Raw genomic sequence first — 111753 nt, forward strand, 5'->3', positions numbered from 1 at the left:
TTACCAAGGGCGAACGCTCGAACAAGGTCATCGACGTGTGGAACGTCGCGACCGACGAAATCGCGAAAAAGGCATTCGAAAATCTCGCCCGCGTTCCCGAAAAAACTTTCGGACGCCAGCACATCAATCCCGTTTATATCCTCATGGATTCGGGCGCGCGAGGCAACAAGGCGCAGGTTCGCCAGCTCTGCGGTGCCCGCGGCCTTATGGCGAAACCGAACGGCGAAATTATCGAACGCCCGATTCTCTCGTCTTTCCGCGAAGGTCTGAGCGTGCACGAATACTTTATCTCCACGCACGGCGCGCGCAAGGGTCTTGCCGACACCGCCCTTAAAACGGCGGACGCAGGCTACATGACCAGAAAACTCTGCGACGTCGCCATGGACGTTATCATTACGGAAGAGGACGACGGCAACCGCGACGGTATCTGGAAACAGGCAATCTACGACGGCGACGACGAAATCGTCTCGCTCTTCGACCGCATCGTCGGACGCTGCTCTTCGGACGATATTTTGAACCCGACGAACCCGTCGGAAGTAGTCGTAAAGAACGGCGAAATCATCACGGAGGCAATGGCGAAGCGCATCGGCGCGCTCGGTATCGAACGCGTCAAGATTATGAGCCCGCTCACGCACCTCAAACGCAACGCGATTCCCGCAAAGGCGTACGGCATCGACCCGTCGTCGCAGAAGCTTGTGGAACGCGGCACGGCGGTCGGCATCATCGCGGCGCAGTCAATCGGCGAACCCGGCACTCAGCTGACGATGAGAACCTTCCACGTCGGCGGCGTCGCGCAGGCGGTCAAAGCCCCCGAACTTGCTGCCCGCAACGACGGCACAATCCATTACGAAGACATCACGAGCGTTTCGCTCCCGCAGGTTGACGCCGACGGCAACGAAATCAATGTAAGCGTAGTCCTCAACAAAACCGCCCACATGAAAATCGTGGGCGAAGAGGGCAACGTCCTCGAAGACTACACGCTCGCGGCGGGCGCGCTCATCACGGCGGAAGAGGGTCAGCATGTCAAAAAGGGCACGCTCCTCGCGCGTTGGGACCCGCACAATATCCCGATTATGGCAAGCGAATCGGGCGTCGTCCAATTCAAGGACTTGATTGACGGCCTCACATACCGCTCGGATTTCGACCCCTCCACGGGTCGCACGACAATCACGATTTCCGACCACAAAGAAGACCTCAACCCGACCATCAACATCGTCGACAAGAAGACGGGAGAAATCAAGGCGTTCCAGGTAATCCCGACGGGCGCACAGGTGATAGTCTCGGAGGGCGACGAAATCGCCCCCGGTATGATTATGGCGAAAACCCCGCGCTCGGCGGCAAAAACGCAGGACATCACCGGCGGTCTGCCGCGCGTCGCGGAACTTTTCGAAGCCCGCCGTCCGAAAGACGCGGCGGAAATTGCGCGTTCGCACGGCATCGTGAAAATCGGCGGCACGCGCCGCAAGAAGACGATTTTGAGAATCGTCCCGAAGGGCTGGCAGGAAGGCGACGAAGGCGCAATCGAAGAGCATCTCATTCCCGCCAACAAGCGAATCATCGTACAGCCCGACGACGAAGTAAAGCGCGGTCAGGCTCTCACGGAAGGCGGCGTCGACCCCAGCGAAGTCCTCGAAGTAATGGGGGCAAGCGAAGTTCAGGAATATATCATCAGGGAAATCCAGAAGGTGTACCGCTCGCAGGGTGTTACAATTAACGACAAGCACATCGAAGTTATCGCTTCGAGAATGCTGCGCAAAGTCCGCGTGTCCGACCCCGGCGACTCCGACTACTTCTGGGGCCAGCAGGTCGACCGCTACGAATTTATGGAAACCAACAAGAATATCGAAGACGCGGGCGGTAAAGCCGCGACCGCCGAACCGATACTCTTGGGTATCACGAAAGCCAGCTTGGAAACCGAAAGTTTCATAAGCGCGGCGTCGTTCCAGGAAACAACGAGAGTTCTCACGGAAGCCGCAACGCTCGGCAAACGCGACGACCTTTCGGGCTTCAAGGAAAACGTGATAATGGGTAATTTGATTCCCGCGGGTACGGGGCTTGCCGCGTACCGCAAGCTGAAAGTCAACGCAATCGGACACACTCCGCTTGCCGACGGAATGCTTGACGGCGGGGAAACTTCGGAGGCCGACGCTCAATAGGGTCGGCGTCCTTCGATGATTCAGTTTTTGCGCGTACCGGACGGGCGTCGGGGAAAAGACGCCGCTGCGCAAGGGCAAAAATCGGAGACGTTTTTTTCCGCGAAATCCGCCGCATAAGCAACGGCGGAACGCGGGCAAAAATCGCGCACCAAAAACAGAACCAAGCATTGCGGGGCGACGGGACGTTGTACAGAGCGTCGCGCAAGGCGTAAAAAATTAAAAAAATATAAATAAAAAACTTGCCAAAGGGAAAGTGATATATACTTTTCAACATCTTTCTCTTTAAAAAGACACAAAATATGCCTACAATTAATCAGTTAGTTCGCAAGCCGCGCAGCCTTGTAAAAGCAAAGACAAAGGCGCCGGCTTTGAAGTCGAATCCGTTTCGCCGCGGCGTATGCGTACAGGTAATGACCCGTACGCCTAAGAAGCCGAACTCGGCTATTCGTAAAGTCGCAAAGGTGCGCCTTACTTCGGGATACGAAGTAATCGCCTATATTCCCGACGAAGGCCACTCGTTGCAGGAACACAGCGTCGTGCTCGTGCGCGGCGGCCGTGTTAAGGACTTGCCCGGTGTTCGTTACCACATCGTCCGCGGTACGCTCGACTGCATGGGTGTTGAAAAACGCCGCCGCAGCCGTTCGAAGTACGGTGTCAAGCGCCCGAAGGCCAAGAAGGCATAATTAAAATTTTAGAAAAGGCAAAAATATGTCACGCAGACACAGAGCTGAAAAAAGAGAACGCATTCCGGATTCGCGCTACAAGAGCGCGCTCGTAAGCCACCTCATCAACATGGTGATGAAGGACGGCAAAAAGACCGTCGCGGAACGCATCGTATACGGTGCAATCGAAAAGGTTAGCGAAAAGCTCGAAAAGGGCGACCCCATCGACCTGCTCTTGGGCGCGCTCGAAAACGTTCGTCCGAAGCTTGAAGTTAAGAGCCGCCGCGTAGGTGGCGCAACGTACCAAGTCCCCGTCGAAGTTTCGTTCGACCGCCAGCAGACGCTCGCGTTCCGTTGGCTCATCGAAGCGGCGGGCAACCGCAAGGGTCTGCCGATGGCCGACGCTCTCGCGGCTGAACTCGTAGACGCCTACAACGGCACGGGTACGGTTGTCAAGAAGCGCGAAGACGTCCACAAGATGGCGCAGTCCAACAGGGCTTTTGCGCACCTCCGCTGGTAATTGAACTTCACACGGAAATACCACGAACATGGCACTTTCAGAAAAAAATTCACCCAACAGAACAAAGCCGTTGGAATATACCAGAAACATCGGTATATCGGCGCACATCGACGCGGGCAAAACGACCTGCTCGGAACGTATCCTGTTTTACAGCGGCGTAGTTCACAAAATCGGCGAAGTACACGAAGGTACTGCCGTGACGGACTGGATGGAACAGGAACGCGAACGCGGCATTACCATTACGTCCTCGGCTATCTCGTGCAACTGGACGACGAAAGACGGCCCCTACAAGGGCATTCAGCACCAAATCAACCTTATCGACACCCCCGGACACGTTGACTTCACAGCGGAAGTCGAACGTTCGCTCCGCGTTCTCGACGGCGCGGTCGCGGTGTTCTGCGCGGTTGCGGGCGTACAGCCCCAGTCCGAAACGGTTTGGCGCCAGATGAACAAGTACAATGTTCCGCGCATCGCTTTCATCAACAAGATGGACAGAACCGGTGCCGACTTCTACGGCGCGGTCGAAGACATCAAGACGAAGCTCAACGGCAATCCCCACCCGCTCTTCCTCCCCATCGGCGCGGAAGACAAGTTCAAGGGGCTTATCGACCTCGTCAGCATGAAGGCGTACGTGTACGACGAAAACGACCCCCAGGGCGTTAAGTACGACGTCATCGAAATCCCCGCCGAATACAAGGAAAAGGCGGATCAGTACCGTTCGGAACTCATCGAAGCCATTGCCGACTTCGACGACTCTATCATGGAACGCTTCCTTGAAGGCGAAACGAATTTCACGGAAGACGAACTCCGCCTCGGTATCCGCAAGGCTACTCTGTCGCGCGAATTCGTCGGCGTAATCCCCGGTTCTGCGTTCAAGAACAAGGGCGTGCAGATGTTGCTCGACGCGGTTGTGGACTACCTCCCCAGCCCGCTCGACGTTCCCCCGATTAAGGCTTACGGCGAAGACGACGAAGAAACGCCGTCGCTTGAAATCGTCTCCGACGACTTCGCGCCACCCACAGCACTTGCGTTCAAACTTTGGAGCGACCCGTTCGTAGGTAAACTCGTGTTCATTCGCGTATACAGCGGTTGCATCAAAAAGGGCATGCAGGTTTACAACCCGCGCAGCCGCAAGACCGAACGCATCTCCCGTTTGCTCGTCATCAAGGCGGACAAGCGCGAAGACATCGAAGAGGCATACAGCGGCGCAATCTGCGCAATCATCGGCGCAAAGGATATCGTAACGGGCGACACGCTCTGCGACAGAGACCACGAAGTTCGTCTCGAGCCACCGACATTCCCCGAACCGGTTATCGCAATGAGCATCGAGCCGAAGTCGAAGGCAGACCAGGAAAAGCTTTCCATCGCCCTCCAAAGACTCGCAGAAGAAGACCCGACATTCGTTGTCACAACGAATCAGGAAACGGGGCAGACGCTTATCGCGGGCATGGGCGAACTTCACCTCGACATCATTCGCGACCGTCTGTTCCGCGAATTCAAGGTAGAAGCAGACTCCGGCAAACCGCAAATCGCGTACCGCGAAACAATCACGAAAGCCGCTCCCGGCGTGGGCAAATTCGTCCGCCAGTCGGGTGGTCGCGGTCAGTACGGCCACGCGGAAATCGTTCTCGAACCGCTTGAAAAGGGCAAACACTACGAGTTTGTCAACGAAATCGTCGGCGGCGTAATCCCGAAGGAATACATCAAGCCGACGGAAGACGGTATCAAGGAAGCAATGATAAACGGCGTCGTCGCGGGCTATCCCGTTGTGGACGTCAAGGTGCGCTTGGTATTCGGTTCGTTCCACGAAGTCGACTCTTCGGAAATGGCGTTCAAGATGGCGGGTATCTTCGCTTTCAAGGACGCCATGAAAAACGCGGGCCCGATTCTCCTCGAACCTATCATGAAAGTCGAAGTAACGACCCCCGACGAATATCAGGGCGACGTTATGGGCGACATCAACCGTCGCCGCGGCCAGATTCAGGGTATGGAATCGAAGGGCAATGTAACGGTCATCAAGGCGTTCGTGCCGCTCGAAACAATGTTCGGCTACGCTACGGATATCCGCTCGCTTTCCAGCGGTAGAGCTTCGTACTCGATGGAGCCGAGCCACTTCGAACAAGTACCCGCGGCAGTTCTGAAACAGGTTCAGGAAGGCGCGGCAAAGAAGGCTCAACGATAATATTTAAAAGGAAAAAGCAATATGGCTACTCAGAGAATCAGAATAAAACTCAAAGGCTACGATTTTCGCACGATAGACCAGAGCGCGAGCGACATCGTCGAAACGGCGAAGCGCACGGGTGCTACTGTTTCGGGTCCGGTTCCGTTGCCGACTAAAATCGAAAAATATTCGGTAAACCGTTCCGTACACGTCGACAAGAAGAGCATGGAGCAGTTCGAGCTCCGCACTCACAAGCGTCTCATCGACATCGTAAACCCGACCGCCAACACGGTTGACGAGCTTAAAAAGCTCAATCTTCCCTCGGGGGTCGACATTACGATTAACGTCTAATGTTAAAAATCGGCGGCGCGCGTCGGCAATGCGACTGCGCCGCCCGATTTTTTCAAACGCGTTCTTTTTCAGACTGGGGTCTCGGACTTCCTTGAAAGAATAGGAGGGCGTGTTTTCGGGAGTTTTAGGTATTCGGCCTGAAAGTCCTTTTACAGTTTAACTTTTTTCTGCGCAAATTTTTCGAAGCATCTGCCGCCGGACGGTCGGGCGAATTTGACGATTTCAGGATTTTCAAATTCGGTCAATCGGGCGGAGAGAACCGGAAAGTTTGCGCGAAATTTGTTAAAAAAATAAAATAATCGAAAAATTTTATTGACAGTACTTTTTAGATGCCCACTATGTGGCGTCTTTACTTTTCTAACAAACAAATAACAACTAACGCAGGTTATCAAAGGTGTTTTGTTTGGGAGATTGGTGCAAATTCCCCACGGTGGGGAGTTTGCGCGGTTTCCGCAAGTGAAATTCCGCCTGCCTCTTAGCTATGAGCGAAATACTAATCGGAAAAAAACTGGGCATGACCCAGATTTTCGACGAGGACAACAGCCTTGTTGCCGTCACGGTCGTTGAGGCTGGCCCGTGCCCCGTCACACAAGTAAAAACTGCTCAGAGCGACGGTTATGACGCCGTGCAAATCGGCTTCGGTGCGCAGAAAGAACAGCGCATGACCCAACCGGAACTCGGGCACTTGAAAAAAGCGGGCGTAGCTCCCGTATCGGAACTTGTCGAGTTCCGCGTAGATAATCCCGCAGACTACAAAGCGGGCGACGTTTTGACGGTCGCCAAGTTTGCGAAAGGCCAGATGGTCGACATCATCGGCACGACAAAGGGTCGCGGTTTTCAGGGCGTAATGAAACGCTACAATTTCGACGGCCAGCCCGAAACGCACGGTCATATGATGCACCGCCGTCCCGGTTCCGTCGGTTGCCGCCAGACTCCCGGCCACGTTTACAAGGGCAGAAAGATGCCCGGTCATATGGGACAGGTTCGCTGCACGACGCAGAACCACCCCATCGTAAAAATCTTGGAAGACAAAAACATTCTTTTGATTAAGGGAAGTCTTCCGGGCGCGAAAGGCGACCTCGTTATCGTCCGTCCCGCCAAGAAAGCCAAGAAAGCATAAGGAGCCGCACAAATGAAACTTAAAGTTTATACAAAAGACGGTTCGAGCTTCACGGAGCAGGAATTTGAAAACATTCCCCAGTTCGAGGGAGACAAAGGCTTGTTCGCGCTCAAAGAAACAATCGTTGCGTATCAGGCGAACGCCCGTCAAGGCAACGCTTCCACACTCGACTACGGACACGTTAGCGGCACATGCCGCAAGCCTTTCAAACAGAAGGGCGGCGGTCGCTCGCGTCATGGTACGATGAAGAGCCCGATTCACCGCGGCGGCGCGGTAGTCTTCGGCCCCCAGCCCCGCGACTGGTCGAAGAAAATCAACCGCAAGGCGAAGGCGTTGGCTTTCAGCCGCGCGCTTTTCGACAAGTGCTCCGACAACGGCATCTGCGTAATCGAAGAATTCGCAGCTCCCGAAAGAAAGACGAAGGCGGTTGCGAAGGTTCTTTCGAACATCAAGCCCGACGGCAAAGTTCTCTTGGTTGACGACGTTTTCGGCGACGATTTCATTCTCGCAAGCCGCAACATCGCCCGCGCGAACTTCTGCGAAAGCGCGACACTCAATGCGCTCGACTTGGTTCAGTTTGACACTGTAATCGTATCGCGCAAGGGTCTGGACACGGTTCTCGCCCGCATCAACAAGGACGAAAGGTAATACCATGGTACAGGCAGACAAAATCATTAAAGGTTTCCGCGTTACGGAAAAGGCCGCCAATTTGCAGGTAGCCAACCAGTACACCTTCACGGTTGCGGAAGACGCAAACGCCGTGGCAATCGGCCGTGCGGTCGAAAAGCTTTTCAAGGTAAAGGTTGTACGCGTCAACGTAATGAACGCCAAGGGCAAGGTTAAGGTCTCGCGCATGAGCCGCAACAATCCCGGCGTCAAGGGCAAAATGAAAAAGGCAATCGTAACGCTCAAACAGGGCGACACGATTCAAATTGTGTAAGTCAGGAGAAGCATAAAATGGCTATTATAAAAAGAAGACCTTTGACACCCGCGCAGAGATTCTTGGAACTCGGCCGCAATGAGGTCGACAACAAGCGTCCCGAACGTTCGTTGACCGAAAGCAACCACCGTTCGAGAGGCCGCAACTGCTACGGCCGCATTACGTCGCGCCGTCGCGGCGGCGGACACAAGAAGTTGTACCGCATTGTAGACTTCAAGCGCGACATCGTGGACGTACCCGCCACTGTAATGGCGATTGAGTACGACCCGTACCGCACGGCGTACATCGCCCTCGTTCAATACCAGAACGAAGAGAAGACGAAGCGCTACATCATCGCTCCCGACGGTCTGAAAAAAGGCGACACGGTTATGACGCTTTCGAAGCGTCCCGACGAATTCCCCGTCGGCGCGTGCATGCCCCTCAAATTCATTCCTCCGGCGCAAAAGATTTTCTGCGTTGAAATGCAGCCCGGCAAGGGCGCGCAAATCGCGCGCGGCGCAGGCGCAGGCGCGCAGCTGGTTGCCGTCGAAGGCGACATGGCTACGGTCAAGATGCCCAGCGGCGAAATCCGCTTGATTAACGCCGAATGCCGCGCGGTAATCGGCGTGGTCGGAAATCTCGAACACCAGAACCAGAGCTTGGGCAAGGCCGGCCGCGTTCGCTGGATGGGCAAACGCCCGAGAGTCCGCGGCGTGGTAATGAACCCGGTAGACCACCCGATGGGCGGTGGTGAAGGCCGCACTTCGGGCGGCGGACACCCGGTATCGCCGTGGGGCCAGCTCGCGAAGGGCTATCCGACACGCACGAAGAGCAAGCCGTCGAACTCGATGATTGTTCTCCGCCGCAACGGTAAGAAAACCAAGAAATAGTTCATAGGAGAAATCAAAAATGGCACGTTCAATTAAAAAAGGACCTTTCGTAGATCCGAGCCTCCAAGACAAAATCGACGAAGCGCAGAAAACGAACTCGCACAAGCCGATTCAAACTTGGTCGAGACGTTCGATGATTACTCCCGATTTTATCGGATTGAATTTTAACGTTCACAACGGCAAAAAGTTTGTGGCGGTCTATGTAACCGAAAACATGGTCGGCCACAAGCTCGGCGAATTCTCGCCGACCCGCACGTTCAAAGGACACAACCCGCACACCAAGAAGGCAGCTATGTAATGGTAAACTTCGGCAAAGTTCTGTTTTTGACGGCGGCGGTTGCCGCGGCGGAAATATGCTTTGCCGAATCTCCCGATTGGGTGCTGAAAGACGGTTCGCTCGGAAGAGCGGGAAGGGTAATTGAGGTGCTCGACGGTTTTGGACTGATAAAAATCGACACTGGCCTGCAAGGCAATCTCCGAAGGGGAGCGGTTTGCAGGGTGGTCGGAAAAGACGGAAGCGTCCGAAAGGTCGTGGTAGTCGAAGCCGACGGAAGGAAATCGGTGGCGATGGTCATGTCGGACATCAAGGTCGAAAAGGGAGACGCCGTATACATAACACCGGCAAACTAACACAGGAAGACAACAATGGAAGTCAAAGCTTTAACAAAGTTTGCGCGCATGTCAGACAAAAAGGTGCGCGAAATATCCCGCGAGATTCAGGGTCTCAATGCCGCAGAAGCGTTGGAAATCTTGAAACTCGTTCCCCGCAAGAGCGCGAAGCTTGTCGCCAAGACGCTCGCAAGCGCAATCGCAAACGCCGAAAACAACAACGGTCTTTCGGCTGCGAATCTCACAATCAAGAGCGCAATCGTAAACCAGGGCATAGCGTTCAAACGCTTCCGTCCCGTGGCTCGCGGCAGCGCGCACCCGATTCGCAAGAGAACTTCACATATCTCGATCGTCCTTTCAGACGAGAACACTAAATAGAGGCAGATAAAATGGGTCAGAAAGTAAATCCTAAGGGTTTCCGTCTCGCTGTCCGCCGCGACTGGGAGTCGCGCTGGTTCGCGAATAAGGGCGATTATGCGGCGGCCGTCAACGAAGACTATCGCATACGCGAATTTCTCCGCGAAAAGCTCAAAGGCGCGTCGGTTCCCCGCATATTCATCGAACGCGCAGGTCAGCGTATCCGCGTGAAAATCTACACGGCGCGTCCCGGTGTTGTAATCGGACAGAAGGGCGCGTCGCTCGAAGCGTTGAAGGCGGAACTCTCGAAGTTTCTCGGCAAGGACGTTATCTTGGACATTCAGGAAATCAAAAAGCCCGATTTGGTCGCATACTTGGTGGCGGAAAGCGTCGCGCTCCAGTTGGAACGTCGCATTTCGTTCCGCCGCGCAATCAAGAAGGCAATCACAACCTCGATGAGCATGGGTGCCGACGGCATCAAGATTCAGTGCTCCGGACGTCTCGGCGGCGCGGAAATCGCCCGTACTGAATGGCAGAGAAAGGGTCGCATTCCGCTGCACACGCTGCGCGAAAACATAGACTACGGCTTTACGGAAGCGCACACCGTTTACGGCAAAATCGGCGTCAAGTGCTGGTTGTGCCTTAAAAACGAGGACAACATCTAATTTGAGGGAGACGCAACAACATGGCAAACATTCTTCCAGCAAAAACTAAGTACCGCAAAGTCCAAAAGGGTCGCAACCGCGGCATGGCGAAGGGCGGCGACAGCATCGACTTCGGCGATTACGCAATTCAGGCTCTCGAACGCGGCAAATGCTCGGCTTCGCAGCTTGAAGCGGCTCGTGTTGCAATCAACAGGCACTTCAAACGTCGCGGCAAGGTGTGGATGAGAGTATTCCCGCAGAAGAGCGTGACGAAGAAGCCCGCCGAAACCCGCATGGGTAAAGGTAAGGGCGGTGTCGAATTCTGGTGCGCAATCATCAAGCCCGGCACGATTCTCTTCGAAGTATCCGGCGTACCCGCCAGCATGGCCCGCGAAGCGATGAGACTTGCGGACGGAAAGCTTCCGTTCAAATGCAGATTCGTCGTCCGCGAAGGCGTCGAAATTCTATAATCAGGAGACTTGACAGATATGAAGACAAAGGAAATCAGAGAACTTTCGGCAGAAGAGCTTTCGAAGAAACTCCGCGACATGCGCGAGGAACTCTTGAATCTCAACGTTCGCAAGGGAACAGGTCAAGTTGAAAATCCGGCTCGAATCAGAGAGCTGCGCCGCGATATCGCTCGCTGCGAAACAATCAAGACTCAGAAGAAGTAAAGGACTGTAATATGTCGGAAAATACAAGAAAGGCACGCAGAAGTCTTGTGGGCGTAGTAACCTCCCGCTCCGGAGACAAAAGCATAAAGCTCACCTATTTCTACAAAGTACCGCACTCGCTCTACGGGAAGGAAATCCGCCGCAAGACGGTTATCCACGTCCACGACGAGAAGAACGAATGCGCCCTTGGCGACAAGGTCGAGGTAACGGAAACGCGTCCCATCAGCAAGCTGAAAAGATTCCGCGTGGTTCGCATAATCGAAAAGGCTCCCGTAGCCTCGGCAGAATAAGGAGACACCACAATGATACAAATGCAGACAAGACTCGTGGTTGCCGACAACACCGGCGCCAAGGAAGTCGCGATGATTCGCCGTCTCGGACAGCACAGCCGCACGGCGAAAGTCGGCGACATAATCGTAGTCGCGGTAAAGACGTCCACTCCTGACGCCGCAGTCAAGAAGGGCACGGTTGCAAAGGCCGTCGTCGTCAGGACGAAAGCCCCGATTCGCCGCGCGGACGGTTCGTATCTCCGCTTCGACACAAACGCTTGCGTAATTCTCGACGGCAGCGGCAATCCGAAAGGTACGCGTATCTTCGGGCCCGTCGCCCGCGAACTCCGCGCAAAGAACTACATGAAAATCATATCCCTCGCACCGGAGGTATTGTAATATGGCAAAAAGTTTTGTAAAGAAGGGCGACGAAGTAGTAGTAATCGCGGGTTCTTCGAAGGGCAAGCGCGGCAAGATTTTGCTGGTTGACCCGAAGAAGGAGCGCGTAGTAGTCGAAGGCGCGAATCTTCGCAAGCACCACGAACGCAGGAGCGAAAAGAATCCGGAAGGCGCAATCGTGGAACGCGAAGCTTCGATTCACATTTCAAACGTAATGCCGGCTGGGCGTTTTGATGCGAAGAAATCGCAAAAAAAAGCGTAATCAGCGGATAGAATAAAAACAAAATGAGCACACCAGTATTAAAGAAAATATATCAGGAGAAGGTCGTGCCCGAGCTTAAAAAATCGCTCGGCATAGACAATCCGCACGTCGTGCCCACGTTGGAGAAAATCGTAATCAATTCGGCAATCCGAAGCGACGCCTCCAAGGAATGGGTGCCGGAAGTGGTCAAGGAAATCGCGAAGATAGCGGGACAGCAGCCTGTCGTCGTAAAGGCGGGCAAGAGCATCGCGAACTTCAAGCTGCGCGCGGGACAGCCCAACGGCGTCAAGGTAACCTTGCGCGGCGCGGCTATGTGGGACTTCCTCTATAAATTCATAGCGGTAGTATTGCCGTCCATTCGCGACTTCCGCGGAGTGGGCAACCGTTTCGACGGCGCGGGCAATTACAGCTACGGCGTTGCCGACCACACAATTTTCCCCGAAGTCACGGTAGACCCCGGTCGCAAGAACATCGGTATGGACATCACAATCGTCACGACGGCGAAGGACGACAAGTCCGGCAGAGAGCTTTTGAAGCTTTTGGGCATGCCCTTCCGCAAGAACGCAGCCGAACAGGCAGCGGCCGCCGCAAACAAATAACAAGTAAACGGCAAAGACATGGCTAAGAAATCCTCCATAGAGCGCAATTTGAAGCGTATGAGATTGACGGCGAAATACGCCGCCAAGAAAGCGGAACTGAAAAAAATCATCAAGGACCCGAAAACGTCCGACGAAGACTTCTTCGCGGCGCAGCGCAAGCTCTGCAAGCTTCCGCGCAACGCTTCGAAAATCCGCATCCGCAACCGTTGTTCCATCACGGGACGTCCGCGCGGTGTAATCCGCAAGTTCGGCGTGTCGCGCATAACTTTCCGCGAGCTTGCTCTCGACGGCAAATTGCCCGGCGTCACAAAATCATCGTGGTAATGCGAAAGGAAAAATAATATGGCAACTCACGACAGCATTGGCGACTTTCTGACAATCGTCCGCAACGCGAGCAAGGCAGGCAAGGACGTCTGCACAGCGCAGTGGTCGAAAATCCGCGAAGGCATCGCGTCGATTCTCAAAGACGAAGGCTACATTGCCTCTTTTGAAGTATCGGGCGAGAAGGCGCAGAAAATCATTACAATCAACATGAAGTATATGAACGGCGTATCGGCGTTGACGGGCATCACCCGCGTCAGCACCCCCGGTTGCCGCACATACTACGAATACCGCAACATTCCCCGCGTTCTCAACGGCATGGGCATTTCGATTCTTACGACCTCGAAGGGCGTATTGAAAGATTCCGACTGCCGCGCGAAGAAGGTCGGCGGCGAAATCCTCTGCAAAGTTTGGTAAGGAAGACATATGAGCAGAATTGGTAAACTTCCCGTTAAAGTTCCCGCGGGCGTGAAAGCGTCCGTAAAGGACAACACAGTTTCGGTCGAAGGCGCGAAGGGCAAACTCAGCCAGAACTTCGGCACGGCTATCGACATCAAGCTTGAAGGCGACGAAATCCACGTTAATCCCGCTTCGGCGTCGCGCCACTCGAACGCGATGCACGGCACTGCGCGCAGTATTATTGCGGGCATGGTCAAGGGCGTTGTAGAGGGCTACCAGAAGGTTCTCGAAATCAAGGGCGTTGGTTTCAAGGCGGAATTGAAGGGCAAGACGCTTACGCTTTCCCTCGGTTATGCGCACCCCTGCATTTACGAAGTTCCCGAAGGCATCACGGTGGTCATCGGCGAAACTCCCGACAGAAACCCCCTCGTGACGGTTTCTGGCGCGAGCAAGCACATGGTCGGCCAGGTTGCGAGCGACCTCAAACACTTCTATCCCGTCGAACCCTACAAGGGCAAGGGTGTCAGAATTCACGGAGAATTCGTCCGTCGCAAGGAAGGCAAGAAGACTGCGTAATCTCGCGGCACTGAAAGGATACGAAAATGAAATTGGAAACAAAGAAAATTTTGGAACAGAAACGCCGCTGGCGCGTTCGCCGCAAGGTGAAGGGCACGGCGGAACGTCCGAGACTGGCTGTATGCTTCTCGAACAAGCACGTCTATGCGCAGTGCATAGACGACAAGGCGGGCAAGACCCTCGCGGCTCTCTGCACAACGGGCAAGGAGCTGAAAGGCGAGAAGGTTCTCCCGAATGTTGCGGGCGCAAAGCTCGTCGGCGAAAAATTCGGCGCGAAGCTCAAGGCTATTGGCGTCGAGGCGGTCGTTTTCGACAGGGGCTCGCGCCGCTACCACGGCTGCGTCAAGACATTCGCCGATGCGGTTCGTTCGGCAGGCATTAACTTCTAATCTACGCAAAAATGAGCAGAGAATTTAAAAACAGAAAAGTCGAAGCCGAAAAAGACGCAGGCCCCGAACTTATCGAAAAGGTTGTCCACATCAATCGTTGCGCGAAGGTCGTAAAGGGCGGACGTCGTTTCACATTCTCGGCGTTGGTCGTTATCGGCGACGGTAAGGGCAATGTCGGCTTGGGATACGGCAAGGCAAAGGAAGTTCCGGACGCAATCAAGAAGGCGTCGGAACGCGCCCGCAAGGTGATGAAGCCCGTAAGCCTCAAAGACAACACCATTCCCCACGACGTGCGCGGCGAGTTCGACGGCGGCATTGTGCTGCTCCGTCCGGCTTCCCCCGGTACGGGCGTTATCGCGGGCGGCGGAGTACGCGCCGTTCTCGAAGCGGTCGGCATCAAGGACGTTCTGAGCAAATCGCTCGGTTCGAACAACGACATGGCAATGGTCAACGCAACTCTCAACGCGCTTTCGCAGCTCCGCACGGCGGAGGCAATCCGCGCGCAGAGAAGCTAAAAAAGGAGTTTTAAGAAAATGAAATTGCACGCTCTCTCCAATCCACAGGGTGCCAAACACGCAAGCAAACGCCGCGGTTGCGGCGTCGGCAGCGGACACGGCAAGACGTCGGGCCGCGGCCACAAGGGCGCGAAGGCCCGCAGCGGCGGACACGTCCGTCCCGGTTTCGAAGGCGGTCAAATGCCTTTGTACCGCAAGCTTCCGCACCGCGGCTTCAACAACTTCAAGTTCAGGGTTGAGTACGCCACGGTCAACGTCGGCGACCTCGAAGAACTCGGACTCGAAGAAATCACGCGCGACGACTTGGTCGTGGCGGGTTTGGTTCGCGCCAGCGCGCCTCTGGTCAAGATTCTCGGAAACGGCGAATTGACGAAGAAGGTTGTCGTAAAAGCCGACAAGTTCTCGGAAACTGCCGTAAAGAAAATCGAAGCCGCAGGCGGCAAGGCCGTCGTAAACGCTCCCGCAGAGGAAGCCAAGTAGGAAATATTATAGACAGGTAGGAAATGTTTGCCGCTTTCACAAACTGCTTTAAAATCCCCGAATTGCGCCAGAGAATTTTTCTGACGCTGGGGCTTATTTTTATTGCGCGCGTCGGCGCGGGTATCCCGTTGCCGGGCGTAGACCCGTCGCCGTTGCAGAATTTCTACGCATCGGCGTCGAGTGATGGCGGCGGCCTTGCCGGTCTCTATAATATGTTCACCGGCGGCGCGATGGTAAACGGCGCGATTTTCGCGCTGGGCATTATGCCCTACATCAGCGCCTCGATTATCCTTCAACTAATGGGCGCAGTCATGCCGAGCTTGGCGCGCCTCATGCAGGAAGGCGATACGGGCAGGCAGAAAATCGCCCAGTATACGCGTTACCTGACGCTTCTCATCGGCGCAATTCAAGGCTCGATGATAACCTACGCGCTCGTTTACAGCCCCGGAACGTTCTTTTCGGGCTTCGACACGGCGCAGTGGGGCTCGATTATCGTGGCGGGAAATATCCCGATTTTCTTCGTCGTCAGCGTAGTTTTGATGACGGCGGGCTGCATGGTTCTCACTTGGCTCGGCGAACAAATTACACAAAGGGGCGTCGGAAACGGCGTTTCGATAATCATCACAGTCGGCATTATCGACACACTTCCCGGGGCTTGCACGCAGGCGTACCACATGGTGTTCGATAGGGCGGTCGGCGCGGAAAGCGCAAGCATGGGCATTCCGCAGGCTGTTTTGATGCTCGCGTTCCTCCTCGCGGTAACGGCGGCAATCATCATGATTTTGCAGGCTGTCCGCAAGATTCCCGTCCAGTACGCAAAGCGCGTCGTCGGCAGAAAACTCATGGGCGGACAAAGCTCCTACCTGCCGCTGAAAGTCAACTACGCGGGCGTTATGCCTATTATCTTTGCGAGCGCGTTGCTGCTGTTCCCGCAACAGATTTTCGGACAGTTCAACCTTTCCACATACAATTTGATATACGGTTCGCTCGTATTCGCATTCAGCTATTTCTGGGTGTCGATTATGTTCAAGCCGCTCCAAATCTCCGACGAACTGAAACGCAACAGCGGGTATATCCCCGGCGTTCGCCCCGGAGAACCCACGGCAAAATTCCTCGACTTCGTAATGACCCGCCTGACATTTGCGGGCGCGGTGTTCCTCGTGATTATCGCGATTTTGCCCCACGTTTTGATGACCTACTGGGGAATACCCCAGAAAATAGCCTACTTCTTCGGAGGCACGGGCGCGCTCATCGCAGTCGGCGTTTCGCTCGACACGATGCGTCAAATCGAAACATACCTGCTGCAACGCCACTACGACGGCTTCCTGAAAAAGGGTCGCATTCGCGGGCGCAGCGTCGGCCAGACGCGGCAGATGCTCGATACGAGCGAAATCAAAAATCTTTGGGCACTCTGGACGCCCCTGTTGACGATTTTCTTCGTCGGCTTGGCGGCTTGGGCTGTCCGCAACTGCCTCTGATTCGGCATTGCGAATCGGAACGATAGTTGCGCATTGTTCTTTTAATGATACCAACAATTAGATAGACGGCGTGTCGTATGATACCTATTAAATCCGAAAGAGATTTGAAAATCATGCGCAAGGCCTGCTCGGTTGCGGCTACCGTGCTGGACAAGCTTTGCAAAATAGCACGGGAGGGCGTATCAACCCGCGAGATTGATATTGCCGGCAAAAAAATCATGGCGGAACTTTCCTGCCGAAGCGCGTGTTATCACTACAAAGCGGGCGGCTTGAAATATCCGGGTTATCTGTGCATATCGGTGAACGACGAAGTCATTCACGGCATAGGCTCGGACAGGGTTTTGAAGTCGGGCGATATTGTCAGCATGGACGTAAGCGTGGTCTATCAGGGGTTTGTCGGAGACAACACCAGAACCGTCCTCATCGGAGATGTCGCGCCGGAAACGCGCAGACTTGTCGAGGCGACGGACACCGCACTGCACAAGGGCATAGAGGCCGCGAAGGCCGGCAACAGAGTCGGCGACATTTCGGCGGCGATTCAGGCCTATGTGGAATCGTGCGGCTACGGGATTGTCGAAGAATTCACAGGGCACGGCGTCGGGCGGCACATGCACGAAGAGCCGCAGATTCCCAACTACGGAGAGGCGGGCACAGGCCCTGTGCTCCGCGCGGGAATGACGTTGGCGATTGAGCCGATGATTACCATGGGAAGCCCCGAAATATACGTTGGCGATGACGGCTGGACGGTTTATACGTCCGACGGCAAGCCGAGCTGCCATATCGAACATACGGTGCTCGTGACGGACGCAGGCGCGGAAATCCTCACAATTCCAATGCAGGATTAGTTTGAGGGGCGAAGTTTTCGTGTTTGTCGCAAATAATTAAAAAAAAGACTTTTCAAATCGAAAAAAACAGTCAAGATAAACCATCTTTTTTAACAACGGAAAAAATATGCCAAGACTATTAGGAGTAGATATTCCCAATAACAAGCGCGTCGAATTCGCGCTTCAATACATCTATGGTATCGGTCCCGCCCGCGCGAAAATCATCTGCGGAGAATGCGGAATCCCCGAATCCATGCGCGCAAGCGAACTCAACGAAGAATTGATTAACAAAATCATGAACGTCGTTGCGGAACGCCAGTACAAGCTTGAGGGCGACCTCCGCCGCGAAATCATCGGCAATTTGAAACGCCTCTCGGCAATCAAATCGTACCGCGGCCTCCGCCACGCAAAGGGTCTTCCCGTACGCGGCCAGCGCACGAGCACAAACGCGCGTACCCGCAAGGGCGCACGCAAGACGGTCGGCGTTGTCACCAAGAAATAACAATTCGAATTAATTTTTCATGAGCGAAGAACAGAAAAAACAGGACGCGGTCGCGGCGGAAGCTCCGGTCGCAGAAGTTCAGGCCGCCGAGCCCCAGAAACCCTCGTCTCCCTCCGCCAGCGACTTGCTCGCAACGGAAATCGGCGAAATCAAGGTTCGCAAGGCAAAGGGCAGCAAGAACGTCCACTCGGGCGTCTGCCACATCAACGCGACTTTCAACAACACAAAAGTCTCTTTTACCGACGCCGCAGGCAACGTCATCAGCTGGTCGAGCGCGGGTAAGATGAGCTTCCGCGGCTCGCGCAAAAGCACGGCATACGCCGCGCAGGTCGTCACGCAGGACGCGGGCAAGGTTGCGATGAGCCACGGCATGAAGGAACTCGTCGTGAACGTAAAGGGTCCCGGTATGGGTCGTGATTCGGCAATCCGCTCGCTCCAAGCGATGGGCTTTGTCGTAACGGCTATCGTGGACGTTACTCCCGTTCCGCACAACGGTTGCCGCGCTCCCAAACGCCGCCGCGTATAATCTCAATTTTAGGAGAATTTTACAATGTCTCGTTATACAGGACCTACAACAAGAATCAACCGTCGCTTTGGCATGCCGATTTTCGCGGAAAGCAAGGCGATGCAAAAGAAGCCCTATATCCCCGGTCAGCACGGCCCGCGTCTGCGCCGCCGCGTGACGGACTACTCGATGGGCTTGAACGAAAAGCAGAAGCTCCGCTTCATGTTCGGTCTGAGCGAAAAGCAGTTCCGTCTGACGTTCGAACGCGCAAAAAGACAGCGCGGCGTTACGGGTGAAATCTTCATGCGCCTGCTCGAACTCCGTCTGGACAACGTAATCTACCAGCTCGGTTTTGCCCGCAGCCGCAAGGCGGCTCGCCAGTTCGTGACGCACGGCCACGTTCAGGTAAACGGCAAGAAGGTTGACATTCCCAGCTTCACATGTCAGGCGGGCGATGTCGTTGAAGTTCGCGACCGCACGTCTTCGCGCCAGCTCGCGCAGCGCGCCATCGACGAATCGCAGCTCCGCGCAACACCCGCGTGGCTCGAACGTGCGGCTGAAGCCTTCAAGGGCACGGTAAGCCGTCTCCCGATTCGCGAGGAAATGGACCAGTCGATTAACGACCAGCTCATCGTCGAATTCTATTCGAGATAGTAATTAACAGATTCAGAAAACGGAGATCACCATGGCTAAACGACTCGGAAAGTTTGAACTTCCCAAACGTCTTGTCAAAGACGAAGCAAGTGCCACAAGCACATATGCAAAGTATGTCGCCGAACCCTTCGAAACGGGTTTCGGCCATACTATCGGAAACGCGTTGCGCCGCGTGCTTCTCAGCTCCATTGAAGGTGCGGCAATCAGCTCCATCAAGATTGACGGCGTAGACCACGAATTCCAGAGCGTAGACGGCATAGTCGAAGACGTGACGGACATCGTGCTCAACCTGAAAAAAATCAAGATTAAGAGCACCGCGCGCGAGAACAAGCGTCTTATGATAAATGTCGAGAAGGCGGGCGAAGTTACCGCCGCCGACATTCAGCCTGATGCCGATTTCGTAATCGTTAATCCCGAACAAGTGATTTGCACGCTCGACACGAAACGCAAGTTTGTTGCGGAAGTGGAAATTTCGAGCGGTCGCGGTTGGAGGCCTGCCGACGAAAACAAATACGAGGACCAGCCCATCGGCGTAATTCCCGTCGATTCGCTGTTCAGCCCCATCGAATTGGTCAAGTACTCTGTCGACGCAACGCGCGTCGGCCAGATGACCGACTTCGACAAGCTCACGCTCGAAATTTGGACGGACGGCAGAATCACTCCCGACGAAGCCCTTAAAGAGGCGGCGGTAATCCTCAAACACCACATCGACGTATTCGATAAGGTAAACGAACAGGATATCGAGTTCGAAACGGTCGGCAAGGAAGTCAGCGAGGAGCAGAACCGTCTCAGAAAGCTTCTGAACATGAGCGTAAACGAAATCGAACTTTCGGTTCGCGCGGCAAACTGCCTCAACAACGCCAACATCACCACGGTAGGCGAATTGGCGATGAAGTCGGAGCAGGAAATGCTCAAATACCGCAACTTCGGTAAGAAATCGCTCAACGAAATCAAGAGCAAGCTGGAACAACTCGGTTTGTCGCTCGGCATGAAAATCGACGAGCGCCTCATCGACTCAACAACATTATAATTTAAAAAAATAAACCACAATGCGTCATAATAAACACAGACATCAAATGGGCGTTAAGAAGGAACACCGCGCGTCGCTTATGGCGTCGCTGGCGTCCGCGCTTTTCCGCCACGACAGAATTGAAACAACGCTCGGCTACGCGAAAGCCCTCCGCCCCTTTGCGGAAAAGGTAATCACCCTCGCCAAGAAGGCAGCCGCAACCGAAGACACCGCCAAGAAGCTTCACCTGCGCAGAAACGCGCTCTCGAAACTTCGCGACGAAAGCGCGGTTCACTTCCTCTTTGCGGAAAAGGTTTCGAAGTTCCTCAACCGTCAGGGCGGATATATCCGCATCTACAAGCTTGTTCCCCGCAAGGGCGACGCCGCCGATATGGCGATTGTAGAGCTTATCGAAGCCGACGACGAGGGCTACAAGAAAGCTCCCGAAAAGGAAAAGAAAGCTCCCGCAAAAAAGGCGGCGAAAAAGACCGCAACTAAAAAGGCTGCGACCAAGAAAGCCGCAACAAAAAAGACCGCAAAGAAGGTCGAAGAGGCGGGCGCGTCGGAAGAAGCAGCTGCGGAATCCAAGGAATAATTGCCTTACGGCATTTTTTTCACAAGCGAACGCGCCCGATTTACGGGCGCGTTTGTGCTTCCAAAATTCGCTTTTATGACTTTGTCGGATTTTTTTGCGGTTTCGGTCGGGCTTTTGCTCTCGGCGTTCGGCGCGTCGGCGTGGATAATTTCGCGCAGGCAGAACAAAAGCTACGAGAAAATCGCCCGCACATCGACATTCCACTGCCTCCACTGCGACAGCGTCTACACCGCGCCGTTCGGAAAGGACATCATGGAGTGTCCGAATTGCGGATACAAAAATCCCAAGCTTAAATTTTAACAACCCCCAACGAAAAACACTACGATGAATCAAAAGATAGCAGTTCTCGACTTCGGGTCGCAGTACACGCAGGTAATAGCCCGCCGCATACGCGAATGCAGCGTCTATTCCGAAATCATGCCTTTCAACACAAAAGCGGACGTGCTCAAAAAACAGGGCGTGTGCGGTATCATTCTTTCGGGCGGACCGGCGAGCGTCCTGTCGAAAGGCTCTCCGCGCCCCGATAAAAAGATATTCGAGCTTGGCGTTCCCGTTCTCGGCATCTGCTACGGTTTGCAGTTGATGGGGCACATGCTCGGCGGGAAAATCGTTTCGAGCAAGCAGCGCGAATACGGGCTGGGCAAGCTTTCGTTCAAGGGCAAGAGCGAGCTTCTCAAAGGGATTGACTCTCCCATTCAGGTTTGGAATTCGCACGGCGACAAAATCGAGAAACTGCCCGAAGGCTTCAAGCCAATCGGTACGACCGAAAATTCCGCATACGCGCTCATCGAAAACAAGGCGCGCCGATTCTACGGAATGCAGTTTCACCCCGAAGTTGCGCACACGCCGCGCGGCATGGACATCATCAAAAACTTCCTCTACGGAATTTGCGGCTGCACGGGCGACTGGACTATGTCGGACTACGTCGAACGCGCCGTCAATAAAATTCGCGAAACCGTCGGCGACAAAAAGGTAATCCTCGGCCTCAGCGGAGGCGTGGACTCATCCGTCGCCGCCGCGCTTATCCACAAGGCGATAGGCGACCAGCTCACTTGCGTGTTCGTCGACAATGGGCTTCTCCGCAAGGACGAACGCAAAAAGGTCGAAGACCTCTTCAAAAACAATTTCAAAATGCGCATGAAAACCGTGCGCGCCGAAAAGCTCTTCCTTGCGAAGCTCGCGGGCGTCAAAGACCCCGAACGCAAGCGCAAGATTATCGGAAAAACTTTCGTCGAAGTGTTCGACAAGTCCGTGAAATCAATCGGGCAGGTCGATTTCCTCGCGCAGGGCACTCTCTACCCCGACGTTATCGAAAGCGTGCCGATTGCCGGCAACCCCGCGTCGCTCATCAAGAGCCACCACAATGTCGGCGGACTGCCGAAACACATGAAGCTCAAACTTCTCGAACCCCTCCGCGAGCTTTTCAAAGACGAAGTGCGCGCGCTCGGCAAAGAGCTTGGGCTTTCAAAGGAAGTTCTTTGGAGACACCCCTTCCCCGGACCGGGTCTCGGCGTGCGCGTGGTGGGCGACATCACGAAAAAACGTTGCGACATTCTCCGCGAGGCAGACGCAATCCTTCTCGAAGAAATGAAAGCGGCGGGGCTTTACTACAACGTCTGGCAGGCGTTTGCGGTGTTCCTCCCCGTCAAGACCGTCGGCGTCATGGGCGACGAGCGCACATACGACAATGTGATAGCCCTCCGCATTGTGGAAAGTCAGGACGCGATGACCGCCGACTGGGCGCACATTCCGCACGAAGTCTTGGCTAAGATTTCCAACCGAATCATAAACGAGGTCAAGGGCGTCAACCGCGTGTGTCTTGATATTTCCTCCAAACCGCCCGCAACAATCGAGTGGGAATAGGGAGATAGTCTTGGCACGCTTGATGCGTGCAAGGAGATTTAGGAGGGCTTGCGAGGTCGGCGTATAAATGCGTTTCGCTTGCGCGGCTTCGGTCATGTACGTGAGTACACTCCCGTCGCCTTGCTGCACAAAGCCGCATTTCTGCGTGCAACCTCGCAAGCCTCGACAGCGCGGCGGTCGCCGCGCGGAAGACTTAGATAAAACGCGATATTTGGGACGTTCATGGCTGTCCGAAATATCGCGTTTTTTGCATATTACATGGTGGTGCTTTTTGCGGAGCTTGCTACGGTTGCGGCGGGTTTTTTTGCTTGGGTGGTATTCCGCGTTCCTATGAGTATATGAAAATCAGAGTGCGCTTAATGCGCACGGAGGAGGACGTGAACGAAAACGAGGAGCATTTCGTTCACGTCGGGGCGCGGCTCGCTCCGCTCCCGCGCGGTGGGGTGGTATTCTATCTGTTTTGTGTGTTGGGAGAGCTGTGTTGAGTTCCTGCGCTGGTGTTTATGTCTATTGCTTCGCTTTCGTTTTGTGGTAAAGATTGCTGTGCTTACGGTGTTTATTTTGCTTTTGTTTTGCGAAGAAATTGAAGCTCGTTTATATTTTTTGCGAGAGGGGAAAATGTTGGTTGCGGAATATGCGGGGGTGAATGCGGTGGGTTTGGTTGTTTCGCTCCCGCCGGTGGTGGGATTCTGCGGCTAAATTTCGAGCCAGAGCGCGAGCGAGATGCGCGGCAGGTGCAGGGTGTTTTTTTCAAGCGGCGAAACGGGGTTTTCAAGTCCGCGCAAGTCGAATCTGTCGATGTCGGCGATTTGTATGAATTTTGTTTGCAAGTCGGCTGGTACTGCGAGCTCGACATCGTTGCACGTCGGGTTGAATGCGGCGAAAATCCGTTTCGATTTCCCCGCGCCGCATGCGTTGAACATTACGCCGCCTGCGGGCGAGTTTCCCGCGCCGAAAAATTCGAGCCACCCCTGCGGCAGTTCTCCGTCTATTCTCAGCGACTTCCCCTCGGGCGACAGTCTGAATTTCAGCAGCGACCTCAGCCATTGGCAGACACCCGCGAAGCGCAGTCCGCGCAGGTAGTCGAGCGCGTTTGCCGCGCCGTCCTTATATGTGTTGCTTTTGCCGTATTTTGTCCGCGCGATGTCGAAGCCCTCCGCGACCATCGGAATCCCGACCGAAAGCAGCGTCAGCGCGTAGGCGAGTTTATAGCGGGCGATATCGTCCGCCGACGGGTTTTCGTGGCTGTCGGTAATGCGGTCCAAAAGGCATTTGTCGTCGTGGCTTTCGAGGTAGTTGACGGTTTGCGCGCAGAATCTGGAAGTGTCGCGGCTGCCGCCGACGAAGTATTTGAAGCCCGCGAAGTCGCCGCGTCCGAGCGCGTACGAGAGCATGAACTCGCGGAAGCCGTCGTTCCACGACGCGAAGCCCGTGTCGCGCAGGGCGGCGGCTATGTGTCCGCGGAAGCTCCACGGTTCGGCTATTAGAATGATGTCGTGTTTGAGCGTTTTCATTTCGCGCTCGATTTCGCGCAGTGTCTCCAAGCCGACGAGTTCGGCGAGGTCGAATCTGAATCCGTCCACGCCGTAGTTTTTCACGAGCTTTTTGAGGCTGTCGAGAATCATTCTTCGCGCCATGGGCGATTCGGAGCGGTAGTCGTTTCCGCAGCCGCTGAAATTCATGAGGTCGCCCGCCATGTTAAGCTCGAAATAGTATTCCTTGTCGGCGCGGACAAGGTAGTTCGGCTCGCCAACATGGTTGTAGACGACGTCGAGAATCACGGCGATTCCCGCGCGGTGGAACGCCTCTACGAGCCGCGCGAAATCTTCGTTTTGCGACGAATTTTCGGGGTCGGTTGCGTACGAGCTTGCGGGGGAGAACCAGTTGACGGGCATGTAGCCCCATTCGTAGTCGGTGCGTTTTGCGGCGGTGAATTCCTGCACGGGTTGAAGCTCGACGCAGTTGACGCCGACTTTCCGCAGGTAGCAGTTTTCGTCGGCGAGCCACTTTGTCAGCCCTTCGAACGTGAGCCGTTCGCCGTCGGAGATGTCCGCCCGCGCCTTTGCAAGCACGTCGCGCAGGTGGATTTCCATTACGGCGAGGTCGTGCCAATGCGGAGGCTTGAACGGGCGGTTGCGGGGCAGGTCGGCGTCGAACTTCACGATTGACGGGCCGTCGGGGAAAAGCATTGCGTTTGCGTAGGGGTCGGCGACGGGTTCGGACGACGAAAACGCGGTTGTCGCGTCGCGGTTTTTGCCGCCGATTCGCCAGAAATACCGCGCCCCCGACAGGTCGCCGTCGGCGGACGCCGTCCAGATTGCGCCGTCGCAGGAGCTTGCGGAGGTCTCGCGGCGGACGCCGTCGAGAGTCCATTCGACCGACGCGTACGCGGCGCGTGGCGCGAAAAGAGAAAAGCTTGTTTTGCCGTCCGCGAAGCGCGCTCCGAGCGGAGCGGGCGAGTAGATGTTTAGCAGGCGTTCGGCGAAATCGACTCCGCCCGACACGCCGAGCTGCGGGAATGAAAGCCTGATTTCGTCGGCGAGCGAGCAGATGCCGTCGAAGTTTATCACGAACACGTGAAGCCCCGTTTTGTCGAGGCTCAGGCGCAGGTTGGAGTTTCCGCGGGCGTCGCGCTCGACGTTCGGAAGGGTCGGGACGGGTTCGAGCCAGCGGCCGTCCGCGCCCGCGAATTTAAAATACGCCGTGCGGCGTTTCATGCCGAGCTTCGCCACGGGAATTTCGAGCTTCCGCCCGAAGCGTCCCGACGACGGCGACATTTTCCAGAGCGGGTTGCCGATTGCATCTCCCCAGTTGTTGAAGTCGCCGCAGACGTAGTAGTCGGCGTCCGAGACTGCGCGGATATTCTTGAAATTGTCGGCGTCGAGCAGGAAGTGCGCAATGCCGTCGGAGATAAAGTAGGAGGCGTATTTTGCGAAGTCGCGCCCCGAAGCGCGGCTTATCGAAAAGTCGGGCAGCCCAGAAGCCCCCGACACCTTTACGTTCGGCACAAAGGGAATGTCGCGGTTGAAGACTACGGCGATTTCGTGCGCGTTTATCCACCATGCCTTGACGATTTTCGTTGTCATCTTTATTCCGAAATGAATCTGATTGAGTTTGGCGTTCGGGCTTTTTTCCGCGCGGGCGCGGCGGATTTTTCTTCGGGCTTTGCCGCCTGTTGCGCCGCCGCCGTTTGCAGGGCGGGCGTTGCGGCGGTTTGCCGCGTTCCGTCGGCGGGTTTCGACATGTCGATTTTAAATGAGGGCTGTTCCCGCGTCTCCGTTTTTTTCGGCTCGTCTGCCGCGGATAAGAGTCTGCGCAGAATGGATTTTTCCGCGGCGGGTTTGGCTTGTTTTTCCGCCTGCTCCTGCGGGGCAGGCTGCCCGCCCTCCGTTTGCGAAGCGGCGGCTTCGCGCGTCTGCTTTTCGGCGTTGCGGACAACCGTTCTTCCGAAGTTTGTATCGACGCTCACGGGCGTAGAATCCTTGAATCTGAAAACAATCTCGTTTTTGCCGACGAAGCCGAGCTTTTCGCGGATAACCCTTTCGGCGAAGGCGTCGTCGTGCACGAGTCTGTAATAATACTCCTCCTTGTACGCCTTTTCGTCGGAGAGTTTTGCGACATTGTAGCGCAGGCGCGACTCGTCGAGCCGGCGTTCGATGTTCTCCTCGCGGACGCCGAGCCACTTGACGTAGAACAGGCAAGCCATTGCCGCCGACGCGAAGAGCAGCAGAAATATTATGGCGTTGTAGATTTTATCCATGCGCTTTCATTTTCGTCAAAATATCGCAGGCGTCCGCGCCGTGTAAAGATTATTACCGAATTTTTTAAAAATATACTCGCAAGAAGCGTCCGAACGTGGGACTATTCTCGAATGGCAAAATCGGGAAGAGCGTTGTGGACGGCGGCGATAAAGGAGGGCAAAAAATCCTCCCCCGCGGGAGCGTCGGAGCGGACGGAGAAATCCGCCGATTCCCGCGCTCGCAAAAAACGCCTCGAAACCGAGCGCAAGCTCCGCGGCAGGCAGATGTGCGGCAGGGTGCTCGGCATAGACCCGAGCCTTCGCGGCACGGGTCTTGCCGTCTTGGAGGCGCGGGAGGACGGCACTTTGGCGTACATCGAATCCCTTACGGTAAAAAACCGCCCGACGCTTTCCATGCCCGAATGCCTTGCGCGGATTTTGGAGGAGACCGACGGAATTATCCGCCGCAACAAGCCCGACTGCGTGGCGATAGAGCAGAGCGTGTACGTGCAGAATTTCAGAACCGCGCTTATTTTAGGCTCGTCGCGCGGCGCGGCGATTGCCGCCGCCGCCGCAAAAAGGCTAGAAGTCTTCGAGTATCCGCCGCTGAGAATCAAGCAGGCGGTAATCGGCTACGGCAGGGCGAGCAAAGAGCAGATTGCGCGTTCGGTGGCGGCTCTCGTCTCGAACGCGCCCGTGCTTCCGTCCGACGAGGCGGATGCGGCGGGCGCGGCGTTAACCCACATATTTACTCATAAAGTCTGATAAAAATCATGAAAAAATCTCTCATAGCAATGGCGGCTGGAATGGGAAGCCGCTTTGGCGGACTCAAACAGGCGGCGAAATTCGGCGCGTCGCAGAAAGTCATTCTCGACTTCGCAATCGAGGACGCGCTTGCGGCGGGCGTAGAAAAGCTCGTGTTCGTAATCCGCTCCGACATCGAAAAGATTTTCCGCGAGGACGTTTCGGGAAAATACGAAAACAAAACCGACGTCCGCTACGTCTTTCAGGACAAATGCGGGCAGCCCCTGCCGCTCGGACGCTCCAAACCGTGGGGCACGGGGCACGCAGTGCTTGCCTGCGCCGACGAAATAGCCGAAAGCTTTTTTGCAATCAACGCCGACGACTATTACGGGGCGTCGTCGTACACCGCGGCGTCCGAATTTCTCGACACCGCAAAGCCCGACACCTGCGCCCTTGCGGGCTTTCTGCTGAAAAACACGCTGTCCGAAAACGGCACGGTCTCGCGCGGGATATGCTCGCACGACGCCGACATGAACCTTTCGGGCGTGCGCGAATTCGGCGGGCTGAAAAAGGTCTCCGACAATCCCCTCAAAATTGCCTCCGCCGACGGAACGGAATTTTGCGGCGACGAATATACGTCGCTGAATTTTTGGGTGTTCCAGCGCAGCTTCATGGACATCTTGGGCAGCGAGTTCGACAAATTCCTGTCGGAAAACTCCAAGAGCGAAAAGGCGGAATTCTACCTGCCCGCCGCCGTCGATACGTCGATAAAAAACGGGAGTCTTTCCGCCAAGATTCTGCCCACGCGCGAACGCTGGCAGGGAATCACATACCGCGAGGACATGCCGCTTGTCGAAAAATTCCTGCGCGAAAACGGCCGCATTTAGGCTTCGCCTCCGAAAGAAAAATCCGATTGAAAACACGATGAAAAAAACAGCGAAATTTCTCTGCGCCCTCGCCCTCGCGTGCGCGTCCGCCGCCGCGTTCGGGGCGGACTTCTCCGCGCAGGTCGCCGCAAGCACGCTCGACCCAAAAATGGAGTGGTGGTTCAATCTGCCCGCCGACTCTGCGCCGAACATCGTCCAGACCGAGCGCGTCTATTTCCATCAGGATTTTTCCGTGTTCGCGTTCTTCGACAAGGCGGCGGTAAAGGACGGCGACTTCGACATTGAATATTCAATCTATTCGGTCTATCCCGACGGCAAACGCGCAAAGGCGGCGGACAACATTCGCTTGAAGGGCAAAAAACTTTCGAAAGACATAATCGTCGCCTCGAACGAATACGTCGGGGTGTGCTTCGACAAAAACTACCGCGAGGGCGTGTACACGTTCGAGATAGAGGCGCGCGACAAAATCGCGGGCGCGGTGTCGAAGTCGTCAACGCAGGTGAGGCTTTCGGAATGGACGCCGACCGCGCCGATGCTCGACGCGGCTTTCGTGAAAAAGTCGATACTTGGCTTCTATCTGAATCCGTCTCCCGACACGCTGTACTCGCTGTTCTTCTCGAAGTCGCTCGACTTGGAGCAGAAGGGCGCGCCCAACGACCTCAACTTCATCAACCTCGGATTCCTCCGCGCGGCGTTCAAGCGCAACTCGTTTTTGCTGCCGCCCATGCGCGAGAATTTCGCGGGCTTCAAGCCGCTCGACCGCGCGAAAATCATATTCCTGTTCGCCGTGCTCGACGAAGCCCGCATAGACTTCAACATTCTCACCCCCGCCGAGCGCGACTATCAGGACGCCATGCGCAAGGCGAAAATTCCCGACCCCTACGCCGAGTGGGATCCCGTAATCGGCGCGGCGCAGATTGACATGCTCTGGGGCGAGTTCTTCGCCGACGGCACATACAAGCCGATTCGCCGCATAATGGATTTGCTCGCGTACGCGGAGGAGGCGAAGTTTACGCAGGCGTGCCTTTCCGCCGGCAAGCGTCCCGAAAGCCGCGCCGACTGGAAAAAGTTCATGTACGGGGCGTATCATTCGGTCGCGCTTCAATCGCTTTTGCGCAATTCGGAACGCTTCCCGCTCGTAAAAAAATACTGCATGTGGGCGCTCGAAAACGGAGGGCTTCCCGATTCCACATACCGCCTTTTCGGAGGGGCGCAGGCGCAGTAGGATTCCCGAAAAATTTTTGATTCTATATGCCGCAAAACGGAAAAATAGCATTCTGGTTTTCCGCGCCGCTTCTTGCGGCGCTGTTCTTCCATATGGTCTGCGAAAGCATGGTCGTGCCGATTCTCGCGCCGACTCTTGCCGAGCCGATTTCGCCCGCGCACGACATGCTTGCGGGCTATTCGCAGGGTGCGCACAAGTTTTTCTACGGGCTTGCGCTGGCAGTCTATCCGATTCTCGTGTTTCTCTGCGCCCCGATAATCGGCGCGGTGTCCGACACCGTCGGGCGTCGCCCCGTTCTCCTCGCCGCGCTTGTCGGGACTATTTTGGGCTGCGTGGGGCAGGGCTTGGGAATGGAGATTCTTTCGGTTTCGCTCTTCGTCGCGGGACGCGCCCTTGTGGGGGCTACGGCGGGCGTGGACGGCGTGATTCAGGCTGCGTTGCTCGACAAATGCGCGTCGGAAAAGCAGAAGAATTTTTACCTCGGCGCGTCGCTGCTTGCCATGAGCGTGGGCTTCATGGCGGGGCCCGCGTTCGCCGCGCTACTCGTAGACGAGAACGCGTCGGCGTTTGCGTGGAGCGCGCCGTTCTACGTCTTGGCGGTAATGTTTTTGTGGACTCTCGTTTTGATATGGCGGAAGATTCCGTCGGGCGGCGGACGCGCAAGCTTCGCGAAAATCAAATGGCTTGCGGGAATTGCCGACATCGCCGTGCTTTTCCGAATAAAACAGGCGCGGCACTTGGTCGCGATTTTCGTGCTGGCGGAAATCGCGGCGGGCTGCTATGTGGCGGTGACGCCGCTTGTGCTTGCGCAGACTTTCGGATTTTCGGTGCGCGAAATCGCGGTGTTCATGTCTTTGGAGGGCGTCTTTGCGAGCGTCGTGTACGCGCTAATCGGCCCGTTCATGCTTGCGCATCTTTCCAAGAATTTCATTCTGCGCTTTTCGATGTTCATGTGCGTGATTACATGCGGACTGCTGTTTTTCGGCGAAATAGGGGCGTTCATCTGGGCGGATTCGTTCTTCATGGCGATTGGGTTCTCTCTGGCGTACTACATAATTTTGTCGATGTTCTCCGACACTTCCGACGAGCGCAGGCGCGGCTGGATTCTGAGCGTGCTGTCGTCGCTCTGGGGGCTGACGATGGGCATGGGGCTTATGCTGTGCGGGGTTCTTGTGGGATTTTCGAACGCGCTGTGTCTGCTTGTCTGCGTGGCGCTGGGCGTGGCGGCGTTCCTCATGAGCCTCGCGAAAATCGGGCGGTTCAGGATTCCGTCCGACTCGATACCCGAATGATTTTTTGCCGATAAAAAATCCGCGCGGGGCGCAAAAAAAGATTTCAATTCGGATTCCGAAAATGTAATATCCGCGGCATGACGACAATTTTGGGATTGCTTGTATTGGGCACGGCGCTCGTGTTTCTCGAAACGGTGCTTGTGGGCGGCGTTTGGGCGGTCGCGGGCGTCGCGTGCTACGGCGGCGCGGTTTGGGCTGCAAACGCGGAGTTCGGCGCGGGGGCTGCGCTCGCGGCGGTCGCGCTTTCCGCGCTGGGTTGCGTTGCTGCGTTTCTTGTGTGGCTTTACGTCATTCCCAAGACGGCGGCGGGGCGCAAACTGTATCTGAACTCCAAGCAGGACGGGCGCGCGCCGTCGCCCGATTTCGCAAGGCTTGTCGGCAAAAAGGCGAGGGCGTTGACGCCGCTCGCGCCGACGGGAAAGGTGGAAATCGACGGGCTTCCATACGACGCCCGCTGCGAGACGGCGGTCGCGGCGGCGGGCGAAGAGCTCGTGGTTTCGCGAGCGACTCCGTTCGAATTGATAGTGGTTAAAATTTAGCAAAATACAACAAATGAACATAATAACAGTATCGACAGTAGTTGCGGGGATTATCGCGGTAATTGCGCTAATCGTCGTTATCTCGTTTATCAACACTTGGCTGAAAGCCATGCTTGCGGGCGCGCCGGTGAGCATTCTCACGCTGATTGCAATGCGCCTGCGCGGCGTCCCGTACGGAATGATTGTGGACTCGCGCATCATGGCGGTCAAGGCGGGCTTGGATTTGACGATAAACCAGCTCGAAGAGCACTACCTCGCCGAGGGGCACCTGATTCCCACGATTCAGGCGCTGATTGCCGCCGAAAAGGCGGGCATGGATTTGTCGTGGAAACAGGCGTGCGCGATTGACTTGGCGACGAAAGGAACGGGCAAAACCGTGGGAGAGGCTGTCCGCACGTCGATTAACCCGAAAGTCATCGACTGCCCCAACCCGAATTCGGGGCGGCGTTCGATAGACGGCGTGGCAAAGGACGGCATTCAGGTAAAAGTCCGCGCGCGCGTTACCGTGCGCACGAATCTGGAAAGGTTCGTGGGCGGGGCGCAGGAGGAGACGATTATCGCCCGCGTCGGCGAGGGCATCGTAACCACAATCGGCTCGGCGGACTCCTACAAATTCGTGCTCGAACACCCCGACAGGATTTCGAAAGTCGTCCTCGAACGCGGGCTTGATTCGGGCACGGCGTACGAAATTCTTTCAATCGACATCGCCGACGTCGACGTGGGCGAAAACGTCGGCGCAAAGTTGCAGGAGGCGCAGGCTATCGCCAACAAAAACATGGCGCAGGCGCAGGCGGAAATCAGACGCGCGGCGGCGGTCGCGCTCGAACAGGAGATGAAGGCGAAAGTGGAGGACATGAAAGCGAAGGTCGTGGAGGCGGAGGCGCAGGTGCCGCTCGCGCTCGCCGAGTCCCTGCGGTCGGGCAAAATGGGCTTTATGGACTACTACAAGCTCCAAAACATTCAGGCGGACACCTCGATGCGCGAAAGCATTTCGGGCGACAAGCCCAAGAAATAGCGGAGACCGCGAATGGATTTCTTTTTCGACAACATAGTATTTTTTGCGGTCGTTGCGTACATGCTAATCGTGTTCGTTTCGAAAGTCGCGATGACGGGCGGGGGCGGCGGCGATAACGCTCAAACCCCGCCGCGCCGTCCGCGCGGGCATTCCGCGCACGACTTCCCGCGCTCCGCGACGCGTCCGACGCCCCGCAGTGTCCCCGCGCGAAAGCCCGCCGAAAAAACCGTGTTCGAAACGGAATCCCCCGCGGAGGAGCCCGAAATTTCCGACGCGCAAAAGCGCAGGGAGCTTGCGAACGACGCCCGCTACAATGCAGAGCCTGGTCATTCGCCGACCGCCCCGTGCAACCGATACGCGCCGGAGGCGGAGCAGTCAGCTCCGCCCGTTCCGCAAGAGCCTGAGGATTTCGGCGAAATGTTCGACCCCGCCGCCGCCCGCAGGCTTGTGGAGCAGATGACGGCGGATTCGCACGGCTTCCACGGCGGCAATTCGTACATAAACGCCGACCTCTTCGAGCTTGAAAACTTTGCGGAGGAAGACGCCGAAAGCGCGTCCGAATCCGAACCCGTCCGAACCGCCGAGCCGTCGCAAGCCCAAGCCGCGTCGGCGGAGCAAAGCCTGTCGGCGGCGGAAAAATACGGTTTGGACTCGGCGGGCGCGTTGCGCCGCGCGTTTGTGGCGGCGGAAGTTTTGGGCAAACCTAAATCATTAAAAAGCGACGAAACATGGTAATATCGAAAGACGAAATCGGAATGCTCGTATCCGCCCGCTGCGGCCAGCCGCACGACCTTTTGGGCATGCACAAATGCAGGGGCGGAATTGTCGTCAGGGCTTATCTCAACGACGCCAAAACATGCGCGGTCGTCGATTTGCGCGACGAAAACAGGGCGAGAATCCCGATGAAAAAGCTCGACGAATCGGGGCTGTTCGAGGCGTTCATCAAGGGCGCAAGAAAGCTCTTCCCGTACCGCCTGCGCGCGCGCAGCTACAACGGCGAAATCCGCCAAATCTACGACGCCTACAACTTTCCGCCGACCCTCGACTCCGACGACCTCTATCTAATCGGCAAGGGCGACGAGCGGAAAATCTACGACAAACTCGGCTCGCACGTCCGCACTGTCAGCGGCGTAAAGGGAACGTCGTTCGCCGTCTGGGCGCCGACCGCCCGCCGCGTGAGCGTCGTGGGCGACTTCAACGAGTGGGACGGCAGGTACCACCAGATGCGCGAGCTTGGGCAGTCGGGCATTTGGGAGATTTTCGTTCCGTCGGTCGGGGCGGGCGCAAAGTACAAGTTCGAAATTCTCGCCGCCAACAACGACGCCCCCTTCCTTAAAATCGATCCATACGCAATCCGCTTCGAAGCCCCGCCCTACAACAGCTCGATAGTCTGCGACGTTTCGGGCTTCGAGTGGAGCGACTCCGCGTGGCTGGAAAAACGCGCCAATACCGATTGGAGCAAGTCGCCCGTCTCCGTCTACGAAGTCCACCTCGGCTCTTGGAAGCGCGTTCCCGAGGACGGCTTCCGCCCGCTAACCTACGCCGAAATCGGCGTTCAGCTTGCCGACTACTGCTCCGAAATGGGCTTTACGCACGTCGAATTTCTGCCGCTTTCGGAGTACCCGTTCGAGGGCTCGTGGGGCTATCAGGTCAGCGGCTACTACGCGCCGACGCACCGCTACGGCTCGCCGCTCGACTTCATGAAAATGGTCGATACCCTCCACTCGCGCGGAATCGGCGTGATTATGGATTGGGTTCCCGCGCACTTCCCGCGCGACTCTTTCGCGCTGGCTGGCTACGACGGCTCGTGCCTCTACGAACATCAGGACCCGCGCCTCGGCGCGAATCCCGACTGGGGCACGCTCTGCTTCAACTACGGGCGCAACGAGGTTTCGAATTTCCTCATGGGAAGCGCGCTGGCGTGGTTCGACAGATTCCACATCGACGGACTGCGCGTGGACGCGGTCGCCTCAATGCTCTACCTCAATTTCTCGCGCAGAGACTGGATTCCCAACCGCTACGGCGGCAGCGAAAATTTGGAGGCGATAGAGTTCATCAAGCGCACAAACTCCGCCGTACACGAGGAGTTCAAGGGCGCGATAATGATTGCAGAGGAAAGCACAACTTTTCAGGGGGTAACCGCACCCGTTTCCGACGGCGGCTTGGGCTTCGACTTCAAGTGGAATCTCGGCTGGATGCACGACACACTCGACTATTTCAAGGAAGACCCCGTCAACCGAAAATACCACCACAACAAGATGACATTCCCCTCGATGTACCAGTTCACCGAGAAGTTCATGCTTGTCTACTCGCACGACGAAGTTGTGCACGGCAAAAGCCCGATGGTCGGCAAAATGGGCGGCGCGTACTGGGGCGACAAAATCGCAAACCTCCGCGCCCTCTACGCGTACATGTGGCTTTGGCCGGGGAAGAAAACGCTTTTCATGGGCGACGAAATCGCGCAGGGGCACGAATGGCGCTACGACGAATCGCTCGAATGGTCGCTCCTGCAATACGCCGAGCACGAGGGCGTAAGGGACGTTGTGCGCGACGTCGCAAACCTCTACAAAAACGACGCCTCCCTTGCCCAAAACGATTTCAACCCCGACGGTTTCCAGTGGATTAACGCCGACGACGGCAACAACAGCGTCTTCACGTTCCTGCGCTTCGACGCCGACGGAAAAACCTCCTATGCCGTCGCGAGCAACTTCACCCCTATCCGCCGCGAAAACTACCCGATTGGGCTTCCGTTTGCGGGCGAATGGCGCGAGGTTCTCAACACCGACGCAAAGTGCTACGGCGGGCGCGGCTTCGGCAACAACGGCTTTGTGGTCGCGGGCGATACGGGCTTCAACGGCAAGCCGTTCGGCGCGTTAATCACGCTTCCGCCGATGTCCACAATAATTTTCAAACACGTCGAATAGGCGAATGCGCCGAGCCGGCGCGCGGAAACGCAAAACGCGTCCGTCGGAATGGCGGGCGCGTTTTTTTACGGAGTCTATTTGTCCGCTCTATTTTTCGAACGCGGGGGTCGCGCACGGCAGCGGCGTTTCGCCGTCTTTGAACGCGAGCATGAACGACGTCGTGCGGAGCGCCTTGTTGCCGAACACCGCAAGCACGCGGTTCTTCCCCTTTTTCAGCGCGAGCTTCGCGCCGCTTTTCGGCTCGATTTCCCTGCCGTTGAGAAAGAGGCGTTTCACGGGGGTTTTGTTTACGAAAAGCGTGTAGTCGGCGTCGCGCGGCGCGGTGAAGTCGGCGCAGAATGCGTAGCCGAAGGCGGACTTTTTGTACTTTTTCATGAATGCGTAGCCGTTGAAGTCGGCGACAAACGGGCGCAGCGTCTTGTTGGCGCGTACGCTCCATTTTGCGTCGGGGAGGTTTTTGAGAACGGCGTCGGGTTTCGAGAGCGCGGCGAAGAAATCGGGGGCTACTTTCGACGCGTCGAAGTCTCCCATTTGCGCGGCTCTGTCGCGCGGGCAGTCGGCGTCGGGCACGCCGCGCTTTGCTGTCGCCGCAAGCCAGACCCTCGACGGCTTGCCGTCGAAAAGGAAGTCGCACTGAGCCATCGCGAGCATGTCGCCCTCGGCGAACGCGCCGGCGAATTTGTTTCGTTTGAGCGTCGCCGACAGCTCCCTTTCTCCCTTGTAGGCAACGCCGTCAATCGGCGTGTCGAAGCACGGCGCGACAACCCAGCGGACGCGGAAGTTTGAAACTTTGTCCGCCGCCTTTCCGCCGAATCTCACCGAAATGTCCCCGCCCTTGCGGTCGAACGCAAGCAGGAATTCGAGCCCTCCGAACTTTTCGCTTTTCGCGGCTTTCGGGCTTTCGGCGTCGAATTCAAGCAGCTCTATTTTCTTGGGAGTCTTTCGGACTTCGTATTGCGGAATATTGTAGAATCCGTTTTTCTGCGAAATGTTATCCGCGCCGAGTTTCACCGATTTCGGCTTTCCCGAAATTTTCAGCGCAAGCGGAATGTCCGAGCCTATGTGCGTGGCGGTCGGGCGCGTAAGCTCGAAGAGCGCGATGTTCCCGCGAGCCGAGAGCCTGCGGACGCGCGATTTCAAAAACTGCGTTCGGTAGGCGGCGTAGTCGTTTTCGTTGCAGTACCAGAAGTCGTAGGACGCCGACTCCTCTACGTATTTGCCGAGCCGCGCCAGGCCCTCGTCGGACTGCCACGAATGTATGCCGAGCGTCAGGTGCGGCGGGTATCCGTTTTCAATCATTTTGCGGGCGGCGGCGATGTTCTTTACTAGTTTTTCCCTTTCGGGGTTGCGGTCGTTTATCGAGAACGTGTACGACGAAAGCACGGCGTCGCGCAGCCCGAATTTCGCGTTGTTGTCGGGCGTGGTTTCGGGCGTGATTCGGTAGCCCGCGTTGACTATCGACTGCCCCACGTAGGTCTTGACGTTTTCGTCGAAAGGCGACTGGTATGTCATGTACGGCAGGACGAACGCGACGACGTTCGTGTCGAAGCTCGATTCGAGCACGGCGCGTTCGAGGGCGATTTCGCGGAAAATTTCGTTCGGCATTCTGTCTTCAAGGCGCGGGTGCGAGAGTGTGTGCGAGCCAAGCGCCCCGCCGAGCGCGAAAATCTTTTCGACCGCCGCCGTCATCCGCTTCGAAAATTTGCCGCCTACAAGGTAGCACGTCGCGGGGATTCCGCATTTTGCGAGCGTTTCGGCGGTGGCGGCGTGGCGCGGGTTGGTGTCGTCCCAGCGGCTCGAAAACGCGATTTTCTTGCCGTCGGGAAGCTTCGCGATTTCCGCGGACGCCTCCTGCGCCTCCTGCGGCGTGCCGTATTCCACCGAAATGCACTGCGAGTAGGTGTCGTCGAACGCCGCGCGGAGAGTCGCGATTGAAAGTAGCAAGGCTATGATAACCGTAAATTTCTTCATGCAAAGAAAGGTAAAATCGAACGCGCGGCAAGACAAGTAAAAACGTCGCGGCAAAAAAACGAAAAAAAAGCTTGCCACGGCGGCGATTGCCCGTAGAGTTGCATACTTAATAATTTTTCTTGGTAGGGTATCCAAGGGGCTAAAGGGCGCGGACTGTAAATCCGTTCAGCGTTGCTGTTCACTGGTTCGAATCCAGTCCCTACCACCATTTAGACCGCAAGTTAGCTTGCGGTCTTTTTTTACGGCGCGTTATAGCACCGTTGATGCGGCGTTTCCCCGCACTTGCGGACTGCTCGCGTACGTCAAGTACGCCACGCACCCCGCAAGCGCGTGAAAGCCGCCGCCTGAACGGCACTCTAACGCCCCTAAAATTACAGCGCACGGCGTGGAAGATTTTAAGTTGCGCTGGGATAAAAGTTGGGTTTACAAAAAAGCGGAAATTCCATGTTGTGGGATTACCGCTCTTTCTTTTTTTGCGCAAAGCGCGTCTATTTTTATTCGTTTCTTTCTGACGTACAAAAATCCCAAATATCAGTAATTGCCGCAGGCAATACGGACTGATACAGAAAAGGCGCGGTTATAGCCGCGCCGTGTAAGCACCATGAGGAGCGAAGCTCCGACGAGTGGCGCGGCTCGCGCCTAGCCTGCGAAGTAGCGTTTGTAGAGGCCTAAGAATGCGGAGCCGTGGCGGGCTTCGTCTTTGCACATTTCGTGGACGGTGTCGTGAATGGCGTCGTAGCCGAGCTCCTTGGCGCGTTTTGCGAGTTTGAGCTTGCCTTCGGTCGCGCCGTGTTCGGCTTCGATGCGCACTTTGAGGTTCTTGGCAGTGTCGGCATCGACCACCTCGCCGAGCAGTTCGGCGAATTTCGCGGCGTGCTCCGCCTCTTCGATTGCTATGCGCTTGTAGGCTTCGGCGACTTCCGGGTATCCCTCTCTGTCCGCCTGACGGCTCATGGCAAGGTACATTCCGACCTCGGTGCATTCGCCCATGAAGTTTGCGCGGAGACCCTCGACAACTTCGGCGTCGAGACCCTTTGCGATTCCGACCCTGTGCTCGTCAGCCCAAACGGGGGCGTCGGAGACTTCGCGGACTTCGAACTTAGCCTTGGGGGCTTTGCACTGCGGGCAGAATTCGGGAACGTTGTTTGCGTCCATCACATAACCGCATATCGGGCATACTACTTGTTTCATATTTTTTCCTTCCAATCTTTGTTTGCTGTTTACTTGTTAAAGATAATGGCGGTACTATAATACCGTTATTAACCCGAATGCAAGTCTTTTTTTTATTTTTTCTAAAAATTTTTTTCGCGCCTCGCAAAACGTCGGCAGAATGGGGAATGAACGCCGAATGCGCGCGGACGCGGAACGGAATGCGTACGCCGTAAAACCGACTTCCGCTAAGAAAAACGCCGTTCATACGCCTGCGTGGAAGCGAAATCCAGAACTTGCGTTTTCCTGTTAACAGCGCGAATTAGCGGCAAAAACTATAATGCAAGCAACGCCGCCGTGCGGAGGAGATTCGGCGTTTACGCATACTACGTCGCCGCCGAATAGTTCGAAATGCCCGCTTGAAAACGCCCGCCTTACGCAAGCTCACGTTGCATATTTTCGCGCACTGTCCGGCATTGCCGCGCAAATGCGCATTCGCCGCATACCCCGCAAGCCTTGCGGCGTTGCGCTATTTGATTACGGACATTCCGAATGCGAGGTAGAGCGGCAGCGTAAATACCGCGATAATCGACGTTGCTAGCACAATCTGCACCGCGATTTTCGGGTAGCCGCCGAAGGATTTTGCCAAGACCGCCGGCATGATTCCCGACGGCGAAAGCGCCATGAGCACGAGAATCGTTTTGAGAACTCCGTCGACGGGCAACGCCCATGCGGCGAAAATGAAGAGCGCGGGCAGCAGCCCCATGCGCACGAGCGACGCCGAGATTACGATTTTCCACGGAATTTTGTCTCGCCCAAGCATGTCGCACATGAGCGCGCCGAAAATCATGAGGTTCAGAGGAATTGCCGCCGCGCCCGCGAATTTCAGAAATGTCTTGAAAAATTCGGGGACATACTCCGCCGCGCCGCTCCACACAAGCGAAAGCCCGATGAAGACCGACCACACGGGGCCGCGCATGAGGAAGTCGAAACTCACGCGCTTTGCGTTTGAGAGCAGCAGGTAGCCGACCGACCAGAACACGAGGTCGCAGCCGACGTTGTGGGTTATGAGCACGCCGGTTATTTCGCCGCCGCCGTTCCAGAGAATCGCAACGAGCGCGATTATGAAGAAGCCGTAGTTTTGCGTCGCGGTGGTAACCGAAAAGGTGCGGAGGCCGTCGCCGACTTTCAGCCCGATGAGCTTCCCGACGAGCCACGAAATCAGCAGCGACGCCGCGAGTCCACCCGCGCCCGCCGAGATTGTCGCGAGCGAAAATCCGACGCTTTCGAGCTTTTTGTTGTCGAGCAGGTTCGACAGAATGAAGCACGGTAGCGTAAGCTCTACCGCGATTTTTACGAGGCTTGCGTCGGCTTCCGGCTTAATCCACGCGACTTTTCTCGCGAACCACCCCGCGCCTATCATGGCGTAAATCGGGAAAATTGCCGCGAGCATAGACAATGTTGAAATATCGTTCACTTCGAAAAAAAATAACCGCCGCAAAACATCGGAGCTTGCGCGGGCGTATGCAACCTTTTTTTTGCGGGCGCGGTGCCGATTCAGCCGCATCTGGCTGCTACCGCGCGTCTTTGGGCTGCTTGAATTCCGCCAGCGTACGCGCGGCAATGGAGCGCAGTTTTGCGGCTTGGGAATTGCCTATCGTGTCGGGCACGAACGAAATTTCCTCGGGATTTTTGTCGAAAAGGAATCCGAACCACACGCATGCCTGCAAGTAGTTGCCGCTGTCGTTGAGGTGGATTGTGTCGCGGGCTATGCGCATTTCGCCGTCCTTTTGCTTGCGCCAGTATGTTCTTCCCACGATGTCGCCCGCCTGCGGGGGAAGGTCGGGATAGCGGCAGTTTGAAAAGTCGCGCGGCTCGAAGGGGCGCGTTTCCTGCGAGCGGTAATTTTGCACGGCTTTGCCCGTCGGAATGACGCGCAAGCCGAGCTTTTTTGCGGCGTCGGCGTAGTTCTTTTCGGCGCGCGCGAACATTTCGGACTGGTCGATATTCCATTTGCCGCCTTTCGAAATGCGGGGGTCGTCGGAGCGGTACGACCAAGTTTGCTGAATGCAGATTTCGGCGGTCGGCGCGCACTTCTTTATATAGTCGCGCAGCTTTTCGGCGCAGGGAAAATACGTTTCGGGACGCCAGCTTTCGTGGCTTGCCTGTTGTATCGTTATGATGTCCCACTTGCGGCTTTGCAAAATCTGCCGCAATGTGGATTTTCCGTTGCGATAGCGCCTAACCGACGGGTCTTTTTCCTCTTCCGAAATATAACGCCAGTGGCGAGAGAGCGAGCAGCCGCCGTGGTTTGCGCCCTCCAAATGCAGCGAGCAGCCGGGCGCGGATTTAACGACGGACGGCAGGTAGACGAATGCGCTCTGCGCAAAGCTGTTGCCGATTGTAAGCACGGCAATTTCCTTTGCCGAGGCGCATGCGAGCGCAATAAACAGGAGCGCGGCGGCGGAAATGCGTTTCATTCGGCGATTGAAAGTTTCGGCGCGGTTGTTGTCAATTTTTTTGTTGAAGCGCGGGCGTAAATCGGCGACATTGCGGGCATGATTAGAAAAATTACGGAAGCCGACAGGGAAATATATCTTGAATTTTCGCGGATGTTCTATGATTCGCCCGCAGTGCACGCGCCGATTCCCGAAAGCTATCGCGCGGCGGCGTTCGAGGAGATGGTTTCCTCCGACGATCGGCTTGCGGGCGCAATGCTCGAATGCGACGGCAGACCCGCGGGCTACGGGCTTGCAAGCAAAATGTATTCGCAGGAGGCGGGCGGCATACAGCTTTGGCTCGAAGAGCTATTCGTCCTGCCAGAATACCGCTCGCGCGGATTGGGCCGCGAGTTTATCGCCTACATGGAAAGCCTGCCGAATGTCGCAAGAATCCGTCTGGAATACGAAAAGAGCAATACGCGAGCCGCCGCGCTCTATCGGAAGCTCGGATATGCAGACATGCCCTACGAACAGTTGGTGAAGAATATAAAAAAGTAGGGCGGGGCGGGAGCGGGCATTTTTTGCGGTTCGAAAAAGGTTGATTATCGGCGAAGTCGCGCCACTTTGGTCTGCTTATGAAATTTTTAAGCAGGATAGGTCTCGAGCCGTTCATCATCTGCCTGTTTGCGTCAATCGGGCTTGCGAAGCTTGCGCCGTCGGTGGGGATTGCCGAATTTTGCGGAATCACGCTTGGCGACGCCGCGACATGGGGCGTTGCGGGCATCTTCTTTTTCTACGGGCTGAAACTCGACAGGCAGAAGCTCGCGGCGGGGCTTGTAAACGCAAAGCTCCACCTGCTTGTGCAGGTTTCAACATTCGTGCTGTTCCCGCTGATAGTGCTCGGGGCGATGTGGCTTTTCGGCGCGTTCGACGCGCGGGGCGACTTGCACTGGCTGTGGCTCGGGACGTTTTTCCTTGCCTCGCTGCCGTCAACGGTGTCGTCGAGCGTCGTGATGGTGTCGATTGCGGGCGGCAACATTCCCGCGGCAATTTTCAACGCGAGCATTTCGAGCCTCTTGGGCGTGTTTTTCACCCCGCTTCTGATGGGCATTTTCTTGGAGGGCGTGGACGGCTCGCGCGGGCTGGGCGACGTTGTACTCAAACTCGTCTTTCAGGTGATAGTGCCCGTGGTTGCGGGCTTTGCGCTCAACCCGAAGTTCGGGCACATTGCGGCGGCGCACAAAAAGGCTCTGCGCAATTTCGACCAGCTCACGATTCTCTTAATAGTGTACACGTCGTTTTGCGATTCCTACGCAAAGGACATGTTCGCGGGCTTCCCGATGTCCGACCTCGTCGTGCTGTCGGTCGCAATGGTCGCGCTGTTCGTGTTCGCAATGGCGGTAGTCTGGGGCGTGTGCAAGCTTCTGCGCTTCAACCGCGAGGACACGATTACGGCGGTGTTCTGCGGTTCGAAAAAGTCGCTCGTGCACGGCTCTGTTATGAGCAAGGTGCTCTTCGACAACCCCGCGGTAATCGGCGTTGTGCTGCTGCCGACCATGCTCTACCACGCCTACCAGCTTATAATAGTGTCTATAATAGCGCAAAAACTGGGCAAGACTGCGGAATCGGAGGGCGGAAAAAAATCGGAAAAATAAAATGAAAAAAATTCTTGACGAATTTCCACATATGCGTAGATTCCATACTTTTCTTTAAAAATGAATACGACAATAGCAAAGAAAGAGGAGCAGAAGCAATGGTACGTAGTCGATGCCACCGACCAAGTACTGGGGCGTCTTGCCGTTAAGATTGCGAACGTATTGCGCGGCCGCAATAAACCCATTTATACGCCCAATGTCGACTGTGGCGACCATGTCGTTGTAATCAACGCCGAAAAAGTCAAAGTCACGGGCAAAAAAGAAGAGAACAAGGAATATATGTTCTACTCCGGATACGTCGGCGGCGAAAAATACGTCAAGCTTTCCGACTTCCGTGCGCGCAGACCCGAATATCTCATCGAGGCTGCGGTCAAGGGCATGCTTCCCAAGAACAAGCTCGCAAGAGACATCTTCACGAAGCTGCACGTCTACGCGGGCGCGGAACATCCGCACGCCGCTCAGCAACCCAAACCCTTCAACTTCTAATTATCGACATGAGCGAAAACGAAATTTTTGTTTCCGTCGGACGTCGCAAAACGTCGGTAGCACGCGCCCGCCTCGCAAAAGGATCGGGCAAGCTTACCGTCAACGACAAGCCCCTCGAAGAATACTGCTACACAGACCAGCTCTCGATGTTGGCTCTCCGTCCGCTCGTTTGCACTGCGACGCGCAACTCGGTTGACGCCGATATCAACGTAAAGGGCGGCGGCCCCGTCGGTCAGGCGGGCGCAATCAGCCACGCTCTCGCGAGAGCGCTCCAAAAGATGGACGAATCGCTCCGCCCCGTTCTCAAACAGAACGGACTCATCACGCGAGACCCGCGTGCCAAGGAACGTAAGAAGTCCGGTCAGCCCGGCGCGCGCAAACGCTTCCAGTTCTCAAAGCGTTAATTCGCAAGAGATTCCTTTTTACTCGAAGCCCTTCCGCGCAAGCGGTGGGGCTTTTGTACTTTCATTCTTTCTCATTCAATTGCGCCGCGCTGTCGGACAGCCGTTTTGCGCCGCGGTTTTGACCCGCGGGGCGCGGACGTTCGGCTCGAAACTCTCGGCAAGCTCCGCGCGGCTTCCCGCGCATTTGCGGCGTTTTGCGACACCGCAATTCCCCGCGGAATGTCGGGCGGCGGATTTCCGACTTTCGGCGTTCGCTGAGTGCCCGCATTCGGGAAACCGCCGTTTGGCGCGGTTTTCGGCTTGGGCGCGACCGCGACTCGCGGACGGCTTGCTTACCGTAGGGTGGGCGACCGCTTGCTTTCGGACGGGGGCTTTGCCGCTTTGTGGCGGCTGGGGCTTCTTGGCTGGGCGGCGGAGCTTCTTCAAGCAAAACGGGGCTACCTTTGGGGGCGCGGTTCTGCGCGAAAGCGGGGCTTTGCCTACCTTTGGGCTTGGCTTTTGCCGAAAGCGGAGTTTGGCGTTTGTTGCGAAGCGCGGCTTGCGGGTTTTGCGGGCGGCGCGGACTGCGGACGCCGAAAACAAAACAACCCTCCTGCGGGAGGGACAAAAAATTTCATCATCATGGACAGAAAAATCAAAGCTGGAATTACGGGTGCATCGGGTTATGCCGGCATTGAACTTGTAAGAATTTTGGCGCGCCACCCGTCGGTGGAGCTTGCGTGCGTTACGTCGCGAAGCCTTGCGGGTACGCTTGTTGCCGACAACATGCCCTCGCTCAGGCACCTGCTTCCCGCGGACATGAAATTTCTTCCGTCCGATCCCGCCGAACAGGCGAAAATGGACATCGACGTCTGGTTCCTCGCGCTTCCGCACGGAGCCGCCGCCGAATACGCAAAGCCGCTTGTCGAGGCCGGCAAGACCGTAATCGACCTTTCCGCCGACTTCCGCCTGCACTCGCTCGACATCTACAAAGAGTACTACAAGGAGGACCACCGCGCGCCCGAACTGTTGAAGCTCGGCAAGTACGTCATCGCCGAGCTTTTCCCCGTCTCGCGCGAAGACAAGCTCATTGCCTGCGCGGGCTGCTACCCCACGAGCATCTTGACGCCGCTGATTCCGCTCATGCGCGAAAACGCCGTCAGCCGCGAGCACATCGTAATAGACAGTTATAGCGGCGTTTCGGGCGCGGGCAAAAAGGCGGACTTGGGCTACATTTTCTGCGAGCGCAACGAGAGCGCAAAAGCCTACGGACTCCCGAAACACAGACACCTCTCCGAAATCGAGGAGGAGCTTTCCATTGCCGCGGGCGAAAAGGTCGTCGTGCAGTTCAACCCGCACCTCGCGCCCATGACGCGCGGCATTTCGACGACAATCACCGTTCCCGCAAAATACGAGGGCGTTGAGAAAATCTACGAAATCTGGCACAAATATTACGACGGCAAACCCTTCGTGAAAATCCTCAAATCGGGCTCGTATCCCGACACGCTTTTTGTCGCCAACACCAACCGCTGCGACATCGCCGCGTTCTACGACCCGCGCACTAAAAACCTCGTAATTTGCAGCGTTATCGACAACCTCGTCAAGGGCGCAAGCGGTCAGGCGGTGCAGATTATGAACCTCATCTTCGGCTTCGACGAAACGGCGGGGCTGCTCTAATTTTTCAAAAACAAACAATCTCAAATTTCTACAAAAATGGATAAGAATTATAAAATCGAAACAATCGAGGACGTTCCCGGACTCGGCGCGGTAAACGGTTTCAAAGTGGCGGGCGCGGCATGCGACATCCGCAACAAGGGCGACGAAAGCCGCCTCGACGTCGCGCTTATCGTCTCCGACACTCCCGCGACGGCGTCGGGCGTTTTCACCACAAACGACGTGAAGGCAGCTCCCGTCATGCTCGACATGGCGCACCTCGAAGCTTCGACGAAAGCAAAGGCGATAGTCGCAAACAGCGGCAACGCCAACGCGTGCACGGGCGACAGGGGCATGAAGGACGCCGCCGACACCTGCGCGTTCGTGGCCGAAATCTTCGGCGCGAAGCCCGAACAGGTTCTCGTCTGCTCGACGGGCAGAATCGGCGAATTCATGCCGATGGAAAAGCTCCGCAGGGGAATCAAAAAGGCGTCGGAAATCCTTTCGTCGTCGGACGAGTCGAGCGCGGCGGCGGCTTCGGCAATCATGACTTCCGACACGCGCCCGAAAACGGTTTTGGTCAACGTCGAAGTCGGCGGCAAAAAGTTCCGCGTGGCGGGCATGGCAAAGGGCGCGGGCATGATTGAGCCGAACATGGCGACAATGCTCGCGTTCCTCGCAAGCGATGTTTCGGTTTCGCAGAACCTCTTGAAGGAAACGCTTAAATCGGCGGCGAACAAGACTTTCAACCGCATTACCGTAGACGGCGACATGAGCACGAACGACACCGTGCTCTGCCTTTGCAACGGCGCAAGCGGCGTGGAGATTTCCGAAAAAGACGCCGACGCGATAGAGGCGTTCCGCGCGGCGGTCGTCGAGGCGTCGAGGGTTTTGGCGCGCAAAATCGTGGGCGACGGCGAGAAAATCACGAAAGTCGTGGAGGTGAAAGTTGTGGGCGCGCGCGACGAGGCGCAGGCCGAGAAAATCTGCCGCTCAATCGGCAATTCGCTTCTTGTGAAGTCGTCGTGGTTCGGCTGCGACCCCAACTGGGGACGCCTTACCGACGCCGCTGGATACGCGCGCACGGGTCTTGTTCTCGACAAGCTCGACCTCTTCTACGACGGCGTGGAAGTGCTCCGCAAGGGGCAGCCCGTAGACGAAAACAAGCCGCTTTGGAGGAAAATCGTCTCCAACAAAACGTTTACAATTCTCATGAACCTCAATCTCGGCACTGCGGAAGAGTCCATTCTCGCCGCCGACCTCACCGAGGGCTACGTCAACTTCAATAAGGGCGAATAATACCGCCCGATTGCCAACATCAAAAACGGTTAATTTGAAATGGAAAGTATTAACATAGACGAGGCCTCCAAAAAGGCGGGAATTTTGATTGAGGCCCTGCCGTACATCAGACGCTTCAAGGGTTCGATATTCGTCGTCAAATACGGCGGCGCGTTTATGGACGACCCCAATCCGCAGGTTCGCGCGTCGGTCGCGCAGGACATTTCGTTTCTGGCGGCGGCGGGCATAAACGTCGTCGTGGTCCACGGCGGCGGCAAGGCAATCAGCCGTGCAATGTCGAGCGCGGGGCTTCAGCCCGAATTCAAAAACGGCATGCGCATTACAGACGAAAAAACCGTCTCGATTGTCGAGGACGTTTTGAACAACGGCGTCAACGCCGAAATCGTCGAAATGCTCGAATCGCAGGGCTGCTCCGCCCGCGGAATACGCGGCAACGACGTCCTCCGCTGCGAAAAGCTCTTTTCGGCGGGCGAAAACGGCGAAAAAATCGACATTGGCTACGTCGGAAAAATTTCCTCCGTCATCGCCGCGCCTATCGAAAGGGCGATTGCCGAGGGGCGAACGCCCGTGGTATCGCCAATCGCGCTCGGCGCGGACTCGCACCCGTACAACACGAACGCGGACGTCGCGGCGTCGGCGGTCGCGGCGGCGTTGAAAGCCCGCAGGCTCGTGTTCCTCTGCGATGTCCCCGGCCTCATGCGCGACCCGAAAGACCGCTCGACGCTCATCTCGCACCTGAAAGTGGGCGAGGTCGAGGGGCTGAAAAAGTCGGGCGTAATCGGCGGCGGAATGATGCCGAAAGTCGACAGCGGCGTGGACGCCATCAACAGGGGCGTAAGGCGCGTGCACTTTGTGGACGGCTACATGCCGCACAGCCTGCTTCTCGAAATTTTCACCGATAGGGGAATCGGAACGGAAATCGTTGCGTCCTCCAAACAGGATTAACCATGACGACAAAAGAAAAAACCTACAAATACGCAATGCCCACTTTCGGCGACCGCGACTTCACCGTCGCCAAGGGCAAGGGTTGCAAACTTTACGACGAAGACGGAAACGAGTACCTCGACTTCGGCGCGGGAATCGCCGTGGACAGCATAGGGCACTGCCACCCGCGCTGGGTCAAGGCAATCGCAAAACAGGCGGAAACGCTCGCGCATTGCAGCAACCTCTACATGACAAAACCCAACGCCGACCTCTGCGAAAAACTGGTTTCGGAAATCGGCGCGGGCAAGATTTTCCTGTGCAACAGCGGCACGGAGGCGAACGAGGCGCTCATCAAGGCGGCGCGTCTGTACGGCCAGAAAGTGTCGGGCAAAGAGGGCGCGAAATGCAAAATCGTAACCGCCTACGACGGCTTCCACGGCAGGACGATGGGCTGCGTCGCCGCGACCGCCCAGAAGAAAATCCAGAAGGGCTTTGCGCCCATGCTCGGCGGCTTCGACTACGCCGTGTTCAACGATTTGGCTTCGTTCGAAAAGGTCGTTGACGACGACACCGCCGCGGTAATCGTAGAGCCTGTGCAGGGCGAGAGCGGCGTAACGCCCGCGTCTCCGAAGTTTTTGAAGGGTCTGAAAGCCCTCTGCAAAAAACACAAGGCGCTGCTTTTCTTCGACGAAGTGCAGTGCGGATTCGGCCGCTGCGGTGCGTTCCTTGCGTCGCAGAGAATCGGCGTGAAGCCCGACGGCGTCTCGATGGCTAAGGGCTTGGGCGGCGGATTCCCCATCGGCGCGATTTGGCTTTCCGCGCCCTACGCAAACATCTTCACCCCAGGCTCGCACGGCACGACTTTCGGCGGCAACGCCCTCGCGTGCGCGGCGGCTTTGGCGACGATTTCCGTCGTCGAAAAGGGGAAACTCGTTGAGAACGCCGCGAAGATGGGCGAACGCCTTTCGGACGGATTGCAGAAAATTGCCAAAAAGTATCCGAAAATCGTAAAACTTACGAGGGGATTGGGGCTTATGCGCGCCGCGCTCTTCAACGAGCCTTACACGAACGCGGACATCTGCAAAAAACTCAGGAACAACGGGCTGATTCTCATTCCCGCTGGCGCGAATGCGCTGCGCTTCCTGCCGCCGCTGAACGTAAAGGCGTCCGAAATAGACAAGGCGCTCAAAATTTTCGACAAAACATTGGGAGAACTCTAAAATGGTAAGATCATTTCTTAAAGACACCGACTTCACACCCGCGGAGGCGACCGAAGTTTTCGCCCTCGCCAACCGCTACAAGAAACTCCGCTCGGCGGGGCGTCTCGACGTTCTCAAAGGGCAGAGCTGGGGGCTGATTTTCTTCAAAAAGAGCACGCGCACGCGCCTTTCGTTCGAGGCTGGCGTCTACGAGCTTGGCGGCCACCCCATGATGATGAACGCAAACGACCTCCAACTCTCGCGCGGCGAGACTGTCGAGGACACCGCCCACATCATGGGAAGATTCCTGCACGGACTTGTAATCAGGACGTTCGAGCAGGAGATTGTCGAAAAGTTCGCCGAAAATTCGGGCCTGCCCGTCGTCAACGCGCTTACCGACCTGCTCCACCCCTGCCAGAGCTACACCGACATGTTCACGATGATGGAAGTTTTCAGCAAGGGCGAACCGAGCGTCGAGTCCCTCAAAGGCAAAAAGTTCGCGTTCTTCGGCGACACCGCGTGCAACATGGCGTACTCGCTCGCATTGGCGGGAAGCATGTTCGGCGTCGAGGTCGTGCTCTGCGGGCCGGAGGAATTCGCGCCCGAACCCGTGCTCGACAAGCTTTTCGATGACGCAAAACTGCCCAAAAACTACCGCTTTACAAGCGACCCCGCCGACGCCGCAAAGGGCGCGAACGTCATCTACACCGACGTTTGGGTCAGCATGGGCAAGGAGGACGAAAAGGCGGAACGCCTCAAAACGCTCGCGCCGTACCAAGTCAACGAAAAGCTGTTCGGCATGGCGGCGGACGACTCCGTTTTCATGCACTGCCTGCCCGCGCACTCGGGCGAGGAAGTCTCCGAGGGCGTCCTGCGCGGCAAACGCAGCGTGATTTTCGACCAGGCGGAAAACCGCCTCCACGTCCAAAAGGCTATCGTCAGCTACTTGGTGCAGAAAAACAGGGGCGACCTCTAATCCCGAACTTTTCGAACGCGCCCGCCGCAAACGGGCGCGTTTTTTTTGTCCGCTTATTGCGCGGTTTTATAGTAAGAAAAAGCTTCCATTGCGGAAAAATAGGGTTATAAAAGAGGAAATTTTTAAAAGGAAAATACAATGAAAGTAGTTCTCGCATATTCGGGAGGCCTCGATACCTCCGTTATCGTCAAGTGGATTAAAGACCGCTTCAACGCAGAAGTGGTTACATTCGCCGCAAACGTCGGTCAGGGCGAAGAGCTTTCGGGCTTGGCTGAAAAAGCCAAAGCCACGGGCGCGGTAGCTCACTACACCGTAGACTTGCAGGACGAATTTGTTGCCGACTTCATCTACCCGATGATTCGCGCAAACGCCATTTACGAAGGGCAGTACTACCTCGGCACTTCGATTGCGCGCCCGCTCATCGCAAAGGCGCAGGTCGAAATCGCCAAGGCCGAAAACGCCGACGCCGTCGCGCACGGCGCAACGGGCAAGGGCAACGACCAGTGCCGCTTCGAAATCTCCTACGCGGCTCTCGCTCCCGACTTGCAGATTATCTCGCCGTGGAGAATAGACGAATTCCGCGAAAAGTTCCCCGGCAGAAGCGAAATGATTGCCTATTGCCGCGAGCATAACATCAACGTGGAGGCGTCCTCAAAGAAGCCCTATTCGATGGACAGAAACATGCTCCACATCTCGTACGAAGCGGGCATTCTCGAAGACCCGTGGTTCGACCCGACCGTCCCCGAAAACAAGGACATGTTCAAGACCACGGTTTCGCCCGAAGACGCCCCCGACAAGCCCGTATACCTCGAACTCACTTTCGAAAAGGGAGACTGCGTCGCAATCGACGGCAAGCAGATGAAGCCCTCCGACATTCTCCGCGCGCTCAATAAAATCGGCGGCGAAAACGGCATCGGCCGCGTGGACATCGTCGAAAACCGCTTTGTCGGCATGAAGAGCCGCGGTGTGTACGAAACCCCCGGCGGCACGATTCTCGAATTCGCGCACCGCAACATGGAAACAATCACCATGGACAGGGAGCTTATGCACCTGCGCGACTCTCTTATCCCCAAGTACGCGGAACTCATCTACAACGGCTTCTGGTACGCGCCCGAACGCGAAGCTTTGCAGGCGTTCATCGACAAGAGTCAGGACACCGTAAGCGGCGTCGTGAGAATCAAGCTCTACAAGGGCAACATCACGTGCGTCGGCAGAAAGAGCCCGCTGAGCCTCTACGACGCGAACATCGCGAGCATGGAAGGCGTCAAGAGCGAATACAATCAGGACGACGCAACGGGCTTCATCAAGCTCCAGTCGCTGCGTCTGCGCCAGCGCGCGCGCAAGCAGGGCGTTTCGAAAGAGGCGTTCGCGAACAAGTCGAAACTCGTAAGAGAATAAGATGCGAATATGCTGCATTGGCGCGGGCTACGTTGGCGGCCCGACGATGACGATGATTGCCCGCAAATGTCCGGACATTCATGTGGACGTTGTCGACGTCAACGAGGCGCGCATTGCGGCGTGGAACTCCGACAACCTGCCCGTTTTCGAGCCGAATCTCGACGGGCTGGTCCGCGAGGTCAGGGGCAAAAACCTCTTTTTTACAACGGACATCGAGGGCGCGATTGACAAGGCGGACATCATTTTCATCTCCGTCAACACGCCCACGAAAACGTACGGCTACGGAGCGGGAAGCGCGTCCGACCTCAGCTATGTGGAGGCGTGCTCGCGCACGATAGCGCGTTCGGCAAAGAGCGGGAAAATAGTCGTGGAAAAATCGACGATGCCCGTGCGCACGGCGGACGTAATCAAGACGATTCTCGCCGCAACGGGGCGCGAATTTCAGGTGCTCTCCAACCCCGAATTTTTGGCTGAGGGCACGGCTGTGCGCGACTTGGAAAACCCCGACCGCGTGCTTATCGGCGGCGACGAAGACTCCGAGGCGGGGCGCAGGGCAATAGAAACGCTTGCGTCGATTTACGCTCGCTGGGTGCCGCGCGAAAGAATCATCACAACAAACCTTTGGTCGAGCGAGCTTAGCAAGCTCACGGCAAACGCGTTCTTGGCGCAGCGCATAAGCTCCATAAACGCAATCAGCGCGCTGTGCGAGGCTACGGGCGCGGACGTCGAACAGGTCGCAATGGCGGTCGGCAGCGACTCGCGCATAGGCTCGAAATTCCTGAGAAGCTCGATAGGCTACGGCGGCTCGTGCTTCCAGAAAGACCTGCTTAATTTGGTGTATCTTTGCGAGCACTTCAACCTGCCGAAAGTGGCGCAGTACTGGCGCGGCGTGGTCGAAATGAACGCATACCAAAAGAGGCGTTTTTCGTCGAACGTGGTGGAAAGCCTGTTCCGCAACATCTGCGGAAAACGCCTTGCGATTTTCGGGTTCGCGTTCAAGGAAAACACAAACGACACGCGCGAATCGCCCGCAATAGACATCTGCAAAGACTTTTTGAACGAGCACGCGCACTTGGCTTTCTACGACCCGAAAGTGTCGAAAACCCAAATCTGCGCCGACTTGGGCATTTCGGAGGACGACCCCCGCGTGGAATTTTGCGCGTCGCCCTACGAGGCGGCGGAAAACGCGCACGCGATTGTCCTGCTAACGCACTGGGACGAATTCAAAAAGCTCGACTACGCAAAAATCAGAAAGGCCATGGCAACCCCCGCGTGGATTTTCGACGGCAGAAACTGCCTCGACCACCGGCTTTTGCTTGAACTCGGATTCCTTGTGCGCGGCATAGGAAAGGGAAATCTGTCGTAGCGCGGCGCAATGCAGCCCCAGTCTTTTGTCGGGCTTGTGAAATCGGGCAAATAAGGGCGTTTCACTTTTCGTCGGCAGCGGTTGCGTATGTCTAATATGCTCGCGCCGCCGCCGAAACGCAAAGCCACCCTTCTTCACCCAATTTGACAAGCCTAAGCGGCTCGGCTTCGCCGAGCATGAAGTTTTTAAACTCGGTTTGCGGGCATTCGCAATTCTTCATGTCGGGCGTGTTTTTCCGATGGGGAATCGCGCTTGATTTTTTTGCGGAAGCGGAATAAATTTAACGTCAATATAAAATGAAAAATAGCGACATATTGAAATACAGACGTCGGTTCGACATCAAACTGCCCGACAGGCAGTGGCCCGACAAAAAAATAGAAGCTGCCCCCACATGGTGCAGCGTGGACTTGCGCGACGGCAATCAGGCTCTCGCAGTCCCGATGAACGTCGAGCAGAAACTCAAACTTTTCAAGACGCTTGTTGAAATAGGGTTCAAGGAAATCGAAGTCGGCTTCCCCGCCGCCAGCGAAACGGAGTACAATTTTATCCGCAGAATCATAGACGAAAACCTCGTGCCCGACGACGTGTCCTTGCAGGTGCTCACCCAAAGCCGCGAGCACTTAATCCGCAAGACTTTCGAAGCCCTCAAAGGCTGCAAAAACGCAATCGTGCACCTCTACAACAGCACGTCGGCGTTGCAGCGCAAGGTAACGTTCAAGATGTCGCGCGAAGAGATTATCGAAATCGCGCGGACGGGCGCGACGCTCGTAAAGCGGCTCGCCGACGAAGCCGAAAAGAACGGCACGCACGTCAGAATGGAGTACTCGCCCGAAAGCTTCAGCGACACCGAGCTTGATTTTGCGCTCGAAATCTGCGAGGCCGTCAAGGACATCTGGAAGCCGACCCCGCAGAACAAGCTGATTGTAAACCTGCCCGAAACCGTGCAGTACAACCAGCCCAACGTGTACGCCGACCAAATCGAATGGATTTGCCGCAATATCTCCGACCGCGACTGCGTCGAAATCAGCCTCCACACGCACAACGACCGCGGCACGGGCGTCGCGTCGACCGAGCTCGGCATTTTGGCGGGCGCGGACAGGGTTGAGGGCACGCTCTTCGGCAACGGCGAGCGCACGGGCAACCTCGACATCGTGACGGTCGCGCTCAACATGTTCGCGGAGGGCGTAGACCCCAAGCTCGACTTCACCGACCTGCCGAAAATCCGCGCGGTCTACGAAGAGTGCACGGGCATGAAAGTTCCGCCGCGCCAGCCCTACGCGGGCGACTTGGTTTTCACCGCGTTCAGCGGCTCGCACCAAGACGCCATCAAAAAGGGCATGGACATGATGCGCAAGGACGGCATCAAGGAATGGGAAGTTCCCTACCTGCTCATCGACCCCACAGACATCGGCTGCTCGTACGAGGCGATTATCCGCATAAACTCGCAGAGCGGCAAGGGCGGGGTTGCGTACATCTTGCAAAACGACTTCGGCTTCGACATTCCGCAGGCAATGCGCCAGCAGGTCGGAGACTATGTGAACGGCGTTGCCGACAAGCTCGGAAAGGAGCTTCAGCCGAACGAGATTTTCGAAATCTTCGCCGACGAGTTCGCCCGCCGCGAAAGCCCCGTGAAATTGGAGACGTACAAAATCGACACCGACGACAACAAGCCCGACGGCGACCCCAACAGGGTCTTCATCTCCGCCAAGTTGCGCGTCAACGGCGAGGAGAAAATTTTGTCGGCAACCGGCAACGGGCCGATTAACGCGCTTGTGATGGCGTTCGCCTCGAACGGAATGAAAGACTTCAAGCTTGTAGACTACCGCTCGCACGCAATCGGCAAAGGCTCGGCGACGAAGTCGGCGGCGTACATCTGCCTTGAATCGCAGGATGACGGCCGCAAGGTTTGGGGCGTCGGGGTAGACTCAAACATAGAGTCGGCGGGGCTGAAAGGCCTTGTCTGCGCCTACGACAGAATGCGCAAATAACGAGCCGCCGAAACGCGGACAAAAACGCCGAAACCTCTTGGGGCTTCGGCGTTTTTTTTTTGCGGCTCTTGCGGCGGGAATTTCGCGGCGCGGGGAGGGCGCATGGCTCGCGCGGCGGGAATTTGGCGAAATCCGTCGCCGGAGGGGGGATTAGTCGAGCAGCCAGACGATTGAGTCTTTGCCGCTTTTGCGTTCGGGGGCGGCGTGTTTTTCGGGCTTGTTAGACGGGTCTTTTAGAAGCAGGTTGGCGTCTATTCCCCAGTTGTTTACCAGATTTTTCAGCATTGAAATCGACAGCTGTCTTTTGCCCGACAGCACCTCGGAAACGCGCGAGCGCGAGCCTACCTGCGCCTCCAAATCTTTGCGCGTGAATCCGTTTTCCTTCATGAATTCTTCGAGTACCGTTATTTCGTGCGATTTTCTGCCGTCCATGCGCTCCCAATATGGGAGCTTTGCATGTCGTGTCAATTTTTTATTGCGTATTTTTATTTTTTGAAACTTTATTGCTTCGTCTGCGTTTTTTACCAGCGCACGGAGGAAATTTTTTGTATATAAAGGGAACATGAAAAAATTATTATTTGCAGCCGCAGTGCTCGCAGCCGCGGGCGCGGGCGTATATTTCGGATTTTTCGGGTCGTCGGAAGCCGCCGTACAATTCAAAACGGCAACAGCGCAGACGCGCGACGTCGTAAAGACAATAGACGCAACGGGCACTGTCGAACCCGAAGATCTGGTTGACGTAGCCGCCCGCGTTTCGGGCGAAATCATCGCGTTCGGAAAGGACAAGGACGGCAAGGAGGTCGATTACGGCTCGGAAATCCGCGAGGGCGACGTCATCGCGCTTATCGACGACCAAATCCAGCAGTCGAACTACCTCAGCGCGAACGCGAAGCTCGAAGCCGCAAAGGCGGCGCAGACGCAGGCGAACGCAAACCTCGTCGTGGCGCAAACCAACCTGCGTCAGGCTGAGCGCGACTGGAAACGCGCCGAGCGTCTGGGAGCGTCGGAAGCGCTCTCGCAGGCGTCGTACGACTCCTACCTTGCCGCGTGGGAAAAGGCGACCGCCGAAATCGACGTGGCAAAGGCAAAAATTTTGCAGGCAAACGCGGACGTCGTGCAGGCTGAGGCGAACATGAAAGAGGCAAAGCGCAACCTCGAATACTGCGTCATCAAAGCTCCCGTCAACGGCGTCGTCATCGACCGCAAGGTGAACGTGGGGCAGACGGTTGTTTCGAACATGAGCGCAAGCAGCCTGTTTTCCATCGCAAAAGACCTGCGCCGCATGGAGGTCTGGGCTTCGGTGAACGAAGCGGACATCGGCGGAATCCACAAGGGACAGCCCGTGTCGTTTACGGTTGACGCGTTCCCGTCGGAAAAATTCGCGGGCACAGTCGGGAAAATCCGCCTTAACGCCACGATGTCGCAAAACGTGGTGACGTACGTCGTGGAGGTTCTCACGGACAACTCCGACCTCAAACTTTTGCCCTATCTTTCGGCGAATCTGAGCTTCGAAACCGCCCGCAAAAACGGCGCGCTCGCCGTGCCGAACGCGGCTCTGCGCTTCTCGCCCGACGCAAAATACATAGCCGACGGCGAAGCCGCGCCCGAAAACTCGCGCTGCGTGTGGGTGCTTGCGGGCGAAAACAAAGTGCGCCCCGTGAAAGTCAAAACCCTTATCAACGATGGCGCGTGGACTGCGGTCGAAGCGTCGGAAATCAAGGCGGGCGACGTCCTCATAACGGGCGTCGAAACAGCCGCCGCAAAGTCCGCGGTGAGCACGCCGTTCATGCCGAAAATGCCGCAACGCAAAAAGGGCAACGCGCCCGCAAAAAAATGAGCCTGATTTCGCTTAAAAACATTCAAAAAACCTACTTCATGGGCGACATCTCGCTGCCCGTCTTGAAGGGCATTACCCTGAATGTGGAGCGCGGCGAAATGGTCGCGCTCACGGGGGTTTCGGGTTCGGGCAAAAGCACGCTGATGAACATTCTGGGCTGTCTCGACAGACCCACGGGCGGCGAGTACTGGCTCGACGGCAGGGAGATTTCCAAGCTCGACAACGACGGACGCGCGGACGTCAGAAACAAGAAAATCGGCTTCGTCTTCCAGAATTTCAACCTGCTCGCAAGGACGACCGCCCTCGAAAACGTCATAATGCCGCTCGGCTACACCGCGGCGCATTTGTCGGAAAAGAAGATGCTCGAAATGGGCAAGGCAATGCTCGAACGCGTCGGGCTTGCCGACCGCATGGATCACGAGCCGTCGCGGCTTTCGGGCGGACAGCAGCAGCGCGTGGCAATCGCCCGCGCGCTCGTCAACAAGCCGCAAATCGTCTTCGCCGACGAGCCGACGGGCAACCTCGACACGAAAATGAGCGAAGAAATCCTGCGGATTTTCAACGAAATCAACGAAAAGGACGGCGTGACAATCGTTCTTGTAACCCACGAAATGGACGTCGCGCAAAGCGCGAAACGCATTATCAAACTCAAAGACGGGGAAATTTCCTCCGACACCGTATTGCGAAAATGAGAAGACTGCGCGTATTGAAATGGGCGTTGAAGGCAATCTGCCGCAACCCCACCCGGACTTTCCTGACGACGCTCGGCATTGTCATCGGCATTGCCGCGGTTATCGCGCTGATGGAAATAGGCAACGGCGCGCGCGAGACGCTGGCGAAAAACATCGCCAACATGGGCGTGAACACAATCCGCGTCTGGCCCGGGACTATCACAAGAAGCGGCGTAAGCTCGGGGTCGAGCGGCAGGGCGAACATCACGCTCACCGACGTCGCCGCAATCAAAAAGGGCTGTCCGTCGGTCGTGTCTGTTTCGCCCGTGGTGAACGTGCGCGGGCAGATTATCTACGGCGGAAAAAATTGGAGCCCGTTCAGCATTATAGGCGTCAACGCCGACTACCTGAAAATCGCGAACTGGTACATAGAGGACGGCGAGCCGATAGACCCCGTGCACGTCGCGCGCGGCTCGAAGGTCTGCCTCGTGGGTTCTACGATTGTTCGCGAGCTTTTCGGCGGCGAAAATCCCGTCGGCAAGGATTTGCGCATTCAGAATGTCGTCTTCAAAATCATCGGCGTGCTCAAAACGAAGGGCGCAAACATGATGGGCTTCGACCAGGACGACACGGTAATCGCGCCGTGGACTACCGTGAAAATGCGCCTGCGCGGCGCGGGAAGCACTTCGCTTAGCTCGACTTCGACGACAAGCTCGACAAGCAGCGCGTCGAGCACGTCCGACTTCTACGTCGGAAGCCTCGACCTCTACCCGTCGTCGTCAAGCTCGAACCGCCCGCCCGTGCGCTTCGCAAACGTGGACTCTCTTATTCTCTCCGCGCCGAGTCAGGCGGAAGTGCCCCGTGCGGTGGAGGAAATCACCGCCGTCATGCGCGAAACCCACAGGCTTGCGCCCGAAAACGACGACGATTTCAGAATCCGCACCATGGCGGAATTCTCCGAATTTTTCACGTCGCAGACCGAGACTATTACGAATTTGCTCCTGTGCGTGGCGTTCGTTTCGCTGCTTGTAGGCGGCATAGGAATCATGAACATAATGCTCGTTTCTGTAACGGAGCGCACGCGCGAAATCGGGCTGCGCATGGCGGTCGGCGCGCGGGGCGGCGACATTCTCAAACAGTTTTTGGTGGAATCAATCGTGATTTGCATGCTCGGCGGGCTGTTGGGAATCGCGCTCGGGCACGGGCTGTCGGTTGCGATGTCGGTTCTTATGCACTGGCCGTCGTCTGTTTCGTACGGCGCGATAGTTTTGGCGGTGGGCGTTTCGGCTCTCGTGGGCGTGGTTTTCGGATACTACCCCGCGTGGAAGGCGGCGCGGCTCGACCCAATTGAGGCTCTTAGATATGAATAGAATTTGTCAGAAAATAATAACGGCTTTCGCGTGCGCCGCGCTGTGCGGCTGCATGGTCGGCCCCGACTTCGAAAAACCGAAAGCCGACGCGCTTCCCGAAAAATATTCGTCCGACGGCAAAAGCGTGGCGAACCCGCGCGAGCCGTCCGACGCCGAGCTTGCCGAATGGTGGGGCGTCTTCGGCGACGAAACGCTGTCGTCGCTTGTGCGCCGCGCGTTCGAAAAGAATTTCGATTTGGCTACGGCGGTCGCGAAAATCAAGCAGGCTCGCGCAACGCTCGGCATTACGCAAAGCGGCTTTTTCCCGTCGCTCGACGCCGACGCGGGCTTCAAGCAGGCGGGGAAGATTTCGGCGTCGAACCACTCGTTTTCGTGGGGCGCGGACGCGGCGTGGGAGGTCGATATTTTCGGCGGCACGCGTCGCGGCATAGAGGCGGCGGTGTCCGACTACAAGGCGGCTCTCGCCGACAAGTGCGCGACGAAGATTTCGGTCGCGGCGGAGGTCGCAAAAAATTATTTTCTGTACAGAGGCTATCAACAGGAGCTGATTATTACCAAGCGGAATCTCGAAGCCCAGCGCAAAACATACAACATAACCGTGAAACGCAAGTCCAACGGTTTTGTATCCGATTTGGACGTCGTGCGCGCCGCCGCGCAGCTCGACAGCACGTCCGCGCAGATTCCGCAGCTCGAAAGCAAAATGCTGCTCGCCCGCCACGCGCTCGAACTGCTTTTGGCTCTTCCCGCAGGCTCGCTCGAAAAGGAGCTTGAAGCCCCGCGCGTGCTTCCGATTTTGGAAAGCTTTGTGCCGACGGGCGTTCCCGCAAAGCTCGTGCGCCGCCGCCCCGACATTCTTTCGGCGGAAAACAAACTGCACGCGGCGGTCGCAAAAATCGGCAACGCAAAGTCGGACTTCTACCCCAAATTTTTCATAACGGGGCAGATTTCCTATCAGGCGCCCGACATCGGAAAGCTCGTGCAAAACCAGTACGGCACATGGTCGGCTGGGCCGAGCGCAAGCTGGAATCTCTTTCAGGCGGGCAAGACGTATTTCAACGTGAAACTCCAAAAGGCGGTCGCGGAGGCTGCGGGCGTTTCGTGGAATTCGGCGGTGCTTGCGGCGTTGAAGGAGGTTGAGGACGCAATCGTTTCGGCGCAGAAGGAGCGCGAGAGAATCGCCCACATAAACAAGCTTGTTGAGAGCAACAAAAAGGCGTTCGAGCTGTCGTCCAAACTCTATTCGGAGGGCGAAATCGAATTCCTCGATTTGCTCGACACACAGCGTTCCATGCTCTCTTCGGAGCAGAGCCAAGTTTCGAGCAGGCGGCAGTTCGTCTCGAACATAGTTTCGCTTTACGCCGCGCTCGGCGGCGGTTGGAGCGAGTCCGACTTGCAGGACACGGAGGAGGACTCCCAGTGGCTCTTCTTTAAGGAGGCTTTCGGCGACGGCGAAACTGCCGATTCCGCAAACACGCAATAGAAGCCTGCCGCGCGGACTCTCTCTTTCGGATTCGCCCTTTCTTCCGCATCGCAAAGTTTGAATTTTAGGCACCGCCCGCCGATTTTTTCTCGGCGGGCGTTTTTGCTTTTTAGGCGTCTTTCCCGAAATGGGCGGCGAATGTTTTGCGGTTAAACGCAGGCGTTTTAGCTTTCCTAAAATTCCGTTTTCCGCGCGAAATTCAAAGCGCGGGTTTTTGCCCGCGTCCGCATTTTTGTCCCGACGTGCCCGCGCGTCGCCTCTGGTTTTGCACGCGCCCGTCTTGAACCGCGCGGGCGGCGGTTTGCGGGGGTTCGGCAAGCCGTAAAAATGAGGCAAGGGGGGGGCGTCGGCTTTCCCGCTTTGCCCAATCACAAAAAAACCGACCGCTTGTTGCGTTCGGCATGAAAAAGGCGTGGATCGGAATCGAACCGATGATGAAGCTTTTGCAGAGCCTTGCCTTACCACTTGGCTACCACGCCGAATAAATTAAAGTTTTGCATTTAAGCGCACGCGCGCGCCCAATGCAAGCCTTTTTTTATTTGAGTGGGATTTTCAGCAGGATTTTTTTCACCGCGTGCTGTTTGCCTGTGTGCAGGCTTGGCTTGTGGGCGTCGTCGGGGAAAAACACCGCAAATTCGCCCGCCTTCAAGACCGACGCCTCCGCCGATTCCGACTTCTCGAAATCCGCGCTGTCGTAAAATTCAACGTCCTTTTCGGCGTTGTAGGGCTCGGTGATTTTGAAGATTTTTTTGTCGGCGAAAAAGAATTTTTCCTCGCCCTCGGCGACGTACTGAATGTCGATGTATTTTTCGTGCGCCTCCATGCGCTTTTCCGCCGCCGCGCGGGTTGTGTACGACTGCACCATGCGCTTTATGCCGTCGAATTCCGTCGCGCCGTCGGGTTGGTCGGCGGGCGTGTCGAGAATGATTTTGAAGGCTCTTTTGAATTCGGGGTGGGCGTTTTCGTAGAGCGACAGATTGCGGATATTGTCTTTTATCATGTTATTTTTTGCAGATTAAAAATCTTTCGCGCTTTGAGAGGTCGGGGAGGGCGCGGGCTTCCGAAAAGCCGAATTTTTCGACGGCCTCCCGCGCGAGGATTTGCGGCTGCCCAAGCCCGCATTCGCACGCGATGAATCCGCCGTCGAGCAGGTGCTCCCGCGCTTCGGATAGGATTTTCCTCAGGTCGCGTAGTCCGCCGTCGGGCGACGACAGCGCGGAGGGGGGGTCGTAGTTCCGCACTTCGGGCTGGGCTTCGCGCACTTCGGATTCGTCGAGGTAGGGCGGGTTCGCCAAAATCAGATTGTATGATTTTTTGATGTTTTCGAACCAGTCCGATTTTACGATGTTTATTTTTAGTTTGAGCGATTCCGCGTTTTCGGCCGCGAGCGAAATTGCGGCGTCGGAAATTTCCGCCGCGTCGACCGACGCGTTCGGACACGCAGACGCCATCGCCAGCGCGATTGCGCCCGACCCCGTGCCGAGGTCGAGAATTTCGGGCTTAGCGGAGGCGTCGGGGAGGAGTTTTTCGACCGCGATTTCGCAGAGCGTTTCGGTTTCGTGGCGCGGCACAAGGGCGCGGGCGTCGCATTTAAGCGTCAGCCCGAAGAAGTCTACCGAGCCTATTATGTGTTGCAGCGGCTCGCGCCTTGCGCGGCGTTTCGCCATTTCGCGGAAGGGCGCAAGCTTGGCTTCGGGGAGCGGCTCTTCGAAGCGCAGAAACAGTTCGAGCCTCTTGCAGCCGAGCGCGTGCGCAAGGAGCAGTTCGGCGTCGAGCTTGGGCGTCTCGATACCCTTTGCGGCGAAGTATCCCGCGCATTTTTGCAGAATTTCGAGAACGCTTTGCACGTCTTATTTTTCCGTCAGAGCCTTGACTTTTTGGACGTAGTCCGCCTCTTCAAGGGCGCGGATCATTTCGTCGATGTCGCCGTCCATGAACTGCGGCAGCGAGTGGATTGTCATGCCGATTCGGTGGTCGGTAATGCGGCTTTGCGGGTAGTTGTATGTTCTGATTCGCTCAGAGCGGTCGCCCGAGCCGATTTGTTCGCGGCGGTTTGCGGCGTATTTGTCGTGCTCTTCCTGCTGTTTCATTTCGAGCAGGCGCGAGCGCAGAACTTTGAGTGCCTTTGTCTTGTTTTTGAGCTGCGAGCGTTCGTCGGCGCATTTGACAATCATGCCCGTGGGCTTGTGGAGAATTTGAACGGCAGAGTCTGTCGTGTTGACGCCCTGCCCTCCGGGGCCGCTTGCGCGCGCGATTGAAATTTCGATGTCGTTGGGGTCTATGTGAATGTCGACCTCCTCGGCTTCCGGGAGAACCGCGACCGTCGCCGCCGACGTGTGGATTCTGCCGGCCGCCTCCGTCACGGGCACGCGCTGCACGCGGTGCGTTCCGCATTCGTATTTCATCGAGCGGTAGACGTCCGTTCCCGAAAGCAGGAAGCAGATTTCCTTGAAGCCGCCCGCGGGCGATTCGCTGGAGCTTAGGTTTTCAACCTTCCAGCCGCGCGAGTCGGCATAGCGGCAGTACATTCTGTAAAGGTCGGCGGCGAACAGCGACGCCTCGTCTCCGCCCGTGCCCGCGCGGATTTCCACGACAGTATTGCGCGAGTCGGTGGGGTCGGCGGGAATCATCATTTTGAGGATTTCGTTTTTCGTGGGTTCGAATTTCGCTTCAAGCTCGGCGATGTCCTCCCGCGCAAGCTCGACAAATTCGGGGTCGGCGTTTTCCTCGATGATTTTTTTGTTTTCCTCTATTTGTTCGCGCTCCTTTTCGAGCTGTTCGTAGAGGTCTTTCAGTTTGGAAAGTTGCTGGTGTTCTCGCGAGACCGCGCTTGCGGCGCGTTGGTCGTTATAGAAATCCGACTCCGCCATTTTTTTGTCCAAATCGGCGAGCCTGTCGAGAAAAGGTTTGATTGGTGGTATGCCTTCCATTGTCCGAATCTCTAAAAAAAAACCTCAACTTGCAAGAAAATACGCAGACTTCCGCCGCCCGCGTCCCAAAATAAACTTGTAAACGCGCCCCGATTTTTACGATAATGCCCGCATGGATAAAAAAGATTCCGAACAGTATTACGGCATTGTCCGCGAAGTCGCGCAGGCGGCGGGCGACAGGCTCAAAAAAATTTCCGAACGCCGCGTCAATTCGGACGCAGGCAACGACGTAAAACTTCAAGAGGACGTGGAAAGCGAACTGTTTATCCGCGAAAAGCTCGCGGCCACCGGCGTGCGCGTCGTGGGCGAGGAAAAGGGCGGCGACGCCTCTCTGCTTTCTTCGGGCGAATTGTACTGGGTTGTCGATCCCATCGACGGCACCTACAACTTTTTGCGCGGTATCCCAGGTGTGTGCGTGAGCATCGGGCTGATGTCGGGACTTACTCCCGTGGTCGGCGCGATTTACGATTTCACCCGCAACGAGCTGTTCTTAGGAGGCAAGGGCTTCCCGCTTACGGTAAACGGCGAAAAGGTCTCGCCGAAATGGGCGAAGAGCGTCTCGCAGGGAGTCCTCATGACGGGCTTCCCGAGCGCGACGGACTACTCGGACGACAATCTCAAACGCTTCGTCATGGCGGCGCAGAAGTTCAAGAAAGTCAGAATGTGCGGCAGCGCGGCGTGCGCAATGGCGTGGGTGGCGTCGGGACGCGCGGACTCGTACCATGAAGAGCGTCTGTATTTGTGGGACGTCGCGGGCGGGCTTTCGCTGATGGAGTCGGTCGGCGCGGCGTACGAAGTCGTTCCGCAGGGCATACCCGAAAAGCCTTTCTGCATTTCGATTCGCGCGGCGGCAAACAGGGAATTTTTTATCTAAAATGAAAAGCGAAAAATTTAAATCACACCTCGTCCGACGCCTCACTTGGGGCGACCTCGACGAAAAATATCTCGAAAATCTCGTCCGCACGGCTCGCGCCGAGGACATCGAAGGCGCGGGGCTGAAAGTAAAGCCCGCCCGCTGCGCCGACATCACGACGGCGACGATTACGCCGCGCTCCGAAATAAGGTCGTTTCTCGTCGCCCGACGCGAAATGATTATGTGCGGAATCAACATCATTCCGATTATCCTCAAAGTCTACGAATCGACGGTTGACGGCGAAACGTGCGCATTCACGCCCTTTGTCTCCGACGGCGACCGCGTTGAAAAGGGCGGGCAAATCGGGGAAATTTCGGGGTCTGCCCGCATTATTTTGCAGGCGGAGCGCATAATGCTCAATTTCATTCAGAGGCTTTCGGGCGTGGCGACGGTCACGGCGGAGTACGTCAAGGCTTTGGGAGATTCCAAGACGCGCCTGCTCGACACCCGCAAGACGACGCCCTGTCTGCGCGTTCTCGAAAAATACGCGTTCGCCTGCGGCGGCGGTTTCAACCACAGAATAGGGCTGTTCGACCGCGTAATGCTCAAAGACAACCACCTTGTCGCCGCCCGCGCCGTCACGGGCGACATGCTCGCGAACGCCGTAAGGCTTGCCAAAGACGAAAATCCCGACGTCGCGGTCGAAGTGGAGGTCGATTCGCTTTTGCAAATCCAGCCCGTTCTCGACGCCGACGCCGACGTAATCATGCTCGACAACTTCTCGTACGCCGATCTCAAAACCGCCGTCGATATGATTGGCGACAAGGCTTGGACGGAGGCTTCGGGGGGCGTCAAACTCGACAACATCGGCGCGATTGCCCGCATCGGGCCCGACTTCGTCTCGACCGCCGCGCCCGTGCATTCGGGTCGCTGGATTGACATCGGCTTGGACTCGTAGAATCTCCGCGCCTTAAACGCAAAAAACCGCGCGCCATGCGACGCGCGGTTTTTTTATGGGGCGGGGGAAATTTTAGCTGCGCTTGAAAACTACGAGCGCGAAGTATTCGGTGTAGTTTTGCTCGCGCTGCACGGAAACGGCAAGAGAGGCGCTCCTTATTTCGAGCTTGTTTTCGAGCGCGTACATTGCAATTTGCTCGTCGAGTTTTGTGGCGTCGGAGGCTACGAACGATTTTGCAAAAGTCGCCATGTTTTTCTGGGCGGCTTCGAGGTCGAATTTGCTTCCTTTTTTCATTGCCGCCGCGTCCGCGCAAAATGCGAAAGCGGGAAGCATGGCAAGTATAAGTAGAAAACGTTTCATTTTGTCATTGTCTGTTGCCCGCCGATTTTTTGCAAGACATATTTATTTGCGGCGGGCGTGTGCAAAAACGGCGGTTTGCAGTCCGTTTCGCGGGCTTGTTCCCATGCAAACGGTGGTTTGCTCCGCCGTTCGGGGGACGTTTTGTCGTGCGCGGCTTGCCGTCGGAAAATCGGCATTGCGGCGTTTTCTATCGGAGCTTTGCGTCTCGGTCTGGCGGTACGCCGTGTGCGCGGGCATTAGTTGCAGTTTGCGCGCAATGGCGTGGGCATTGCTTGCGCATTTCGCGTTTTTATTGGGTGCAAAAAAAACGGACTCCCTGCGGTGTCCGTTCCTTCGCGAAAATTTACGTTTCTTGTTATTTGTAGAATTCGGTGATTTGCATGAGCAGGTAGCTGTGCTCGTCGCGCGAAATCTTGCCGTCTTTTCTCAACTGGTCTACTTTCAAAATCGCGCCCGCCATGTCTTCGAAGGGCTTTACGCCTTTCGTCGCGGGGAGGAATGCGGGTTTGAGCGACTGGTTCACGGGGGCGGGCGTCAATTTCTTGTAGTAGCCCATGTCAACCAGAGGACCGAACTTTACGAGGGGATTGGCGCGAACCGAGGCGAGGCTGACCGTCTGGTCTTTATAGCCTTCCTTTACGAGCTTGATTTCGTAGACGCTTTTGGTGTCGAGCGAGAGGACTGTGGGGGTTTGTCCTGCAAGTTCGCCGTTGACGAACACTTTTGCGCCCGACGGAATGCTGTCTACCGAAACGTCTTCCGTGAACGTCATTGTGGAGCATGCCGAAAGAAGTGCTGCTGTAAACGAAAGAAGGAGTATTTTTTTCATAAAGGGTTTTGTTGTAGATTTATTGCGGTTGATTGGTTGACAATGTGCCATTCATTTTGTGTTCAGTCAAGCTTTTTGCTTAAAAAAACGCTAAAATGTCGGTTTTATTACAGTTTGGACAGCTCTTTTGAGCGTTTTTCTGCGGCTTTGAGCGCGTCGGCGACCGTTTTGCGGAAGCCGCTCTTTTCGAAAACGTCGAGAGCCGCGAGCGTCGTACCCCCCGGGCTTGACACCGCGATTCGCAGTTCGTCCGCGCTCAGGGGCGATTTTTCGAGCAACACCGCCGAGCCTAGGAGCGTGCGTTCGACGAGTTTTTTTGCCTCTTCGTCCGAAAAGCCTATTTCCCTTGCGCCGGCAATCATTGCCGCGGCGAATTCGAAGATGTAGCCCGGGCCGCTTCCCGAAAGCGCGGTTACGGCGTCGAGACGCGCCTCCTCTATTTCCATGTATTCGCCGATTGCAGAAAGCACCGTGTCTACCGTTTTCTTTTCGTCGTCCGCAAGGGGCGATTCGGGCGCGTAGCACGAGATTCCCAGCGAAATTTGCGCGGGCATGTTCGGCATTACCCTCACGATTTTCCCGACGTTCGGGAAGCACTCGCGCAGGCGGGCAATCGAAGTTCCCGCGAGAATCGACACAAGCACCTTGCTCTTTGCCGACTTCCCCGCCGCCGCAACGTCTTTGAGCTGCTGGGGCTTGCACGCGGCGACAATCGTTTCGGACTGCGCGAAGAGCGATTCGAGGCTGTCGGCGAGCGCAATCGACGTTTCCGCCGAGAGTTTTTTGCCCGTGTCGTCGTTGCCGCACGAGCACGCCACTTCGGCGGCGGACACCTTGCCGCTCGCCAAAATTCCGTGGATAATTGCGCCTGCCATTTTGCCTGCGCCTATGAAGCCGAATTTTTTCATTCTTTTATGCGATTAAAGTTGTTTTACAAATTCCTTCGCCAAGTGCGATAGGAATTTCGGCGCCCTGTTTTGCGCCTCAACGAGGTTCGGGGCGAGGGGCAGAATCTGCCCGATTTTCGCGTTGGGGATTCCCATTTCGTCGATGTCCTTTTGCGAGAGCGTGGAAGAGCCGCAGAAAATCCACACGGGTTTTTTGTGTTTCGCCGCGAGTTTCGCGAGCGCGTACGGGCCTTTGCCCTGCTTGTCGGTCGCGTCGAAGACGCCTTCGCCCGTGATTACGATGTTCGAGTTTTTCACCGCCGTTTCGAGGTCGGCGTATTTTGCGAACAGCTCGAAGCCGCTCACGCGCTTGGCGTTTAGAAAGGTCATCAAACCGTATCCGCAGCCGCCCGCCGAGCCTGCGCCCGCCTGTTCGTGCGCGCTTTTGCCGACGCATTTTTTTGCGACTTCCGTGAGGCGTTTCATGTTCCGTTCGAGAGCCTCCGCCTGTTCTTTCGTCGCGCCCTTTTGTTCTGCGTAGGCGAGAGCCGCGCCCGTCTTGCCGAGCAGCGGGTTGCCGACGTCGGTCGCAACGACGAACTTTGTTGAAAACTTCTTTTCGGGCGGCACGATTTTATCGAGCTTCGCAAGCCCCTCGCCAGTCGGTTCGATGTCTTTGCCGTCCTTGTCCAAAAATTTGAAGCCGAGGGGAATGAGAAGCCCTATGCCGCCGTCGTTTGTCGCGCTTCCGCCGACGCCCACGATAATCGTTTTGTAGCCGCGTTCGACGAGTTTTTCGAGAATCTGTCCCGAACCTATGTTCGTAAGCTTTGCGGGGTTGCGCTCCTGCTCCGAAACGAGGTTGATTCCCGACGCCTCCGTAAGCCCTACAAGAGCCGTGGATTCGTCAAGCAGGGCGCATTTTGCCGTGAGCACCTGCCCCGTGGGGTCGATAGTTTTGAGCCTTATGACCTTAGAGCCTTTTATTGCCTTCGAAACTGTGTCTACAAAGCCGTCGCCGCCGTCGGTGAGCGTGTATTCGGAAATCTGGGCGTCTTTCGATTCGGCGAGAATCCCCATTTTTATGGCGTGCGCAGCCTGACTCGCCGAGAGCGAGCCGCGGAATTTATCGGGTGCTACCAAGAATTTCAGTGTTTTGCTCATGATAAGTAATGCTGTAATTTTTTAGAATTATGGGAAATTCCAACTAACCGCCATTATTTCTATAATTTCAAAAAAATCACTTAAAGGCAATTATTTTTTTATCCGCGCGGTCATTTTTTTGAACAAGCGGCGGTTGCTTCGCGTCTCCCCGCGCCGAATCGCGGGCAAAGCGACGGGGCGGGACGCGGATAAAGGGCGTCGCCGAATTTGCGCCGCCGTTTGGGTTTTCGTCTGTTTTTGTTTAAAAACTTTAAAATATGCTTGCAATCGGCGCGGGGCTTCCTATGAATTTTTGTCATATGGCAAACACTTATAAAGACGCAAAAGAACAGTACGCCAAGTTCGGGGTAGACACCGAAAAGGCGATTCAAATTCTCGATTCCATTCCGCTTTCCATGCACTGCTGGCAGGGCGACGACGTGTGCGGCTTCGAAACTCCCGACGCGGGTCTTTCGGGCGACGGCATTCAGGCTACGGGCAACTACCCCGGCAAGGCTCGCAATCCCGACGAACTCCGCGCCGACATCGACGAAGCCGTAAAATATATCCCCGGAAAAATCCGTCTCAACCTACACGCAATCTACGGCGAATTCGGCGGCAAAAAGGTTGAGCGCAACAAAATCGGCTACGAAAATTTCAAGGGCTGGGTAGACTGGTGCAAGTCGCGCAAAATGGGCATAGACTTCAACCCGACGTATTTCTCGCACCCGCTCGTAAAAGACGGCATGACGCTTTCAAGCCCCGACAAGGGCGTGCGCCAGTACTGGGTTGAGCACGGCATTGCGTGCCGCAAAATCGCCGAAAGAATCGGCAAGGAACTCGGCGACACCGTAATCACGAACTTCTGGATGCCCGACGGCATGAAGGACATGCCCGCCGACAGGCTCGCGCCCCGCGAACGCATGGCGGACTCTCTCGACAAGATTTTCAAGGTCAAAATCTCGAAGAAATACAACAAGGATTCCTTCGAAAGCAAGCTCTTCGGCATCGGCAGCGAAAGCTACGTCGTAGGCTCGCACGAATTCGTAATGGGCTATGCGGTAAAGAACGGCATTCTCATCACTTTCGACTCCGGGCACTTCCACCCGACCGAAACGATTGCCGACAAAATCTCCTCGGCTCTCCTTTTCGTCCCCGAACTCCTCCTGCACGTCTCTCGCGGCGTAAGGTGGGACAGCGACCACGTCGTGCTTTTCGACGACAACACCACGGCAATCATGCAGGAAATCGTCCGCACGAACGCAATCGACAAGGTGCACATCGGCATGGACTACTTCGACGCGTCGATTAACCGCATTTTCGCGTGGGCTCTCGGCATGCGCGCCGCCCGCAAAGCTCTGCTCTACGCTCTGCTCGAGCCCGTAGCGATGATGCGCAAGGCGGAAAACGACGTCGATTTCGGCATGCGCCTCGCCCTCATGGAGGAATCGCGCACGCTTCCGTTCGCCGACGTTTGGGCGGAATACTGCAAGCGCAGCGGCAAGCCCTGCGGCTTGAAGATGGTTGAAGGCATCAAGAAGTACGAACAGAAAGTGCTTTCGAAGCGTTAATTGTCCGGATTTTCCGCGAACCGCCGACATTCTCGGCGGTTTGTTTTTTTCAACCCCGTGCGCCGCTTTCGGCGCGAAAACAAAAGGAGACAACAAATGGATTCGTTTTACGGAATTATGCTTTTTGCGCTCGCGGGCTTTGTGTCGGCGGCGTTCTACACACCGCTCAAATACGTCAAGTGGAAGTGGGAGGTAATGTGGATATTCTGGTCGCTTGCGGCTCTCATCATTTGCCCGACGCTTATCGCAAGCTTCGCAATCCCCAGCTGCTGGCAGGCGATAGGGGAGGTCGAGTTCGACACAATTATCTGGACATTCGTCTACGGCGCGCTTTGGGGCGTCGGCGGGCTTACGTTCGGGCTTTCGATGCGCTATTTGGGAATCGGCTTGGGCACGGCGGTCGCCCTCGGCTTCTGCGCGTTGGTGGGAACGCTAATTCCGCCGATTAAGTCGGGCAAGATTCTCGAAATCGCCTCCGACCGCGCGGGGCTTCTGGTGCTCATAGGCGTGTTCATTTGCGCGCTGGGAATAGCAATAAACGGCGTTGCGGGCATGATGAAAGAGCGCGACGCAAAGGCGGCGGGCGCGGACGGCGGCTCGTCGGAATTCAGCCTTGCGAAGGGCTTTGCCGTGGCGATTGTAGCGGGCTTTCTGAGCGCGTGCATGTCGCTTTCAATGGACGCGGGCAAGCCGATTGCCGAAAAGGCGAAGGCTCTTGCCGCGATAGACCCAGCGCAGGCGGAGCTTTTCAAAAACAGCGCAATCCTCATAATCACGCTCGTCGGCGGCTTTGCCACGAATTTCGCGTGGTGTCTGTTCCTTTCCTTTAAAAACAAAAGCTTTGCCGACGCCAAGGCGGCGGGCGCGGGCAGGGGGATTGTCTACATGCTTCTGTGCGCTCTGGGCGGTCTGCTCTGGTACTGCCAGTTCTTCCTCTACGGCATGGGGCAGACGAAACTTTCGGAGCAGTACGCGTTTGCAAGCTGGGCTATTCTGATGGCGTTTGTAATCGTGTTCGCGGGCGTAATCGGGCTGCTTATCGGCGAATGGAAAGGCTCGTCCAAGCTCACAAAGGCGGTGCTTTGGCTCGGCATTCTGGTTCTTGCTGCGTCCACGTTCGTGATGTCGATATAACGAAGTTAACACATTGACGCCCGACTCTTGTTCGTGGCTTGCGAAACTCGGCGCGGATACCTGTCCGCGCCTTTTTGTTTGCGGGCAAAAACGCGCTTTGCGGCGGCTTTGCGCGGGCGGGCTGTCCGACTTTCTCCGCGGACGGCTTCCGCTTTGCAATAGCCGAAATTTCAATGTGTTGTAAATTTATGGGAAAAATTTTTACGAATAGTGTTGCCATACCCGCTCCTTTCGGGTTTTTAATTAATCCCCGAAAATGAAGTATATTTTTATTACAGGCGGAGTAGTTTCATCTTTGGGTAAAGGGCTGACATCGGGCGCGCTCGGTGCCCTTCTCGAAACAAGAAAATTGAAGGTCAGAATACAGAAATTCGACCCTTATTTGAATGTCGACCCCGGAACGATGAGTCCGTTCCAGCACGGCGAAGTCTATGTGCTCGACGACGGCGCGGAAACCGACCTCGACTTGGGACACTACGAACGCTTTACGCACGGCAAACTCAGCCGCTTCAACAACCTTACGTCGGGGCAGATTTACGAGCATGTCCTCCAAAAGGAACGCCGCGGCGACTACCTCGGCAAGACCGTTCAAGTTATTCCGCACGTGACAAACGAAATCAAGGCGCGCATGTACGCGGCGGGCGAGGGCGTAGACGTCCTCATTACCGAAATCGGCGGAACTGTCGGCGACATCGAGGGACTGCCTTTCCTCGAAGCCCTGCGCCAGTTCTCGCTGGAAGTCGGCAAAAACAACGTGCTTTTCATTCACGTAACGCTTCTTCCCTACCTGCGGGCGGCGGGCGAACTCAAAACAAAGCCATCGCAGCAGAGCGTTGCAAAACTGCGCGAAATCGGCATTCAGCCCGACATTCTCGTATGTCGCACCGAACAGCCCATGTCGGAGGACATGCGCCAAAAGCTTTCAATGTTCTGCAATGTGGAGCAAAAGGCGGTTATCGAAGAGATGGACGTAAAACACTCCATCTACGAGCTTCCGCTCATTCTCGCGCAGGAGGGCATGGACAGCATCGTGGTTGAAAAGCTCGGCATCGACGCTCCCGAAAGCGACATGACCGCGTGGAACTCAATCGTCCGCAGGCTCATCTCGCCCAAGAGCGGCGAATGCAAAATCGCGGTAGTCGGCAAATACATTGATTTGCAGGACGCGTATAAATCTATTTACGAATCTCTTGCGCACGCAGGCGTGGGCAACGATTGCAAAGTGAACGTCCTGCGCGTCGATTCCGAAAGCATTGAGCGCGACGGCGCGGCGGCGCACCTCGACGGCGTCGACGGCATTCTTATCCCCGGCGGCTTCGGCGACAGGGGCATTGAAGGTAAAATTTTGGCGGCAAAATACGCGCGCGAAAACAAGATTCCCTACTTCGGAATCTGCCTCGGCATGCAGATTGCGGTAATCGAATACGCGCGCGACGTGCTCGGGCTCGACGGCGCAAACAGCGCGGAATTCAACGACAACACCCTTTACCCCGTAATCACGATTATGGACGAGCAAAAGAGCATTGTAGACAAGGGCGCGACAATGCGCCTCGGCTCCTACGAGTGCAGGCTTGTAGAGGGCACAAAGGCTCTCGCCGCCTACGGAGAGATGTCTGTCCGCGAACGCCACCGCCACCGCTACGAATTCAACAATATCTACCGCAAGCGTCTTGAAGACGCGGGATTGCGCGTGGCGGGCGTCAACCCGAAGCGCGACTTGGTCGAAATCGTGGAAGTCGTAGACCACCCGTGGATGGTCGGCGTACAGTTCCACCCCGAATTCCAGTCGAAGCCGTCGAAACCGCACCCGCTTTTCTGCGCGTTCGTGGGACAGGCGCTGGCTCGCGCAAAATCGAAAAAATAGATGATTTTTCAGGACGGAAAACTTCTTCTTATCGCGGGACCGTGCTCTCTGGAATGCAGGGAGCTTAGCTTCCGCGTGGCGGAGCGCGTGGCGGCGGTCGCCGAAAAATTCGCCGACTCGCTCACGGTTCTCTTCAAGGGCAGCTTCGACAAGGCAAACCGCACAAGCCTTTCAAGCCCGCGCGGGCCGGGAATCGACGAGGGGCTGAAAATCCTCGCCGATGTCCGCAAAACGTTCGGACTTCCCGTGATTACAGACGTTCACGAATCCGCCCAGTGCGCGAAAATCGGCGAAGTCTGCGACGCCCTCCAAATTCCCGCGTTCCTCTGCCGTCAGACCGACCTCCTTGTGGCGGCGGCAAAAACGGGCAAATGCGTGAACGTCAAAAAGGGGCAGTTCCTCTCGCCCTACGACATGAAATACGCCGTGGCGAAACTGCGCGACGCGGGGGCTTCGGAAGTCTGGCAGACAGAGCGCGGAACGACCTTCGGCTACGGAAACCTCGTGGTGGATATGCGCTCGTTCTCGATAATGGCGCAAAACGGAACGCCCACTATCATGGACGCAACGCATTCGACCCAGCTCCCCGGAGCGGGCAACGGCGTAAGCGGCGGCGAGCGCAAATACGCGGAAATCCTCGCGCGGGCGGCAGTAGCGGCGGGCGCGGACGGTCTGTTTATCGAAACGCACCCCGAACCCGAAAAAGCTCTTTCGGACGCGGCGACACAGCTCCCGCTCGACAGGCTCGAACACCTCGTGGAGTCGTGCCTTGCAATCCGCGCGGCATTGGGCAAAGCCTAAAAAAACGCCGAATTTTCTTTTCAACGCGCCCTGCGGAACTCCTTTCGCGGGGTATTTTTTTGTAGGCAAACTTCGACAGTTTCTGAAAGTAAACTGTTTACCAAATTTCTCCAAAAATATGTTGTAAAATGCGGGCGCGTCGAAAAAATAGCTTCATCAAAAGTCAACTCGATATAGCTATATATGAACGTGAAAAAACTCTCATCATTCGCCGCCCTTTCGCTCTTTGCCGCATCGCTTTTCGGCGCGCCCGCAAACGCCTCGGATAAAACCGCAAGACCCACGACGGAATTTTTCCAAAAGTCGGTCGTCTACCAAATCCTCCCCCAACACTTCACGCAGGAGGGAACTCTCGCAAAGGCGGCGGAATTTCTGCCGCACATCAAGTCGCTCGGAATGGACATCGTGTACCTCTGCCCGATTGTCGAGTCGGACGACGACGGCGACACCCGCTTTTGGAGCAAACGCCAAAAGGCGTCGGGGCTGAACAACCCCCGCAACCCCTACCGAATGAAGGACTATTTCAAAATCGACCCCCGCTTCGGCACGGACAAAGACCTTAAAAACTTCGTAGAGCAGGCGCACGCGCTCGGTTTGAAAGTCGTGCTCGACCTCGTTTACTACCACTGCGGGCCGAAAGCCGTCTTCATCGAAACCAACCCCGACTTCGTCGTGCGCGACGCCGACGGCAAAGTCAAGAACGGCCGCTGGAGTTTCCCCGAACTCAACTTCAAAAGCAGGGGACTTCGCGACTACCTCATCAAAAACATGGAGTACTTCGTCGAAAAATTCGACGTAGACGGCTACCGCACCGACGTAGAACCGTCTGTTCCCGCCGACTTCTGGGCGGAGGCGTACACCCGCATCGCAAAAATCAAGCCCGACGTCATCATGATTGCCGAGGGCGAACGCAAAGACGCGCAGGTTGACGCCTACGACGCAAATTACTCTTTCAAATGGGAATACGGAATCATTAACGTATTTCAGGGCAAAAAGCCCGCCGACTCGCTCCGCAAAATTTGGGAAGATCAGGACGCGGCGTTCGCAAAAGGCTCGCGCCTGCTCCGCGCCCTCGACAACCACGACACCGCAAGCGACGCCTGCCAACCCGACAAGGGCGGCGCGCGCTACGAAAAACAGTTCGGCAACCGCGGCATGGACGCAATCCAAGTGCTGAACTTTACAATCGACGGCATTCCCTTTGTCTATAACGGAAACGAATTCGCCGACGACGCGTACTTCTCGATGTTCGCCGACAACACGCACGGACGCACGTTCGTCGCGTGGGAGAATATCGCAACCCGCGAGGGTTGGAAGCGAATGCAGCTGATTCGCGCGCTTTCCAAAATGCGCAAGGAAAACACGGCATTGTGGAGCGGCGCTACGACGTGGGTCGATAACGGCGCCCCCGAAAGCGTGCTTTCGTTCACGCGCAACGCGAAGTGGGAAAACGTGCTCGTGGTGGTTAATACGCGGAACGCGGAAGTGGATACGGACGTGTTCCTGAAAGCGGACAAGTTTTCGACAATGCTCGCAGGCGGCGCGACATACAGAAAATACGGCGACGGCTTGAAGGCGAAGCTCGCGCCGTACGGCTATCTTGTTGTTAGGTATGAGTAATCCCTAATAGTATATAGTAAGTGATATGGTAAAGCGGGGCGCGAACCGTAAGGTTCGCGCCCCGTCCTGCGTTTTAATGCTTGCGGAATTTCTGTTTTGCGGCGGTTCGGGGAAATAATCTTGTTGACTTATTCGCCCGCATTTTTAGCTTTTAAGAATAATTATACACGAGTTATTATGAATAACATTAAAGTTGGAATTGTGGGCTGCGGTTTTATCGGCGGCGCATTGCGTAAATGGCTTGGAGAGCACAATAAAGACGTGGAAGTTTTTGTCTCCGACCCGCCGAAAGGCATGAACGATTCTTTGGACTGCGTAGACGTCGTGTTTGTTTCCATTCACATTCCGACGGAAGCCGACGGCTCGCAAAATTTGTCTTTGCTCAAAGACATAATCCGCGGACTGCCCGACAAGCCGATTTTTATCCGCACCACAATTCTTCCCGGAACAAGCGAAATGCTTTCGAAAGAGTGCGGCAAAAGCGTCTATTTCATGCCCGAATTTTTGACGGAACGCACGGCATACGAAGATTTCTCCCGCCAACCCATGGTATTTACCGCCGTCCCCGAATTGCTCGCCAAGATTTTCGTCGGCAAAAAATATATCGTGATGTCGTCGAAGGAGGCGGAAATTACAAAATACGCGCACAACGTGTTCGGCGCGTTGAAAGTCAGCTATTTCAACGGCATTTACGACATTTGCAAAAAACTCGGTCTCAGCTACGAGAACGTTCAAAAAGGCGTGCTGCTAAGCGGCTATATAAACGAACCGCACACGCAAGTTCCAGGGCCAGACGGAAAATTCGGCTACGGCGGAAAGTGCTTCCCGAAAGACGTCAACGCCTTTACCGAAATGTTTGCCGACTACCCGATACACGAGATTCTCAAATCTTTGAAACCCCTGAATATCCTGTTCAGAGGCGAGGATAAGTAGCAGCTTTTGCCAATCGACGCCATGAAAATTGTCCATCTTGTTTTGGGTGATAGGTTCAACGACGGTTGGCTGTACCAGCATAACTTGCTTGCTCTTCAAAACCGTTTGGACGGGCACGAAGTGTCGATAATCACGGGCTGCAATTCCTATTCGACAAACGCGGGGAAAGAGGGCGAATGCCCCGCAGGGCGTTATGTCGATTCAAACGGAATAACGGTGATAAGAATGGCGCGTCCGAAGCTTGTTCCGCCGTTTTTGCATTATTACAAAATCAGATATTACTCCGCATTGCCAAATATTTTGGAGGGCGAAAATCCGGATATAGTTTTCCTCCACGGCATTCAGACGTTTTCCCTAATTCCGCTTTCGAAATACGCAAAAAAACACCCGAACGTGCGCTTCTACGCGGACAACCACGCCGACGATTTCAACGTTTCCAAGAGCTTTGTCGGACGCCGCATTTTGCACGGAGTTGTCTACGCGCGGCTTTACAAATTGTTCGGCGGCTTTATCTCGAAGCTGTTTTATGTAACTCCCGAACGGCGCGATTTCCTCGTTTCCGTCTACGGGTTGGACGAAAAGAAAAACAAAATGGAGTTCCTGCCGCTCGGCGGGATTTCGTATTCCGATGAAAAGTACGCGGAAATTCGGAAATCGGAGCGCGAAAAATTGGGATTGCAGGACAGCGATGTAGCGTTTGTCCATTCGGGCAAACTCGAACCAAGAAAGCGCACGCTCGACGACATCAAGGCGTTTATCGACGCCGACGCGCCGAATGCAAAACTGTTTCTGGCGGGAAGCATAACCGATTCCATTCGCGGAGAGTTTGAAAAATTGGTGGCATCGTCGGACAAGGTCGAATACCTCGGCTGGAAGACGCCCGACGAATTGAACAATCTGCTTTGCGGGTGCGACGTTCTTTTGCAAACGGGGTCGCAGTCGGTAATTTTCGAACAGGGCATATGCTTCGGAATGGCGGCGATTTTGGACAGGGCGGACAACAACAAGTTTTTGCTTTCCGACGGGAACGGAATTTTTGCGGACAACCACGACGAAACCGTATCGGCAATCCGCAAATTAAGTTCTTCTCCCGCAATGCTTGCCGATATGAAGCAAAAATCGAAGGTATTTTCGAAACGCGAACTGCTTTATTCCTCACTTGTTAAAAAATTTTATTGATTTTTATCATTTTTTAGGCGGTTTTTTTTTTCATGAACATTTTGTTTTGCCAAAAATTTTTCAACCCATCAAAAGGCGGAATTGGAAAAGTCACTTGGGTTTTAATTCGCGCATTTAGACGATTGGGTATTAATGTTCATGTAATAGCGATAAAAAATACAGGTTATTTCGGGGAAAACGTCGTGTTTATGCCGTCGGGCAATTTCGACGATTCTTCCGAAAACAAATCATTTCTATCGAATTTCATTCGAGAAAACTCCATTGATGTTTTGATAAATCAGGAAGGTTTGGGGCGATATGGCTTTGATTTATTTCGCAAGGTATGTGCAAACAAATGCGCATTGGTGTCTGTTGTGCATTCCCAACCTTTGGGAGCTGTAAAGAATTTTATATATTCCAAACGCCTGAAATTCCAAAAATACAAGCTTGTTTGGCTTCTAAATTTGCTGTGGGTTCGCCCGCTTAGGGATATTGTTGTTTTTCTCTATAAGTTAAAATATGTCGGGCATTTTAGAAAGCTGTGTGAGTTTTCCGACAGGGTTGTGTTGTTGTCCGAGCTTCACAAGTCGGATATTGTAGAGTATTTGGGCAGATGTCCCGACAATGTGGTCGCAATTCCGAACCCAATCGATATTTCCGAGCCAGCTTTGAACTGCAAAAAAAAGAAACAGGTTTTGTGGGTAGGCCGTGTCGATTCGGGGAAGCGTCTCGACGTATTTATAAAAATTTGGGAACGTTTGTATTCGGAATTTCCGGACTGGGAGGCGTTTGTTTTGGGCGACGGAGTGTGTCTGCCCGCGCAGAAAGAGTATGTGCAAAATCGGAAAATTCCGCGCGTGAACTTTATGGGGTTTCAGCCGTCTAAAAAATATTTTGACGAATCCGAAATTTATTGCGCAACGACGTCGTTCGAGGGCTTCGGCATGACAATTCTCGAAGCGGTTTTGGCAAAGTGCGTTCCCGTTGCATTTAGGACGTTCGATTCCATTGAAGATTTGATTTTGGACGGGAAAAACGGCTTTCTTGTCCCGCCTTACGACATTGAAAAGTATGTCGGCACAATGCGCCGCCTCATGTCGGACTCCGAGTTGCGGGAATCTTTGCGCAAGAACATGGAATGCGTTTCAAACCGTTTCGACTCGGACGCCATTGCAAAAAGATGGTTCGATTTGTTGTCGCAAATCGTTAAGCGTTAGGTCCGAAAAGCCTTTTTGTTTTGGAGATAATTACCAAGACTATCATCATCAACGTAGCATCTTTTGTTCTGATGGTGAACAAGCCGCCTGCGATAATGTCGTACAACAGGTACAGCATTGCAAACAATGCCACCCAATATTCGGGGTATAATTCTTTGTGCCTTATTATATAAAATGTTTTAAGCCCCGCATAGGCGATAATCCAAATGAAAAATGCGCCTCCGATTATTCCGAAAAGTGCCAATGCGTCAATTATCGCAGTGTGGTATCCTGTAAGGGGGCTGACTGTTAATGTGAAATCTATCGTCGGTGTCCCCAATATAGGGCTTGATTTAAATTTGTCCCAGCCGGCCATGGCGATAATCGTGTGGGGGTTGTTGCCCGTATCCTCTATGAGTGCTTCCATTCTGTTTGCCGCAAATTGCGAAACTGTTGCGATAACTGAGACAATTGCGTGTTTGCAAATGTATGCTAAACCGCCCAAAAGTCCGACTCCCGCAAGTGCAAGTACGAAATTTTTGAAAAATGACGCAAAAAATATGATTGTGCAAATAAGCAAAACCACGATAGGCGAGCGGCTTCCCGAAAAAACCGTGATATAAAAGCCGAGAATTACTCCCAACGCGGCGGGGATTTTCCATATAAATTTTATTCTTTTATTGAATATGAGGGCGAGGCTAAGAAGGCAGAGCGAAGCTCCGGCATACCCGAAGCTGATTGAATTCATGCCGACTGCAACGGACTGTCGTTGGCGCGATATATCTATTAAGAGGTCGGTATCGGCAGTGTGTGAAAATCCGAGAGGTTTGAGCATGCAGACAAACGCCAGCATTAATAAAATAAGGGGCAGCGCCTTTTTGAAGTCGATTTTATTGAACGTAATCCATATCGAAATTGCGCTGAAAAACGCGTACAAAGTAAAAAACCAAGTTCTTGTTGTATCCAAAAAGAACGGTTCGTTTACAATATTCACAAATACTTTTAAAATATACGCTACGCAACAGCCGAACATTATATACATCGGCGTTGTTATTTTTTCCCTCGGGATTTCCTTTAAAAGGCATAATCCGCAAGCCGAAAAGAGCACAGCAAGCGAGAAAATTCTGTACGGAATGGATATCGTTTGCGAGTTTGAAAAGCCGAGCAATGTCGAGAAAGACGCCGCAAATTCGTATCCGGGAAGCATGCAAAGCAGGTTTAAGATGCACACGAATACGGTGAAATCGAGTTTTCTTTCCGAGTGGAATATAGGTTCTGGTGTAAATTGATTCATTGGAAAATGGTGATAGTTCAAAAAATCCGAACGGGTTTTATTTTACAAGCGATTTTCTGATATTTACGGCAACTTGTGTGATTCCCGTTTTGTTTAAAAATGCGCCGATATACGGCGTTCTATATGCCAGTCCATCGACAACTGCGAGTCCGTTCCGGAAGTTGAAAGTATGCAGTCCGTGTTTCCATTTTGCGTTGGACGGATATACGCGTTTGATTTCTTTAAAGCGGAAGAGTTTTCCGTCTTCTACTATTTGTTGAAATACAAGGCCTTTGCCGTATCCGTTGTTGCAGTCTTGGGCGGGGCGGACGATATGTCCATTCCTCTTAAAGAACGCGCCGGCATTTCTTGCGCACCTGTCTTTGAAAGAGACTTCCCCTATCTTTTCATATTTGCCAAGCGGACGGTCGGATTCATATATGTTTAATATTTTCCCGTTCGGATCTGCGGAGGTTGTCGAGAAAATCAGGTTTCTACCGCCGAAGTTTTTGCAGTCCACGACGGCGTCTGTAAGCGGCTCTTGTAATAGTTCCGCAACTTTTACAAGTTTGTTCCTCTCCAACAGGTATGCTGAGAATGTTCCCGATTTACAATTTTCGGGCAGAATGTAAGTGTTGTCTTTGTCTCTAAGTATATAGGGGAAAGACAGGTGGGTGGGCAGTTCCAAAATGGGGAAAGAGTCCTCCAATTTGAAGCCTTTTTGTGAAACGGTAAGAAGGGATATAACTCCCTTCTTTTTTGAGTCGAACCACTCTTCGGCGAGTATTTTTATTAAATCTCCGTCTGCCGACAATATAAACGGGTCGGCATACCATCTGTCTTTGCGGTTGTGTTTTAACCACGATACGGTTTCCCACTTCGGCATTTCGGTTTTGCCGTCGAATTGCAGAAAGCCGATGTTCCACTTTGTGTCGGTAAGGGTTCTTGCAATGTTTCTTAGCATGGCTTTGCGGGGTTGACTTGCTCGATGAGGGCGGAGACTCGTTTTGTGATTATGTCGCGCGAGTATTCCGTCTCGGCGAGTTTTCTGGCGTTTATTCCCATCTCTTTGCATGTTTCGGGATTGTCCGCAAGAAAGGCGAAGTTGTCGGCGAACGCATCGGCGTCGTGCGGTTCGGAGAACAGCCCGCATTTGTTGTCTTTTACTCCGTTTTCGACAAATCCCTTCATGTTCGTAAGCATTGGCAGCCCCGCCGCCAGAAATTCGAAGTACTTGTTCGGAGAATTTCCGTAATGGAAGAGGGGGATGTCGCTATTGACCATTAGCCCGACGTCGCACTTTGCGGTTATTTCGGCAATCCGCGTTTTTGGCATCGGCGGGTAGAACTTTACGTTGTCGAGATTTTCGGCTTTTGCGCGCCGCTCCAACTCGGGTTTTTCCCTGCCGTCTCCGATTAGGAGTATTGCGATGTCGGTTCTGCCTTTTTTCTTCAACGAAGCCGCAACGTCCAGCAAAAATCCGAGGTTGTTTACTTTGCCGTGCGCGCCCGCGAAAATCCCCGTAAAGAGGGAATCGTCGAGTCCGTCGAGATTTTTTGCGCGGTCCGACGTCGGCACGAACTGCCCGATATTAGACATGTTCGGCGCGAGGATTATCGGCTTTGCCTTATTCCGCGTGCGCTTCTTCATAATATCGACCATTCCCGACGAAAGTCCGACAAGCCCGTCCGCCAGATTGTATGCGCCCAGCTCCAAAATTTTCATCGGAAGAATGAACAGCGGATTTTTCACACCCATTGCAATCGGGACGTCGGGCCACGGGTCGCGGATTTCGAATACGAACTTTTTTGACGGTCTGAATATTTTTGCAAGTATTCCGGGGAATGCCGTCGAAATCGGTGTGCTTGTGGCAAAGAGTAGGTCGTATTTCTCGGTGAAGACAAGGGACGCGCTTCTGAGGGCGAATTTTGCGAACGCGACGGCGCGTTTGAACAGCCCCATTTTGTTGTCGTACGGAATGTCGAACGCAATTATTTTCAGCCCGTTCACCGCTCCTTCGTATCTGCCCTTGGCGGTTTCTTTCAATGTGGAGAAGGCCTTGTCGTATGAACATACCATCGTGACATTGTGCCCTCTCGAAATCAACTCAGACGCGATTTCAAAAGACCGCGTTCCGCCCGCCTGATAGGGAAATTTGAAATACTGGTGGTAGTATAATATGTTCATTCCCCCGAATCTTTCCATTTTGTCCGATGTTCGCAAGGAAATAAGTTGTTGTTGCTTGACAATGAACGCGGTATTTTTTTCGCTAGCGGCATGAATTTGTCGACGGGAGATTCGTTGAATGCGTACGAAAAATGCGGTGTTTGCTTGCTATGCTTCGCAGTGCTTGCTTCGACATGGTGCGCGTCGGGCACGCGTCCGGAATTTCTGATGCCGATACTGGCGGCTTCGATGCTTGCGGGGTTCATTCCCATGCTTTTTTGCCGGCATTTTCGGGGAAACAAAGGCGGGGTTGCGCTGTTTATGTTTTTTTTGCTTATGATTGTCGGGCTATTTCAGCCGTTCAATCATTGGGGAGTTTTTCATCGCAACGAATTCGGTTCGTTTGTAAAGCCGTGTGCGTATTTGCCTTTTTTGCCTGCTTCCGTAGATGCGCCGTTTCGGGAGGGAAACCCGTTTTCGGCTCTTGCAAGAATCGTGATTCTGACTTCCGTGTTTGCGGGAGCCCGCTTGGTATATTCGGCGCCGAAAGCGTTGCGGTACGTTTTGGCTTTCTTCTGTCTCAACGGTGTTGCGATGTCCGTGTTTGCGGTTTTGCAAAAATATTGCGGGGTTCAGGCTATGTACGGCGTTTTGTATTCTGCGTCCGAGATGTACGGAACTTTTTTTCTCTCGAATGCCGCCGCCGCATATTTGGTCTTGGCGATGTCCGCCAATTTTGCGATGTCGTTGGAGTGTTTTCGTCGGGGCAGCGTTGCTTCCGCGGCATTGTACTTTGCGGGAGCTGCGATTTGCGGCGTCGGCGCATGGTATTCCGAGAGTACGTTCGGTTTTGTCTCCGCGCTTGCGGTGTCGTCGCTGTTTGTTTTGATTTGCTTTTATTGCGCTTTGAAGAAGATTGTCGGCAATGTCTCTGTTTCGTCCGCGATAACGTTGGTAGTTGCCTCGCTCTGCGTCGCCATTGCATGGGGATACTCCGAAAGTGTCGGTGCCGAAAAATTAATATCGGAAAATGGGGGGTATTGCGACAGAATGTTGTTTTATCGTGAAACTGCGGGGTTTATCGCAAAAGCCCCCGTTTGGGGCTACGGCGGCGATTGTCTGCGCTACAAGCTTGCGCCGAGAATCGTCGAGTTGCAAAAGAAGTCGGGAAAAATTTCATACTCGGCTCCCGTGCACGCGCATAGCGATGTCTTGGAGCTTGTTGCCGAATACGGGGTTGTAGGCGCACTTTTTGTGGCCATTGCGCTTGTCTCCGTGCTTGCGGACGCGCTCTGCAACCGGCGCAATTTTAGTGCGGTAAATATGGTTGTCGTTGCGGGGCTTTTTGTATTTTTTGCGCATTCGGCGTTTGATATGAACATGTTGATTCCTTCGAATGTTGCGGCGTTTGCATTGCTGTTGCCGGTTTGCTTCTCGCGATTCGACGGAAAGGAGCCGCGCAGATGAAAAAATTTTTCGGAGTATTCGGGGCGGTACTTATTTTGCTTGCCGGCGCATTTGCCGCGTTCGACTGCTTGAATTGTCCCGATACCGACAGCGACATTGCGCGTGCCGTTCTTTGCGAAAAGCTTGCGGACGGCGGAAATTACGACGCGCTAAAATCGCAAATCGGGAAAATTCACGATGCGGAAATTCGGTGCGAACTCAATGCCGTGTATTCGGCATGCATCGGAGAAACGCCTTCGGAGTTTTCGGCTTCCGATGTGTATAAATTCTGGCGCATAAAAAAGCACCCCGCGCTTTCGAAGCGGGGCGAGTTTTACGGGCTTGTTGCGGAGGCTTCGACTATTTCGAATGGGGGTTTGCGGGCGCGCGCGATGCTCGAAATCGCCCGCTTGTCTAAGCCTGTGGTGTCGCGGCGGGAATTCGAAACCGTTTGTCAAAACGCGTTGTTTTTGCTGTCCAAATTGCGCTCGCCCGCTTTTGATATTGATAAAATCGAATGCTGCAAACTTTTGCTGACGATGGACGAGCCGTCGCTGCTTTCCGATTTTATTCCTCTGTTGGTGTTGGATTCAAATTCCGCGCTTTTTATTTACGGCGCAATTTCGAGCGATTCCGTAGTTGCGGAATATAAAAAGAAGATGAAATCGAAGACTGCAGATAGGAGGTTGAAAATGCGTTTGCGCTATGCCGTATATGCCGCTGAAAAAGGCGCGACGGATTCATACAAGGATATAGAAAAATTTTTATACTATATCCGCGCCGATTTTGGTTTTTCTTGGCGCATAAAAAACGAGCCGGCGTACAAGTATCCTGCGATTGCCTTTCTGATGAAAAAATGCGGGAACGAAGCCGCGTATTCCAAATACAGAAATCTGTCATTGTCGGAATCCCAATTAAAAGACATGGCGGGCGGGTACGAGAATTACATAACCTATGCCGTCTCGGTTTTTGCCGAATGCGGAGACTATTCCGCCGCCGCCCGACTACTCGATACGCTGTCGCCTGCAATGCGGGGCAGGGTTCTTAGGCGCACCGCAAGGCATTGGGATTGGCGGGAATTGGCTTCCGCCATTGATTAATCCGTCTTGCGCTTGCCGTCTTCCCTGAATTCTTCGGGCACGGGGTTTATGTTGAGAATTTTGCCTATGAGCAAAAGCCCCGCCACAGTGCAACCCAAAATTACATAGCCCGCGGCGTCGTGTACCGTGCCGCTTATTGAGTCGGGCCCGTTTTGATATGCCCAGAATGCGAGGAACAGCGCGCGGCACAGATTGAAAAAAAATGCCAGCGCCATTGATAAAATTACGAGCGTGACTTTTTTCCACGTCTTTTCGAAAAACACCGCCGCCAGAAAGCTTCCCGCAAAAATGCATGCGGTTAGCGAGCGTATACCGCTGCATGCGTCGGCGACGCCGATGCTTCCGCTCGGAAATTGTATCGTGTTGCCGTGCAATTCCGCCGCGAAGCCCAGTCCTGTCATTATATTGAAGACCACTTTTGCAACTATCGAAAGCAGAAAAAGGCTAACTCTGCTTTCCACAACCTGAAACAGCGGGGCTGCAATCAACCATATGAACGACGGGAAAACAAACATCGACACAAACGCAAGCCTTTCCGACGTTTTCGGGCGCATGCCGGAATTGTCTTTGCCCGAAAGCAAATATGCCGACGCAAAAATTGTGAACGAGAGCGCGAACGTCATTGTGAATCCAGGGACGCCGCGGTTTTGTGTGAGGTAAAAGAGGAACGCAAACGCCAAAAACGTGGCGATTCCGCATGCGAACATTCCGCCGAAGACGAAATCCGCCGCAAGCGAAGCCGCTCCGCGAGGGGCGGATTTTCCCCTGCGTTTTTCAAAAAATTCGGCTATTTTCTCCTTTCTGTCGAACAGTACGTACAGGACGAAAAGCGGGGTGAGGTATCCGAAAGAGTAGTCCTGCCGCTTGCTCCAAACGGGTATGAGAATTTTGCAGACCGATACCGCCATGAGCAAAAGCCCTGCGCCCGCAATTTTCACCTGCGCGGGAAGTGCCGAAAATGTAAACGGCTTTTGATTTCTGGATTCCATTGTTATTCCTTGTTTTTTGGATAGAGAACCATTGTTCCCAGCTTGTCCAGCAGTTCGAGAAAGTCTTTGTTGTTTATGAAATTTTCAAGGGGATATTCGCTGTCTATTCTGACAAAAAACTGTTCGGGCGAGCCTGCGAGCGCGTCGGAGAACGCGTGCCCCAAGTAGGAAATCGGATTCGAAATCAAAGCGTCCTGCCCGTATTCGTAGCGTTTGCCGTCTACGATAAACCAAAACCACACATTGCGGTGGTAGGTGCTGAACTCGGTTTTGAAATCGTATTCGCGGTAGTAGGCGGGGAAAAGTTTGCCGTTTTTTGCCGACAGAAAGTAGTCGTGCTTCTTTTTGTCGTGAAGGTTTGTCCAGCCGTTTTCCACCCAACATCTGTCGGGTGTGTGTAGCGAAGCGTAGCGGACGTCGAGCTTGTTCGGCGCCCAGTACGAAATGTAGAGCTGGAATGTTTTGCCGTCGGGGAGCGTGTATTCGCGGTTGAGCCACTCCGTTACCGAGAGCAGGCGTTCCGAGGCTCTTACAACTTCCTCCGTGCTGCCGAGCGGAAGGTCTTTCGACTTCGTTTGTCCGATTTCCGCGGGTATTGTCAGTTTGAGGTAGCCGTCGGGTTTTTTCTCGAAATCGCGCGTGTTTCTTTCGAATTTCACCGACACGAAGAATACCCCGAGTATTCCCGCAATCAGCGTTATGATTCCCAAAAAATATTTCATGGTTGTGTGATTTTGTGCTTTAAATTGTCCCGTTGTCGGCGTTGATTGTCTGCCCCGTGATTGCCGCCGCGCCGTCGGAGAGCAGGTAGGCTACCGTCTTTGCCACGGACTCCGCGCTTGTCGCGCTTTTGAGCGACGTTCTTGCGTAGATTTTCGCCCGCTGCTCCTCCGTTAGCGACGCGCTCATGTCGGTCTGCATGAAGCCCGCCGCAACCGCGTTCGAGCGTATCCCGCGGACGCCCCATTCCCTTGCGGTGTTTTTCGAGAACGCCTCCAACGCGCCCTTGCTTGCCGCATACATCGCAAGTCCCTTGTAGCCCGTGTGCACGCTCACCGACGAAATGTGGACAATAGCTCCGCGCGTTCCGTGCAGAATCATGTTGCGGATTGCGCATTTCGCAAGAATCATCGGCGCGAACGTGTTGACTTCGAACATTGCGCGGAGCTTGTCGGCGTTCATGTTTGTGATGATGTCGTCGTAGGCGGTCGCGGCGTTGTTGACGAACGCGCCGAGGACGGTTTCGGGCGAGACGAAGTCGGCTGCGAAAATTGCGCGCCGAGCGGCGTCGGCGTCGGAGAGGTCCGCGCTTTTGAAGCGGAGTTTGTCGGGGAATTGTTCGCCGAGTTTTTCCAGCGCGTCCGACTGCCTGCGGCTGACGGCGAAAACTTCGTCGCCCCGCGCAAGCAGCACTTCGCAAATTTTAAGCCCCAGTCCCCTCGACGCTCCCGTTAGAAGAATTTTCATGCGCGTTTTACCTTTCCAGTCCGCGTGGTTTCAAGTTTTTCGACGAATTTTACGATTCGCGGAATTTTGAATTGTTGCAATGATTCGGCAAGTTTTTTCCGCAGCGTCGGCTCGTCGATTTCCGCTCCGCGCTCGGCGACGATGTCGGCGCAGAGAATGTTGCCGAGAACCGAATTTTTTTTACCGAACACCGCGGCGTCGGCGATTCCCTCCACACCGCGCAGCGCGGCTTCGACCTCCGCGGGATTGACCTTGTAGCCCCCGACGTTCACCATGCCGTTTGCCCGCGCGACGATTCTGAATTTTGTCTTATCGGCGTCCGCCCATTCTATTTTGTCGCCCGTGCGGTAGAAGCCGTCGGCGTCGAAAGAAAAGCTTTCCGACGTTCCGAGAATGTCGCGGCGCAGGAGGATTTCGCCGTCGGAAATTTTCACGGAGTCCGCGATGTCGGGCGGAATCGAAAACGCGTCGCCGTCGCACGCGAAGAGCGCGCCCGCTTCGGTCGAAGCGTAGACGTTGTTGATTTTTGCCGACGGAAACATTTTTTCCACCCTGCGGCAGAGCGGCTCGTCAACGCGCTCGCCGCCGAAAGTCGCGCGGACGACGTTCGGAAATTCCGCACCAGCTCCCGCGAGCATGCGGTAAAAAGTGGGCGTCGCCGAGATGTGCGTGATTTTGTGGCGGGCGATTTTCCCCGCAACTTCCTCCGCCGACAGCCCGAACAAATTGACGAGCGGATTGCCGTTTGCCAGCGCCTGCAAGAGAACCTGAATGCCCGCCATGTGCGACGGATTGTACGCAAAGCCCCACACGTCGCCCGCGTGCTTGGGCGACACCCGTATGCGCTTTGAAATTGAGCGCATTGTGTGCGAGACGCTCTTGGGGCGTCCCGTCGTGCCCGACGTGAAAAGCGTGAGCGTTGCCGCCGAATTTTCCGCGGCGTCAAGCAGCCCGCCGAGCGAGCCGAACGAGGCGGGCGAAAGGGGAATTTCGGCGTCGGGAGCGGCTTGCGAAAGCGCGGCAAGCTCGTCCTCCGACATGTCGGAATCGACGATTTCGACCGACACCCCGCGCGAGAGCGCCGCAAGCAAATCGCGCGAAAATTCGAAAAGGCTTTTGCACTGTATGCGCCGACGAACAGAGGCCGCGCGGTTTGCCGCGTCGAGCAGTTCGGCGTACGAGACGGGGGCTTGGAGGTCGGGGAGAAACGGCTTATTCATCGGGGAGCTTTTTGAGAATTTCCCCGACGGTGTAGACAATGCCGTCTTCGAAAACATCGACTCCGAATTGCGCCTCGATTTTCACTGTAAGCTCGGCGAGCGCGAACGAGTCGAGGTGGAGGTCGTCGCGCAGAGACGTGTTTTCGGAAATCGGGACGTCTGCTTCGATTCCCTGATTTTCGAGAACCCCGCGTATAATGTCTCTTAGCTTGTCTATTTTCATGGGAAATATTTTCCTTTTTTACGCGAATGTGTCAATATGTACTTAACGCCGTTTGAATTTGAATATTCGGTTATTCTGACTTTTCCCGCGCGTTTTCGATTTCGCGTTTGCGTTCGTCGTCGAAAAAATCCCCTCCGCCTACGATTATATCCGAGCGTTTCAAGACTTTTTGCACTGTTTTCAGCACTATTTTTACGTCGCCTAAAAACGTGATGTTATCGACGTATTCGATGTCGTATGCAAATTTTGCCTTCCATGAAATGGCGTTTCTGCCGTTGACTTGGGCAAGTCCGGTTATCCCCGGCCTTACATTGTGTCTTCGCATTTCCTCTTTTGTGTAATATGGAAGGTATCTGACAAGGAGCGGACGCGGGCCTATGAACGACATGTCGCCTTTAAGCACGTTGAATAGCTGCGGGATTTCATCGAGGCTTGATTTTCTCAAAAGCCAGCCGAATTTTGTGAGGCGCTGCGCATCGGGCAGAAGGTTTCCGTCTTTGTCTGTCTCGTTTGTCATGGAGCGGAATTTCATGACACTGAATATTTTTCCGCCTTTCCCTGGACGTTCCTGCCTGAATATGGCGGGGCTGCCGAGAAATATTATTATCAAAATATAGAGCACAATGTAGACGGGCAGCAAAAGCATTATCAGCATTAATGCGCCGAGAAAATCAATCGGGCGTTTGAAAAATTTTTCGTACATATGTATTCGAATGTGGATATTGCGCGTTATCAGTCATAACAAAGCGCTTGTCGAGCCTATTTTGCGGCCGGAGAATGTTTGGGAAAGTGCCTTTTTTCTTGAAGTGGAATTTGCGGAATGCTTATATATAACAATGAACGTATTGCTGGCATGCGTGGGCAGACGGAATTACCTTGTCGCCTATTTCAAGGAAGCTCTTGGTCGGAACGGTTCGGTTTTCGGAGCCGATTCCAACCGCTATGCTTCGGCACTGTCGGAATGCGATGCGTCGTTTGTAGTTCCGTACTCGAATTCGTCCGATTATATCCCGCATCTCGTCGGTATTTGCAGGGACAACGGAGTCGATTTGCTGGTGTCTCTCAATGATTTGGACCTACCCGTGATTGCGCGCCATGCGGCGGATTTTAGCGCGGTGGGGACTTTTGCCGCCGTAAGCTCTACGCGCGTAGTCGATATTTGCTTCGACAAAATGAAATCCGCCGAATTTCTAAAATCAATCGGCGTCGGAACATTGCCGTCATATGTGTCGATAGAGTCGGCGAAGTCGGCTTTGGAACGCGGCGAAATTTCCTTTCCGTTCGTTGTAAAACCGCGCTGGGGTAGCGGTTCAATCATGGTCGAATGCGCGGAAAACATGCGGCAACTCGAAACTTCGTTCAATTACGTGCGGGAAAAGTTGCACGATACGATTCTGAAAAATGCGGGAGAACCCTCCTCCGACACTTCGGTGATTATCCAGCCGAAGCTCTCGCTTCCCGAATACGGGCTCGACATTGTAAACGACTTTAACGGAAAAAATGCCGCGGTTTTCGTTAAAAGAAAAATCCGCATGCGCGCGGGTGAAACGGACATTGCGGAAACCTGCCGCATTCCGGAGCTGTCGGCGTTGGGGGCGAAAATCGGCGGCGAACTCGGACATATCGGCAACTTGGATTGCGACATTTTCTTCGACGGCAAAAACGCCGTCGTATTGGAAATGAACCCGAGATTTGGCGGCGGGTATCCGTTTACGCATTCGGCGGGCGGAAATGTCCCGAAAGCATACTTGCAATGGGCGGGCGGCGAAACCGCATCTTCCGACTGTTTTTCCGCGTTCAGGGTCGGGGAAGTTTATTCAAAGTGCGAAAAACTTGTGAGGGCGTTTTGACGTGGCGGATTTTGAAGCCGAGTTTTTTGAAAAATCGCAGTCGTTGAAATCTGCCGTTTCGGAGATTTTGCGCCGTTCCGATTCCGACTTCTTTCCGCCGCTTTCGACGAGGGTCGAACTCGGCGCATATGCCGAAAAAATTGTCGATTCTCCCGATTCGTTTCTTGTCGGAGCGCGTTCGGCGGACCGCATTTGCGCCTTGTATGTCGGCTACGCAAACGCCGCGTTCGAGTACGCTTTTTCCCCGTTTATGTGGGTCGAGCCGGAATCGAGAACATCGTTCATCGGGCTGAAAATCCACATGGCGGCAGTCAAATATATAAGGGGACTTGGCATGCGGGGAATCCGCGCCAAGACGTGGCTTGAAAATAACGAAAAACTTTTGTCGTTCTACAAAAACTTGGGGTATAAAATTTCGACTCCGACTTACAACCCCAAACTCGACAGACACGATTTGAACTTGGAGCTGACGTTTAAGTGATTATTCTGCCATGATTAAAGTCGACAACATTTCATTTCGCGGGCTCGATTTTAAGATCGTGCGCGACGACCTTTTCCCCGAAATCGGCGGCGGCAACAAGGCTCGGAAAGCTCTGGAATACGAATCGGACGCACTCGCAAAAGGCGCGAATGCGCTGATAACGACAGGCGGGATACAGTCGAACCACTGCCGCGCAATCGCGATTCTATGCGCTCGCCGAGGCTGGAGATGCAAAATCGTCTACCACGGCACGCGCGAGCGATTCGAATCCGAAAAAGGAAACGCGTTGGTTGTCCGCTTGTGCGGCTCGGAAACGGAGTTTGTCGGGGAGTCCGAAATTTCGTCGGCAATGGACAACGCAATGCTCGATTTCCGTTCCCGCGGATTTTCGCCGTATTACGTCCGCGGCGGAGGGCACGATATTTGCGGCGGCATGGCATATGTTAAGGCTGTCGCCGAATTGGCGTCGTCGGGCTTCCCCGCGCCCGACTATATCTTCCACGCATCGGGCACGGGCTCGACACAGGCGGGAATTTTCGTCGGCTTGGAGAAAGCGGGCTGGAAAAATACAAAAGTTGTCGGCATTTCCGTGGCTCGAAACAAGGAGCGCGGGACGCGCGTGATTTCGGAATTTTCGGAAAAGTTGGCGGAACATTGCGGCGCGGATTTCGATTCGTCGAAAATAATTTTTACCGACAAATACACCTGCGGCGGGTACGAAAAATATCCGCCCGAATTGGAGTCGTTTGTAGCTTCCGCCGCAATGGAAACCGGAATACTTTTCGACACCACATACTCGGGCAAAGCCCTCCACGGAATGTTCGGGTATATTGCCGAAAACAATCTTTCCGCAGCCCGAATCCTCTTCTGGCACACCGGCGGAATTTTAAACATAATGGCGTGAAGCTTTGATTAATTTTATATGAACGTTTACATTTTAACTCTACCCATCGGAACCAATTACGGCGAAGTTATGCAGGCTTATGCTCTGCGTAAGTCTATAGAACAAATGGGGCATAATGCAATAACGATAAGGGCTGTTCAAAATGACACGCCATTTCTTTTGAAAATAATTCATTGGTTCGGAGTTGTTCGGGCAAATTTGATTTACGGGAAAAATTTATATCATGCGCTTCCGGAAGAACGATGCAAAATTTCATATCATAATTTGGAAACGTTTATTGATAAACACATAAAAACGACTAATTTTATACGAATACATAATGATCCGCAAAAGCTGTCTGACTTACCCGCCGATATTTTTGTAGTCGGAAGCGATCAAGTTTGGCGTCCGGGGCGTATATCGTGGAAAACGTATGATGCGTACTTTCTCGGATTTTTAAAATCCGACATAAAACGCATTTCCTATGCGGCGTCTTTCGGACATGATAATGTGAAGTTGCCTCCTTATGCCAAACGCAAATACGCAGTGCTGCTGAAAAAATTTTCTTTTGTCTCAGTTCGCGAATATTCCGGCGTCGAGATTTGCCGCCGCGAATTTGGGGTAGATGCAAAAGTGGTTCTTGACCCTACAATGCTTTTGCCGAGAACGGATTATGATGAAATTGCAGATTCGTATTCAAGCTCGGCGTCCGAAAAACCGTATTGCTTCGAATATGTTTTGGATAAAACGCAATTTAAGGATTCCGTTGTAAATGCGGTTTCGCAAAATTTGAAAGTGCCCCGCTTGTCCATTCTTCCAAAAGGGAATATATCGGATTCGTCATCAAAGGCGGAGGATTGCGTTTTGCCTCCTGTGGAAGAGTGGCTGAACGGTATCCGCAATGCAAAGTTTGTTGTCACAGATTCGTTCCATGGCACTGTTTTTTCCATACTTTTTCATACTCCGTTTTGCGTGTTGGGCAACAAGAGGCGCGGAGCAACAAGGATAAAATCGATTTTGGGAATGTTCGGCTTGGAATCGCGCTTTGTGGATTCCGCCGAACAAAATGTAATTGAAAGCGTCGTAAACGCCGAAATTGATTGGCAAAAGGTGGATTCTATCTTGGCTGAAAAACGGGAAATGTCGCTAACGTTGCTGCAAAACGCATTGGGGTAGTCTCTTCGAAATTTAGCGGACAAATTTTAGCAGTTTTTCAAAAATACCGCAAAATAGCGACTTCTCGTAGGCGTTGGTGCTCGTGAAATAGAACGCGGGAATGTAGACGCACGAGAACAGCGCGATTGCCGCCCCCAAGTCTGTCCACGAGTCTATTCGAAAATTGGACATAATACAGATTGTGCCGCAAACAATAAAAATCGGGCAGAGCGACATTTTTGCGATTTCCCTCCAAAACGCGGGAATGTCCAAATGTTGTACCCTGTAATAATATATGTTCATGATTATAACCTGCCCGACGACGAGCGCCGAGGCTATCGCCCACGCGCAGCCGATTTCCCCGTAGTGCTTTGTGAGTATTGCCTGCAAAAACACGCTTGCCGTTGCTATGCAAAGGTACAGTAGCGAGCGGAATTTCATCTGGTTTCGCGCCTGCAATATTGTGATTCCGATATTTTGTATGAGTGGCACCGTCAGCGCGGAGAAGAATATCAGCGCCGTGTAGTAAACCGAATCGAAGCTGTTTCCCACCCACAGCTCAATAAAATTCCGCCCGAAGCAGACGAAGCCCGACATTATGAACGCGAGCACCGCAAACTGTATGCGCCCCGTTTTTATAAAAATGTCCGAGATTTTTCTTTCGTCGTTTTCCACCGCGACGAGCGCCGTGATTTTCGGAAGGAAAACCGACGAAATCGCCGTCGAAAATTGCATGTACATGTTCTGGAATTGGATTGCCAGAGCAAAGACCGCTATCGCCGCGGCGCTTGCGTATATTCCCAAAATGAACGGGCCGGAATTCCAGTAGATTCTGTCCATTATCAAATTCAGGAATATCCAAAACGAAAATATGAAGATTTCGCGCAGTAAGTCGGTGTCGAATTTGCCGAATTTCAGCCTGATTTTAATCTTACGCTTGCAGTAGAAGTAATTCAGTGTGAAAACCGAAACGTTGAAAATCGTTGTTATGAGCAGAATCGCAACCGCCTTGTAGCCCAAATGGAGCATTGCGACAATCGCGAGCGTGTTCAAAATGGTTCGCGCTATCACAACAGATTTCAAAAACACGAAATTTTCGTAGGCTGTTATGATTCCGCCGAAAATGCTCATCGGGAACGCGAATGCGAGGTTCACCATTATGATGAGCATCATGATTTTCAGCTCGCCGATTTCCCCGCCCGTCAGCGATTCCGAGAAAAACAGATTCAGGTTGAAGTATATCGCCGCGCAAATCGCAACCACAATCAGCATTAAAACGATGTATATCGAAAAGAACATGCCGAAGAGTCTGTACTGCTTTTCGGTGTCGCCCTGCGCCCGATATTTTGCGGTGTAGCGCACGATTGCGTCGGAAAACCCGAAGTCGAGAATTTCGAGGTACGCCATGATTGACACCGCAAGCGAGTACAGACCGAACTCGCTTTTGCCGAGCATTCGCAACATGTACGGCGTGTAGAGCAAATAAACGGCTATGCGCAAAAAGATAATGGCATAGTTTAGAATTGCTCCCGCTTTTACTTGGTTTAAGCTCATTGTAGAAAAGTCTTACTATTAATTCTTCAAGGATTGGCAAGTCAAGCGATAACGGAAATGCGCCGCATAGTGTAAAAATTTTTTCCGTCATTGCGTTTCATTTAACGGCATTGGAGATTGTTGACATTTTGTATCATTGTATTTTAGCGTTGAACTTACCTCCAAAAAATTTCATTCTAATCTTCAATGGTAAACCCTAAAACAAAGTCGGACTGTTGCGGTTGCGAGGCTTGCGGGCAGGTTTGCCCGAGGCGTTGCATTGATTTTTCCGCCGACGGCGAGGGCTTTTTGTACCCGAAGGTAAATCTCGAACTCTGCGTGAATTGCGGTTTGTGCGAGCGCGTTTGTCCCGTGATAAATCAGGCGAACCCCGTTTTGCCGCGCTCCGTTTTTGCGGCGAAGTCGAAGCTTTTGCCCGAGCGCATGGCAAGCTCTTCGGGCGGAATTTTCCCGCTGCTTGCAAAAAACGCAATCGCGCGGGGCGGCGCCGTTTTCGGGGCGGCGTTCGACGAAAATTTGAATGTCCGCCATTCCCATGCCGAAACCGAAGAGCAGTTGCGGGCGTTTTCGGGGAGCAAGTATGTGCAAAGCCGCATCGGCAATTCTTTCAGGCTTGCCGCCGATTTCTTGAAAGCGGGGCGTTTTGTGCTGTTTTCGGGCACTCCCTGTCAAATATCGGGTTTGAAGAAATTTCTTGGCAAAGACTACGAAAACTTGCTTGCGGTAGAAGTCGTTTGTCACGGCGCGCCGTCGCCGAAAGTTTTTGGCGACTACATCTCCGCCGTCCGCTCCGTAAAGCGCATATGTTTCAAGGACAAATCGACCGGCTGGAAGAAATATTCCGTGAGCATTGAATCGGCGGACGGAACGGAGTTTCGGCAGCCCATGCGCGACAACCCCTACATGCAGGGATTTTTGAAAGACCTGTACTTGCGGCCGTCGTGCCATGCGTGCCCCGCCCGCGAGGGCAAGAGCGGCGCGGACATCATTCTCGGCGACTTTTGGGGCGTGGGGAATTATTATCCAAAATTCGACGACGACAAGGGCATTAGCTTGGTTATTGTAAATTCGGAAAAGGGCGAAAAGTATTTCGGCGAGCTTGACGTCGAGAAAATCGAGACCTCCTACGAAAAGGCGTTGCGGGGGAATCCCGCGCTGAAAGTTTCGGCGAAAATCCCGAAGTTGCGCGGCGAATTTTGGAATCTGTACGAAGCTGAGGGCTTTTCGGCTGTCGAAAAGATTGTCGCCAAAATGCGCCCCACAAAATTGCAGAGGGCAATCGTTTTTGTGAAGCGGCGGATATTGTTTTTGAAAAACGCAATTTGCCGAATTGCGCGGCGCGGCGCGTAGGGCGTCGGGCGCGGCGGAAATTTCCGCCGCCTAACTCGCATTGTTTGGCGGCTTGCGCGGGATTTTTCCCCGTTTTCGGGGCGGGGCGGGACGCCAAAAAATGCTCGACAATTCGGCGTAATGTGAGATGTATATGATACTCGCGCGCGTTCGTCCGAATGTCCGCGGGGTGGTCGAACTTATTTACATCGTCGGGAAATGAATTTAAAATCCAAAAACGTATTCGTAACGGGCGCGGACGGCTTTATCGGCTCGCACCTCGTGGAGCTTCTCGTAAAGCGCGGCGCAAATGTCCGCGCGCTCTCGCAGTACAACTCCTTCAACAACTGGGGCTGGCTCGAAGACATTGACTGCAAAAAAGACGTGGAGGTCGTTTGCGGCGACATTCGCGACGCCCACTGCGTCAAAAAATTTTCCGAAAAGGCCGATGTGATTTTCCACCTCGCCGCCCTCATCGCCATTCCCTATTCCTACGTCGCTCCCGACAGCTATGTCGATACCAACGTTAAGGGCACTCTCAATGTCTGTCAGGCGGCTCTCGAAAACGGCGTTTCCAAGGTTGTCCACACTTCCACGAGCGAAGTTTACGGCACGGCGAAGTATGTCCCGATTGACGAAAAGCACCCGATTCAGCCGCAGTCGCCGTACTCCGCAACGAAAATCGGCGCGGACTGCATTGCCGAAAGTTTCCACAGGGCGTTCGGGTTGCCGCTTGCGACGGCGCGTCCGTTCAACGCCTACGGTCCGAGGCAGTCGGCGCGCGCGGTGATTCCGTCGATTATCACGCAGCTCGCGTCGGGGCGCAAACAAATAGAGCTTGGCGACACCACTCCCACGCGCGACTTCAACTTTGTCAAGGACACCTGCGCGGGCTTCGTCGCTATCGCCGAGGCTGACTCCACGATAGGCGAGGTCGTCAACATCGCTACCAACTGCGAAATTTCCATTGCCGACACTTTCGCGGTTATCAACGAAATCATGGGCGCGAACGCCGAAATAGTCCGCGACCCGAAGCGCATACGCCCGAAAAATTCGGAGGTCAACAGGCTTTGGGGCGACAACGCGAAGATAAAATCGCTCACGGATTTTTCGCCGAAATACGACATTCGCAAGGGGCTTGCCGAAACCGTCGAGTGGTTCTCGAAGCCCGAAAATCTCGCGAAATACAAGGCGGACATCTACAACATTTGACGAATGAAAGACCTGATTCTTTTCGGCGCGGGCGGGCATGCAAAGTCGTGCATTGACGTAATCGAGGCAAACGGCGGCTATCGGATTGTCGGGTTGTTTGATGTTCCCGAAAAGGTCGGGTCTTCGGTTTTGGGCTATCCCGTAATCGGGCACGACGAAATGCTGCCCGAATTTTGCGGGAAAGACGTAGAGTTTCTGATTACCGTGGGGCATGTGCGCTCGCACGAAGCGCGGTCGAGACTCTTCGCCCGCATTGGGGAGCTCGGCTTGAAGTCGGCGACGATAGTTTCGCCCTTGGCGCGGGTTTCGCGCTATGCCGAAATCGGCGCGGGCACAATCGTCATGCACTACGCGTTTGTGAACGCTGGCGCGAGGGTGGGCGCAAACTGCATAATAAACACGAAGGCTCTTGTCGAGCACGACGCGGAGGTCGGCGACACCTGCCACATTTCGACTGCCGCCGTCGTAAACGGCGCGGCGAAAATCGGCGGCGGGACGTTTGTCGGCAGCAACGCGACTGTCGCCAACGGCGCGGTTGTGCCGCCCGAAACGTTCGTCAAGGCGGGGAGCGTCGTAAAATGAGCGCGGTGTTTGTCATAGCCGAGGCCGGCGTAAACCACAACGGAAGCGCGGAGCTTGCCAAGCGGCTTATCGACGCCGCGGCGGACGCCGGCTGCGACGCCGTGAAATTCCAGACTTTCAAGGCCGCCGACTTGGTCGAGCCCGACGCCCCCAAGGCTGACTACCAAAAGCGGAACGCGAAAAACCGCGCGGAGAGCCAGTACGAAATGCTCAAAAAGCTCGAACTTTCGAAGTCCGACACGCGCATGCTTAAAGCCTACTGCCGAAAGCGCGGGATACTTTTCCTGTCGTCGCCGTTCGACTGCGACAGCGCGGATTTTCTCAGCAAGCTTGGCATGCCGATTTTCAAGATACCGTCGGGCGAAATCACGAACCTGCCGTATTTGCGCAAGATAAATTCGTTCGGGCGCGCGGTAATTCTCTCGACGGGAATGGCGACTCTTTCGGAGATTTCGGCTGCGCTGAAAGTTCTGCGCGACTGCAAAATATCGCTCCTGCACTGCACGACCGAATATCCGTGCCCCTTCGACGCCGTGAATCTGAACGCAATGCTTGCCATGAAGCGCCGCTTTCGCCTGCCCGTTGGGTATTCCGACCACACGCGCGGAATAGAGGTGTCGGTTGCGGCGGTCGCGCTTGGGGCGGAGATTATCGAAAAGCATTTTACGCTCTCGCGCGAAATGGACGGGCCGGACCACAAGGCGAGCCTCGAACCCGACGAGCTGAAACAGATGGTGTCGTCAATCCGCAACGTTTCGGCGGCGCTGGGCGACGGCGCAAAGCGTCCGTCGGCTGTGGAGGCGAAGAACGCGGCGGTTGCGCGGAAGTCAATCGTCGCAAAAAGGCGCATCAAAAAGGGCGAGCTTTTTAGCGACGCGAACCTTGCGACGAAACGCCCCGCCACGGGAATTTCGCCCATGAAGTGGGATTCGGTCGTCGGGAAACCCGCGCCGCGCGACTTCGAAAAAAACGAACGGATTGTCCTATGAAAATCTGCGTCATTACCGCCGCCCGCTCCGAATACGGACTTTTAAGGGGGCTGATTTTCGAGCTTCGCGCAAGAAAAAACGTCGAACTTTCGGTGCTTGCGACAGGTTCTCACCTCGAAAAAAGCTACGGGTACACCGTGCGCGAAATCGAGGGCGACGGCGTTGAAATCGCCGCCCGCGTGCGCATTTGCGCGGGCGACACAAAATTCGGAGTGCTCGACACCATGGCAAACGCGCTTTCGAAAGTCGGGCGCGCGGTCTCGAAAATAAAGCCCGACATCGCGGTGATTTTGGGCGACAGGTACGAGTCTCTTTCGATTGCCGCCGCGTGCTGCGCGCTCGGAGTGCCGATTGCGCACATTCACGGCGGCGAGCTTACATACGGGGCGTTCGACGACGCGTTCAGGCACGCGATTACGAAAATGGCGTCGCTGCATTTCGCTGCCTGCGCCCAGTACCGCAAAAGAATCATACAGCTCGGCGAGAATCCGAAAACCGTATTCGACGTCGGAGCTTTGGGCGTTGAGAATATCCGCAAAATTCCGCTGCTTTCGAAGCGCGAAATAGAGCGCGTTGCGGGGGTCGCCGAAGCGTCGAAAACGTTTCTTGCGACATTCCACCCCATAACCACGGAAACCGATTCGCAGGAGGCGCAGATGCGCGCGCTGCTCGACGCGCTTGTCGGGCGCGGTGGCTACACGTCGCTTTTCACGTATCCGAACGCCGATACAGGTTCGCGCAGGCTCAATGCGCTGCTTTCGCGCTACGCAAAAAAGTATCCCGACAAAATCAAAGTCGTCGGAAGCCTCGGCGCGCGGAACTATCTAAGCATGATGAAATATTGCGCGGCGGTTGTGGGCAATTCGTCGAGCGGGATAATAGAAGCGCCGTCTTTCAAACGCGCCACGGTGAACGTCGGCAGCAGGCAGGACGGGCGCGTGCGCACGCCCTCAATCATAGACTGCAAGCCCGACGCCGCGTCGATTTCCCGCGCTCTCGACACCGCTCTAAGCGCGGACTTCGCCGCAGTTCTTGCGAAAGTCAAAAGTCCCTACGGCGGCAAACCCACGGCAAAACTCATCGCCGACAAACTGCTTTCGGAAACGCCGAAGCTCGGCGGAAAGAAAATATTTTTCGACTTATGAACGAACTCGACTCACACCTCGTAGGCTCGAACGCCACAATTTTGGAGACGCTCGGCAAGATGAACAAAATCGCGGGCGGAATGCCGCTCGTGCTGTTTGTGGTCTCGCCCGACGGCAGGGTTCTCGGCAGCGTGACCGACGGCGACATTCGCCGCAACCTCGTGGCGGGGGCTACGCTCGACTCGAGCATAGACGGCGTGATGAACAAAAAATTCCACTACCTTTTGGACAAGCGCAACTACAAGAAAATCGGCGAGTTCAAGGCTCTCAACCTGCGCCTCATTCCGCACGTTTCGCCCGACGGCAAACTGCTGGGCATTCTCAACCTCAACGCCAAGCGCACGTGCCTGCCGGTTGACGCGGTAATCATGGCGGGCGGCAGGGGAATCCGCCTGCAACCCTACACGAACGACATTCCCAAGCCCATGCTTCCCCTGCGCGACAAGCCGATTATCGCCCACAACATAGAGCGGCTGGCGTCGTACGGCGTGGAGAATTTCCACATTTCCGTAAACCACTTGAAGGGGCAGATTATAGACTACCTTACCGACAGGTACGCCGATTTGAACATCGACTTCATCGAGGAGGACGCGCCGCTTGGCACAATCGGCTCGGTAAGGCTCGCAAAGGAGTTCCGCAACGACGACATTCTGGTGATTAACGCCGACATTCTGACGAACATAGACTTCGAGGACTTCTTTGCAAAATACAAGGAGAGCTTTGCCGACATGAGCGTTGCGGCGTTCACGATGAAAGTGGACATTCCCTACGCCGTTTTGGAAACGTCGGGGAACATGATTCGCGGCTTTACCGAAAAGCCCACATACAACTACTATTCGAACGCGGGGATATACCTGTTCGGCAGAAAACTCGTAGACTCCATTCCGCCCGATTCGCCCTACAACGCGACCGACATGATTGAAAAGCTCGTCGAGAACGGCGGCAAGGTCTCGTACTTCCCGATTGTCGGCTACTGGCTCGACATCGGCACGGCGCAGAATTATTCCAAGGCGAAAAACGACATAAACTATATAAAATTCTGACATGCTAAACGGGAAAAAAATAGCGGCAATCATTCCCGCAAGAAGCGGGTCGAAGGGGCTGAAAGACAAAAACATCAAGCCGCTCTGCGGCGTGCCGCTCCTCGCCCACACGGTGCGAGCCGCCCGCGAAAGCGGCGCGTTTGACGCCGTGCTGCTTTCGACCGACAGCCCAAAGTACGCGGAAATCGGGCGCGAATACGGCGCGGAAGTTCCGTTTCTGCGCTCGGCTGAAACGTCAACCGACGGCGCGTCGTCGTGGAGCGTCGTGGCTGAGACGCTCTCGAAGCTCGAAACGCGCTACGACATCGTCGCGCTTCTGCAACCCACTTCGCCCCTGCGCACGGCGGAGAATATCCGCGAAGCGTTCGGGCTGTTTTTCGAAAAACGCGCAGAGGCGGTCGTGGGGCTTTCCGAGTTCCCGCACTCGCTCAAATGGATTAACACGCTCCCCGAAAACCTCTCCACGCGCGGCTTCGTAAATTCGGAGTACGCAAACAAACCGCGCCAGAAAATAGAAAAATACTATACAATCAACGGCGCGATGTATATAGTCTGGACAAAATTCGTGGAGCCGAAGCTCGATTTGTTCTCGCTCGATTCCTACGCGTACATAATGCCCGCGGAGGAGTCGGTCGACATAGACACGGAAATCGACTTCGCCCTCGCCGAAACAATTTTAAAAAACAGGACAAAATGAAAAACATAATTCTCTGGGGGTTCAGCAACGAAATTGCCGAAGCCGTCGAAAAGCTCGGCAACGTCAAGGTTTCGCATTGCTTTTGCAGCCGCTCCGCGCTGAATAATTGCAGGATTCCCCTCGACTCCTACAAGCCCTACGACAAGCGCGTCTACGAGGAGGCGTACAAATACCTTCCGCAGTATTTCGCAAGTCGCAACCGCCCCAAGCAGATTTACCTGCGCCCCGAAAAATTCTACGACTACGTAGACTATTTCAACATCTACTTCCAGTATTTCTACAACCTCGTCAAGGACGAAAAGCCCGACGCAATTTTCTTCGACAACATTCCGCACATCGGCCCCGACATCGTCTTCTACGCAATCGCAAAGGCGATGGGCGTAAAAAACGTGCTCTTCCACCAGACGCTTTTCCCCAACCGCGTCATGTACTGCGATTCCGTCGAGAAACTCGGCGATCCCGCCCACATGATGAAAATGGGCGACGACACTTTCACCATCGAAAAGAAGTTCAAAAAGGACCTTTTCTACATGCGCAAAAACTACCTGCGCGTGGGGATTTTCAAGAATATCCGCGTGATAAGGCACCTGTACATGTCGGTTGTGAACCTCATAAAACTGCCGTACACGTTCATGTACCACAGGCGCATGGCGCGGGCGGTCTCGAAAGACATAGACTTGAAGGCGAACTTCGTCTACTTCCCGCTCCACCTCCAACCCGAAATGACGACCGATTCGCTCGGCGGCGTCTACCGCGACCAAATGCTGGCAATCGAGCGCGTGTCGGAGCTTCTGCCCGAAGGCTGGTTTGTGTACGTCAAGGAGAACCCCTATCAGGACGAATTCAGGCGCGGACGCTGTTTCTTCCAGCGTCTGAAAATGCTAAAAAACACAAAGCTCGTTCCGAACGAAACGTCCACCTACGAGCTTATCGCAAACTCGAAATTCGTCGCGACAATCACGGGCACGGCGGGCTGGGAGGCTCTCACGGGCGGCAGAAACGTGCTTACGTTCGGGCAGGCGTGGTATAAACGCTTCCCCGGCGCGTTCGTGTACTCTCCCGATTTCAAGATTGGCGACATTCTGAATTATAAAATAGACCACGCCGAATTGCAGCGCGAGTTCGACAAATTCTACAAATGCCTCGGCTACGGGGTTGTCGTCGACGACTACAAGAAAATGGTGAAAGACTTCGACCGCGAAAAGAACGTCGCGGCGGTCGCAAAACTGCTCGAAAAACTCACCCTCGAATGGCGGCCGCAATAGCGCGGCTTGCCTGCCCGCGGACTGGTTCGGCGCGATTCCGAAACGCGGAGTCCGCCTCCGCCGCCGCGACGACAAAGCAGGCGCGGTTGGCGCGTTGATTCCGCCGCGCGGGGCGTTTGCCGACCGAAATCGGGACGTCCGAACGCCGAAAATGCCAAGTTGCTGCGGGTGTTTAAGCCTTCGAAAAGGGGGCTTTTTTGCGGCTACTTGGCGGATTCTCCCGCCGCGATTTTTTTGAGCGATACCCCGTCTACTTCGATGTCTACCGTAATCGCGCGTCCGTTTTTTACGCGCAATACCGCGTAGTCTCTGCGGGATTTTTTGTCCGTCGATTCGCCGTATTTCTCCCCGATGTATTTTGCAATCCGCGCCGCCTGCTTTTTTGAAAATTCCATGCGCGAAAACGGTTGCTTGAACTCCAATTCGGGCTGCTCCAGCGGAATCTTTTTGCTGTTTTCGTAGCGGACAAAATTGCAGCTTTCAAGCGTCAGGTCGAGGTACGCGCCGCCTGCGGGTTTTTCCGAATACGAAACCGCGCGGGCAATTCCGTCAGAACCGCGCTCGAACGCAACGGCGACACGCACTTTGGGCTTGCCGAAAAAATCGATGTTAAACGGGAAGTCCTTGTCTTTGCGCCCGCGTTGCAGGCGCATTTCGACAATCGGAATTTCCGTTTTGTACGGCAGTGAAATCTGCTCGATTCTCGGCGAAAATTCCGTCGGGTCGAACTTTTCGAAGTCCGATTTTTTCACCTGTTTGATTGGGAGGCGAAGCTCCGTCCCCGTCTCCACGATGTCGGAAGCCTTGCCGATTGTGCGAAGCCCCACAAACGCTTCGGCGCACACGAGCACCGCGAATGCCGCCGCCAAAAGTTTAGTTTTCACGGTCGAGCCTCCTCTTCAAAAAGTAGTTCGCGCCTATCAACAGAATCCCGCAAAGCCCGAAAAACGCCGAGCGGAACAGAATGCCGCCGTCGCTTGCCGACACGCGGAGAATCCCCTGCCAGACAATCATTGCCACGCCCGCGTTAAGCAACAGAAAACTCCCCCGCCGCACTCCCGCAAAGGCGAGCGACGCGGCGGCGGCGAAAAACACGGCGTTTGAAAGAATCATGAACGGTATGTATCTGTTCCCGCAAAAAAGCCCCGCCGCAGCGTACAGCGGGAAGATGAAGCCCGCAAGCGCCGCGCCCGTCAGCCTCTCTTCGGACGCCAACGCGCGGAACGTCGCAACTCCCCAAGCGAGCACTGCAAGCGCAAGCGCCCCGACCAGAATGCACCCAGCCGCCGCCGAAAGCCCGAACAGGTCGGCAAGCGGCGGAAGAGAATACAAAAGTATCGCGTGCTCGCCGACGTAAGAGTTCGGCGCATTCAAAACGCACATCGCCCCGCACATTATCAAAAGCCCGACGAAAAGATGCGGAACTTTCAAGAAGCGGAAATCGCCCGACTTCGCCCCGACTGCAAGCATGGCCGCGCCGATTCCAACCGGGACGGCGGCGTAGAAGTGGTCGATGTCAGACAGTGCCTCCGAGGCGACCGGCGGACACATTCCGACAACAAGAATTTCGAGCGCATCGCCCGCCAAAATGGGGACGCATATGCATATAATCAGGCGCAACACGGCGTTGAGCGCGTTCGGTTCGGCGCGATTCCGAAACGCATGGATTCCGACGGCGGCAAAGCACGCGCAGGTGAATAGGGCGTCGAAAACGCCAGCATCGCGCGAGTAGGGATTTGCGAGCACCGCGCACCAAATGGCGGCGATTCCCGCCGCCGCCCGCGAGTTGAAAATGAAAACAAGCGGAAGAGCAAAGGAAATCATCGCAACGGAGAAATCGCGGAAATTTCCCTCCAAATTCAGAATGGCTGCAATCAGGCAAAGCATCGCGCCAGCCGCGAGAATGTTGGCGACGGCGGCGGCCTCGCGCAAAAGCGGGTGCAGACGCAGCAACAGCGCGCAAACCCCGAATGTCGCCGATATCACAAGCGGAACAAACGCAAGCAACAGCCGCATTCCGGCCGACAGCTCGTCCCAAATGTTTTGGACAAACAGGCAGGACGAAACAATCAAAAGAATCGCGCCCGCGAAATAGACGGCGTTGAAGAAAACGGGCTTTTTGCCTTCGAGCGACGCCCGCAAATGCGCCGACAGTTTCTCCGCCGCCGCGCGGTCAATCAGCCCGTCGGCCTCGTAGCGCGGAATTCTTTTTAGCAACTCGCGTTCGAATGACATGCGCCCATATTCGCGCCGCCGCCCCGAATGTCAATTAAAAGCCGATTTTTGTCTCTCTATGTTTTGTTTTCGGACATTGAGGTGCGTGCTAATATTTACATTTGAGTTCTATTTTTTGTTTTGCGCAGTATTCGTAGAAATTGTCGAGCAAATCGTTTTTTCCTCCGTTTGCGGTGGGGGACTTCCGAACGTGTAGCTCTTTAATCTTCGGCGTTGCGGTTTTTTTAATGAATAATTGTGGGGTTTCTTGCCGTTCGAAATTTCGCGTAAACAAATTTAAATCATAGCCGTCTTTCCCGACAAAAACGGAAACCTGCCCGTCCTTTAATGATTCCGAAATGTCAACGTTTCCCCGTTCATCTGTAAGGTAGATACTTGCGCCGTTGAACGGATAAAACATTTTGTGCTCGTAAACGTACACGAACGCGTTTGCGACAGGTTCTCTTGTTGTGAAATCGTAAACCGCCAGCCGACTGCATGCGCACCCTGACAACGCAAATATCAAGCTAAACAGAAGTATGTTGCAAACAGGTCTCATAAGATACACGCCTTTACCGAGGCGGAGATTAAAAATGTAAACTGCGTTGCGGGAGGAATGCAACGAATATATGCAAAAAAAGAGTCGCACTTCTAAAAAAAGAAATGCGACTCTTTTCAGTGGCTGTTCAGGTAGGGATCGAACCTACGACCAAGTGATTAACAGTCACCTGCTCTACCGCTGAGCTACTGAACATCAATCACTGAAATATATGCCTTGTAGTTTCTTTCTTTTCGACGGTTTGTCAATGCAAAATTTTATTTTTTTTATGCTTTTTTATCGCCGCGATTTCAACTCGCCCTCAACGCGCCGACCAACGATTTGATGTCGCTTTCGTAGCGTCTTTTTGCGGGCGCGATTTCCCGCCCGAATTTTACGAGCTTTATCAGCAGTTTTGGCGACTTCGCCAATGCCGCCGCCGTCCGCAATATCGAAATTTCGAGTCCGCCCGTTTCCATGTTCATTATGGACTGGAAAAATGACGGCGGTATGTCCGATTCGAGCGAGTCGCTCACCCAGCGGAGGTGCGAGAATTTTATGCCGCGTTCCTTTGCCGCATTTTCGAAAAGTGTGCCCTCCATATCGACTCCCGCGAAGCCGCTGTCGCCGAGTTCCAATTTGCGTTTTGTGTCGGCGATTCTCCCGACTGTCACGATTTCCGCCTCTCTGCCCCCGAATTTGCGGGCGAGCGTTTTTAATGTGTCGTCGTCGGTTTTGAAAATGAAGTCGCCGTTTTTCATATCCGTGCGGCACGCTCCGCAGAAGCCTGCGAGTATTACGTGTGTCGGGCGGAGTTCGTCGATTTTTTCCCGCACGCGTTCGGCCGCCGCCGCGCAGCCGACTCCCGACGCGAGCGCGGAGACGTTTCCGCGTGTCGCCGCCGCGCCCAATTTCGGCTTTCCCTTGTATCCGAGAGCCGCGAACACGGGCGCCGCCTCGAAAACCGTGGGCGATACAATCAGAAATTTCTCCATGGCTATATCTCGAAGTCTTGCGAGCTTTTCGCCGCCGATTCCATTGTGCACGGAAGTCCCGACTGAACCCAGTCGCCGCAGACGCGCATGTTTTCGAAGTCGGAGAAATCCGATGCCTTCGGGCGGGCGCGCTCGCTTTTCGTGTCGGCGGAAATCGTAGCTCCCACGAACGTAGACGGCAGGACGGCGGAGATTTCGACCTCCCCGAAAAACTTTTTCAGTTCCGTTTTCAGCAGTGTTTCCGCCGCCGCTTTTGTCGGCATGACCGAGCTTGCGCTGATTGTTATTCCGTAGACGTGTCCGTCGTTCGATGGCTTTCTGAAAATCCAGTGGAGGGGCGAGCCTATGAGGCACGCGTATTCGCCGTCGAGAAGTTCGCGGTTTGTTTCGAAGTATATGTTTGTGATGTCGGTTTCGGCGATGTCCGAGAGCCGCCGTTTTACGGCGGAGTTTTCGGGCAGAAGTTTTGCGAGCGTTTTAAAGCCGAGCGCGGACACGAAAACGTCGCACGCGGCGAAGTCGCACTTGTTTGTCGAGATTCCCGCGATTCTCTTTCCGTCGGAGTGCAGTTTTTCGACGGTTTCGTTTGTGAAGACGTTTCCGCCGACGCCTTTAATGTAGAGCGCGGCGGGCGCGAGCGCGTCGGCAATCGGCTTTTGCGGCAGGTAGAGCACGCCGTTGATTCCGCCGCCGAGCACCGATTTTTTCGCGGTGTCGAGCATGAGCGTTGCGTCGGTTTCGGCGAGCGGCGTGTTGAGCGCGGACACGCAGAACGGCTCCCAGAAGTTGGCGATTCCCTCCGCGCCGATTTTCATGCGTTCGAGGTACGCGAGCGCGGTTTCGCCGTCGCGGGCGTTTGCAAGACCGAGTTTGAGCTTGACGAAAAGCGGGAGGTTTTTGCGCATGCCGTCGAGCTTTCCGTAGGCGAGGCACGCGAGCGTTCTTTTAAGGAATCCTGCGCGTTTGTCGGGAAATTTGACGAGCGTTTTTTTGCCGCCGCCGAAGAGAAATTCCATCGATTTTGTCGGCGCGAAGAAGTCCGACGTGCCGAGGGTGTCGAGTATGCCGAAGAAGTTGAGGTAGCAGCCCATTGCGGCGTGGCTTGCGTTGTCGAGCCTGCTGCCGTTCCAGTCGAGCGCGGCGCATCTGCCGCCGATATGCGATTTTGCCTCGTACAGCGATACGTCGAAGCCTTCGAGCGCGAGCCGCAACGCCGCGCCGATTCCCGCGACACCCGCGCCCGCGACGATTGCGCGCCCGCACTTTTTGCCCGCCGGTTCGGGCTGTTTCGAGCGTCTTATTGCGCCGAGCGCGAGCGCGATTTTCCGCGGTTTGGAGATTTTCAGCGTTTCCCTCGCAAGCAGGAATCCGCGTTTTTTGATGGTTTCCAATATTTCCTCGTAGATTGCCCACATGACGAGCGCGGGCGCGAGGGCGCGTTTGTCCTCCGCTTGCAGCAGTCTGCGCGACTTGTTGAAAAAGTGTTTTGCGCGGAAGTACATGAACGCGAAAAGCCGCCGGCAGTTGTCGGCATGCGGGCGTTCGAGCAGGTCGGCGCGCGAGACTCCGAACGCCTCCATTTCGCTTGCCGGAATGTAGACGCGCCCGTGCGAGGCGATGTCGTCGAGCACGTCGCGGAGAATGTTCGTAAATTGCAGCGCGTAGCCGAGCGATTCGGCGAACTCCTTTGTTCGTTCGTTTTTGAAGCCGAAGATGTATATCGACACAAGCCCCACTGCCGACGCCACGCCGTAGCAGTATTTGCGCACGTCTTCGAAAGTTTCGAAAGGGTCGTCGTAGGTGTCGCGCAGGACGCCGTCGATGATGTCGAGCACGTACTGGCGCGGAATGTTTCTGCGGCGCACGAGCGACCTCATTTCCTCGCCGAGCGGGGAGATTGGGGCGTCGGAGTCGTACGCGGCGTCTATTTCGCGCTTCCAGTCGCCGAGGATTTTCCTGCGCTCGTCTTTGGGGCGCACCTCTTCGTCGGCGATGTCGTCCATGAGGCGGCAGAAGGCGTAGAATGTTTCCATGTCGCGCGCGCGGTCTTTTTCCATGCAGAAAAACGCGAATGCGAGGTTCGATTTTTTGCGCTCGCGCACGTGGTACGCGCTTTCGGAGTTTTCGGCGTCCATTTTAAAAGAGTGCGGACATTAAAAGTTTGACCTTGTCGGCGGCGTTGAGCGACGGGCGTTTCGAGAGCGTGTCGTAGTTTTGCGACGCTATTTTTTTGAGAATCGCGCGTCCGCCCTCCACCGTGATTTTTATTTCGAGGCTCAGCGGGAACGGCAGGTGTTTGATGAGCCGCTCGCCCGACTTGAACATTTTTTCCGTCCTTTCGCATTCGAATTTCACGATGTCCTTCACGCGCGCGCTTGCGGAGTCTGCGAAGATTTCGGCTTCTTCCGCGCCGCGCCAGTCGGACTGCGGAACGTAGATTCTGTTTTTTGCGCGGTCCACCGACATGTCCTGCCAGAAGTTCGCAAGTTGCAGCGCCGAGCAGATGTCGTCGGAGTATCCGAATAGCTCGTCGTTGCGGATTCCGTGCAGAATGAGCACGAGGCGTCCGACGGGGTTTGCGCTGCGGCGGCAGTAGTCGAGGAGTTCGGGGAAGTCGGCGTAGCGTTTTTTCACGACGTCCTGCTTGAACGCGCTCACGAGGTCGCGCAGAAGCTGTACGGGAATGCCGAATTTCCGCACGGTGTCGGCGACCGCCGCGAATATCCAGCTCCACTTGGGGTCGAGCGCGTCGGGGGCGGCGTCGAGCTGGGCTTCGAATTTTTCGAGATTTTCAATTCTTACGGGGTCGTCTGCTGCGATTGATTCGTGCTCTTCGTCGGCGATGTCGTCGGCGGTGCGGGCGAACGCGTAGATTGCTGCGACGTGCGGGCGGATTTTCTTCGGCACCATTTTTGCGACGGGAAAATTCTCGTAGTGGCTGTCTGCGAGCTCCCGACACTTGCGGTACGACTCCTCTAAATTCGGAACTTGTGGCATTTGCGTTAAGGTATTAAATTTTTGCTGGGCGTGTCGAGCAAAATGGACTACGCCATTTCGCGCGAGGATTCTATTTTAAGCGCGCCGTTTTCGCTTTCGGCGAGCGTGGACGGGTCGAAGAACGCGGAGAAGGCAATCATTGCGGCGTTGTCGCCCCTGTATTCGCGGGGGGCGACGAGGAACTTTGCCCCGCGCGTTTTTGCGAGCTTTTCGAACGCCTCCACGAACGCGCCGTTGTTCGACACTCCGCCCGAAATTCCCACGCTTGCGTAGTTCCCGCGTTTTGCGAAGAAGTCGGCGCGGCGTTTCAGCTGCTCGACGACCGCGAACTGGTAGCTTGCGCAGATGTCGGGCTTGCGAAGCCCGATTTCTTCGGGCGAAAGTTTTTGCAGGTGGTAGCGCAGACTTGTTTTCAGCCCCGAAAAGCTGAAATCGGGGTCGTCTTCAATCTTCCTGTTCTGCCCGTAGGGGAAGAGCGTTTTGTCTATTTTCCCTCCGTGTGCGGTTTTCTCCAAAATCGGCGCTCCGGGGTAGGGCATGCCGAGCAGTTTTGCGCCCTTGTCGAGAGCCTCTCCCGCGGCGTCGTCAACGGTTTCGGCGAGGACGCGCATTTTTTTGTTTTCGTCAAGCTCGAACAGCACCGTGTTGCCGCCCGACACCGTAAGCCCCAAGTGGGGCAGGAGGTCGGCGAGGTTTTTCCCGAAATTTTCGGGGTCCTGCGCGTGGACGGGTATGAACGGCGAATACGCGTGCCCGCGCAGGTGGTTTGCGCCGAAAAGCGGAATTTTAAGCATCGCCGCCGCCGCGGACGCGCAGGCGACGCCCATGGCAAGGCAGTTCGGAAGCCCCGGCCCCGACGTCGCGGCAATCATGTCCACGCCCTTGAAGTGCTCCGACTTCGAGATTTTCGAAATCAGCGCGGGCAGTTTTTTTAGGTGCTCCGAGCTTGCCAAGTCGGGCACGACGCCCCCGTAGAGCGCGTGCAGGTCTATCTGCGAGTGAATCAGGCTTTCGAGCACGCCGATTTTCGGGTCGAAAATGGCGACCGCCGATTCGTCGCAGGAGCTTTCTATTCCCAAAATCCTCATTTTGCCGCCCTCCGTTTCGGCTCTTTGCACGCGCCGCGCAGGCGGCCCTCCATGAGCGATTCGTCGTAGAGGCAGTCGAAGCGTCCGTCGCGCCTGAACGAGAAGCACGCTTTTTTGCCGACCACGACGTGCTCGATAAGGCTCAGGTGTATCGGCTTGCACGCCTCCGAAAGGCGCATTGTAAGGCGTATGTCTTCGAGCGACGGCGTGGGGTCTCCGCTCGGGTGGTTGTGGGCTACGGCGATGCTCGCCGCGCCGTGCTTGATTGCGGTTTCTATGATTTTGCGCACGTCGATGCTCGTTGACGACACGCTTCCCTCGAAAATCCTGACCGAGCCGTTCGGGATAATTTTTAGCTTTGCGTCGAAGCATACAAGCTCGAAGACTTCGGACGGCTCGGAGGCGATTTTCGATTTGAAATATTTTACGAGCTTTGCGATTGTCCCGATTTCGTCGGTCGGCGATTCAAGCTCGTTTTCGTGGTAGAGCGTGATGAGGTTTTTGAGGAGCGAAATTCCGAGCGCGGAGGATTCGCCTATCCCCTTTTCAGCGCGGAGTTCCTCGACGGGCGCGTCTATGATTCCGCGTATGTTGCCGAATTTGTGCAGGAGCGATTTCGCCACGGGCTTTACGTCTATTCGCGGCACGAAGTATGTGAGAAGCAGCTCCACGCGCTCGTAGTCGGCAAGCGACGCTATTCCGCCCGCCGCGTAGCGCGAGCGCAGCCGCTGGCGGTGTCCGTCCTTCGAGGCGAAGTCTTCGTTTTTTTCGGCGTTCGTCATGATTCGGGGAAATGGTTTATAAATTTTCCGCCCGCCGTTTCAAGCGGATTTTTCATGCAGGCGAGTATGTATTTCTGCGCGTTTTTGCAGGCGTCGGCGAGGCTTTCTCCCTTCGCCAAATTTGCGGCAATCGCCGCGCTCAGGGTGCAGCCGCTTCCGTGGGTGTTCACGCCAGAGACGCGTTTGGATTTTATCTCGATAGTTTCGCCGCCGACGCTTGCGAGAATGTCGGAGATGTCGTCGCCCGCGCCGTGTCCGCCTTTGAGCAAAACGGAAGTTCCGAACATGTCGCGGAGCTTCCGCGCGGCGTCGGCGGCGTTTGCGATTTTCCCCGCGCCGAGCAGAGCCGCGCCCTCGTCGAGGTTCGGGGTAATGAGCGCCGCAATCGGCAGAAGCCGTTTTTTCAGCGATTTCACCGCGTCGTCTTTAAGCAGTTTTGCGCCGCTTGTGGAAATCATCACGGGGTCGGCCACGAGCGAAATTTCGGGGTGTTCGGAAAAGAAGTCGGCGGCTGTCGCAACTATATCGGCGTCGAAAAGCATGCCCGTTTTCGCCGCCTGCGGTTTGTAAAAGCGGCAAACGGCGTCGAGCTGGGCGCGGAGCATGGGGGCGTCGGGCGAGCTTGCGGCGTAGACGCCGCCGGGGTTCTGCGCGGTAAGCGCGGCTATTGCCGTGCAGCCGTAGACGCCGTTTGCGGCAAAGGTCAGCAAATCGGCCTGTATTCCCGCGCCGCCGCCCGAATCGCTTCCCGCCACGCTCAACGCGCACGCGTGTTTTGTTCTTTCCTTTGACATTTTTATTCCGCAATATTGCATTGTTTGACAATTTTTTCAAGAATGCTTTGATACATTTAAGAAAGGGCGGAAACAGCTCCGCCCGCAAATCGCCGATATGCCGGACAACTCAATAGACCTGCCCTTCGACACCCCCGCCGAAAAAGCTGCGGAGGACTCCGTGCCCGTGTCCGCGCCGCTTGCGGTGCGCATGCGTCCGCGCGCGCTGTCGGAGGTCGTGGGGCACGCGCACATACTTGGCAAAGGCTGCCTGTTGCCGCGGCTGATAGAGTCGGACAATTTCGGCTCGCTGATTTTCTACGGGCCGCCCGGCTGCGGAAAAACGACCCTTGCGGGGGTCATAGCGCGGGAGACGAAATCGCGCTTCGTGAAAATAAACGCGGTGCTTTCGAACGTTGCGCAGCTGCGCGACATTCTCTCCGAAGCCCGCTACCGCAGGCGCGAGCGCACGATTCTTTTCATCGACGAAATCCACCGCTTCAACAAGTCGCAGCAAGACCTTCTTCTGCCCGACGTGGAGGAGGGCAACGTGAGGCTTATCGGCGCGACAACCCAAAACCCCGGCTTTTACATCAACGCGCCGCTGCTTTCGCGTAGCCACCTGTTCAAGCTCGATCCGCTCGGCTTGGACGACATCGTGGCGGTGCTCCGCCGCGCGCTTTCCGACCGCGCGAGGGGGCTGGGCGAAATGGAGATTTCCGCCGAAGATTCGGTGCTTTCGGGCAT

General features: G+C 55.1%; 118 protein-coding genes and 3 tRNA genes (2 of these 121 running past the window's edge). 85 read left to right on the forward strand and 36 right to left on the reverse strand.

Annotation, left to right across the window (positions count from 1 at the left end; genetic code table 11):
- The 35 genes from rpoC to P3B99_006435 all read left to right on the forward strand — a co-directional run.
- Positions 1-2156: the 3' portion of a DNA-directed RNA polymerase subunit beta' gene (gene rpoC / locus P3B99_006265; protein WYJ06811.1), read on the forward strand. The gene continues 2026 nt to the left of window position 1, outside the view; 2156 of the gene's 4182 nt are visible here — the last part of the coding sequence; the start codon falls outside the window, past its left edge; its stop codon occupies positions 2154-2156.
- A 299-nt stretch (positions 2157-2455) separates the two neighbouring features.
- Entirely contained in the window at positions 2456-2839 is a 384-nt protein-coding gene (gene rpsL, locus P3B99_006270; protein WYJ06812.1) for a 30S ribosomal protein S12, read from the forward strand.
- 25 nt (positions 2840-2864) lie between these two features.
- Positions 2865-3338, forward strand: a complete 474-nt coding sequence (gene rpsG / locus P3B99_006275) for a 30S ribosomal protein S7 (GenBank protein WYJ06813.1) — start codon at positions 2865-2867, stop codon at positions 3336-3338.
- 28 nt (positions 3339-3366) lie between these two features.
- Positions 3367-5520, forward strand: a complete 2154-nt coding sequence (fusA, locus tag P3B99_006280; protein ID WYJ06814.1) for an elongation factor G — start codon at positions 3367-3369, stop codon at positions 5518-5520.
- 21 nt (positions 5521-5541) lie between these two features.
- Positions 5542-5850 carry a 30S ribosomal protein S10 gene (gene rpsJ, locus P3B99_006285; protein WYJ06815.1) on the forward strand — a complete coding sequence of 103 codons (309 nt, stop codon included), beginning with the start codon at positions 5542-5544 and terminating at the stop codon, positions 5848-5850.
- A gap of 481 nt (positions 5851-6331) precedes the next feature.
- Complete coding sequence (gene rplC / locus P3B99_006290; GenBank protein ID WYJ06816.1) at positions 6332-6970, forward strand: 50S ribosomal protein L3; 639 nt, start codon at positions 6332-6334, stop codon at positions 6968-6970.
- Between the two features lie 12 nt (positions 6971-6982).
- Entirely contained in the window at positions 6983-7618 is a 636-nt protein-coding gene (rplD, locus tag P3B99_006295) for a 50S ribosomal protein L4 (GenBank protein WYJ06817.1), read from the forward strand.
- A 4-nt stretch (positions 7619-7622) separates the two neighbouring features.
- Positions 7623-7910, forward strand: a complete 288-nt coding sequence (gene rplW / locus P3B99_006300) for a 50S ribosomal protein L23 (GenBank protein WYJ06818.1) — start codon at positions 7623-7625, stop codon at positions 7908-7910.
- Between the two features lie 17 nt (positions 7911-7927).
- Positions 7928-8779: a 50S ribosomal protein L2 gene (rplB, locus tag P3B99_006305; GenBank protein ID WYJ06819.1), complete on the forward strand. Its 852-nt coding sequence runs from the start codon at positions 7928-7930 to the stop codon at positions 8777-8779.
- Between the two features lie 19 nt (positions 8780-8798).
- Positions 8799-9077 (forward strand): 30S ribosomal protein S19, encoded by a 279-nt coding sequence (gene rpsS, locus P3B99_006310; protein WYJ06820.1) that lies wholly within the window; start codon positions 8799-8801, stop codon positions 9075-9077.
- A complete protein-coding gene (locus tag P3B99_006315) occupies positions 9077-9409 on the forward strand; it encodes a hypothetical protein (GenBank protein ID WYJ06821.1) in 333 nt (110 codons plus the stop codon). Before rpsS ends, P3B99_006315 begins: the two co-directional genes overlap by 1 nt.
- A gap of 15 nt (positions 9410-9424) precedes the next feature.
- On the forward strand, positions 9425-9766 hold the full coding sequence (gene rplV / locus P3B99_006320; protein WYJ06822.1) for a 50S ribosomal protein L22: 342 nt from the start codon (positions 9425-9427) through the stop codon (positions 9764-9766).
- Positions 9767-9777: 11 nt separating this feature from the next.
- Positions 9778-10410 carry a 30S ribosomal protein S3 gene (gene rpsC, locus P3B99_006325; GenBank protein WYJ06823.1) on the forward strand — a complete coding sequence of 211 codons (633 nt, stop codon included), beginning with the start codon at positions 9778-9780 and terminating at the stop codon, positions 10408-10410.
- A 20-nt stretch (positions 10411-10430) separates the two neighbouring features.
- Positions 10431-10859, forward strand: coding sequence for a 50S ribosomal protein L16 (gene rplP, locus P3B99_006330; GenBank protein WYJ06824.1), 429 nt, complete (start codon positions 10431-10433; stop codon positions 10857-10859).
- 18 nt (positions 10860-10877) lie between these two features.
- The gene (rpmC, locus tag P3B99_006335) at positions 10878-11063 is read left to right on the forward strand and encodes a 50S ribosomal protein L29 (protein ID WYJ06825.1); all 186 of its coding nucleotides are present in this window, start codon (positions 10878-10880) and stop codon (positions 11061-11063) included.
- Between the two features lie 11 nt (positions 11064-11074).
- Positions 11075-11353, forward strand: a complete 279-nt coding sequence (rpsQ, locus tag P3B99_006340; GenBank protein ID WYJ06826.1) for a 30S ribosomal protein S17 — start codon at positions 11075-11077, stop codon at positions 11351-11353.
- A gap of 12 nt (positions 11354-11365) precedes the next feature.
- Positions 11366-11731, forward strand: coding sequence for a 50S ribosomal protein L14 (rplN, locus tag P3B99_006345; GenBank protein ID WYJ06827.1), 366 nt, complete (start codon positions 11366-11368; stop codon positions 11729-11731).
- 1 nt (position 11732) lies between these two features.
- Entirely contained in the window at positions 11733-11993 is a 261-nt protein-coding gene (gene rplX, locus P3B99_006350) for a 50S ribosomal protein L24 (GenBank protein WYJ06828.1), read from the forward strand.
- 23 nt (positions 11994-12016) lie between these two features.
- On the forward strand, positions 12017-12592 hold the full coding sequence (rplE, locus tag P3B99_006355; GenBank protein WYJ06829.1) for a 50S ribosomal protein L5: 576 nt from the start codon (positions 12017-12019) through the stop codon (positions 12590-12592).
- 18 nt (positions 12593-12610) lie between these two features.
- Positions 12611-12916: a 30S ribosomal protein S14 gene (gene rpsN, locus P3B99_006360; protein WYJ06830.1), complete on the forward strand. Its 306-nt coding sequence runs from the start codon at positions 12611-12613 to the stop codon at positions 12914-12916.
- Between the two features lie 18 nt (positions 12917-12934).
- Positions 12935-13330 carry a 30S ribosomal protein S8 gene (gene rpsH / locus P3B99_006365; protein ID WYJ06831.1) on the forward strand — a complete coding sequence of 132 codons (396 nt, stop codon included), beginning with the start codon at positions 12935-12937 and terminating at the stop codon, positions 13328-13330.
- A 9-nt stretch (positions 13331-13339) separates the two neighbouring features.
- A complete protein-coding gene (gene rplF / locus P3B99_006370) occupies positions 13340-13888 on the forward strand; it encodes a 50S ribosomal protein L6 (protein WYJ06832.1) in 549 nt (182 codons plus the stop codon).
- Between the two features lie 26 nt (positions 13889-13914).
- A complete protein-coding gene (gene rplR, locus P3B99_006375) occupies positions 13915-14277 on the forward strand; it encodes a 50S ribosomal protein L18 (GenBank protein ID WYJ06833.1) in 363 nt (120 codons plus the stop codon).
- An 11-nt stretch (positions 14278-14288) separates the two neighbouring features.
- Positions 14289-14792 carry a 30S ribosomal protein S5 gene (gene rpsE, locus P3B99_006380; GenBank protein WYJ06834.1) on the forward strand — a complete coding sequence of 168 codons (504 nt, stop codon included), beginning with the start codon at positions 14289-14291 and terminating at the stop codon, positions 14790-14792.
- Positions 14793-14810: 18 nt separating this feature from the next.
- Entirely contained in the window at positions 14811-15272 is a 462-nt protein-coding gene (gene rplO, locus P3B99_006385; GenBank protein WYJ06835.1) for a 50S ribosomal protein L15, read from the forward strand.
- 23 nt (positions 15273-15295) lie between these two features.
- Entirely contained in the window at positions 15296-16750 is a 1455-nt protein-coding gene (gene secY, locus P3B99_006390) for a preprotein translocase subunit SecY (protein WYJ06836.1), read from the forward strand.
- 77 nt (positions 16751-16827) lie between these two features.
- Complete coding sequence (gene map / locus P3B99_006395; protein ID WYJ06837.1) at positions 16828-17595, forward strand: type I methionyl aminopeptidase; 768 nt, start codon at positions 16828-16830, stop codon at positions 17593-17595.
- A 106-nt stretch (positions 17596-17701) separates the two neighbouring features.
- The gene (gene rpsM, locus P3B99_006400) at positions 17702-18076 is read left to right on the forward strand and encodes a 30S ribosomal protein S13 (protein ID WYJ06838.1); all 375 of its coding nucleotides are present in this window, start codon (positions 17702-17704) and stop codon (positions 18074-18076) included.
- Positions 18077-18095: 19 nt separating this feature from the next.
- Positions 18096-18602 carry a 30S ribosomal protein S11 gene (rpsK, locus tag P3B99_006405; protein WYJ06839.1) on the forward strand — a complete coding sequence of 169 codons (507 nt, stop codon included), beginning with the start codon at positions 18096-18098 and terminating at the stop codon, positions 18600-18602.
- Between the two features lie 24 nt (positions 18603-18626).
- On the forward strand, positions 18627-19235 hold the full coding sequence (gene rpsD, locus P3B99_006410; protein ID WYJ06840.1) for a 30S ribosomal protein S4: 609 nt from the start codon (positions 18627-18629) through the stop codon (positions 19233-19235).
- 31 nt (positions 19236-19266) lie between these two features.
- Positions 19267-20265 (forward strand): DNA-directed RNA polymerase subunit alpha, encoded by a 999-nt coding sequence (locus P3B99_006415; protein WYJ06841.1) that lies wholly within the window; start codon positions 19267-19269, stop codon positions 20263-20265.
- Between the two features lie 19 nt (positions 20266-20284).
- Entirely contained in the window at positions 20285-20839 is a 555-nt protein-coding gene (gene rplQ, locus P3B99_006420; protein WYJ06842.1) for a 50S ribosomal protein L17, read from the forward strand.
- Positions 20840-20914: 75 nt separating this feature from the next.
- A complete protein-coding gene (locus P3B99_006425; protein ID WYJ06843.1) occupies positions 20915-21139 on the forward strand; it encodes a hypothetical protein in 225 nt (74 codons plus the stop codon).
- Between the two features lie 24 nt (positions 21140-21163).
- Complete coding sequence (guaA, locus tag P3B99_006430; GenBank protein WYJ06844.1) at positions 21164-22702, forward strand: glutamine-hydrolyzing GMP synthase; 1539 nt, start codon at positions 21164-21166, stop codon at positions 22700-22702.
- A 338-nt stretch (positions 22703-23040) separates the two neighbouring features.
- A complete protein-coding gene (locus tag P3B99_006435; GenBank protein ID WYJ06845.1) occupies positions 23041-23187 on the forward strand; it encodes a hypothetical protein in 147 nt (48 codons plus the stop codon).
- A gap of 210 nt (positions 23188-23397) precedes the next feature.
- Here the strand turns inward: P3B99_006435 and P3B99_006440 are convergent, their stop codons facing one another.
- Together P3B99_006440 and P3B99_006445 are read right to left on the reverse strand one after the other, a co-directional pair.
- Positions 23398-25788 carry an alpha-amylase family glycosyl hydrolase gene (locus P3B99_006440; protein ID WYJ06846.1) on the reverse strand — a complete coding sequence of 797 codons (2391 nt, stop codon included), beginning with the start codon at positions 25786-25788 and terminating at the stop codon, positions 23398-23400.
- Between the two features lie 2 nt (positions 25789-25790).
- Positions 25791-26462 carry a hypothetical protein gene (locus P3B99_006445; protein ID WYJ06847.1) on the reverse strand — a complete coding sequence of 224 codons (672 nt, stop codon included), beginning with the start codon at positions 26460-26462 and terminating at the stop codon, positions 25791-25793.
- A 111-nt stretch (positions 26463-26573) separates the two neighbouring features.
- Here P3B99_006445 and P3B99_006450 point away from each other — a divergent pair, with 111 nt between their 5' ends.
- From P3B99_006450 to glgB, 8 genes are all read left to right on the forward strand, one after another.
- Positions 26574-27206 carry a crossover junction endodeoxyribonuclease RuvC gene (locus P3B99_006450; GenBank protein WYJ06848.1) on the forward strand — a complete coding sequence of 211 codons (633 nt, stop codon included), beginning with the start codon at positions 26574-26576 and terminating at the stop codon, positions 27204-27206.
- An 8-nt stretch (positions 27207-27214) separates the two neighbouring features.
- Positions 27215-28072 carry a sugar phosphate nucleotidyltransferase gene (locus P3B99_006455; protein WYJ06849.1) on the forward strand — a complete coding sequence of 286 codons (858 nt, stop codon included), beginning with the start codon at positions 27215-27217 and terminating at the stop codon, positions 28070-28072.
- Between the two features lie 37 nt (positions 28073-28109).
- Complete coding sequence (locus P3B99_006460) at positions 28110-29297, forward strand: hypothetical protein (protein ID WYJ06850.1); 1188 nt, start codon at positions 28110-28112, stop codon at positions 29295-29297.
- Between the two features lie 26 nt (positions 29298-29323).
- Entirely contained in the window at positions 29324-30589 is a 1266-nt protein-coding gene (locus P3B99_006465) for an MFS transporter (GenBank protein WYJ06851.1), read from the forward strand.
- Positions 30590-30666: 77 nt separating this feature from the next.
- Positions 30667-31128 (forward strand): NfeD family protein, encoded by a 462-nt coding sequence (locus P3B99_006470; protein ID WYJ06852.1) that lies wholly within the window; start codon positions 30667-30669, stop codon positions 31126-31128.
- Between the two features lie 13 nt (positions 31129-31141).
- The gene (gene floA, locus P3B99_006475; GenBank protein WYJ06853.1) at positions 31142-32143 is read left to right on the forward strand and encodes a flotillin-like protein FloA; all 1002 of its coding nucleotides are present in this window, start codon (positions 31142-31144) and stop codon (positions 32141-32143) included.
- A gap of 12 nt (positions 32144-32155) precedes the next feature.
- The gene (locus P3B99_006480; protein ID WYJ06854.1) at positions 32156-32878 is read left to right on the forward strand and encodes a hypothetical protein; all 723 of its coding nucleotides are present in this window, start codon (positions 32156-32158) and stop codon (positions 32876-32878) included.
- Positions 32872-35067, forward strand: a complete 2196-nt coding sequence (glgB, locus tag P3B99_006485; GenBank protein ID WYJ06855.1) for a 1,4-alpha-glucan branching protein GlgB — start codon at positions 32872-32874, stop codon at positions 35065-35067. Before P3B99_006480 ends, glgB begins: the two co-directional genes overlap by 7 nt.
- Before the next feature lie 87 nt (positions 35068-35154).
- On the opposite strand, the gene P3B99_006490 is transcribed toward glgB, so the two are convergent.
- Entirely contained in the window at positions 35155-37038 is a 1884-nt protein-coding gene (locus P3B99_006490) for a polysaccharide deacetylase family protein (GenBank protein ID WYJ06856.1), read from the reverse strand.
- 121 nt (positions 37039-37159) lie between these two features.
- Between P3B99_006490 and P3B99_006495 the strand changes: the two genes are divergently transcribed.
- Positions 37160-37246, forward strand: a tRNA-Tyr gene (locus P3B99_006495).
- Positions 37247-37677: 431 nt separating this feature from the next.
- Here the strand turns inward: P3B99_006495 and P3B99_006500 are convergent.
- The 3 genes from P3B99_006500 to P3B99_006510 form a co-directional block, all read right to left on the reverse strand.
- Positions 37678-38229 carry a ferritin family protein gene (locus tag P3B99_006500; protein ID WYJ06857.1) on the reverse strand — a complete coding sequence of 184 codons (552 nt, stop codon included), beginning with the start codon at positions 38227-38229 and terminating at the stop codon, positions 37678-37680.
- 487 nt (positions 38230-38716) lie between these two features.
- Positions 38717-39640, reverse strand: a complete 924-nt coding sequence (locus P3B99_006505) for an AEC family transporter (protein ID WYJ06858.1) — start codon at positions 39638-39640, stop codon at positions 38717-38719.
- 121 nt (positions 39641-39761) lie between these two features.
- On the reverse strand, positions 39762-40667 hold the full coding sequence (locus P3B99_006510; GenBank protein WYJ06859.1) for a DUF4886 domain-containing protein: 906 nt from the start codon (positions 40665-40667) through the stop codon (positions 39762-39764).
- A gap of 78 nt (positions 40668-40745) precedes the next feature.
- Here P3B99_006510 and P3B99_006515 point away from each other — a divergent pair, with 78 nt between their 5' ends.
- The 11 genes from P3B99_006515 to P3B99_006565 all read left to right on the forward strand — a co-directional run bounded on the left by P3B99_006515 (position 40746) and on the right by P3B99_006565 (position 51967).
- Positions 40746-41186 carry a GNAT family N-acetyltransferase gene (locus P3B99_006515; GenBank protein ID WYJ06860.1) on the forward strand — a complete coding sequence of 147 codons (441 nt, stop codon included), beginning with the start codon at positions 40746-40748 and terminating at the stop codon, positions 41184-41186.
- A 77-nt stretch (positions 41187-41263) separates the two neighbouring features.
- Positions 41264-42283, forward strand: a complete 1020-nt coding sequence (locus P3B99_006520) for a bile acid:sodium symporter family protein (protein WYJ06861.1) — start codon at positions 41264-41266, stop codon at positions 42281-42283.
- 60 nt (positions 42284-42343) lie between these two features.
- Complete coding sequence (gene rplM / locus P3B99_006525; GenBank protein ID WYJ06862.1) at positions 42344-42769, forward strand: 50S ribosomal protein L13; 426 nt, start codon at positions 42344-42346, stop codon at positions 42767-42769.
- Positions 42770-42777: 8 nt separating this feature from the next.
- Positions 42778-43173 carry a 30S ribosomal protein S9 gene (gene rpsI, locus P3B99_006530; GenBank protein WYJ06863.1) on the forward strand — a complete coding sequence of 132 codons (396 nt, stop codon included), beginning with the start codon at positions 42778-42780 and terminating at the stop codon, positions 43171-43173.
- A 621-nt stretch (positions 43174-43794) separates the two neighbouring features.
- Entirely contained in the window at positions 43795-44829 is a 1035-nt protein-coding gene (gene argC, locus P3B99_006535; protein WYJ06864.1) for an N-acetyl-gamma-glutamyl-phosphate reductase, read from the forward strand.
- 36 nt (positions 44830-44865) lie between these two features.
- On the forward strand, positions 44866-46104 hold the full coding sequence (gene argJ / locus P3B99_006540) for a bifunctional glutamate N-acetyltransferase/amino-acid acetyltransferase ArgJ (protein ID WYJ06865.1): 1239 nt from the start codon (positions 44866-44868) through the stop codon (positions 46102-46104).
- Positions 46105-46143: 39 nt separating this feature from the next.
- Complete coding sequence (gene argB, locus P3B99_006545) at positions 46144-47049, forward strand: acetylglutamate kinase (GenBank protein WYJ06866.1); 906 nt, start codon at positions 46144-46146, stop codon at positions 47047-47049.
- A gap of 2 nt (positions 47050-47051) precedes the next feature.
- On the forward strand, positions 47052-48248 hold the full coding sequence (locus tag P3B99_006550; protein ID WYJ06867.1) for an acetylornithine/succinylornithine family transaminase: 1197 nt from the start codon (positions 47052-47054) through the stop codon (positions 48246-48248).
- 1 nt (position 48249) lies between these two features.
- The gene (gene argF / locus P3B99_006555; protein ID WYJ06868.1) at positions 48250-49203 is read left to right on the forward strand and encodes an ornithine carbamoyltransferase; all 954 of its coding nucleotides are present in this window, start codon (positions 48250-48252) and stop codon (positions 49201-49203) included.
- Between the two features lie 138 nt (positions 49204-49341).
- On the forward strand, positions 49342-50601 hold the full coding sequence (locus P3B99_006560) for an argininosuccinate synthase (protein WYJ06869.1): 1260 nt from the start codon (positions 49342-49344) through the stop codon (positions 50599-50601).
- A 1-nt stretch (position 50602) separates the two neighbouring features.
- Positions 50603-51967 (forward strand): nucleotide sugar dehydrogenase, encoded by a 1365-nt coding sequence (locus P3B99_006565; protein WYJ06870.1) that lies wholly within the window; start codon positions 50603-50605, stop codon positions 51965-51967.
- 91 nt (positions 51968-52058) lie between these two features.
- Here the strand turns inward: P3B99_006565 and P3B99_006570 are convergent, their stop codons facing one another.
- Positions 52059-52187, reverse strand: coding sequence for a hypothetical protein (locus P3B99_006570; protein ID WYJ06871.1), 129 nt, complete (start codon positions 52185-52187; stop codon positions 52059-52061).
- A 76-nt stretch (positions 52188-52263) separates the two neighbouring features.
- Here P3B99_006570 and leuA point away from each other — a divergent pair, with 76 nt between their 5' ends.
- Positions 52264-53955, forward strand: a complete 1692-nt coding sequence (gene leuA / locus P3B99_006575) for a 2-isopropylmalate synthase (GenBank protein ID WYJ06872.1) — start codon at positions 52264-52266, stop codon at positions 53953-53955.
- Between the two features lie 150 nt (positions 53956-54105).
- Here the strand turns inward: leuA and P3B99_006580 are convergent, their stop codons facing one another.
- Positions 54106-54423 (reverse strand): helix-turn-helix domain-containing protein, encoded by a 318-nt coding sequence (locus P3B99_006580; protein ID WYJ06873.1) that lies wholly within the window; start codon positions 54421-54423, stop codon positions 54106-54108.
- A 94-nt stretch (positions 54424-54517) separates the two neighbouring features.
- Here P3B99_006580 and P3B99_006585 point away from each other — a divergent pair, with 94 nt between their 5' ends.
- From P3B99_006585 to P3B99_006600, 4 genes are read left to right on the forward strand one after another with little or no spacing between them, the layout of a single operon-like run.
- Positions 54518-55792 (forward strand): efflux RND transporter periplasmic adaptor subunit, encoded by a 1275-nt coding sequence (locus tag P3B99_006585; GenBank protein WYJ06874.1) that lies wholly within the window; start codon positions 54518-54520, stop codon positions 55790-55792.
- Entirely contained in the window at positions 55789-56484 is a 696-nt protein-coding gene (locus tag P3B99_006590) for an ABC transporter ATP-binding protein (GenBank protein ID WYJ06875.1), read from the forward strand. The genes P3B99_006585 and P3B99_006590 overlap by 4 nt, the downstream gene beginning before the upstream one ends.
- Entirely contained in the window at positions 56481-57833 is a 1353-nt protein-coding gene (locus P3B99_006595) for an ABC transporter permease (protein ID WYJ06876.1), read from the forward strand. Before P3B99_006590 ends, P3B99_006595 begins: the two co-directional genes overlap by 4 nt.
- Positions 57826-59313, forward strand: a complete 1488-nt coding sequence (locus P3B99_006600; protein WYJ06877.1) for an efflux transporter outer membrane subunit — start codon at positions 57826-57828, stop codon at positions 59311-59313. The genes P3B99_006595 and P3B99_006600 overlap by 8 nt, the downstream gene beginning before the upstream one ends.
- 408 nt (positions 59314-59721) lie before the next feature.
- Here P3B99_006600 and P3B99_006605 read toward each other — a convergent pair.
- The 4 genes from P3B99_006605 to prfA form a co-directional block, all read right to left on the reverse strand.
- A tRNA-Cys gene (locus P3B99_006605) sits at positions 59722-59792 on the reverse strand.
- A 56-nt stretch (positions 59793-59848) separates the two neighbouring features.
- Positions 59849-60313 (reverse strand): YhcH/YjgK/YiaL family protein, encoded by a 465-nt coding sequence (locus P3B99_006610; protein ID WYJ06878.1) that lies wholly within the window; start codon positions 60311-60313, stop codon positions 59849-59851.
- 1 nt (position 60314) lies between these two features.
- On the reverse strand, positions 60315-61160 hold the full coding sequence (gene prmC, locus P3B99_006615) for a peptide chain release factor N(5)-glutamine methyltransferase (protein WYJ06879.1): 846 nt from the start codon (positions 61158-61160) through the stop codon (positions 60315-60317).
- 3 nt (positions 61161-61163) lie between these two features.
- Positions 61164-62243, reverse strand: a complete 1080-nt coding sequence (gene prfA, locus P3B99_006620) for a peptide chain release factor 1 (protein ID WYJ06880.1) — start codon at positions 62241-62243, stop codon at positions 61164-61166.
- Positions 62244-62355: 112 nt separating this feature from the next.
- Between prfA and P3B99_006625 the strand changes: the two genes are divergently transcribed.
- On the forward strand, positions 62356-63117 hold the full coding sequence (locus tag P3B99_006625) for an inositol monophosphatase (GenBank protein ID WYJ06881.1): 762 nt from the start codon (positions 62356-62358) through the stop codon (positions 63115-63117).
- Between the two features lies 1 nt (position 63118).
- Positions 63119-64054, forward strand: coding sequence for a carboxylating nicotinate-nucleotide diphosphorylase (gene nadC, locus P3B99_006630; GenBank protein WYJ06882.1), 936 nt, complete (start codon positions 63119-63121; stop codon positions 64052-64054).
- A gap of 72 nt (positions 64055-64126) precedes the next feature.
- Here nadC and P3B99_006635 read toward each other — a convergent pair whose 3' ends face one another.
- The 4 genes from P3B99_006635 to P3B99_006650 all read right to left on the reverse strand — a co-directional run bounded on the left by P3B99_006635 (position 64127) and on the right by P3B99_006650 (position 67294).
- Positions 64127-64414 (reverse strand): hypothetical protein, encoded by a 288-nt coding sequence (locus tag P3B99_006635; protein WYJ06883.1) that lies wholly within the window; start codon positions 64412-64414, stop codon positions 64127-64129.
- 355 nt (positions 64415-64769) lie between these two features.
- Positions 64770-65243 carry a PEGA domain-containing protein gene (locus P3B99_006640; GenBank protein WYJ06884.1) on the reverse strand — a complete coding sequence of 158 codons (474 nt, stop codon included), beginning with the start codon at positions 65241-65243 and terminating at the stop codon, positions 64770-64772.
- Positions 65244-65350: 107 nt separating this feature from the next.
- Positions 65351-66151 (reverse strand): pyrroline-5-carboxylate reductase, encoded by an 801-nt coding sequence (gene proC, locus P3B99_006645; GenBank protein ID WYJ06885.1) that lies wholly within the window; start codon positions 66149-66151, stop codon positions 65351-65353.
- A gap of 12 nt (positions 66152-66163) precedes the next feature.
- On the reverse strand, positions 66164-67294 hold the full coding sequence (locus tag P3B99_006650) for a glycerate kinase (protein ID WYJ06886.1): 1131 nt from the start codon (positions 67292-67294) through the stop codon (positions 66164-66166).
- A gap of 299 nt (positions 67295-67593) precedes the next feature.
- On the opposite strand from P3B99_006650, the gene P3B99_006655 reads away from it, so the two are divergent.
- The 8 genes from P3B99_006655 to P3B99_006690 all read left to right on the forward strand — a co-directional run bounded on the left by P3B99_006655 (position 67594) and on the right by P3B99_006690 (position 77571).
- Positions 67594-68844 (forward strand): L-rhamnose isomerase, encoded by a 1251-nt coding sequence (locus P3B99_006655; protein ID WYJ06887.1) that lies wholly within the window; start codon positions 67594-67596, stop codon positions 68842-68844.
- Between the two features lie 96 nt (positions 68845-68940).
- Positions 68941-69978 carry an L-rhamnose/proton symporter RhaT gene (locus P3B99_006660; protein WYJ06888.1) on the forward strand — a complete coding sequence of 346 codons (1038 nt, stop codon included), beginning with the start codon at positions 68941-68943 and terminating at the stop codon, positions 69976-69978.
- 256 nt (positions 69979-70234) lie between these two features.
- Complete coding sequence (locus tag P3B99_006665) at positions 70235-71842, forward strand: CTP synthase (GenBank protein ID WYJ06889.1); 1608 nt, start codon at positions 70235-70237, stop codon at positions 71840-71842.
- Complete coding sequence (kdsA, locus tag P3B99_006670; GenBank protein WYJ06890.1) at positions 71843-72643, forward strand: 3-deoxy-8-phosphooctulonate synthase; 801 nt, start codon at positions 71843-71845, stop codon at positions 72641-72643. It abuts the gene before it with no gap.
- Between the two features lie 183 nt (positions 72644-72826).
- Positions 72827-74263 carry an alpha-amylase family glycosyl hydrolase gene (locus P3B99_006675; protein WYJ06891.1) on the forward strand — a complete coding sequence of 479 codons (1437 nt, stop codon included), beginning with the start codon at positions 72827-72829 and terminating at the stop codon, positions 74261-74263.
- 177 nt (positions 74264-74440) lie between these two features.
- On the forward strand, positions 74441-75196 hold the full coding sequence (locus P3B99_006680; protein WYJ06892.1) for a UDP-glucose 6-dehydrogenase: 756 nt from the start codon (positions 74441-74443) through the stop codon (positions 75194-75196).
- A gap of 21 nt (positions 75197-75217) precedes the next feature.
- Entirely contained in the window at positions 75218-76375 is a 1158-nt protein-coding gene (locus P3B99_006685) for a glycosyltransferase family 4 protein (GenBank protein ID WYJ06893.1), read from the forward strand.
- A 32-nt stretch (positions 76376-76407) separates the two neighbouring features.
- Complete coding sequence (locus P3B99_006690; GenBank protein ID WYJ06894.1) at positions 76408-77571, forward strand: glycosyltransferase family 4 protein; 1164 nt, start codon at positions 76408-76410, stop codon at positions 77569-77571.
- Here the strand turns inward: P3B99_006690 and P3B99_006695 are convergent.
- Genes P3B99_006695 through P3B99_006705 form a run of 3 tightly spaced genes read right to left on the reverse strand, consistent with a single transcriptional unit; the run spans position 77561 to position 81028 of the window.
- Positions 77561-78844, reverse strand: coding sequence for a hypothetical protein (locus P3B99_006695; GenBank protein WYJ06895.1), 1284 nt, complete (start codon positions 78842-78844; stop codon positions 77561-77563). The genes P3B99_006690 and P3B99_006695 overlap by 11 nt on opposite strands.
- Before the next feature lie 37 nt (positions 78845-78881).
- Positions 78882-79787, reverse strand: a complete 906-nt coding sequence (locus tag P3B99_006700) for a hypothetical protein (protein WYJ06896.1) — start codon at positions 79785-79787, stop codon at positions 78882-78884.
- Positions 79781-81028, reverse strand: a complete 1248-nt coding sequence (locus P3B99_006705) for a glycosyltransferase family 4 protein (GenBank protein WYJ06897.1) — start codon at positions 81026-81028, stop codon at positions 79781-79783. Before P3B99_006705 ends, P3B99_006700 begins: the two co-directional genes overlap by 7 nt.
- Positions 81029-81553: 525 nt before the next feature.
- Here P3B99_006705 and P3B99_006710 point away from each other — a divergent pair.
- Both P3B99_006710 and P3B99_006715 read left to right on the forward strand, forming a co-directional pair.
- On the forward strand, positions 81554-82456 hold the full coding sequence (locus P3B99_006710; GenBank protein ID WYJ06898.1) for an O-antigen ligase family protein: 903 nt from the start codon (positions 81554-81556) through the stop codon (positions 82454-82456).
- Positions 82453-83535: a hypothetical protein gene (locus tag P3B99_006715; protein ID WYJ06899.1), complete on the forward strand. Its 1083-nt coding sequence runs from the start codon at positions 82453-82455 to the stop codon at positions 83533-83535. Before P3B99_006710 ends, P3B99_006715 begins: the two co-directional genes overlap by 4 nt.
- On the opposite strand, the gene P3B99_006720 is transcribed toward P3B99_006715, so the two are convergent.
- The 6 genes from P3B99_006720 to P3B99_006745 form a co-directional block, all read right to left on the reverse strand.
- Positions 83532-84524, reverse strand: a complete 993-nt coding sequence (locus P3B99_006720; protein WYJ06900.1) for an exosortase/archaeosortase family protein — start codon at positions 84522-84524, stop codon at positions 83532-83534. The two genes, P3B99_006715 and P3B99_006720, sit on opposite strands and share 4 nt — an antisense overlap.
- A gap of 2 nt (positions 84525-84526) precedes the next feature.
- A complete protein-coding gene (locus P3B99_006725) occupies positions 84527-85246 on the reverse strand; it encodes an exosortase-associated EpsI family protein (protein ID WYJ06901.1) in 720 nt (239 codons plus the stop codon).
- 19 nt (positions 85247-85265) lie between these two features.
- On the reverse strand, positions 85266-85991 hold the full coding sequence (locus tag P3B99_006730) for an SDR family oxidoreductase (protein WYJ06902.1): 726 nt from the start codon (positions 85989-85991) through the stop codon (positions 85266-85268).
- Positions 85988-87211 (reverse strand): AMP-binding protein, encoded by a 1224-nt coding sequence (locus P3B99_006735; protein ID WYJ06903.1) that lies wholly within the window; start codon positions 87209-87211, stop codon positions 85988-85990. The genes P3B99_006730 and P3B99_006735 overlap by 4 nt, the downstream gene beginning before the upstream one ends.
- Positions 87204-87434 carry an acyl carrier protein gene (locus P3B99_006740; GenBank protein WYJ06904.1) on the reverse strand — a complete coding sequence of 77 codons (231 nt, stop codon included), beginning with the start codon at positions 87432-87434 and terminating at the stop codon, positions 87204-87206. The genes P3B99_006735 and P3B99_006740 overlap by 8 nt, the downstream gene beginning before the upstream one ends.
- A 70-nt stretch (positions 87435-87504) precedes the next feature.
- Positions 87505-88137: a sugar transferase gene (locus P3B99_006745; protein ID WYJ06905.1), complete on the reverse strand. Its 633-nt coding sequence runs from the start codon at positions 88135-88137 to the stop codon at positions 87505-87507.
- 133 nt (positions 88138-88270) lie between these two features.
- Between P3B99_006745 and P3B99_006750 the strand changes: the two genes are divergently transcribed.
- Genes P3B99_006750 through P3B99_006765 form a run of 4 tightly spaced genes read left to right on the forward strand, consistent with a single transcriptional unit; the run spans position 88271 to position 91824 of the window.
- Positions 88271-89284 carry an ATP-grasp domain-containing protein gene (locus P3B99_006750; GenBank protein WYJ06906.1) on the forward strand — a complete coding sequence of 338 codons (1014 nt, stop codon included), beginning with the start codon at positions 88271-88273 and terminating at the stop codon, positions 89282-89284.
- A 1-nt stretch (position 89285) separates the two neighbouring features.
- Positions 89286-89765, forward strand: coding sequence for a hypothetical protein (locus P3B99_006755; protein ID WYJ06907.1), 480 nt, complete (start codon positions 89286-89288; stop codon positions 89763-89765).
- A 10-nt stretch (positions 89766-89775) separates the two neighbouring features.
- Complete coding sequence (locus P3B99_006760; protein WYJ06908.1) at positions 89776-90669, forward strand: pyridoxal-phosphate dependent enzyme; 894 nt, start codon at positions 89776-89778, stop codon at positions 90667-90669.
- Between the two features lie 18 nt (positions 90670-90687).
- Entirely contained in the window at positions 90688-91824 is a 1137-nt protein-coding gene (locus tag P3B99_006765; protein WYJ06909.1) for a polysaccharide pyruvyl transferase family protein, read from the forward strand.
- 12 nt (positions 91825-91836) lie between these two features.
- Here the strand turns inward: P3B99_006765 and P3B99_006770 are convergent, their stop codons facing one another.
- Entirely contained in the window at positions 91837-93357 is a 1521-nt protein-coding gene (locus P3B99_006770; GenBank protein ID WYJ06910.1) for an oligosaccharide flippase family protein, read from the reverse strand.
- Positions 93358-93543: 186 nt separating this feature from the next.
- Between P3B99_006770 and P3B99_006775 the strand changes: the two genes are divergently transcribed.
- The 8 genes from P3B99_006775 to P3B99_006810 all read left to right on the forward strand — a co-directional run bounded on the left by P3B99_006775 (position 93544) and on the right by P3B99_006810 (position 101619).
- Entirely contained in the window at positions 93544-94707 is a 1164-nt protein-coding gene (locus tag P3B99_006775) for a Coenzyme F420 hydrogenase/dehydrogenase, beta subunit C-terminal domain (GenBank protein ID WYJ06911.1), read from the forward strand.
- 198 nt (positions 94708-94905) lie between these two features.
- Complete coding sequence (locus P3B99_006780) at positions 94906-95898, forward strand: NAD-dependent 4,6-dehydratase LegB (GenBank protein ID WYJ06912.1); 993 nt, start codon at positions 94906-94908, stop codon at positions 95896-95898.
- Between the two features lie 3 nt (positions 95899-95901).
- On the forward strand, positions 95902-96480 hold the full coding sequence (locus P3B99_006785) for a NeuD/PglB/VioB family sugar acetyltransferase (GenBank protein ID WYJ06913.1): 579 nt from the start codon (positions 95902-95904) through the stop codon (positions 96478-96480).
- Positions 96477-97469 carry an N-acetylneuraminate synthase gene (gene neuB / locus P3B99_006790; GenBank protein WYJ06914.1) on the forward strand — a complete coding sequence of 331 codons (993 nt, stop codon included), beginning with the start codon at positions 96477-96479 and terminating at the stop codon, positions 97467-97469. The genes P3B99_006785 and neuB overlap by 4 nt, the downstream gene beginning before the upstream one ends.
- Entirely contained in the window at positions 97466-98614 is a 1149-nt protein-coding gene (gene neuC, locus P3B99_006795) for a UDP-N-acetylglucosamine 2-epimerase (GenBank protein ID WYJ06915.1), read from the forward strand. Before neuB ends, neuC begins: the two co-directional genes overlap by 4 nt.
- Positions 98611-99657, forward strand: a complete 1047-nt coding sequence (locus P3B99_006800) for a sugar phosphate nucleotidyltransferase (GenBank protein ID WYJ06916.1) — start codon at positions 98611-98613, stop codon at positions 99655-99657. Before neuC ends, P3B99_006800 begins: the two co-directional genes overlap by 4 nt.
- Position 99658: 1 nt before the next feature.
- Entirely contained in the window at positions 99659-100354 is a 696-nt protein-coding gene (locus tag P3B99_006805) for an acylneuraminate cytidylyltransferase family protein (GenBank protein WYJ06917.1), read from the forward strand.
- Positions 100351-101619, forward strand: coding sequence for a hypothetical protein (locus P3B99_006810; protein WYJ06918.1), 1269 nt, complete (start codon positions 100351-100353; stop codon positions 101617-101619). The genes P3B99_006805 and P3B99_006810 overlap by 4 nt, the downstream gene beginning before the upstream one ends.
- Positions 101620-101822: 203 nt before the next feature.
- On the opposite strand, the gene P3B99_006815 is transcribed toward P3B99_006810, so the two are convergent.
- The 10 genes from P3B99_006815 to thiD all read right to left on the reverse strand — a co-directional run bounded on the left by P3B99_006815 (position 101823) and on the right by thiD (position 111027).
- The gene (locus P3B99_006815; GenBank protein ID WYJ06919.1) at positions 101823-102503 is read right to left on the reverse strand and encodes a hypothetical protein; all 681 of its coding nucleotides are present in this window, start codon (positions 102501-102503) and stop codon (positions 101823-101825) included.
- Positions 102493-103854 carry a DUF2157 domain-containing protein gene (locus P3B99_006820; GenBank protein ID WYJ06920.1) on the reverse strand — a complete coding sequence of 454 codons (1362 nt, stop codon included), beginning with the start codon at positions 103852-103854 and terminating at the stop codon, positions 102493-102495. Before P3B99_006820 ends, P3B99_006815 begins: the two co-directional genes overlap by 11 nt.
- 88 nt (positions 103855-103942) lie before the next feature.
- Entirely contained in the window at positions 103943-104254 is a 312-nt protein-coding gene (locus tag P3B99_006825; GenBank protein ID WYJ06921.1) for a hypothetical protein, read from the reverse strand.
- 258 nt (positions 104255-104512) lie between these two features.
- Positions 104513-104587: transfer RNA gene (locus P3B99_006830), tRNA-Asn, on the reverse strand.
- A gap of 95 nt (positions 104588-104682) precedes the next feature.
- Positions 104683-105366, reverse strand: coding sequence for a hypothetical protein (locus P3B99_006835; protein WYJ06922.1), 684 nt, complete (start codon positions 105364-105366; stop codon positions 104683-104685).
- Positions 105367-105368: 2 nt separating this feature from the next.
- A complete protein-coding gene (locus P3B99_006840; protein WYJ06923.1) occupies positions 105369-107501 on the reverse strand; it encodes a squalene/phytoene synthase family protein in 2133 nt (710 codons plus the stop codon).
- A gap of 1 nt (position 107502) precedes the next feature.
- Positions 107503-108363 carry a squalene synthase HpnC gene (gene hpnC / locus P3B99_006845; GenBank protein WYJ06924.1) on the reverse strand — a complete coding sequence of 287 codons (861 nt, stop codon included), beginning with the start codon at positions 108361-108363 and terminating at the stop codon, positions 107503-107505.
- Positions 108364-108410: 47 nt separating this feature from the next.
- Positions 108411-109451, reverse strand: a complete 1041-nt coding sequence (gene tsaD / locus P3B99_006850; protein ID WYJ06925.1) for a tRNA (adenosine(37)-N6)-threonylcarbamoyltransferase complex transferase subunit TsaD — start codon at positions 109449-109451, stop codon at positions 108411-108413.
- Positions 109448-110233: a DNA repair protein RadC gene (gene radC / locus P3B99_006855; protein ID WYJ06926.1), complete on the reverse strand. Its 786-nt coding sequence runs from the start codon at positions 110231-110233 to the stop codon at positions 109448-109450. The genes tsaD and radC overlap by 4 nt, the downstream gene beginning before the upstream one ends.
- Positions 110230-111027, reverse strand: a complete 798-nt coding sequence (gene thiD / locus P3B99_006860; GenBank protein ID WYJ06927.1) for a bifunctional hydroxymethylpyrimidine kinase/phosphomethylpyrimidine kinase — start codon at positions 111025-111027, stop codon at positions 110230-110232. Before thiD ends, radC begins: the two co-directional genes overlap by 4 nt.
- A gap of 97 nt (positions 111028-111124) precedes the next feature.
- Between thiD and P3B99_006865 the strand changes: the two genes are divergently transcribed.
- Positions 111125-111753, forward strand: the start of a protein-coding gene (locus tag P3B99_006865; GenBank protein WYJ06928.1) for a replication-associated recombination protein A. 727 nt of this gene lie beyond the right edge of the window; the window shows 629 of its 1356 coding nt (coding positions 1-629); it begins with the start codon at positions 111125-111127; the stop codon falls past the right edge of the window.

This window comes from Opitutia bacterium KCR 482, from assembly GCA_029269845.2.
Classification (GTDB): Bacteria; Verrucomicrobiota; Verrucomicrobiia; order Opitutales; family Intestinicryptomonadaceae; genus Merdousia.

What these genes read in the sequence shown, in the direction of transcription:
- P3B99_006680 (WYJ06892.1), top strand. Translation starts at nt 74,441, where the DNA reads ATGAATAACATTAAAGTTGGAATTGTGGGCTGCGGTTTTATCGGCGGC.
- argB (WYJ06866.1), top strand. Translation starts at nt 46,144, where the DNA reads ATGGAAAGTATTAACATAGACGAGGCCTCCAAAAAGGCGGGAATTTTG.
- P3B99_006425 (WYJ06843.1), top strand. Translation starts at nt 20,915, where the DNA reads ATGACTTTGTCGGATTTTTTTGCGGTTTCGGTCGGGCTTTTGCTCTCG.
- P3B99_006550 (WYJ06867.1), top strand. Translation starts at nt 47,052, where the DNA reads ATGACGACAAAAGAAAAAACCTACAAATACGCAATGCCCACTTTCGGC.
- rpsM (WYJ06838.1), top strand. Translation starts at nt 17,702, where the DNA reads ATGCCAAGACTATTAGGAGTAGATATTCCCAATAACAAGCGCGTCGAA.
- prfA (WYJ06880.1), bottom strand. Translation starts at nt 62,243, where the DNA reads ATGGAAGGCATACCACCAATCAAACCTTTTCTCGACAGGCTCGCCGAT.
- P3B99_006490 (WYJ06856.1), bottom strand. Translation starts at nt 37,038, where the DNA reads ATGAAGAAATTTACGGTTATCATAGCCTTGCTACTTTCAATCGCGACT.
- P3B99_006465 (WYJ06851.1), top strand. Translation starts at nt 29,324, where the DNA reads ATGCCGCAAAACGGAAAAATAGCATTCTGGTTTTCCGCGCCGCTTCTT.
- P3B99_006785 (WYJ06913.1), top strand. Translation starts at nt 95,902, where the DNA reads ATGAAAGACCTGATTCTTTTCGGCGCGGGCGGGCATGCAAAGTCGTGC.
- P3B99_006445 (WYJ06847.1), bottom strand. Translation starts at nt 26,462, where the DNA reads ATGGATAAAATCTACAACGCCATAATATTTCTGCTGCTCTTCGCGTCG.
- P3B99_006695 (WYJ06895.1), bottom strand. Translation starts at nt 78,844, where the DNA reads ATGAATCAATTTACACCAGAACCTATATTCCACTCGGAAAGAAAACTC.
- rpsI (WYJ06863.1), top strand. Translation starts at nt 42,778, where the DNA reads ATGAGCGAAAACGAAATTTTTGTTTCCGTCGGACGTCGCAAAACGTCG.
- rplW (WYJ06818.1), top strand. Translation starts at nt 7,623, where the DNA reads ATGGTACAGGCAGACAAAATCATTAAAGGTTTCCGCGTTACGGAAAAG.
- P3B99_006455 (WYJ06849.1), top strand. Translation starts at nt 27,215, where the DNA reads ATGAAAAAATCTCTCATAGCAATGGCGGCTGGAATGGGAAGCCGCTTT.
- rplR (WYJ06833.1), top strand. Translation starts at nt 13,915, where the DNA reads ATGAAATTGGAAACAAAGAAAATTTTGGAACAGAAACGCCGCTGGCGC.
- P3B99_006415 (WYJ06841.1), top strand. Translation starts at nt 19,267, where the DNA reads ATGGCTAAACGACTCGGAAAGTTTGAACTTCCCAAACGTCTTGTCAAA.
- P3B99_006510 (WYJ06859.1), bottom strand. Translation starts at nt 40,667, where the DNA reads ATGAAACGCATTTCCGCCGCCGCGCTCCTGTTTATTGCGCTCGCATGC.
- P3B99_006600 (WYJ06877.1), top strand. Translation starts at nt 57,826, where the DNA reads ATGAATAGAATTTGTCAGAAAATAATAACGGCTTTCGCGTGCGCCGCG.
- P3B99_006820 (WYJ06920.1), bottom strand. Translation starts at nt 103,854, where the DNA reads ATGTCATTCGAACGCGAGTTGCTAAAAAGAATTCCGCGCTACGAGGCC.
- P3B99_006805 (WYJ06917.1), top strand. Translation starts at nt 99,659, where the DNA reads ATGCTAAACGGGAAAAAAATAGCGGCAATCATTCCCGCAAGAAGCGGG.
- leuA (WYJ06872.1), top strand. Translation starts at nt 52,264, where the DNA reads ATGAAAAATAGCGACATATTGAAATACAGACGTCGGTTCGACATCAAA.
- rplO (WYJ06835.1), top strand. Translation starts at nt 14,811, where the DNA reads ATGAAATTGCACGCTCTCTCCAATCCACAGGGTGCCAAACACGCAAGC.
- P3B99_006700 (WYJ06896.1), bottom strand. Translation starts at nt 79,787, where the DNA reads ATGCTAAGAAACATTGCAAGAACCCTTACCGACACAAAGTGGAACATC.
- P3B99_006470 (WYJ06852.1), top strand. Translation starts at nt 30,667, where the DNA reads ATGACGACAATTTTGGGATTGCTTGTATTGGGCACGGCGCTCGTGTTT.
- P3B99_006705 (WYJ06897.1), bottom strand. Translation starts at nt 81,028, where the DNA reads ATGGAAAGATTCGGGGGAATGAACATATTATACTACCACCAGTATTTC.
- P3B99_006740 (WYJ06904.1), bottom strand. Translation starts at nt 87,434, where the DNA reads ATGAAAATAGACAAGCTAAGAGACATTATACGCGGGGTTCTCGAAAAT.
- P3B99_006730 (WYJ06902.1), bottom strand. Translation starts at nt 85,991, where the DNA reads ATGAAAATTCTTCTAACGGGAGCGTCGAGGGGACTGGGGCTTAAAATT.
- P3B99_006715 (WYJ06899.1), top strand. Translation starts at nt 82,453, where the DNA reads ATGAAAAAATTTTTCGGAGTATTCGGGGCGGTACTTATTTTGCTTGCC.
- P3B99_006450 (WYJ06848.1), top strand. Translation starts at nt 26,574, where the DNA reads ATGGCAAAATCGGGAAGAGCGTTGTGGACGGCGGCGATAAAGGAGGGC.
- P3B99_006625 (WYJ06881.1), top strand. Translation starts at nt 62,356, where the DNA reads ATGGATAAAAAAGATTCCGAACAGTATTACGGCATTGTCCGCGAAGTC.
- P3B99_006505 (WYJ06858.1), bottom strand. Translation starts at nt 39,640, where the DNA reads ATGCTCGCGGCAATTTTCCCGATTTACGCCATGATAGGCGCGGGGTGG.
- P3B99_006675 (WYJ06891.1), top strand. Translation starts at nt 72,827, where the DNA reads ATGAACGTGAAAAAACTCTCATCATTCGCCGCCCTTTCGCTCTTTGCC.
- P3B99_006460 (WYJ06850.1), top strand. Translation starts at nt 28,110, where the DNA reads ATGAAAAAAACAGCGAAATTTCTCTGCGCCCTCGCCCTCGCGTGCGCG.
- rplN (WYJ06827.1), top strand. Translation starts at nt 11,366, where the DNA reads ATGATACAAATGCAGACAAGACTCGTGGTTGCCGACAACACCGGCGCC.
- P3B99_006595 (WYJ06876.1), top strand. Translation starts at nt 56,481, where the DNA reads ATGAGAAGACTGCGCGTATTGAAATGGGCGTTGAAGGCAATCTGCCGC.
- argC (WYJ06864.1), top strand. Translation starts at nt 43,795, where the DNA reads ATGGACAGAAAAATCAAAGCTGGAATTACGGGTGCATCGGGTTATGCC.
- P3B99_006655 (WYJ06887.1), top strand. Translation starts at nt 67,594, where the DNA reads ATGGCAAACACTTATAAAGACGCAAAAGAACAGTACGCCAAGTTCGGG.
- rplB (WYJ06819.1), top strand. Translation starts at nt 7,928, where the DNA reads ATGGCTATTATAAAAAGAAGACCTTTGACACCCGCGCAGAGATTCTTG.
- thiD (WYJ06927.1), bottom strand. Translation starts at nt 111,027, where the DNA reads ATGTCAAAGGAAAGAACAAAACACGCGTGCGCGTTGAGCGTGGCGGGA.
- rplQ (WYJ06842.1), top strand. Translation starts at nt 20,285, where the DNA reads ATGCGTCATAATAAACACAGACATCAAATGGGCGTTAAGAAGGAACAC.
- P3B99_006590 (WYJ06875.1), top strand. Translation starts at nt 55,789, where the DNA reads ATGAGCCTGATTTCGCTTAAAAACATTCAAAAAACCTACTTCATGGGC.
- P3B99_006810 (WYJ06918.1), top strand. Translation starts at nt 100,351, where the DNA reads ATGAAAAACATAATTCTCTGGGGGTTCAGCAACGAAATTGCCGAAGCC.
- P3B99_006770 (WYJ06910.1), bottom strand. Translation starts at nt 93,357, where the DNA reads ATGAGCTTAAACCAAGTAAAAGCGGGAGCAATTCTAAACTATGCCATT.
- fusA (WYJ06814.1), top strand. Translation starts at nt 3,367, where the DNA reads ATGGCACTTTCAGAAAAAAATTCACCCAACAGAACAAAGCCGTTGGAA.
- glgB (WYJ06855.1), top strand. Translation starts at nt 32,872, where the DNA reads ATGGTAATATCGAAAGACGAAATCGGAATGCTCGTATCCGCCCGCTGC.
- rpsG (WYJ06813.1), top strand. Translation starts at nt 2,865, where the DNA reads ATGTCACGCAGACACAGAGCTGAAAAAAGAGAACGCATTCCGGATTCG.
- rplX (WYJ06828.1), top strand. Translation starts at nt 11,733, where the DNA reads ATGGCAAAAAGTTTTGTAAAGAAGGGCGACGAAGTAGTAGTAATCGCG.
- rplP (WYJ06824.1), top strand. Translation starts at nt 10,431, where the DNA reads ATGGCAAACATTCTTCCAGCAAAAACTAAGTACCGCAAAGTCCAAAAG.
- P3B99_006780 (WYJ06912.1), top strand. Translation starts at nt 94,906, where the DNA reads ATGAATTTAAAATCCAAAAACGTATTCGTAACGGGCGCGGACGGCTTT.
- hpnC (WYJ06924.1), bottom strand. Translation starts at nt 108,363, where the DNA reads ATGCCACAAGTTCCGAATTTAGAGGAGTCGTACCGCAAGTGTCGGGAG.
- P3B99_006610 (WYJ06878.1), bottom strand. Translation starts at nt 60,313, where the DNA reads ATGATAAAAGACAATATCCGCAATCTGTCGCTCTACGAAAACGCCCAC.
- P3B99_006765 (WYJ06909.1), top strand. Translation starts at nt 90,688, where the DNA reads ATGAACGTTTACATTTTAACTCTACCCATCGGAACCAATTACGGCGAA.
- P3B99_006745 (WYJ06905.1), bottom strand. Translation starts at nt 88,137, where the DNA reads ATGTACGAAAAATTTTTCAAACGCCCGATTGATTTTCTCGGCGCATTA.
- P3B99_006750 (WYJ06906.1), top strand. Translation starts at nt 88,271, where the DNA reads ATGAACGTATTGCTGGCATGCGTGGGCAGACGGAATTACCTTGTCGCC.
- rpsL (WYJ06812.1), top strand. Translation starts at nt 2,456, where the DNA reads ATGCCTACAATTAATCAGTTAGTTCGCAAGCCGCGCAGCCTTGTAAAA.
- guaA (WYJ06844.1), top strand. Translation starts at nt 21,164, where the DNA reads ATGAATCAAAAGATAGCAGTTCTCGACTTCGGGTCGCAGTACACGCAG.
- P3B99_006565 (WYJ06870.1), top strand. Translation starts at nt 50,603, where the DNA reads ATGCGAATATGCTGCATTGGCGCGGGCTACGTTGGCGGCCCGACGATG.
- tsaD (WYJ06925.1), bottom strand. Translation starts at nt 109,451, where the DNA reads ATGAGGATTTTGGGAATAGAAAGCTCCTGCGACGAATCGGCGGTCGCC.
- rpsS (WYJ06820.1), top strand. Translation starts at nt 8,799, where the DNA reads ATGGCACGTTCAATTAAAAAAGGACCTTTCGTAGATCCGAGCCTCCAA.
- proC (WYJ06885.1), bottom strand. Translation starts at nt 66,151, where the DNA reads ATGAAAAAATTCGGCTTCATAGGCGCAGGCAAAATGGCAGGCGCAATT.
- rpsN (WYJ06830.1), top strand. Translation starts at nt 12,611, where the DNA reads ATGGCTAAGAAATCCTCCATAGAGCGCAATTTGAAGCGTATGAGATTG.
- neuB (WYJ06914.1), top strand. Translation starts at nt 96,477, where the DNA reads ATGAGCGCGGTGTTTGTCATAGCCGAGGCCGGCGTAAACCACAACGGA.
- P3B99_006725 (WYJ06901.1), bottom strand. Translation starts at nt 85,246, where the DNA reads ATGAAATATTTTTTGGGAATCATAACGCTGATTGCGGGAATACTCGGG.
- P3B99_006760 (WYJ06908.1), top strand. Translation starts at nt 89,776, where the DNA reads ATGATTAAAGTCGACAACATTTCATTTCGCGGGCTCGATTTTAAGATC.
- nadC (WYJ06882.1), top strand. Translation starts at nt 63,119, where the DNA reads ATGAAAAGCGAAAAATTTAAATCACACCTCGTCCGACGCCTCACTTGG.
- rpsK (WYJ06839.1), top strand. Translation starts at nt 18,096, where the DNA reads ATGAGCGAAGAACAGAAAAAACAGGACGCGGTCGCGGCGGAAGCTCCG.
- neuC (WYJ06915.1), top strand. Translation starts at nt 97,466, where the DNA reads ATGAAAATCTGCGTCATTACCGCCGCCCGCTCCGAATACGGACTTTTA.
- rplC (WYJ06816.1), top strand. Translation starts at nt 6,332, where the DNA reads ATGAGCGAAATACTAATCGGAAAAAAACTGGGCATGACCCAGATTTTC.
- rplD (WYJ06817.1), top strand. Translation starts at nt 6,983, where the DNA reads ATGAAACTTAAAGTTTATACAAAAGACGGTTCGAGCTTCACGGAGCAG.
- P3B99_006520 (WYJ06861.1), top strand. Translation starts at nt 41,264, where the DNA reads ATGAAATTTTTAAGCAGGATAGGTCTCGAGCCGTTCATCATCTGCCTG.
- argF (WYJ06868.1), top strand. Translation starts at nt 48,250, where the DNA reads ATGGTAAGATCATTTCTTAAAGACACCGACTTCACACCCGCGGAGGCG.
- radC (WYJ06926.1), bottom strand. Translation starts at nt 110,233, where the DNA reads ATGACGAACGCCGAAAAAAACGAAGACTTCGCCTCGAAGGACGGACAC.
- P3B99_006650 (WYJ06886.1), bottom strand. Translation starts at nt 67,294, where the DNA reads ATGAGCAAAACACTGAAATTCTTGGTAGCACCCGATAAATTCCGCGGC.
- P3B99_006800 (WYJ06916.1), top strand. Translation starts at nt 98,611, where the DNA reads ATGAACGAACTCGACTCACACCTCGTAGGCTCGAACGCCACAATTTTG.
- P3B99_006690 (WYJ06894.1), top strand. Translation starts at nt 76,408, where the DNA reads ATGAACATTTTGTTTTGCCAAAAATTTTTCAACCCATCAAAAGGCGGA.
- P3B99_006840 (WYJ06923.1), bottom strand. Translation starts at nt 107,501, where the DNA reads ATGGACGCCGAAAACTCCGAAAGCGCGTACCACGTGCGCGAGCGCAAA.
- P3B99_006835 (WYJ06922.1), bottom strand. Translation starts at nt 105,366, where the DNA reads ATGGAGAAATTTCTGATTGTATCGCCCACGGTTTTCGAGGCGGCGCCC.
- P3B99_006560 (WYJ06869.1), top strand. Translation starts at nt 49,342, where the DNA reads ATGAAAGTAGTTCTCGCATATTCGGGAGGCCTCGATACCTCCGTTATC.
- rpsH (WYJ06831.1), top strand. Translation starts at nt 12,935, where the DNA reads ATGGCAACTCACGACAGCATTGGCGACTTTCTGACAATCGTCCGCAAC.
- P3B99_006685 (WYJ06893.1), top strand. Translation starts at nt 75,218, where the DNA reads ATGAAAATTGTCCATCTTGTTTTGGGTGATAGGTTCAACGACGGTTGG.
- P3B99_006735 (WYJ06903.1), bottom strand. Translation starts at nt 87,211, where the DNA reads ATGAATAAGCCGTTTCTCCCCGACCTCCAAGCCCCCGTCTCGTACGCC.
- rpsC (WYJ06823.1), top strand. Translation starts at nt 9,778, where the DNA reads ATGGGTCAGAAAGTAAATCCTAAGGGTTTCCGTCTCGCTGTCCGCCGC.
- rplM (WYJ06862.1), top strand. Translation starts at nt 42,344, where the DNA reads ATGAATACGACAATAGCAAAGAAAGAGGAGCAGAAGCAATGGTACGTA.
- rplV (WYJ06822.1), top strand. Translation starts at nt 9,425, where the DNA reads ATGGAAGTCAAAGCTTTAACAAAGTTTGCGCGCATGTCAGACAAAAAG.
- rpsQ (WYJ06826.1), top strand. Translation starts at nt 11,075, where the DNA reads ATGTCGGAAAATACAAGAAAGGCACGCAGAAGTCTTGTGGGCGTAGTA.
- P3B99_006585 (WYJ06874.1), top strand. Translation starts at nt 54,518, where the DNA reads ATGAAAAAATTATTATTTGCAGCCGCAGTGCTCGCAGCCGCGGGCGCG.
- rplF (WYJ06832.1), top strand. Translation starts at nt 13,340, where the DNA reads ATGAGCAGAATTGGTAAACTTCCCGTTAAAGTTCCCGCGGGCGTGAAA.
- P3B99_006515 (WYJ06860.1), top strand. Translation starts at nt 40,746, where the DNA reads ATGATTAGAAAAATTACGGAAGCCGACAGGGAAATATATCTTGAATTT.
- P3B99_006570 (WYJ06871.1), bottom strand. Translation starts at nt 52,187, where the DNA reads ATGAAGAATTGCGAATGCCCGCAAACCGAGTTTAAAAACTTCATGCTC.
- P3B99_006665 (WYJ06889.1), top strand. Translation starts at nt 70,235, where the DNA reads ATGAAGTATATTTTTATTACAGGCGGAGTAGTTTCATCTTTGGGTAAA.
- rpmC (WYJ06825.1), top strand. Translation starts at nt 10,878, where the DNA reads ATGAAGACAAAGGAAATCAGAGAACTTTCGGCAGAAGAGCTTTCGAAG.
- map (WYJ06837.1), top strand. Translation starts at nt 16,828, where the DNA reads ATGATACCTATTAAATCCGAAAGAGATTTGAAAATCATGCGCAAGGCC.
- floA (WYJ06853.1), top strand. Translation starts at nt 31,142, where the DNA reads ATGAACATAATAACAGTATCGACAGTAGTTGCGGGGATTATCGCGGTA.
- P3B99_006440 (WYJ06846.1), bottom strand. Translation starts at nt 25,788, where the DNA reads ATGACAACGAAAATCGTCAAGGCATGGTGGATAAACGCGCACGAAATC.
- P3B99_006435 (WYJ06845.1), top strand. Translation starts at nt 23,041, where the DNA reads ATGAAAATCAGAGTGCGCTTAATGCGCACGGAGGAGGACGTGAACGAA.
- P3B99_006825 (WYJ06921.1), bottom strand. Translation starts at nt 104,254, where the DNA reads ATGTTTTATCCGTTCAACGGCGCAAGTATCTACCTTACAGATGAACGG.
- kdsA (WYJ06890.1), top strand. Translation starts at nt 71,843, where the DNA reads ATGATTTTTCAGGACGGAAAACTTCTTCTTATCGCGGGACCGTGCTCT.
- P3B99_006640 (WYJ06884.1), bottom strand. Translation starts at nt 65,243, where the DNA reads ATGAAAAAAATACTCCTTCTTTCGTTTACAGCAGCACTTCTTTCGGCA.
- rpsE (WYJ06834.1), top strand. Translation starts at nt 14,289, where the DNA reads ATGAGCAGAGAATTTAAAAACAGAAAAGTCGAAGCCGAAAAAGACGCA.
- rpsJ (WYJ06815.1), top strand. Translation starts at nt 5,542, where the DNA reads ATGGCTACTCAGAGAATCAGAATAAAACTCAAAGGCTACGATTTTCGC.
- rplE (WYJ06829.1), top strand. Translation starts at nt 12,017, where the DNA reads ATGAGCACACCAGTATTAAAGAAAATATATCAGGAGAAGGTCGTGCCC.
- P3B99_006500 (WYJ06857.1), bottom strand. Translation starts at nt 38,229, where the DNA reads ATGAAACAAGTAGTATGCCCGATATGCGGTTATGTGATGGACGCAAAC.
- P3B99_006720 (WYJ06900.1), bottom strand. Translation starts at nt 84,524, where the DNA reads ATGGAATCCAGAAATCAAAAGCCGTTTACATTTTCGGCACTTCCCGCG.
- argJ (WYJ06865.1), top strand. Translation starts at nt 44,866, where the DNA reads ATGGATAAGAATTATAAAATCGAAACAATCGAGGACGTTCCCGGACTC.
- rpsD (WYJ06840.1), top strand. Translation starts at nt 18,627, where the DNA reads ATGTCTCGTTATACAGGACCTACAACAAGAATCAACCGTCGCTTTGGC.
- P3B99_006775 (WYJ06911.1), top strand. Translation starts at nt 93,544, where the DNA reads ATGGTAAACCCTAAAACAAAGTCGGACTGTTGCGGTTGCGAGGCTTGC.
- P3B99_006660 (WYJ06888.1), top strand. Translation starts at nt 68,941, where the DNA reads ATGGATTCGTTTTACGGAATTATGCTTTTTGCGCTCGCGGGCTTTGTG.
- P3B99_006635 (WYJ06883.1), bottom strand. Translation starts at nt 64,414, where the DNA reads ATGAAACGTTTTCTACTTATACTTGCCATGCTTCCCGCTTTCGCATTT.
- P3B99_006480 (WYJ06854.1), top strand. Translation starts at nt 32,156, where the DNA reads ATGGATTTCTTTTTCGACAACATAGTATTTTTTGCGGTCGTTGCGTAC.
- P3B99_006315 (WYJ06821.1), top strand. Translation starts at nt 9,077, where the DNA reads ATGGTAAACTTCGGCAAAGTTCTGTTTTTGACGGCGGCGGTTGCCGCG.
- secY (WYJ06836.1), top strand. Translation starts at nt 15,296, where the DNA reads ATGTTTGCCGCTTTCACAAACTGCTTTAAAATCCCCGAATTGCGCCAG.